This is a genomic window from Actinomycetospora termitidis, assembly GCF_030286555.1.
GTDB classification, from domain to species: domain Bacteria; phylum Actinomycetota; class Actinomycetes; order Mycobacteriales; family Pseudonocardiaceae; genus Actinomycetospora; species Actinomycetospora termitidis.
The window spans coordinates 793,960-905,983 of sequence record NZ_JASVWF010000001.1; the positions used below are offsets into that span (position 1 = coordinate 793,960).

A 112,024-nucleotide genomic window follows, 5' to 3' on the forward strand; every position below is an offset into this window, starting at 1 on the left:
CCCCGAGCAGGTCCGCAGCGCCGTCGCCGCCCCCACCGCCCGGGCGCAGGAGGCCCTGGAACGGGCCGAGGTGGAGGTCGCCGAGTGCGCCCGCCGACTCCGTGGCATCGCCGACGGCGCCACCGGGTTCTCCCGTCTGCGCTCCCCGGACGCGGGGGTGATGTCGGCGTCGTCCGGTGCCGGCGCCCGCTGGACCGACCGGCAGGGCGCCACCATCGGCGCCGACGAACCCGTCCGGGCCGCTCGCATCCTCGACGGCGGGTCGGACGACTCCGGGGGCTCGGACGACGGCGGGTCCGGTGACGGCCGGGGTTCGCGCGCCGACGCGGCCGACCCCGGCAACGGGGGCCGCTACGACACCGACTCCGATGCGGGCGGCGGGGACGACTCCTCGGATTCCGATTCCGGTGGAAGCGGTTCTGGGGCGGGTGGTGGCTTGGAGGGCGCGGACGCGGCGGACGCCTCGAATTCCGATTCCGGTGGAAGCGGTTCCGGGGCGGGTGGTGGCTCTGAGGGCGCGGGTGGCAGGGGCGACTCGGATTCCGATTCCGGTGGAAGCGGTTCCGGGGCGGGTGGTGGCTCGGAGGACGCGGGTGCGGGGGACGGTTCGGATTCCGATTCCGGTGGAAGCGGTTCTGGGACGGGTGGTGGCTCGGAGGGCGCGGGCGCGGGGGACGGCTCGGATTCCGATTCCGCTGGAAGCGGTTCTGGCCCGGACGCCGCCGCGAAGGACGACGGCGGCGCCGCCGAGAACGGCGACGACGGCAGCACCACCGGCACCGCCCCGTCGTCGGGACGGGGTGGCGTCCAGGACTGGATCCGCGAGGCGACCGCGATCCTCGCCGAGAACGGCGTCGACCCCGACAAGATGAAGGCCGACGACATCGCGACGATCATCGAGCACGAGTCCGGGGGCGACCCGGACGCGGTGAACGACTGGGACTCGAACGCCGACAAGGGCACGCCGTCGAAGGGCCTGATGCAGACGATCGGCCCGACGTTCGAGGCGAACAAGCTGCCGGGCCACGGGAACATCACCGATCCGGTCGACAACATCATCGCCGCGGTGCGCTACGCCATCAAGCGGTACGGATCGGTCGGCGAGGTCCCCGGGGTGGAGGCGGTCGCGCGCGGGGACTCGTACGTGGGGTACTGATGGCGGCGTGACCACGATGCGCCGCCCGTCCGCCCGCGCCCAGGTCCCGCCGTTCCACGTGATGGACGTGTGGGCGGCCGCGACGGAGCGGGCCCGCACCCACGGCGACCTGGTCAACCTCTCGGCGGGGCAGCCGTCGACCCCCGCTCCGGTCGACGTGCGCCGGGCCGCGAACGACGCCCTGGAGAACCACATCCTCGGCTACTCGGGCTCGCTCGGGATCCCGGAGCTGCGTGAGGCCATCGCGGCGCACCACCGCCGTCGCTACGGCGACGAGGCGGTCACGGCCGACGACGTCGTCGTCACCACCGGGGGCTCGGGCGGGTTCCTGCTCGGCTTCATGGCCGCGTTCGACCCCGGCGACACCGTGGTCCTCGCCCGCCCCGGCTACCCCTGCTACCGCAACATCCTGGCGAGCCTGGGCTGCGACGTCGTCGAGCTGTCCTGCGGCGAGGAGACCCGGTTCCAGCCGAGCGTCGCCATGCTGGACGCGCTCGACGAGCCGCCGGCCGGGCTGATCGTCGCGAGCCCCGCCAACCCGACCGGCAGCGTCATCGAGCCCGACGAGCTCGCCGCCCTCGCGCGCTGGTGCGACGAGCACGGCACGCAGCTGATCAGCGACGAGATCTACCACGGCATCGAGTACGGGACCGGCCCCGCGACGGCGTCCGCGTGGAGCACCAGCCACGAGGCGGTCGTCGTCACCAGCTTCTCGAAGTACTGGTCCATGACGGGGTGGCGGCTGGGCTGGTTGCTCGTGCCCGAGCGGCTGCGACGGGCCGTCGACGTGATCTCGGGGAACTTCACCGTCTGCGCGCCGGTGCCGGCGCAACTCGCAGCGCTCGGCGCCTTCACGGACGCGTCCTACGCCGAGGCGGACGCCCACGTCGAGCGCTACGCGATCAACCGGCAGCTGCTGCTCGAGGGGCTGCCGCGGATCGGCATCACGCGGCTCGCCCCGGCCGACGGCGCGTTCTACGTCTACGCCGACGTCGGCCACCTGACCGACGACACCCTCGCCTTCGGGCAGCGCATCCTCGCCGAGACGGGGGTGGCGGTGGCCCCGGGGATCGACTTCGACCCGGTCGAGGGGCACACCTGGATCCGGCTCTCGTTCGCGGGTTCCACCGACGCCGTCCGCGAGGCCCTCGACCGGCTCGGCGGCTGGATCCCGACCCTCTAGGACATTCCCGACGACGCCCGTACGCTGCGGCGATGCAGGAGCCCGACGAGCCGCGGGTCGAGGCCTGGGAGCGCCGCACCGACGTGCCGCTGACGATCGTCGGGCTCGCCTACCTCGTGGTCTACGCGGTGCAGGTCCTCGCCTTCCGCGGCAGTGACCCCGGATGGTTCGCCCTGGACGTCGTGCTCTGGGTGATCTGGGGCGTGTTCGTGGTCGACTTCGTCGGCCGGCTGGTCCTGGCCCGGCGGAAGTGGCGATTCATCGGCCGTCACCCGTTCGACCTGCTCGTCGTGGCCGCGCCGTTCTTCCGCTTCCTGCGGCTGCTGCGCCTGGTCGCGGTGGTCTCCTCGCTGGCGCGGGTGCTGCGCGACGACTTCCGGGGCCGGGTCGGGAGCTACCTCCTCGTGTCGGTGTCGCTCATCGGCTTCGTCGCGGCCCTGGCCGTCTACGAGGTGGAGCGGGACGCACCGGAGGCGTCGATCACCAGCTTCGGCGAGGCCGTCTGGTGGGTCCTGACGACGATCACGACGGTCGGCTACGGCGACCGGTACCCCGTCACGACCGAGGGCCGCTTCGTCGCCGCGGGACTGATGCTCGGCGGGATCGCGATCCTCGGCACGGTGACGGCGGCGATCGCGACGTGGTTCCTCGAGCAGGTCGGCGCCCGCGACGCCTCCGAGGCCCTGCACCCGGCCGGACCGACCGAGACGGAGCTGCTGATCGCCGAGGTCCGGGCGCTGCGGGCGCGGATCGACGAGCTCGATACCCGCCCGCACGCCGGCGCTCCCGACTAGGGCACCGGCAGCCCGGCGACTCGTTCCAGCACCGTCTCGACGTCGGCCCGCGAGACGTCCCGGTGCGTCACGAACCGCACGCCCGGCCCGAACGGCACCGCCGCGACGCCGACGTCGGCGAGCTTCCCGACGACGGGTCCGGGCGCGTCCGTCGTCACGAGCACGATGTTCGTGTCCGGCGTCGACACCGGCCACCCCTGCTCCCGCAGGCCGTCCGCGAGCAGCGTCGCGTGCTCGTGGTCGGCGGCCAGGTCGGCGATCTGCTCCAGGGCGACGAGCCCCGCCGCCCCGACCACGCCGCCCTGCCGGATGCCGCCGCCGAGCATCTTGCGCAGCCGCCACGCCGCGGACACGAACTCCGCCGAGCCGGCCACCACCGAGCCCATCGGTGCGCCGAGCCCCTTCGACAGGCAGACCGACACGGTGTCCACGCCGGCGACGAGCGACGCGACCGGCACGTCGAGCGCCACCGCCGCGTGCCACACGCGTGCCCCGTCGAGGTGCACCCGCAGCCCCGCCGAGCGGGCCGCCTCGACCAGCGCGGTGTGCTCCCCGACCGGGGTCACCGCACCGCCCCCGGCGTTGTGCGTGTTCTCCAGGCACAGCAGCCGCGAGCGCAGCCCGAAGTAGGGCGACGCCCCGCCCGCGGAGCGCAGCACGTCCGCGGGTTCGGGCCGCACCGGCAGCGGCGTCGGCAGGCCACCCGCGAGCCAGGCCGACGTCCCCAGCTCGGCCTCCAGCACGTGCGCCCCGGCCGGCGCGAGGAACCGGTCACCGCGCTCGAGGTGGTACATCAGCGCGATGGCGTTGGCCATGCAACCGGTCGGGGTCCACAGCGCCGCCTCGACGCCGAGCAGGTCCGCCACGCGGGACTGCAGCGCGGCCAGGGTCGGGTCGCCGTCGAGGACGTCGTCGCCCACCGGAGCTGAGGCCATCGCCTCGCGCATCGCGTCGGAAGGCTTCGTCACGGTGTCGGAGCGCAGATCGAGCACGCTTCTATCGTGGTCCCGTGATCCCGAACGTGCTCGCCGCCCGCTACGCCTCGCCCGCCCTGCGCGACCTGTGGTCGCCCGAGCGCAAGGTCGTCCTCGAGCGCGAGCTGTGGCTGGCGGTGCTCACGGCGCAGCGGGACCTGGGGATCGACGTGCCGGACGGGGTGCTGGAGGACTACCGCCGGGTGATCGACACGGTCGACCTCGACTCCATCGCCGCCCGCGAGCGCACCACCCGCCACGACGTGAAGGCCCGCATCGAGGAGTTCGACGACCTCGCGGGCCACCAGCACGTGCACAAGGGCATGACGAGCCGCGACCTCACCGAGAACGTCGAGCAGCTGCAGGTCCGGGACTCGCTCCGCCTGGTGGCGGACAAGACGGTCGCGGTGCTCGCGCGCCTGGCCCGTCGCGCCACCGAGTACTCGGACACGGTCATGGCGGGTCGCAGCCACAACGTCGCCGCGCAGGCCACGACCCTGGGCAAGCGGTTCGCCAGCGCCGCCGACGAGACCCTGGTCGCCCACCGGCGCCTCGTCGAGCTGATCGCCCGCTACCCGCTGCGCGGGATCAAGGGCCCGGTCGGCACCGCCCAGGACATGCTCGGCCTGCTCGACGGCGACGCGACCAAGCTCTCCGAGCTCGAGCGGCGCACCGCCGAGCACCTCGGGTTCGCCGAGGTCCTCACCAGCGTCGGCCAGGTCTATCCGCGATCCCTCGACCACGACGTGCTCTCGGCGCTCGTCCAGCTCGCCGCCGGGCCGTCGTCGCTCGCCACGACGATCCGGTTGATGGCCGGGCAGGAGCTCGTCACCGAGGGGTTCCAGGCCGGGCAGGTCGGCTCCAGCGCGATGCCGCACAAGATGAACACCCGCTCCTGCGAGCGGATCAACGGCTTCGCCATCGTGCTGCGCGGCAACGCGTCGATGGTCGCCGAGCTCGCCGGCCACCAGTGGAACGAGGGCGACGTCTCGGACTCGGTGGTCCGCCGCGTGGCCCTGCCGGACGCCTTCTTCGCGATCGACGGCCTGCTCGAGACCTTCCTGACGGTGCTCGACGAGTTCGGCGCCTACCCCGCCGTGATCTCCCGCGAGCTCGACCGCTACCTGCCCTTCCTCGGGACGACGGCCGTGCTCATGGCGGCGGTCCGCGCCGGCGTCGGCCGCGAGACCGGCCACGAGATCATCGGCGAGCACGCCCGCGCGGTGGCCCTGGACATGCGGGAGAAGGGCATCGAGCGCAACGATCTGCTCGCCCGGCTCGCCGGTGACTCCCGGCTCGGTGTGTCCGAGACCGACCTCGACGCCGCCGTCGCCGACCCGGCCGCGTTCGTCGGGGCCGCCGGCGCGCAGGTCGCCGCGATCGTCGAGCAGGTCGGGCGGATCGTGGCCGACGCCCCCGAGGCGGCGGCGTACACCCCGGGCCGCATCCTCTAGCGTTGCCGCCCGTGGTGAGCCTGGCCGACTACCCGCACCTGGCGTCCGGGAAGGTCCGCGACCTGTACGCGGTCGACGACGAGACGTTGCTGCTGGTCGCCTCCGACCGGATCTCGGCCTTCGACCACGTGCTCGACACCCCGATCCCGGACAAGGGACGGGTCCTGACGGCGTTGTCGGTCTTCTGGTTCGGGCTGCTCGGCGGCCCCGACGCCGCGACCCCGCCGGTGGCCCACCACCTGGTCGCCGCGCGGGACGAGCGCATCCCCGAGGAGGTCCGCGGGCGGGCCCTGCTGGTGCGCCGCCTGGAGATGGTTCCCGTCGAGTGCGTGGCCCGCGGCTACCTCGCCGGGTCGGGCACGGTCGACTACCGGGCGACCGGCGCCGTGTGCGGGGTCGAGCTGCCGGACGGGCTCACCGAGGCCTCGATGCTGCCCCGCCCGATCTTCACCCCGGCGACGAAGGCCGCGGTCGGCGAGCACGACGAGAACGTCAGCTTCGAGTTCGTGGCCGAGCAGGTCGGGCGGGAGCTGGCCGGGGCCCTGCGGGACGCGACGCTGGCCGTCTACGCGCGGGGGTCGGCCTACGCGGCCAGCCGGGGGATCATCCTCGCCGACACCAAGCTGGAGTTCGGTCGCGACGGCTCCGGGGCGCTGGTGCTCGGCGACGAGGTGCTCACCCCCGACTCGTCGCGGTTCTGGCCCGCCGACTCCTACGCACCCGGCCACCCGCAGCCCAGCTTCGACAAGCAGTACGTCCGCGACTGGCTGACCTCCGCCGAGTCCGGCTGGGACCGGCACTCCGGCGAGGCCCCGCCCCCGCTGCCGGAGAAGGTCGTCGAGGCCACCCGCGACCGCTACGTCGAGGCGTACACCCGCATCACCGGTCAGCAGTGGCCCCCCGCTCTTTGACGCGGCTGCACACGGAGTTCACCTGCCGACAACGTCGGTGGGGCTTGATGGTCTGGTGCGACTCCTCGTGTCGGTCACCGGCCTCGCCCCCGGCGCCCCGCTCGGCTCGGCGGTGGCCCTCTGCGACGCCCTCGACGAGCGCCGGATCCCGCTGACCCTGCTGCTCGGGCCCCGCCCGCACCCCGAGGTCACCGCCTTCGCCGCGGCCCGCCGTCGCGCCGGCGACGCGGTCCTGCTGCACGGCTTCCGGTCCGTGCACGACCCCCTGATCCCCCGTCGCTCCGCTCGCCCCGGCGTCCGCCCCTACCGCCGTCTCCCCGTCCTCGAGGCCCGGCTGCGTCTCGCCGGGGCGTCCCGCTCCGCCGAGGCGCTCGGCCTCGCCGTCGACGGGTTCGCCGCCCCCGGCTGGGCGGCCTCGGCCGGGACCCGCCGGGCGCTCGCCGAGGCGGGCCTGGACCTGCTCCTCGACGACGCCGGCGTGCACCGCCTCGGCCCCGGCGGGGTCCCGACGGCCGGTGTGGCCGGTCCCGTCGTCGATCCCGGCCGCCCCGGACGCGCCCCGCTGCGGACGCGACTGACCCGCACCCGACGTCCGGACGTCGCAGCGGCGCTGACCCACCTGACGGTCGACCTGTCCGCGCCGGTCGGCCCCCTCCTGCACGCCGTCGACGCGACCCTGGCCGAGGGCGCGCTGCCCACCGCCGCCACGGACCTCGTCGGGAAGCGCCGCCGCCGGACCGCCGACGGCTCGGTCGACCCCGAGCTCTGGTCGACGACCGCGTAGCGCCCTACCGGACCGCCGTCACCTGCCCGCGCGGCAGGACCCGCACGTCGGTGGCCTCCGGGGAGAGCGAGTCGAACAGGCCGTAGTGCAGGTCGGGGTTGGCCAGCACGGCCTCGTGGATCGGCACCGCGATCGGCGGGGCGACGGCGCGAAGGTAGTCCACGGCCTCGGAGACCTTGAGCCACGGCGCGCCGGTCGGCAGGAGCAGCACGTCGACGCCCGCCGGAGCCGGCACGTACGCGTCCCCGGGGTGCATCACGGTGCCGCCCTCCGCCCGCAGGACGTAGCCGTTGTTCGCGATCACCGGGAGGTCCGGGTGGATCACCGCGTGCTCGCCGCGCTCCGCGCCCACCACCTCCACCTGCGTGCCCTTCACGGTGAACTCCTCGCCCGGCTCGTGGCGCGTGTGTGCGATGCCCTTCTCCCGCAGCACGTCGGCCGTGCCGGGATCGACGACGAGCTCGGCGTCCGGGTTCTGGTCGAGCAGCGCGGGCAGCTTCTCGACGTCGAGGTGGTCGAAGTGCTGGTGCGTGACCAGGATCGCGTCGAGGCCCTCCAGGGTCTGCCAGCTCTCGGAGAACACGCCGGGGTCGAGCAGGACACGGGCGGAGCCGGTGTCGACGACGACGCACGCGTGGCCGAGATGGACGAGTTCGGTGGCGCTCACGACCCCGGACTTCCCCCGGGGCGGCCACCGGCAACCCGGTACGGTTGACCCGTGCCCCGCGTGATCGTCGACGTCCTGCCGAAAGCCGAGATCCTCGACCCGCAGGGCCAGGCCGTCGCCCGCGCGATGGGCCGGCTCGGGGTGTCCGGGGTCGCCGACGTGCGGCAGGGCAAGCACTTCGTGCTCGACGTCGACGACTCGGTGGACGACGCCGAACTGGAGCGCATCGCGGAGACGCTGCTGGCCAACCCGGTGATGGAGGAGTGGGTCGTGCGTCGGGAGAGGAACAGCCAGCCGTGAGCGCGCGGATCGGGGTCATCACGTTCCCCGGCACCCTCGACGACGTCGACGCCGCCCGCGCGGTGCGCTACGCGGGCGCCGAGGCGGTCTCCCTGTGGCACCGCGACACCGACCTGCAGGCGGTCGACGCGGTCGTCGTGCCCGGCGGGTTCTCCTACGGCGACTACCTGCGCGCCGGCGCGATCGCGGCGCGCTCGCCGGTGATGGGCCCGGTCGTCGAGGCGGCGCGGGCCGGGCTCCCCGTGCTGGGTATCTGCAACGGGTTCCAGATCCTCTGCGAGGCGGGCCTGCTGCCGGGCGCGCTCGTCCGCAACAGCGGCCTGCGGTTCATCTGCCGCGAGATCCGGCTGCGGGTGGAGGCGGACACCGCCTGGACGGCCGGCTTCGAGGTCGGGTCGGCGATCACGGTGCCGCTGAAGTCCGGCGAGGGCCGCTACGTCGCCGACGAGGCGACCCTGGACCGTCTCGAGGGCGACGGACGCGTGGTCTTCCGCTACGCCGAGCCCGCTCCGAACGGGGCGCTGCGCGACATCGCCGGCGTCTGCTCCACCGACGGCCGCGTCGTCGGGCTGATGCCGCACCCCGAGCACGCGATCGACCCGCTGACGGGGCCCGGGGCGGACGGCCTGGGCCTGTTCACCTCGGTGCTCACCCGGCTCACGGCAGCAGCGTGACCCGCAGCTCCCAGAGGTCCGCGTAGATCATCAGCATCCGCCCGCCGAGGTGGAGCACGAGACCACGCATCTCGTCGGGGCGTTCCACGTGCCCGACGACGCGGTCGACGTCCTCGAGCGCGTCGCCCAGCACCTCGTCGAACGGGGCGCGCCGACCGACCGGGAGGCCCTCCTCGTCGTCGAAGGGGGCGGGCAGGAGCGGCACGACGGTGTCGCCCCGCGCCCCCGGCGCCACGGCCAGGACGATCTGCTCGTCGTCGGTGTCCTGCCCCGTCGCTCCGCTCGCCCCTGACCCGGCGAAGACGAACTCGAGCATGCCCTGCGACGGGTCGACGTAGCGGGCGACGCCCGCCGGGACGCGCCCCTCGACGTCGAGCCGGTGGCGCCGGACGGCGACGAGCTCGCGGTCGAGCACGAGGGACAGGGCGGCGAGCGGGTCGGCACGCGGGACGTCCGCCGTGTCGGCGGCGAGCACGGGCGCGGCGTCCGGAGCGGCGTCCGGCGACACCGACCCGACCCACTGCGCCCGCACGGCGGCGGCCCGCTGTGCGGAGGCGCTCACGGATGCTGCGGTCATGGGCACATCATGAACGGGGGGTCCGACAGTCACGGGGATGGCGCGACACGCCGCGCGGCGAACTCGCCGAGATGTCGTACTCGGGCCGTGAGCGGCCACTCGAACGACGGACACACGGAGCGACCGGGATGTGCGGTCGGTGACGTACGACGAGTGACCGGTCGAACACCGTGCGGGGCCCGGTTCAGCCCTTCGGGCCGTTTCGCTCGGCGCATCGGTGGGCAGGGTCACGGGCGCGGCGCCGGGCGGAGCGCGTCAGTAGGGTCGAACGCGTGACCGTTGCGGACCAGACGGGCAGGACCACCCTCGACACGGTCGCGAACGCCGCCGCGACCCCGGAGCAGGAGCAGCCCCACGCCGCGCTCGGACTGCGCGACGAGGAGTACGCCCGCATCCGCGAGATCCTCGGACGCCGGCCCACCGACGCCGAGCTCGCCATGTACTCGGTGATGTGGTCCGAGCACTGCTCCTACAAGTCCTCCAAGGTCCACCTCCGCCGCTTCGGCGAGACCACGACCGACGAGATGCGCCGCCACCTGCTCGCCGGGATCGGGGAGAACGCGGGCGTGATCGACGTCGGCGACGGCTGGGCGGTCACCTTCAAGATCGAGTCGCACAACCACCCGTCGTACGTCGAGCCGCACCAGGGCGCCGCCACCGGCGTCGGCGGCATCGTCCGCGACATCATGGCCATGGGCGCCCGGCCGGTCGCCGTCATGGACGGGCTGCGGGTGGGCCCGCTCGACGCCCCCGACACCGCCCGCGTGCTGCCCGGCGTCGTCTCCGGGGTCGGCTTCTACGGCAACTGCCTCGGCCTGCCCAACCTCGGCGGCGAGGTCGTCTTCGACCCGACCTACGCCGGGAACCCCCTGGTCAACGCGCTGTGCGTCGGCGTCCTGCGCACCGAGGACCTGCACCTGGCCTTCGCCTCGGGCGTCGGCAACAAGATCGTGCTGTTCGGCGCGCGCACCGGGCTGGACGGCATCGGCGGTGTCTCGGTCCTGGCGAGTGAGACGTTCGGGGAGGGGACCGGCCGCAAGAAGCTCCCGAGCGTCCAGGTCGGCGACCCGTTCGCCGAGAAGGTCCTCATCGAGTGCTGTCTCGAGCTCTACCGCGCCGGTCTCGTCGTCGGGATCCAGGACCTCGGCGGCGCCGGGCTCTCCTGCGCCACCAGCGAGCTCGCGAGCGCGGGCGACGGCGGCATGGAGATCGACCTCGACCAGGTGCACCTGCGCGCCGAGGGCATGACTCCGGCGGAGATCCTCTCCTCGGAGTCCCAGGAGCGGATGTGCGCCGTCGTCACCCCGGAGAACGTGGACGCCTTCATGGCGGTCTGCGAGCGCTGGGACGTCACGGCCCGCGTGATCGGTGAGGTCACCGACGGCGAGAACCTCCGCATCACCGCCGGCGGCGAGGTCGTCGTCGACGTCCCGCCGCGCACCGTCGCCCATGACGGCCCGGTGTACCAGCGGCCCTACGCCCGGCCCGCCGCGCAGGACGATCTCCAGGCCGCGACGACGGCGGGCCTGGCCCGGCCGTCGTCCGCGGCCGAACTCGCCGAGCAGGTCGTCCGGCTCGCCTCCTCCCCGCAGCTCGCCTCGCGGGAGTGGGTCACCGACCAGTACGACCGCTACGTCCGCGGCAACACCGCCGCCGCCACCCCCGCCGACGCCGGGGTGCTGCGCCTCGACGACGCGAGCGACCGCGGCATCGCGCTCGCCATCGACTGCAACGCCCGCTTCTGCCTGCTCGACCCCCGCGAGGGCGCCCGGCTCGCGCTGGCCGAGGCCGTGCGCAACGTCGCCTCCTCCGGGGCGCGCCCCGTCGCGGTGTCCGACTGCCTGAACTTCGGCTCCCCCGAGGACCCCGCCGTGATGTGGCAGTTCGCCGAGGCCGTCGACGGCCTCGCCCAGGCCTGCGCCGAGCTCGGCATCCCCGTCACCGGCGGCAACGTCAGCTTCTACAACCAGACCGCGACGACGGCGATCCTCCCGACCCCCGTCGTCGGCGTCCTCGGGCTGGTCGACGACGTGCGCAAGGCGGTGCCGGCCGGCTTCGGAGCCCCCGGCGACGCGGTGTGGCTGCTCGGCGAGACCGCCGACGAGCTCGACGGCTCGGCCTGGGCCGGCGTCGTCCACGACCACCTCGGCGGACGCCCCCCGCGGTGCGACCTCGCCGTCGAGTCCCGCCTGGCGTCGGTCATGGCGCAGGGCGCGGCGCGCTCCCTGTTCTCCGGGGCGCACGACCTCTCCGACGGCGGGCTCGCCCAGGCCCTCGTCGAGTGCGCCGTCGGCTCGCGGGTCGGTGCCTCCGTGACCCTCCCGCCCGGGGACCTCGACCCCGCCGCAGCGCTGTTCTCCGAGTCGGCCGCCCGCATGCTGGTCTCGGTGCCGGCCGCCGCCGAGGCCGACCTCGCCCGGCTCTGCGTCGAGGCCGGCCAGCCCGCCGCGCGCCTCGGGGAGATCGGCGGAGACGCGCTCACGATCGCCGGCATCGACCCGCTCGACGTCGCCGAACTCGTCATCGCCCACACTGCGACGCTGCCCGCGGTGCTCGACGACTGACCTCCCGCGTCTGTCAGCACTGCGGCCATGCTGACGCTGGACGTCACATTCGCCGCAACGACGAGCGCGCGGCTGCTCAGCCGAGCGCCGCGATCCACGCCCGGGCGTGCCGCCGGTAGCCCAGGCGGTTCGGGTGCGCGAGGTCCGGCCCGAACTGCCACGGCCACATCCGGTGCGTCGCCGCCTCCAGCTCCACCGGGCGCAGCTCCGGGAACCCGGCGATCACCTCCCGGGCCACCGCGGCGAGCTCGATCCCGGCGCGGCGTGGGCGACCCCGCTGCAGGTCCGGGACGTCGGCGACCAACGAGCCCGCGGGGAGCGCGGCGCAGAGCGCGGTGAACGTCGCGCGGAACTCCTCCGGCGGCACCCCCTGCGCCGCGTCGTTCGTCCCGACACCGAGCGCCACCAGGTCGGCCTCCGGCAGCGCCGGCACCTGGTCGCGCAGGACGTCGGCCGCCGTCGCCCCGACCACCCCGAGACACACCACCCGTACCCGCCGTCGGGAACGGGCCTCCAGAGCGTCCGCCAGACGCCCGGCCCACGACGACGACGGGTCGGTCGACCCCATCCCCTGGGCGAGCGAGTCCCCGAGGGCCACCAGCGTCAGCGACCCCGGCGAGCGGCGCCGTCGGCGCCAGTAGGCGGCGTGGTCGGCCTCCATCGTCTGCGCGGCCACCAGGCCGCGCCCCCACGCCGCGAGCACCCCGAGGACGACGACTCCGAGCGCGCGGCGGATCACGGCGCCTACATTCACACACACCATGCCCAGCCGCCGTCCCCCCGAGCCCGCCGAGGTCCGTGCCGCCCTGCTGGCGGTCGTCGACTGGGTCGACGATCCCTCCGCGCCCGATCCACCACGTCCGGACCGTGCCGCTGCGGTGCGGTTGTCCCTCGCGGCGCTGGAGCAGGTCGCTCCCGGTCGCAGCGTCGAGGTTCGGGTTCCTCCATTCGGAGCAGTACACTGCGTTCATGGCCCCCGTCACACGCGTGGGACTCCACCCAACGTGGTGGAGACCGATCCGCGGACGTGGTGTGCCCTCGCGCTCGGCCGCCGCACCTTCGCGGACGCGCTCGCGTCCGGCGCCCTCTCGGCCTCCGGACACCGGGCCGGGCAGGTCGCCGCGTCGTTGCCGCTGGTCGACCCGCCCTGAGTCGCTCGTCCGGTCGAGCGACGCCGTCCGCAGGCGTGGCGAGGTCCGTATGCTCGCCCCGACGGAGGATGGTGACGGGGTGACGCGACCGGCTTGGGCTCCGCGGGAGGTCGACATCGACCGCCCCAGTGCCGCGCGCGTCTACGACTACTACCTCGGCGGCAGCCACAACTTCGCGGTCGACCGCGAGATGGCCCGGCAGGCCATCGCCGACTGGCCCGACCTGCCGCGCATCATGCAGGGCAACCGGGCCTTCATGCGGCGGGCGGTCCGCTACTGCGCCGCCCTCGGCATCGACCAGTTCCTCGACGTCGGGTCCGGCATCCCGACCGCGGGCAACGTCCACGAGGTCGCCCGCCTCGAGAACCCGGACGCCCGGGTCGTCTACGTGGACGTCGACCCGGTCGCGGTCGCGCACTCGGTCGCGCTGCTCGCCGACGACGACCGCACCGGTGTCGTCCAGGCCGACTTCAGCGACGTCGACGCCGTGCTCGGGGACCCGGTCACGCGCGGGATCCTCGACCTCGGGCGGCCGGTGGCCTTCCTCGCGGTGGCCCTGCTGCACTTCGTCCCGGACACCCGTGCCCCGAGGGACGTCATCGGCCGCTACCGCGACGCGCTGGCGCCCGGCAGCCACCTCGTCCTCAGCCACGCCACCGCCGACGGCGTCCCGGAGCGGGCCGTCGACCACGTCGCGCTCTACCGCCGGACGGACACCCCGATGTCGATGCGCCCGCACGCCGAGGTGCTGCGGTTCTTCGACGGGTTCTCCCTGGTGGAGCCCGGCCTGGTGTGGTTCTCCCTCTGGCGGCCGGACCACCCGGTCGGCGAGGGCGCGGAGCGGTTGCCGGGGTACGCGGGGGTGGGTCGCCGTGACTGAGATCTGGGCCCACTCCGACGCTCCCGGGCTCCCCGGGACCGCCGGACCACCCCGCCCGGCGGGGCCGCCGCGTTCCGCCGACCGTCGCCGGGCGGCCACCGTGCCGCCCCCGGGCCCTCCGGGGCCCGTCCGCCGGGCCGGGGAACCGGCCGCACCCGCCGTCGCGAAGGCCGACCCGGAGGCCGACCCGGAGGTCGCCTCGGCCGTCGTCGAGCTGTCGGCCGAGGACGACGCCGCGGTCGAGGTCCTCGCCCGCGAGTGGGCCGACGAGGTCGAGGGCACGAGCTACGTGCCGATGGGATCCGACGAGCTCGTCGAGTACCTCACCGAGATCAGCGTCGACCTGGTCGGGGCCCTGCGCACGCGGCCCGCCCGCACCGCCGCCGGCCACGACGCCGGTCGACGCCTCGTCCATGCCCACTTCACCGGCCCGTCGACCGTCGAGCGGACGTTGATGCTGCTCGGGGCTCGGCTCCCCGAGCTGCTCGGCGAGGACCTGCGGGAGGACGTGCTGGCCCTCGTCGGCGCCCTCGCCGCGGGCTACGCCACGACGCTGCGGGACCGGACGCTCGACGAGCAGGAGGCGATCCGCCGGGCGGTGATCGTCGCCCGGCACCAGACCGAGCAGGCGCTGCACGCGAGCGAGGCCCGGTTCCGCGCGATGTTCTACGAGGCCGCCATCGGCATCGGTCTCGGGGACATGCAGGGCCGCATCGTCGAGGTGAACCCCGCCCTCACCCAGATGTTCGGCTACACCGCCCAGGAGATGCGGCGGCTCACCGTCGGCGAGCTCGCCCACCCGGAGGACCTGCCGTCGGTGTGGGTGCTCTACGAGCGGCTGCTCGCCGGTGAGCTCGACAACTTCCGCATCGAGAAGCGGTTCTACCGCAAGGACGGCGAGGAGATCATCTGCAACCTGACGCTCTCGCTGGTCCGCGACGAGCGCGGGCGGCCCTCCTACCAGGTCGCCATGCTCGAGGACGTCACCGAGCGGCACGAGCTGCAGTCCCACCTCGAGTACCAGGCCTACCACGACACCCTGACGACGCTGCCCAACCGCGCGCTGTTCTCCGACCGGGTCGACCGGATCTTCTCGACGACGCCGGCGGGCTCGACGCGGCGCGTGGGGCTGTGCTTCCTCGACCTCGACGGCTTCAAGGCGGTCAACGACTCCCTCGGCCACGAGGTCGGCGACTCGATGCTCCAGGCGGTGGCCGACCGGCTGGCCGAGCAGGCCGCCGACGGCGAGCTCGTGGCCCGCATGGGCGGCGACGAGTTCGTCGTCCTGGTGGAGAACTCCCGCGGCGTCGAGCAGCTCGTGGACCTCGCCGAACGCGTCCTCGCCGCCCTCGCCGAGCCGCTCGAGCTCGCGGGCCAGGAGCTCGCGGTCTCCGCGAGCATCGGCATCGTCGAGCGACCCGTCGTCGGCGGGGACGCCTCGGAGCTCATGCGCGCGGCCGACATCACGCTCTACTCGGCGAAGGCGGACGGGCGGGGCCGGTGGGCGCTGCACGACCCGCACCGCGACGAGGCCGAGATCACCCGCTTCGCGCTCTCGGCCGCGATGCCGACCGCGATCGAGCGCGAGGAGTTCTTCGTCCTCTACCAGCCGCTGGTGTCGATGGCCGACCACGGCATGCGCGGGGTCGAGGCGCTCGTCCGCTGGCACCACCCGCGCCTGGGGGTGCTCGGCCCGGGTCGCTTCATCGGGCTGGCCGAGGAGACCGGGGCCATCGTCGCGCTCGGGCACTGGGTGCTGCGGCGGGCCTGCCGGGACGCGCGGCGCTGGTACGACGAGTTCGGCGACGACGCCCCCTTCGTCTCGGTCAACGTCGCCCCGCGCCAGCTGCACGAGCTCTCGCTGCTCGCCGACGTCGAGGCGGTCCTGGCCGAGACCGGGCTGCCGGCGCGCCTGCTGCAGATCGAGCTCACCGAGCGCGCGCTGACCACCGACGAGGGTGCTCCGCTCAAGACCCTCGACGGCCTGCGGGCGCTCGGCGTGCGGATCGCGATCGACGACTTCGGCACCGGGTACTCGAGCCTGTCCTACCTGCGCACCCTGCCGGTCGACGTCATCAAGCTCGACGGGTCGTTCGGCGAGCGGCTGCGCGCGGAGGACGTCTCCGACATCGTCGACGAGCGCATCGTCGGGACCCTGGTCGACCTCGGGCACGCGCTCGGGATGACGGTGTGCGCCGAGGGCGTCGAGACCTCCGCCCAGGCCGGCCGGCTCCGTCGCCTCGGGTGCGACGAGGGGCAGGGCTGGCTGTTCGCCGCGGCCCTGCCCCGCGAGGACATCGGGGACGTCCTGCGCGATCCGGACGCCCCGACCTGGCCGGGGCCGCGGGCGGTCGACGGACGGGCCACCTCCTCCGCGCCGTGAGGTCACGGTGTCGTCAGGCTCACCCCTCGTCGGCCGCGGCGGCTCCTCGTCGGGCCCCGACCCACGTATCGTGGGGGCGCGTCCCGCCCCCGTCTCGAGGAGCCCCTCGGTGGTCGTAGCCGATCCCGGTCCGTCGGCATCCGCACAGAAGGACGACGTCCCGCACGAGGAGTGCGGCGTCTTCGGGGTGTGGGCGCCCGGCGAGGAGGTCGCCAAGCTCACCTACTTCGGCCTCTTCGCCCTGCAGCACCGCGGGCAGGAGGCGGCGGGCATCGCCGTGTCCGACGGCCGGCAGATCGTCGTGTTCAAGGACCTCGGTCTCGTCAGCCAGGTCTTCGACGAGCAGACGCTGTCCTCGCTGCGCGGGTACATGGCCGTGGGCCACACCCGCTACTCGACGACCGGGTCGCCCACCTGGGAGAACGCCCAGCCGACGTTCCGAACGACGCCCGCGGGCACCGGTCTGGCCCTCGGCCACAACGGGAACCTCGTCAACACCGCCGAGCTCGTCGCCCGGCGGGCCGAGAGCTCGCCCTCCCGCGGCCGGGTGAGTGCGACCACCGACTCCGACGTCGTGACCGCCCTGCTCGCCGAGTCCGCGGCCGATCTCGGGGTCGAGGAGGCGGCGCTGCGCCTGCTGCCCGACCTCCGGGGTGCGTTCAGCCTCGCGTTCTGCGACGAGACCACGCTCTACGCCGCCCGCGACCGGCACGGTGTCCGCCCGCTGGTGCTCGGGCGCCTCGACCGCGGCTGGGTGGTCGCCTCCGAGACCGCGGCACTGGACATCGTCGGCGCCTCGTTCGTCCGCGAGGTCGAGCCCGGTGAGCTGCTCGCGATCGACGACGACGGGCTGCGCTCGTCGCGGTTCGCGGCGCCCGAACCCAAGGGCTGCGTCTTCGAGTACGTCTACCTCGCCCGCCCGGACACCTCGATCGCCGGCCGCGGGGTGCACTCCACCCGCGTCGAGATCGGGCGCAAGCTCGCCAAGGAGCACCCGGTCGAGGCCGACCTCGTCATCCCCGTCCCGGAGTCCGGCACGCCCGCCGCGGTCGGGTACGCCGAGGCGTCCGGCATCCCCTACGGCATGGGCCTGGTGAAGAACGCCTACGTCGGGCGCACCTTCATCCAGCCGTCCCAGACGATCCGCCAGCTCGGCATCCGGCTGAAGCTCAACCCGCTGCGCGAGGTCATCCGGGGCAAGCGCCTCGTGGTGGTCGACGACTCGATCGTGCGCGGCAACACCCAGCGCTCCCTGGTCCGCATGTTGCGCGAGGCCGGGGCGGTGGAGGTGCACGTCCGGATCGCCTCGCCGCCGGTGCGCTGGCCCTGCTTCTACGGCATCGACTTCGCCTCGCGGGCCGAGCTGATCGCCAACGGCCTGGACAACGAGGGCGTCCGCCGTTCGGTGGGCGCCGACAGCCTGGGCTACGTGTCGTCGGAGGGCCTGATCGCGGCCACCGAGCAGCCGCGGTCTCGCCTGTGCACCGCCTGCTTCTCCGGCGAGTACCCGATCCCCCTGCCGGAGGAGGCGATGGTGGGCAAGCACCTGCTCGAGGACGTCGACGGCACCGCCTGCGGCGACTCCGGCAACGTCGTGCACCAGAACGGGGCGCGCGCCGGGGTGCCGATGCCCAACACCCCGGACGGGACGAGCAACGCGCCCGTCCGGCTCCCGCTGTCGCGCACCACCCCCGGCTACGGCGCCGAGGACGCCCTCTCGCGCCCGTGACCGGGCCGGGAGCGGGCCCGGCGAGCTACGCCGAGGCCGGGGTCGACGTCGCCGCGGGCGAGCGGGCCGTCGAGCGGATCAAGCCCCTCGCCGCCGCCACCCGCCGTCCCGAGGTCATGGGCGGCATCGGCGGCTTCGCCGGGCTGTTCGCCCTCAAGACGGGGCGCTACACCGAGCCGCTGCTCGCCGCCTCGACCGACGGCGTCGGCACGAAGATCGCCGTCGCGCAGGCCGCGGACAAGCACGACACGGTCGGCCTCGACCTCGTCGCCATGGTCGTGGACGACCTCGTGGTGTGCGGCGCCGAGCCGCTGTTCCTGCAGGATTACCTGGCGATCGGCAAGCTCGACCCGGCCAAGGTCGAGTCGATCGTCTCGGGCATCGCGCAGGGCTGCCGGATCGCCGGGTGCGCCCTGCTCGGCGGGGAGACCGCGGAGCACCCCGGGGTCATGGAGCCGCACCACTACGACCTGTCGGCCACCGGTGTCGGGGTCGTCGAGGCCGACCGCGTGCTGGGCCCGGAGCGGGTGCGGGCGGGCGACCAGGTCATCGCCATGGCCTCGTCGGGCCTGCACTCCAACGGCTACTCGCTGGCCCGGCGGGTGTTGCTCGAGATCGGGCGGATGTCGCTGGACGGGCACGTCGAGGAGTTCGGCCACACGCTGGGCGAGGAGCTCCTGGTACCCACGCGCATCTACGCCCGCGACTGCCTCGCCCTCGCCGCCGAGACCGACGTGCGGACCTTCGCCCACGTCACCGGCGGCGGACTCACCGCCAACCTGGCGCGCGTCATGCCGAACGGGCTGCACGCCGACCTGGACCGGACCACCTGGACCCCGGCGCCGGTGTTCAAGCTCATCGCCGGCCGCGGCCGCGTGGAGCGGGCCGAGATGGAGGCGACGTTCAACATGGGCGTCGGCATGATCGCGATCGTCCCGCCGGACGACGTCGACCGTGCCCTCGCCGTGCTCACCGCACGCCACGTGCCCGCGTGGGTGCTGGGCGAGGTCGTCCGCGGGGAGATCCCCGGCGCCACGCTCTACGGCGACCACCCACGATTCTGAGCACTCCTGACGACGGGTCCGGCGCACGGACCCGTCGTCGGGAACGTCAGGCGCTCTTCAGCTCGCTGTGGAGCTTGAGCACCCGCTGGCCGTCGTCCTGCTTCAGCACGTACGCCGGATTGTCGTCGGTGCCGTTGCGCGTCTGCTTCTTGCCGTCGATCTGACGCTCGACCCGCTCGGTGTGGACCTCGGCGACCTCCGCCTCGCCCTCACCGTTACCCCAGTTCCACTTCACGTGGTCACCCTTGCTGAACGCCTTCGCCATCCCCGTCTCCCGTCGTGTCCCCAGGGCACGCGCGATCGCGCCCCGTCCTCGCCCCGGGATGGGACGAGGAACGGGGCGGGATGCCCGGACGCCCGGAAGATCACGCGCGGGTGGACGGACCACCCGGGGGATCAGCGTTCGTCGTAGCTGTACTCGGAGTAGCGCGAGTCGACTTGGTCGTCGTCGTCGACCGCCCGTCGCGAGAACGGGTCGCCGCTTGCCAGCTCCTGCTGCAAGGCGTCGAAGTCGGTGCTGGGGGAGCTGTACTTGAGCTCGCGAGCGACCTTCGTCTGCTTCGCCTTGGCTCGTCCGCGTCCCATGGGCAATGACCCCCTAGACCAGGGCGGGGGGCGGCCGGTGGTACCGGCGGCCCCCCTCATCTCATAGCAATGCTCGTGACACCACCATACCGTGTGTCCGAACGCGCGTGCGACGTGACGTGGCACCATCGCGCCCGTGCCCGCCCCCTTCGTCTGCTACCTCCGTGTCTACGAGCCGCTGGGGTCGCTCCCGGGGCCGTTGGCCCAGCTTGTGCGGGCCGGACTGGCACGCGGAGCGATCCCGGTCACCCGGGCGGGGCTCCGCGAACGGGACGTGTGTCTCCGGGCACAGCTCGGGGTCCCGGTGCGTCTCCTGCCCGGCGAGCGCGGTGACGGGTCCACCACGGACGGGCCCGCGGACGTCCTGCTCGCCGACGGCGCGGACGCTCCCGCGGCCGAGGAGGGTTCCCCGGCCCCGACCCGGTTCGGCCCCGCCACGCTGGTCTGCCCCCTCGACACGCGCCCCCGGGCCGCAGCCGCCCTCGTCGGCTTCCTCTCGACCGAGGCGCCCGTCCTGCGGGCCGCGGCCCTGCACCACGAGGAGTCCACCGTGCGGTCGCGGGCCGAGTCGGTGGTGGCGGAGCTCGGCGACGGGGCCACGCACGTCGTCTCGGCGACGTGGACGGTGCCGCTGCCGTGGTTCGTGCTCGTGGAGGCGGCGGACCGGGTCCTGGTGCTGGCCCACGACGACGCGGCGACGGCCGACGATCCCGGGTTGCGGCGCCGCTGCTACTGGCGGGTGCCGATGGCGGACGCCCTCGCCCGGGCCGACTCGGCGGCCGAACTGCTGGGCTCCACCCTCGGCGAGGGCGGGCCGGCGGAGGTGCTGCGCGACACCGCGCGGTGGCTGCGCCACTTCGACGGCGGGTCGATGGTCGAGCTGGACTACGGCGGCCTCGTCCAGCTGATGGACGACGAGACCCTCGCGGCGGACACGTCCGCCGAGGACGTCACCGCCGCGATGGAGGCGCTGCGCGAGGGCGACGCGGAGAAGGCGATGGAGAGCTACCGGCGGCTGCGGGACTTCTGGGCCCGCCGGGCCATCCGGGAGCGCGCGAACTAGGCCGGACCCGATCGAGCGAACGGCACTCTCGCGCGCATAGAAGCTGCGAGGGTGCCGTTCGCTCGGTTCGCAGCGGTCGGCCCGCGGCGCGTCAGGCGCCTTCGCGCTCTCGGCGCAGCAGCTCGTCGATGCTCGCGGAACCGTCGCGGTACCGGCGCCCGATCTCGTCGTTGCACGCGTCCATGACCTGCTGCACGCGGATGCGGTGGTCGGACACCGACCCCTCCTCGGCCGCGTAGGCCTCGGCCGACTCGGTGAGCTCGGCGTCGGAGAGGGTGGCGACGTCGGAGAGCCCGGTGTCGGCGAGCAGGGCCTCGACGTGCCGCCGGTGCGACTCGGCGCGGGAGGGCTGGACGGTCTGGTGCCGGCCGCGGCCGGCCGCCGGCCCGATCGCGTTGTCGGCGAGGATCCGGGGCAGGGCCTCCACGAGCGAGGACTCCCCGTCCCCGCCCGCGTTCGCCCGGCGGTGCTCCTCGAAGCGCACGATGTCAATCCGCGCGTGGAGCAGCCGGCGCAGGTAGGAGAGGTCGGTCTCCTCCTGGGCCGCGTCGTCACGCATGGCGCGGAGCTCGTCGAGCGAACGGTCACCGATCGCGGCGAGGAATCCGGGGTCGAGGACGCGGTCGAGACGCCGCCGACCACCCTGCCGGAACTCGATCATGACTCCATGGTGCGGGACACACCCGTCCGATGTCACCCGCCGGGGCGGTGGACGCGTCGACCGGGCATCGCGGCGCGGGCGCCGGTCGTCGCGACGGTCGGACGTCAGGCGGCCAGCGCCGCCGCGAGCCAGGCCGGATCGGCGTTCCGCCCGCTGACGACGGCCACGGTCCGGTCCCCGACGAGGTCCGGCCGCGTGAGCGCACCCGCCGTCGTCACCGCACCGCTGGCCTCCGCCGGCACCCCGGCGGCGTGCAGCACCCGGGCGGCCTCGGCGATGGCGTCCTCGCCGACGGTCACCACGTCGTCGACCAGGGCGTCCACGTGCTGCCACGTCAGGTACGCGAGCCGCTGCGCCCGCAGGCCGTCGGCCGCGGTCCGGGCGACGTCGCGGGCGGCCCAGCCGACGAGGTGGCCCGCGCGCTTGGACTCGGCGGCGTCCCCGGCGAGCTCCGGCTCGACCCCGATCACCGACACGCCCGTCCCGGCGAGCGCCGCCGCGATCCCGGAGATCAGCCCGCCGCCGCCGACCGGCACGAGCACGCGGTCGATCGCCACGCCGGACGTCGCCAGCTCGAGCCCGACGGTGCCCTGGCCCGCGATGACGTCGGGGTGGTCGAAGGGCGGCACGAGGGCGCCGCCGGTCTCCGCGACGATCGCCTCGGCGCGCGCGAGCCGCTCGGGCGGCGGCACGGGGACGAGCCGGGCGCCCAGCGCGGCCATCGCCTCGATCTTGGCGGCCACGGCGTCGTCCGGGACGACGACGGTGCAGGGCACCCCGAGCCGCGCCGCGGTCCAGGCCAGGGCACGGCCGTGATTGCCGCTGGAGTGCGTGACGAGGCCCCGGGCCAGCACGTCGGGGGCGAGCCGGGACGCCGCGTGGAAGGCGCCGCGCAGCTTGAAGGCGCCGACCGGCTGGGTGTCCTCCCGCTTGAGCAGGAGCCCGGGGACGGCCGGCAGCGGCTCGAGCGCGGTGTGCACGACCACGCCGTCGAGGACCGCCGCGGCGGCCTCGACGTCGGCGCGGGAGACGAGCCCGGAACTCATCCCTGGAGACGGCGCACGGCGGCCCGCCCGGGCGGCTCACCGGTGTCCGGCGGCACGGAGTCGGGGTCGACGGTCGCGGGCCCGGGCGTGCCCTCGTCACGGTCGTCGGCGACCCACAGCTCGGCGCCCCCGCTCACGGCGGAGCGCTTGACCAGGGCCAGGGCCACCGCGCCGAGCTCGTGGTGGCGCACCGCGGTCCCGATCCGCCCGACCGCCCGGCCGCCCTCGGCGCTCAGCACCGGGGTGCCGGGGGGCGGCAGGGCGTCTTCCATCGAGGAGAGGTGCAGCAGCACCATCTGGCGGGGCGGGCGCCCGAGGTTGGCCACCCGCGACACCGTCTCCTGGCCGCGGTAGCAGCCCTTGGACAGGTGCACGGCCGAGCCGATCCAGCCCACCTCGTGCGGGATCGTGCGGTCGTCGGTGTCCGAGCCCAGCCGCGGGCGCAGCGAGGCCACCCGGAGCGCCTCGAACGCGTCGAGGCCCGCCGGCGCCGCCCCCGCGCCGCGCAGGCGCTCCCACCAGTCGACGAGGCCTGCACGCGGGACGACCAGGTCCACGGCGTGCTCCGGCCAGTCCTTGCGGCGGACGATGCCGCCCGCCGGGTCCGGCTCCGCCCCGCCGTGCGTTCCGGCACCCAGCGGACCGGCGTCGCCCGCGGGGAGCTCCACCCCGGCCGCCGTCAGGACCTCGGAGACGTCCGGGCCGAGCAGGGAGAGGACGGCGAACTCCTCGGTCGCGTCGCGGACCGTCACCGCCGACCAGAAGGTCATCGACTCCAGGTAGGACGCCAGGGCGGGTGCGGTGCCGGGCTCGACGTCGAGCCACACCCGCCCGCCGACGTGGCTCATGACGGCGTGGTGCTCGACCCGGCCCTGGACGTCGAGGACGAGGCCCTCGGTGCCGGAACCCTCGGGCAGGTCCGCGACCTGCTGGGAGACGAGCAGGTGCAGCCAACTCAGCCGGTCGGCGCCGTCGACCACGACGACGCCGCGGTGCGACCGGTCGACCACGACCGCGTTCCGGCTCGCGGAGCGCTGCTCGGCGAACGGGTCGCCGAAGTGCGCGGCGACGGCGGCGTCGGGCGCGTCCACGTCCTCGCCGTCGGGGTGTCCGATCGCGCCGGAGGTGTCCAGCAGCGGGGAACGGTTCATGCGTCGACCTCCGAGTCCGACGTCTCGCACCGCGAGCACAGCCCGGACAGCGCCACGTGCGTCGGGTCCAGCGTGAACCCCGCCTCGGCCGCGAGCACGCCCGCGAGACCGTCGAGCAGGTCGGCGTCGACCTCGCCGACCGTCCCGCACCGGTGGCACACGAGGTGGACGTGCTCGTGCTCCCCGGTCGCGTAGGTCGGCGCGCCGTGCCCGAGATGTGTGTGGCGCACGATGCCGAGCTGCTCGAGCAGGTCGAGCGTGCGGTAGATCGTGGTGATGTTCACCGCCGGGGCGATCTCCTGCACCTTGGTGCAGATCTCCTCCGGGGTGGCGTGGCCCAGCTCCGCGACGGCGTCCAGCACGAGCTGGCGCTGTGGCGTCATGCGCAGGCCGCGGCGGTGCAGTGTCTGCCGCAGTTCGGTGTCCACACGACGATGGTAGGCCGGTCAGGGGCGACGGCGCCGCGACCGGCGACCGTTCGGCGTCTCGCCCCTCTCAGGATCGATCCCTACCATCGGCGGGGCCCGGTCACCCAGCGAGACCGGGCGAGGCGACGAGGTGATGTATGACGACGGGTGAGCGGGGGCGGACTCCCCCCGACGCCGAGCACTACCTGGATCTCCCGGACGCGCCGGAGGAGGCCGACGGCCCGCACTTCGACGTGGTGCTGCGGGGGTACGACCGGGCACAGGTCGACGAGCACGTGGCCGGCCTGCGGCGCATGGTGTCGCAGCTCCGGGCCCAGCTCGCGGTCCGGGAGCGGCGCCGTGCCACGCCCGAGCCGGAGGCGCCGCGCCGCGAACTCGCGGCCACGCTCCAGGAGGGCTCGCCCGCCGCGGCGGCACCGCCGCCCCCGGCACAGGACCCGGACCAGGTCGGGGCGTTCAACGAGCGGCTCCGCGGCATCCTGCAGGCCGCCGAGCAGGAGGCGGCCCTCGTGCGGAGCAAGGCGGCGGAATCGCTGCTCGCCGAGCACGCCGAGTCCCGCGCCGCCCTGGCCGACCTGCGGGCGCAGCGCGACGCGGTGTTCGACGAGCTGGTGAAGGTCAAGGGCCACCTCGACGACCTCGTCGCCAACTCGGGCCGGCCGTCGCGGCCGTGGCCCGGCCAGCCGCCCCGCCGCGGGCCCTACGGCCCGCCGCCGTACCCGCTGCCCGGTGGGCCGCCGCGTCCGGTCCCGCCCCCGGTCCCGCAGAACGCCACCGAGGACACCTCGGAGCTCGCTGCCGAGAGCTGACCCCCGGTGCGTGGCGACGCGAGGACGCGGCGTCGCCACGCACCGGGGCCGACCCGTCGTCGGGAACGACCTACCCGACGACGCGCTGCAGGCGGGCGGAGGTGTGCGGCTGCATCTCCTGGCCCATCATCGCCCGCTCCTCGACGTAGAAGAGGTCGCCCTCGACGATGCCGTAGAGCCGGTTCGCGGCCTGTACGTCCTTCGCGGTGGCCGTGCGGACGACGGCGTCGGTCGACAGCTCCCACGACGTCTGGGTCCGCGCGGAGCCGTAGTACATCTCGAGGATGCCGGTGGCGTGCGCGAGCAGCAGTTCGATCGTCCCGTCGGGCTGCGGGCGCCACCACCCCGTCTCCCGGGCGGCCGGGCGGACCACGGCGCCGCCGGGCCCGTCCAGCAGCCAGGCGCGGGCCTCCCAGGAGAGGAACGGCCGGCCGTCGTGGGCCACGGTGATCTGCTGGCCGAAGTGGAAGGGCCCGTCGATCGTCGGGTAGACGACCTCGCCCTCCCCCCGCCACACGCCCACGAGCGGGAGCACCGGCAGGAGCGCGTCGTTCAGATCCGGGCCGAGGCGCAGGTTCGCGGTGTCGTCCGGGATCGGCAGGTCGGTCCACTGCGGCCGGTTCGCGTCCCGCGTGTGCTCCGCGCGCTCCTCGGCGGCGCGGATGGCCTCGTTGCCGGAGAGGCCCTCGGGCATCTCCTCGGTCACGAGGTGCCCCCGGAGACGTCACGGGGGGCTTCGTCGCGGAAGAGCCGCCTCGTCAGCACGAGCGCGTAGGAGAGGATCCCGGCGCTGGTCGCGGCGAGGAGGACCGTGTAGACCCAGGCCACCCGACCACCCTAACGACGAACACCCGCCCCGCCCGGGAGGGGCGGGACGGGTGTCGACGACGTGGGTCTCAGCCCACCGGCACCTCGGTGGTGTACAGCCCGGGGCCGCCCACCGCGACGTCGGCCTGGCCGTTGCCCGAGCGCGAGAGCGCCCGGACGGTCCAGCTGCCCGGCGCCGCGAAGAAGCGGTAGTCACCGGTCGCCGAGGACACCACCTCGGCGGTGAACTCCCCGGTCGAGTCGAGCAGGCGCACGTACGCGCCGCCGACCGGCGAGCCGCTGTTGGTGACCTTGCCGACCAGCACCGACTCCTTGGTCAGGTCGGTCCCCGCGGGGATCTCGGCCGTCTGCTCAGGGGCACCGCACATCAGGACTTCCCATCTCCGGTCTCGACCGGCACGCCCACGAGCGAGCCGTACTCGGTCCACGACCCGTCGTAGTTCTTGACGTCGGACTCGCCCAGCAGCTCGTGCAGGGCGAACCAGGTGTGCGACGACCGCTCGCCGATACGGCAGTAGGCGATCGTCGACCGCGACGAGTCGAGGCCCTCGGCCTCGTAGAGCTTGCGCAGCTCGTCGTCGGACTTGAAGGTGCCGTCCTCGTTCGCGGCCTTCGACCACGGCACGTTGAGCGCCGAGGGGATGTGGCCGCCGCGCTGCGCCTGCTCCTGCGGGAGGTGCGCCGGCGCGAGGAGCTTGCCGGAGAACTCGTCGGGCGAGCGGACGTCGACCAGGTTCTTCGAGCCGATCGCGTCGACGACCTCGTCGCGGAAGGCGCGGATCGAGAGGTCCTGCTCCTGCGCGGAGTAGGTGGTCTGCGGACGCTCCGGGACGGCCGAGTCGAGCTTGCGGCCGTCGAGCTCCCACTTCTTGCGGCCGCCGTCGAGCAGCTTGACCGCGGTGTGGCCGTAGAGCTTGAAGTACCAGTACGCGTAGGCGGCGAACCAGTTGTTGTTGCCGCCGTAGAGGACGACGGTGTCGTCGTTCGAGATGCCCTTGGCGGAGAGCAGCTTCTCGAAGCCGGCCTTGTCGACGAAGTCGCGGCGGACCTGGTCCTGCAGCTCGGTCTTCCAGTCGATCCGGACGGCGCCGGGGATGTGCCCGCCGTCGTAGGCGCTGGTGTCCTCGTCGACCTCGACGAACACCACGCCGGGCGCGTCGAGGTTCTCCTCGGCCCAGTCGGCGGTGACCAGGGCGTCCTGGCGGCTCATGAATGACTCCTCATCACAGATGGACGGCACCGTCGCGGCGCCGCAGGGGAACTGGACACACCGGGCGTCGCGGGGGCCGTCCGACGAGGGGACGGACGAGGCAGAGCTCTAGGCCGCGCGACGGGCGCCGGGACACAGGCAGCTGTCGACACGGCACAGGTCGACCGCGCGCCGCCGTGTCAGGCCCTCGTCCACGCGCGCCACGCTACCGAAAGGTCCCCGTCCAGGTCACCCGTGCCGGGTGCGCCGACGGGGTGGCCCCGCTCATCGCCCCGGACGAGGCAGGTGCGGCTCGATCGCGGTGACCAGGGCGGCGCGCCGCGGGACCCTGTCGACGCGGAGCAGTTCGCGCCCGTGCCCGTCGACCAGCAGGGTCGTCGGTGTGCGGGCGACGCCGAGCAGCCGGACGAGCTCGGGCCGGGCGGCGAGGTCGACGTCGCGGTGCACCAGGCCGGGCAGCTCGGCGGCGACGTCGCCGAGGACGCTGCGCGTGTCGCGGCAGTGCGTGCAGAAGGCGGAGGAGATCTGCAGCAGGACGAGGCCGCCGTCGCGGGCGGTGAGGTCGGCGGGCAGGCGCGGTGCCGGGACGGCGCCCTCCGGCGCGGCCGCGGCGCCCTCGGCGGCCACCGGCCCGGCCGGCCGGCCCGGCCGGCTCCGTCGGCGCAGGAGCAGCCCGACCACGGTCACGACCGCCCCGAGCGCCAGGATCACCACGAGGGTGACGACGGCCGCCGTCATGCGGACTCCTCCCACGCCGGGCGTCACGGCCGTGGACCCGCCCGTCCCCGGCCGGCACCACGGTAGGCAGTGCCCGCGACCGCTCTTCCACGTGGGCGGGCAGGGCCCGGGACCGTCCGACCGGGCGGGGTCCACGTGACATGCAACGCGCGACGGAGTGACGGCGCGGTGAACGGGGCTAAGGTCTCCTCCACGACTGTGGAGGGAGATTCGCGTGGAGCTGCTGCTGCTCACCGCCGACCCCGAACCGACGTCAGTGCTGCCGTCGCTGACCCTGCTACCCCACGGGCTGCGGACCGCCGCACCCGAAGTGGCCGCCCTGCTCGACGCCGGACCGCACGACGCCGTCCTCGTCGACGCCCGCCACGACCTCGCCGCCGCCCGGAGCCTGTGCCGCCTCCTGGGTTCGACCGGGCTCGACGTGCCGGTCATCGCCGTGCTCACCGAGGGCGGCCTGGTGGCCGTCTCCCTGGAGTGGGGCGTGGACGAGGTCCTGCTCCCGGGCGCGGGCCCCGCGGAGATCGACGCCCGGTTGCGCCTGCTGCGCGCCCGCCGGTCCACCGACGCGGCCGGTGGCGAGGGCGCCCTCGTCCTGGGCGAGCTGGTGATCGACGAGGCGACGTACACCGCGCGCCTGCGCGGCCGCCCGCTCGACCTCACCTACAAGGAGTTCGAGCTGCTCAAGTACCTCGCGCAGCACGCGGGTCGGGTGTTCACCCGGGCGCAGCTGCTGCAGGAGGTCTGGGGCTACGACTTCTTCGGGGGCACGCGCACCGTCGACGTCCACGTCCGGCGCCTGCGCGCGAAGCTCGGCGCCGAGCACGAGCAGCTGATCGGCACGGTGCGCAACGTCGGCTACAAGTTCGTGCGGCCGGTCCGCGGCGTGCTCGGCGGTGCCGGGCGTGGCTCGGTGGCGATCGACGAGCCCGCCGACGACGAGGAGCCGGGCAGTCCGGGCGCTCCGGGCGACTGGGACGACGACCGGGTGGTCCGGCCCGCGGCCTGGGCCGGCGGGGCCTGACCACGGCGTAGCGTCCCTCCGGTGATCACCCCGGAGTGGATCGAGCCGTCCTCGGCGCAGCGCGGCGAGCTGGAGCGGTTCGCGGCGGACGTGGCACGCGCCGACGGTGTGGCCGCGTTCTCCGAGCCGACGCTGCTCGACCTCGCCACGCCGACCGGCCACGGCCGCCACCTCGTCGCCCGGGGCGACGACGGGTCCGTCGTGGCCTGGGCGCACGTCGACACCGCCGATCTCGACGACGTCGTCGTCGAGCTCGCCGTCGCTCCCGGCGCTCGCCGGGCGGGCCTCGGGCGGGCCCTGGCGGCCGTCGTCGCGGGCGACGACGTGGCACGGCCGGGGCGGATCCGGGCGTGGGCCCACGGCGGTCGCGACGGGTCCGCCGAGCTCGCCGCCGCCGTCGGCCTGGAGCGCGAGCGCGAGCTCTGGATGATGCGCCGCCCGGCCGGGACCGGACCCCTGCCCGAGCAGCGGCCGGTCGAGGGCGTGTCGATCATGGCGTTCCGCCCGGGCGCCGACGAGGACGAGGTCGTCGCCGTGAACGCGCGGGCCTTCGCCTGGCACCCCGAGCAGGGCGCGATGACCGCGGACGACGTGCGTCGCCGGGAGCAGGAGCCGTGGTTCGACGCGGCCGGGTTCCTGCTCGCGCGTGAGGACGACCGGGGTCGCCTGCTCGGCTTCCACTGGACCAAGCGGCATCCCGAGGGCGCCCGTGACGGCGGACCGATGGGCGAGGTCTACGTCGTCGGGGTGGACCCGGACGCACAGGGTCGGGGGCTGGGCGGCGCGCTGACGCTCGCCGGCCTCCACCACCTCGCCGGGCGCGGGCTCGACGAGGTGATCCTCTACGTCGAGGCGGACAACGCTCCCGCGGTCGCGACCTACCGCCGACTCGGCTTCGTCGTCGACGCCACGGACGTGTCGTACCGCCTGCCCGCCACCTGATCCACGCGCGACACCTCCCGGTCATCCGCCCGACACGTAGCAGCTTTACGTGAGCGTTCAACCACGCTCCGTCGATTCCTGGAGACGGTGTGACCAGGGTCAATCCCATCAGATGGCGCGCAACGGGCCTGTTCACCCCGCGTTCACCTGGTCAAGGTCGGTCGTCCACCCCGGCTGCCTAATGTCCGCGTCCGGCCGTCGCGCGTCCGTGCCTCGGCCGAATTGCCCGGATCGCCGGCACCCGGCGACGGACACAGGACGAGACAGGAGATCTCTGTGAGGTTCCAGCGGCGTGCAGCTGCGGTCGGTCTGATCGCGGCCGGGGCGCTCCTGTTCAGCGCCTGCGGCAGCGACGGAGGCGGCGAGGGCCAGGGCGGCCAGGCCGCCCCGGGCGGTGTCGCGTGTGGCGGCAAGGAGTCCCTGCGGGCCAGCGGGTCGTCGGCGCAGGCCAACGCCATCACGCGCTTCGTCACCAACTTCGAGGGCGCCTGCGAGGGCCAGACCCTGAACTACACCCCGAGCGGCTCGGGTGCGGGCCGCAACGAGTTCATCGGCGGCCAGACCGACTTCGCCGGCTCCGACTCGGCGCTCTCCGACGCGGAGGTCGCGACCGCGCAGGCGCGCTGCGCCTCCCCGGCGTGGAACCTGCCGCTGGTGTTCGGCCCGATCGCGGTCGCCTACAACGTCCCCGGTCTCCAGGCGCTGAACCTGGACGGCGCCACCATCGCCGCGATCTTCAACGGCACCATCACCACGTGGAACGACCCGCGGATCGCCGCCCTCAACCAGGGTGCCGCGCTCCCGGCCAACCCGATCGTCGTGAACTTCCGGTCCGACGAGTCCGGCACCACGCAGAACTTCCAGCGCTACCTCAACGCCGCGTCGAACAACGCGTACGGCAAGGAGGCCGAGCAGACCTTCCAGGGTGGCGTCGGCGCCGGTGCCCGCGGCAGCCAGGGTGTCGCGGACGCCACGAAGAACACCCCGAACTCGATCACCTACGTCGAGGCCTCGTTCGCGCAGCGCGGCGGGCTGGGGATCGCCAACGTGATCAACTCCGGCGGCGGCCAGCCGGTCGCGCTGTCCCCGGAGACGGTCGGCAACGCCATCAACGGCGTCCGTGTGTCGGGTCAGGGCAACGACCTCAAGCTCGACCTGAACAGCCTCTACACCGCCAGCGCGCCGAACGCCTACCCGATCGCGCTCGCGACGTACGAGATCGTCTGCTCCAACTACGCCGACGACCAGACCGCCCAGGGGGTCAAGGCGTTCCTGTCGGCCTCGCTGACCGACCAGGCCCAGCAGGGTCTGCCGGAGGCGGGCTACGTCCCGCTGCCGGCGCAGTTCAAGCAGCGTCTGACCGACGCCGTGAACGCCATCCAGTGATGACCCGGGCCGGGGCCCGCCACCGCGGGCCCCGGCCTCCGTACGAGACGAGGGTGGGCAGACCCCGCTGTGAGTGAACGCACCACGGCACGGACCGGGTCGGAGCGTCCCGAGGACGCCCCGGCCCGGGCGGCCGGAACCAGTCAGTCGTCCCCGGGTCCCGAGTCGGGTAACAGCAGGAGCATGTGGGCTTCATCGCGGCGTGGTGAGTCGGTCTTCCGGGGTCTCACGACCGGCTCCGGGGTCCTGGTGGTCGCGTCGATCGCGCTGATCGGACTCTTCCTGCTGATCCAGGCGATCCCGTCGCTGTTGGCCAACCAGGCCAACTTCTTCACCTCGACGGAGTTCTCCACAGGCGACCCGGACAATCTGCGCTTCGGCATCCTCGACCTGCTGGTCGTCACGTTGAAGACGTCGATCCTGGCCCTGGTGATCGCCATGCCGATCGCGCTCGGCGTCGCCCTGTTCCTGACGCAGTACGCCCCGAAGCGGGTGGCCCGGCCCTTCGCCTACGTCATCGACCTGCTGGCTGCCGTGCCCTCGATCGTCTACGGGCTCTGGGGCATCCTCGTGCTCGCGCCGGTGATCCTGCCGGTCAACCAGTGGCTGGTCGACAACCTGGGCTGGTTCCCCCTGTTCTCGCAGGGCAACCTGCCGGTCGGCGTCCGGGGCACGATCTTCACCGGCGGCGTCATCCTCGCCGTCATGATCCTGCCGATCATCACGGCCGTCGCCCGCGAGGTGTTCGCGCAGACGCCGCGCTTCCACATCGAGGCCGCCAAGGCGCTCGGCGCGACGCGGTGGGAGGTCATCACGATGGCCGTCCTGCCCTACGGCCGCAGCGGGTACATCGCCGGCTCCATGCTCGGCCTCGGCCGTGCGCTCGGCGAGACGATCGCCATCCTGCTCGTGATCTCGGCGTCGACCGGCATGCAGACCCTGAGCCTGTTCGACGGCGGGTACACGTTCGCCTCGCTGATCGCGTCCGCGGCCTCGGAGTTCAGTCAGCCGCTGCCCACCGGCGCGTACATCTCGGCGGGCCTGGTCCTGTTCGTCCTGACCTTCGTCGTGAACGCCCTGGCGCGCGTCGTCGCCGGCGGAAAGGTGAACGGCTGATGAGTACCGCCCTCGAGGCGCCGGACCAGCCGGCGTCGTCCCCGCCCTTCCAGCCGATCAGCACGGCCCGCCGGCTCAAGAACACCTCGGCGACGGTGCTCGTGGCCCTCGCCTTCCTCATCGCCTGCGTCCCGCTGGTGTGGATCCTGGTCGAGGTCGTGATCCGGGGCGCCGGCGCGATCTTCTCGGCGGACTGGTGGGGCCGGTCGCAGTCGGGCGTGAACCCCGAGGAGTACGCGGGAGGCGTCTACCACGCCATCTACGGGACGATCATCCAGGCGCTGCTGTGCGGGGTCATCGCCGTGCCCATCGGCATCCTCGCCGCGATCTACCTCGTCGAGTACGGCCGCGGACGGCTGGCGAAGACCACGAGCTTCATGGTCGACATCCTCTCCGGCGTGCCGTCGATCGTGGCGGCCCTGTTCATCTTCGCCCTCTTCGTCTCGATCCTGGGCGCCGAGCAGTCCGCCTTCATGGTGTCGCTGGCCCTCGTGCTGCTGATGCTGCCGGTGGTCATCCGCAACACCGAGGAGATGTTGCGACTGGTACCCGACCGGCTGCGGGAATCGGCGTACGCGCTGGGCATCCCGAAGTGGAAGACGATCCTGCGGATCGTCCTGCCGACCGCCCTGTCGGGCACCGTCACCGGCGTGATGCTGGCCTTCGCCCGCGTCATCGGCGAGACGGCACCCGTCCTGGTGCTCGTCGGCTACGCCCGCGCCATCAACTACGACCCCTTCGAGGGGAACATGGCATCGCTGCCGCTGCTGATGTTCAGCGAGTTCTCCAACCCGGAGCCGGCCGGCCAGTTCCGCATCTGGGGCGCGGCGCTGACCCTGATCCTCATCGTCATGATCTTCCAGCTGGGCGCGAGCGTCATCTCGCGCTTCTCGGCGATCCAGAAATAGAAGGCGGCTGATCACCGATGGCCAAGCGCATCGACCTCAAGGACGTCGACATCTACTACGGCGCCTTCCACGCCGTGCAGAGCGTCAACCTGACCGTGGCGCCGCGCAGCGTGACCGCCTTCATCGGACCGTCGGGCTGCGGCAAGTCGACCGTCCTCCGGACGCTCAACCGCATGCACGAGGAGATCCCCGGCGCCCGCGTCGACGGTCAGATCCTGCTCGACGGGGAGAACATCTACGACCGCAGCGCCGACGCGGTGGCCGTCCGCCGCACCATCGGCATGGTCTTCCAGATGCCGAACCCGTTCCCGACGATGTCCATCCGCGACAACGTCGTCGCCGGGCTCAGGCTCCAGGGCGTCAAGGACAAGAAGAAGCTCGACGAGGTCGCCGAGGCCTCGCTGCGCGGCGCGAACCTCTGGAACGAGGTCAAGGACCGTCTCGACAAGCCCGGCGGCGGCATCTCGGGTGGTCAGCAGCAGCGTCTGTGCATCGCGCGCGCGATCGCGGTGCAGCCCGACGTGCTGCTCATGGACGAGCCGTGCTCGGCGCTCGACCCCATCTCGACGTTGGCGATCGAGGACCTCATCGCCGACCTCAAGAAGGAGTACACGATCGTCATCGTCACCCACAACATGCAGCAGGCGGCGCGGGTGAGCGACCAGACCGGGTTCTTCAACCTGGAGGCGACCGGCAAGCCCGGCCACCTGGTGGAGATCGACGACACCGAGAAGATCTTCTCGAACCCGACCGAGCAGGCGACCGAGGACTACATCTCCGGCCGCTTCGGCTGATCTGCGCGCCTCCTCCGACGTACGAACGGGCCGTTCATCACCTTCTTCGGTGATGAGCGGCCCGTTCGTGGTTTCCGGGGTGGTCAGGCCAGCGGCGGGTCGGGCATCTTGCCGGTGACCATGAAGACGACCCGGCGGGCGACGGCCACCGCGTGGTCGGCGAAGCGCTCGTAGAAGCGGCCGAGCAGGGTCACGTCCACCGCCGGGGCCACGCCGTGCGGCCAGTCGCGGTTCATCATCACCGTGAACAGGTGCCGGTGGAGGTCGTCCATCGCGTCGTCGTCCGACTCCATGGTGAACGCGAGCTCGATGTCGCGGTCGAGGATCACCCGGCGGGCGTCCTGGGCGAGGTCGAGCGCGACCCGCCCCATCTCCGCGAAGTACGGGGAGACCTCCTGCGGGAGCACGAGGTCGGGGTGGCGCCGCCGGGCGGCCTTGGCGACGTGCAGGGCCAGGTCGCCCATCCGCTCCAGGTCACCCGCGGAGTGGATGGCGGCGATGACCGACCGCAGGTCGCCGGCGACGGGAGCCTGCAGGGCCAGCAGCCCGAACGCCTGGTCCTCGGCGGAGGTGCGCAGGGCGTCGATCTCGGTGTCGGAGGAGATGACCTCCTCGGCCAGGTCGAGGTCGCCCTCGAGCAGGGCCGTGGTCGACTTCTTCATGGCCTCGCCGGCCAACAGGGACATCTGGGCGAGCTCGTTGTTGAGCGAGTCGAGCTTCTCGTGGTACGCCGCGCGCATGCCCGCAGACTAGGCGGACGCGCCGTCGGACACCCGTCCGCCGCGTGAACCGGGCATGAACGGCGGGGAGACCGCCCTGCTCAGCGACAAGTGGTGTCGGCGGCGTTGACCAGCGACGGGAGCGGGGCCGCGCTCGGAGGGGCGGTCGGGTCGACGAGTCGTCCGTCGAAGTCGTCCCCGAGCTGCAGCCGCAGCACCCCGGAGGCTCCCGTACGGGGGTCGAGCACCGCGCCGGGCACGGATTTCTGCAGCGTGGCGGCGGCACCGGCCTGGTCCGGGGTGAAGGTGATGACGGTGCGTGCGTCGGCGGCCGGGGCAGGGGTGTCGGTGGTGACGGTGAACCCGTAGCCGCGCAGCGAGCCCGCGACCGAGCCCGCGGACGGCGCCTTCGTGACGACGTCCCGTCGGAAGCCGGACGTGCCCTCGTCCCCGCCGTTCTCCGCGCCCTCGCCGGAGGCGGAGACGGCGGTCGCGGAGTCACCGTCGCCGTCCTCGTCGCCGCCACCGGACCCGTCCTCGGAGGAGCCGCCCGCGGACCCGCCGTCGGCGGAGCTGTCGGAGGACGCCGACGACGTGCGGGCGTCGACCAGCCGCAGGGCGACCCGCTCGGCGGGGACGGCCGGGACGGCGGGTGCGACCGGGGCGGCGCCGGGCTGCCCGGGCAGCGGGCGGTCGCCGATGATGGAGTCGAACAGGGCACGGTTCTCGGCGGCGCGCAGCACCTCGTTGCCGCGGGCGTTGGCGACGCCGGTGGTGGGGACGGTGGTGAAGGTGACGTTCCGCGCGTCGAGGCCGGAGAGCGACTGCCCGAGGCCCAGCAGCTGCGAGGCGTCGATGTTCTCGCCGTAGGTGGACCGCCCGACGGCGTCGACCAGTCCCTGGAGCCTGCCGAGGTCGAGCAGGGTGCCCGCGGAGAGCGTCTGGCGCAGCAGCGCGGACAGGAACAGCTGCTGACGGTGGATGCGCCCGTAGTCGCTGGTCGGGTCGCCGACCACGTGGCGCGCCCGGACGAAGTTCAGCGCCTGGTCGCCGCTGAGCACCGACGTGCCCGCGCGGCCGACGACCGTGCCGAGGACCGTGTCGCGCATCGGGCGCTCGATGCAGACCGGGACGCCGTCGACCGCGTCCACCATGTCCTTGAACCCGGAGAAGTCGACCCCGAGGAAGTGGTTGACGGCGAGGCCGGAGAGCTCCTGCACGACCTTCGTCACGCACCGCGGGCCCCCGACCTGATAGGCCGTGTTGAGCTTGGTCCTCGCCGTGCGCGGGATCGTCTGGCCGGTGTAGCCGCCGGTGACCGAGTCCCAGCGTTCGCAGCTCGGGCGGTCGATCTCCAGGTCCCGGGGGAACGACACGACGCTCACCCGGGACCGGTCCGCCGGGACGTGGACGACCATGACGGTGTCCGAGCGCGCGCCCGGCACGTCGCTCGCGTCGCCCACCTCCTCGGTGGGTGCGGCCCCGACGCGGGTGTCGGAGCCGACGACGAGGAAGTTCTGGTCGCCGGCCTGCGCGGCGGGGTCGATGATCGCCGACGACGTCGGGTCCAGGGCGCCGATCTTCTTCACGGCGGCCTCGAACCACGACGTCGCGCCCCACGCGACCCCGCACACCAGCACGATCACCGTCGACATCGCCGCGGCGCCCAGGCGCAGCGTCCGCGCCCAGGTCCACGGACCGACCCGGGCGCCGACCCCGGCGAGCACGGCCGACGTGGCCGCGTACCCGGTGCCCTCGCCGCCGGCGGGGACCGCGACGGCGCGGGCCGGCTCCCGAGTGCGACGTGGGGCAGGTTCCGGGGCGGGTGGAGCTGCCTGGTGCAGCTCTCGCGGCGGCGCGGACTCCGGCGCGGGCTGGCGAGAGGTACGTGAGGCACCGTCGGAGGGCACGGGAGGTGCCTGGTGTGCTTCTCGGCGCGTGGGCGGCGTGGGCGGCGTGGGCGGCGTGGGCGGCGTGGGCGGGGTGGGCGGGGCGGGCGCCTCCGCGACGGCCGGCCGGCCGGCGGGCACGGGTGCGGCCGGGCGGGCCGTGCGCACCGTCGGCAGCTCGCTGGGCGTCGGTGCGGGCGCGTCGTCCACCGGGTCCGGCGCGACGACGGCGGCGGCCGCGACCAGGTCGCGCATCGGCTCGGTCTCGGCGGCCGCACCGGCCGGGCGCAGACCTCGGCGCCCCGGGCGCTTGCGGGCGAGCGGGACCATCGTGGGCGCGATCCCGCCGCGCCGTTCCACGTCGGGGACCACCCGGGTCGGGACCGAGGGCGGACCGGTCCGCACGACCGGTTCCGGCGACCGGGCCGCGGGAACGCCGGGACCGGCGCCGCGCTCACGGTCGTCGGTCACGGGACCCCCGGGTGGTCAGGGAAGGGATCCCCCGACCGGACGGGCCGTCCGGGGTGCACGGATCGTATAGAGCCGGTCACCGGAGCTCGCGCGCGGGACTACTCTTCGGTCACCCGCCGGGCAAGACCCGTCACTCGATCGTGACTCGAGCAGTTCAGGGGTCGGAGCGCCCCGGACGACCGGACCCGGCGACGGCCCGGGCCACGGCCGCGATGCCGCGTCGGGCCGCGGCCTGACCGGCGAGGCGGACCTCGCCCGTGCCGTCCCGGTAGGCCACCGCGTTGCGGCCCGTGCGTTTCGCGACGTAGAGCAGTTCGTCGACGTGGTCGAGCAGGCCGGCGGAGTCCGACCGCTGGCAGGACGGGTCCACGCACCCGAGCCCGAGGCTGAGCGTGACCCGCAGTTCCGGCGCGACCGCCGACCAGTCGTGGTCCTCGACCCGCGCCCGGATCCCCTCGCACAGCGCGACCGCGTCCGCGTCGGGCGAGCCGGGGAGTACGAGAGCGAACTCCTCGCCGCCGTAGCGGGCGCAGAAGCCGTCCGGGACGCGGTCGTCGATCTCGGAGCGCATCAGACCGACGAGGGTCCTCAGAACCGAGTCGCCGACGGCGTGGCCGTAGCTGTCGTTGACCTGTTTGAAGTGATCGACGTCGGCGAGTGCGACGCAGACCGGGCGCCGACCGTCATCACGCAACGTGGACAATCGCTCGTCGAGGTAGCGACGGTTCCAGGTGGCCGTCAGGCTGTCGCGCCGGCTCTGCTCGCGCGCCTCGGCTCGTTCGCGCCGGAGACGGTCGACTTCGCGGCGTAACTGTTCGGGCACGTGCACCGGCGGTGTGTCGCCGAGGTGCACGAGCGCCATCGCCGCCCGCAGGTGCTGGTAGGCGCGCCGCCACTCGCCGCGGTCGGCGAGCATCTCGGCGGCGGACTCGTGGGCGCGCGCCTGATCGGCCCGGGCGACGCCGTCGTCGTCGGTCGCCGCGTCGGCACGCAGGGCCTCGTCGATCCCGACGATCGGGGTGGTGTCGAACATGCTGCTAGCAGCGTCGCACGAGGGCCCATCGGGGATCGTCGGCAGGGGAGCGGACACCGCAGGCACCGGCGCACCCGCCGTCACCCGGTCCGGCGACCCACCGACCGTGGAGCCCCTCAAGAACACCCGCCGCTCCCTCGCGTCCGCACTCCTGCGTCCCCTCCAGTGTGGCCGTCGACGGCGCCTGTGCAACGTCCGTTCCCCGCCCGCCAACCGAATCCACCGTCCGGTCGACGTGACTCTGCGTGGAGAATCCGGGCTGCTGCTCGTTCGGCCCCAGATCGCTGCCCGACCGGGTGCTCAAGTCCGGGCGCCGTGACCGCTCGTGGTGTGAGGGATCAGTCAGCGCACGGAGCGTAGCTGAACACCCGCGCGTCCCGGACCACGAAATGCTTCGACCCGACGTCCTCACGGACCTCGACCGCGCCCCGCCGGACGCTGACCGCGGCCGCGGCCACGTAGATCGCGCCGGCCGGTCGGCCGACGTTCGGGAGCGTCGCGGGAGGCGTCCAGTCGGCGTCCGGACGCAGGGTCCGCTGCACCAGGCGGGTGTCGAGGGTGACCTCGCCGAAGCAGCGGTCGGGCGGGAACGGCGCGCCCTCGGCCTGGGTGGAGCGCAGGAAGTCGGTCTGCGCCGCCGGGCCGCCGTCACCGGCCCGGTTGGACGCCTCGACGTACGCCGTGATCAGCGCGCGGTCTGTGCTGGGGACGGCGCCGAGCCGCGGCGTCCCCGGGACCACCGCACCGCACCCGGCCGCACCCGCCGTCAGGACGACGCCGAGGACGAGGGCGGCGACGCGCATCTCAGCCGCCGGAGTGCATGACGTCCGCGCCGGCGGGCACCGTGGCGTCCTCGGGGTCGTCGAGCCACCCCTCGGGCAGCGTCACGTGTCCGGGGGAGCCCTGGCGACCGCGGGGACCGTCGGCCTCGGGCGGGAACGGCTGGTCGTGGTCCAGCCGTGCCAGGAGGTCGTCGAGCCGCTCGAGCCCGTCGATCATCCCGAGCTCGCGGCGGACCTCGGACCCGACCGCGAAGCCGTGCAGGTACCAGGACATGTGCTTGCGGGAGTCGCGGACGCCCTTGCGCTCGCCGTGGTGGGCGATCAGCAGCTCGACGTGGCGCCGCATGATCGCCGCGACCCGGCCGAGGGTCGGCGGCGTCGGCAGCTCGCGGCCCGCGAACGCCGCCTCCAGCTCGCCGAACAGCCACGGGCGCCCGAGGCAGCCCCGGCCGACCACGACGCCGTCGCACCCGGTCTTCTCGACCATCGCCAGCGCGTCGTCGGCCGCGAAGATGTCGCCGTTGCCCAGCACCGGGACCTCGGCGGGAACCACCTCGCGCAGCTCCGCGATCCGCGCCCAGTCCGCGGTGCCGGAGTAGCGCTGCGCGGCGGTGCGGGCGTGCAGGGCCACCGCGGCGGCGCCCTCGGCGGCCGCGATCCGGCCGGCGTCGAGGAAGGTCACGTGGTCGTCGTCGATGCCGATCCGCATCTTGACCGTGAGCGGCAGCCCGCCCTTCCCGGCCGCCGCCACCGCGCGCCGCACGATCTGCTCGAACAGGCGCCGCTTGTAGGGCAGGGCCGCGCCCCCGCCGCGCCGGGTGACCTTGGGGACCGGGCAGCCGAAGTTCAGGTCGACGTGGTCGGCGAGGTCCTCCTCGACGATCCGCTCGACCGCGCGCCCGATCGTCTCCGGGTCGACGCCGTAGAGCTGCATCGAGCGGGGCGACTCGTCGTCGTCGAAGGCGATCATCTCAGCCGTGCCGGGGTGGCGCTCGACCAGCGCGCGCGCCGTGATCATCTCGCAGACGTAGAGCCCGGCGCCCTGCTCGCGGCACAGGCGGCGGAACGGCGGGTTCGTGACGCCGGCCATCGGCGCGAGCACGACCGGGGTCGAGAGCTCGTGCGGTCCGATGCGGAGGGGCTTCACGGTCCCCATTGTGCGCCGGGCACCGCCGCCGGTTGAGCGATGGGCCCCATCGGTCGAGTAGACGGGCCGTGGGCGCCCACCGCCAGGACGGCGGTGAGTTGGCGATGGGCGCCCTTCGGCGATCTACCCGACCGAAGGGGAAGGGGCCCTTCGCTCAGTCGGCGAGCTTCTCCGCGCGGATCTCGTGGCCGGCGCTGGTGAGGCAACGTCCGGTGGCGAGGTTGAACTTCCAGTTGTGCAGCGTGCAGGTGAGCACGTCGCCGTCGACGGAGCCGAACTTCGACAGGTCGGCCGACAGGTGCGGGCACCGGGCCTGGACCTTCCAGCCGTCGAGCTCGATGTCGCGGCCGTCGTCGTTCGCGGCGTCGTACCAGTTCTCCACGTAGTCCATCCGCTCCTCGGACAGACACTTGAAGAACGTGTAGAGGTACTCGTTGTACTGGCCGACGCGGGTCGCGGCGAACCGCACCGAGAGGAACAGCGAGTTCGACCAGTCGACCTCGCCGGTGTCGACGTTGGTCTGCACCAGCGTGGCCGGGAGCGTCCAGCGGTAGCGCGCCTGCTCGCCGTCCCAGGTGCGGATCTCGCGCCCGACGAAGTCGAAGGCCAGGGCGAGCACGCCGTCGGCGTCGACGCCCGGCGTCGCGTCCGGCATCCCGGTGAGGTCCATGCGGACCACGCCGCCGATCCCGTCGCACATGTGGTCGGCCCGCTTCATCAGCGGCTCGATCCACTCCTTGAGCTGGCGCAGGATGTCGGGCTGCGGCGCCGACCAGGTCGCCTTCTGCGCCGCGATCGCGGGCCGGGCGCGCTCGGCGAACTCGCGGAGGTAGTCCTCCTTCTCGACGAAGATCCGCTCGACCTCGTCGTCGGCCATCGGGTGCGCGAGGTCCCGGACGACGGGTCCGTCGATCTCCGCCGTCGTCCCCGGCAGCAGCAGGTGCCCGCCCTCGTGGCCGAGCTCGCGCATCCGGCCGAGGAACTCCCACTGGTCGGTGAAGATCGACTCACCCTCGACGCCGTCGTAGCCCAGGCCGTTCCAGCGGAACAGCTCGTCGTCGAGGAAGCAGGGCGGACCCGCCGTCGGGAAGATGTTCGGGGCGCCGACCTCGCGGATGTAGCGCATCGCGCGGTCCTCCTGCCCGATGCGCTTGCGGCGGGCGAACTCGCGCTTGGCGGCCTTCGGGAGGTCGTAGACCATCGGCCACCAGATCGCGCCGGAGAACTGCGTGAAGTGCGCGTCGTAGGCGCCGAACTGGAGCAGCTCCGGGATGTCGAGCGGGTGCGCGTCGTTCTGGTTGACGACGCGGGCGGTGCCGTCGTCGAGGGAGAGCGCGGAGTCGCCGATCGGGCCGTCGCCGGGACCCTTGAGCGACGTGATCATGATGCGCAGCCCGCCGTCGAGCTCGACCGGCTCCGAGGTGCGGGTGCGCACGAAGTGCCGGAAGCCGAGGTCCCGCAGCTCGTGCTCGAGCTCGTCGGTCGGGTAGTCCGGCAGCAGGACGCGGGCGTCCTTGCTGACATTCCGTGACAGGTTCTCCGCGTCGAAGTGGTCGCGGTGCAGGTGGGAGACGTAGAGGTAGTCGCACCGGCCGAGTTCGGCCCAGTCGAGCTGCGTGTTGTCGGGGAACGGCACCCACGACGCGAAGAAGGTGGGGTTGGTCCACGGGTCGCAGAGCACGCTGCCGCCCGTCGTCTCGAACCGCATCCCCGCGTGTCCGGTACCGGTGACTCGCACGGTGGCCCTTCCTGTCGACGTCTCCCCGATTGTCCGCGTCGCGCTGACACGCGGGCTGCCCGGGTGGGGTATCCCTGACCACGTGACCCGCGTCCCTGTCGACGGTGACCCGATCGCCGCACTGCGTGCCATCGCCTTCTACTACGAGCGCGAGCGGGCGGACACCTATCGGGTGAAGGCGTACCGGACGGCGGCCGACCGTCTGGCCGAACTCGACCGCGACGAGGTGGAGCAGCGCGCGCGGGCCGGAACGCTCACCGACCTCAAGGGGGTGGGCAAGAAGACGGCCGGGGTCGTGGCCGAGGTGGTGTCGACCGGCACCGCGGCCGCGCTGGAGGAGCTGGCCGCCGCCCACGAGGCGCCCGTCGCCGGCGGGGTGGAGCTGCGCGCCGTGCTGCGCGGCGACTCGCACACGCACTCCACCTGGTCCGACGGCGGGTCGGACATCCTCGAGATGGCGCGCACGGCCCGCGACCTCGGGCACGAGTGGATGGTGCTGACCGACCACTCGGAGAACCTCACGGTGGCCAACGGCCTGACCCCCGAGCGGCGGCGCCGGCAGTTCGACGTGATCACCGAGGTGAACGAGGAACTCGCGCCGTTCCGGCTGCTGCGCGGGATCGAGGTCGACATCCTCGAGGACGGCTCGATCGACGCCCCGGACGACCTGCTGGCCGAGCTCGACCTCGTCGTCGCGTCGGTGCACTCGAAGCTGCGGACGCCGTCGGTGGAGATGACGGCGCGGATGGTGGCCGGGGTGTCGAACCCGTACGTCGACGTGCTCGGCCACTGCACCGGGCGGCTCGTGACGGGCGGCCGGGGCACGCGTCCACCGTCGACCTTCGACGCCGAGGCGGTGTTCGAGGCGTGCCTGGAGAACGGGGTCGCCGTCGAGATCAACTCGCGTCCGGAACGGCTCGACCCGCCGCGGACGCTGCTGCGGCAGGCGGTGGAGACCGGGTGCGAGTTCATGATCGACACGGACGCCCACGCCCCCGGCCAGCTCGACTGGCAGCCCTTCGGGTGCGAGCGCGCGGTGGAGTGCGAGGTGCCCGTCGACAAGATCGTCAACACCCGTGCGGCACCGGAGTTGCTGGAGTGGCGAACCCGCCTCTGAGCAGGGGAAACATACTCGTTTGCGGATCAGCGGATCCGGGCTTAGCGTGGTCGGTACATGGGAGAGGAGGTGGTCCGACGTTGATGAACGACAGGACTCGTGAGGTGTCCGTCAGCTAGCCGACGTCAGGTCGTGGAATTGACCGGCTCCGTCCTCCGGGACGGACACGTCAGCTGGTGAATCCCCGACGGACACCGGATCCCCGGGGCGCTCGGAGTTTGTCCATCCGAGCCCCTCGAGCGCCGCTCGAGGGAAGCATGCCCCGGGGATTTTCCTCTGTGCGCAAGCGCAGGTGAGCACTTGTCGTCGCCATACCGACAACAACTGCTCACCTGGCGGCACGCCACATCGCGGACGAGATCTCCCGCGACCGCGCGATCAGCTCCGGCGGACCCTCGATCACGTAGGGCACCCCGACCATCGCGAGCGTGATCGCCAGCCAGTCCCACGAGTCCGGCGCCGAGACGAAGCGGCACTCGTCGTCGCCGAGTGCCTCCACCGCTCCCGCCTCCGGGATGAGCCGTTCCGACACCACCGACGCCGGCGCCGCGAAGCGCACCACCGCGCGCGTCGCCGAGATCGGGACCCGGGCGGACGCCTGGACGAAGCTCACCGGGTCGTCGGGGAGCTCGCGCGCCGCGAAGGTCGTGCCCGGCACCTCGACCTCGCTGATCCGGTCGAGTCGGTAGGTCCGCCAGTCGGCGCGGTCGCGGTCCCACCCCAGCAGGTACCAGCGGCGGCCGAGCACGACCTGCCGGACCGGCTCGACCCGCCGTCGGGACCCCTCGCCGGAGCGCGGGACGTAGGTGAACCGCACGTCCTGCCGCGCGCCGATCGCCGCGCCCAGCACCTGCACGGCCTCCACCGGGACGGAGGTCCGCGACACCGCGTCGACCGACGCCGACACCGCCCTGACCCGGTGCGCCAGGCGCGACGGCAGCACCCGCTCGAGCTTCCGGAGAGCGCCCTCGCCGGCGTCCCCGACCAGCCGCAGCCCGACGACCGCCGCCACCGCCTCGTCGTCGGTGAACAGCAGCGGCGGCACCGCCGACCCCGCGACCAGCCGGTACGCCCCGCCCGGCCCCCGCCGCGACTCGACCGGATAGCCCAGCTCGCGCAGCCGGTCGAGGTCCCGCCGCACGGTGCGCGGAGAGGCTCCGAGGCGCGCGACGAGGTCCGCCCCGGTGTGCTCCCGGCCGTCCTGCAGCACCGAGAGCAGCTCGAGCATCCGGACCGACGGCGTCGACATTGTGGCCAACATACGACCACAACCAGGTCGACCATGGCGACATGACCGACCACATCCGCATCGTCGGAGCCCGTCAGCACACGCTGCGCGGCATCGACCTCGAGATCCCCCGCCGTGCGATCACCGTGTTCACGGGCGTCTCCGGGTCGGGCAAGACCTCGCTGGTCTTCGACACGATCGCCGCGGAGGCGCAGTCGCAGCTGAACGAGACCTTCCCGGCCTTCGTCCGGAACCGGATGCCCAGCTACGGCCGCCCGGACGTGGACCTCGTCGAGAACCTCTCGCCGGTCGTGGTGGTCGACCAGCGCCGGCTCGGGGCGAACGCGCGCTCGACGGTCGGGACGATCACCGACATCGCCCCGCTCCTACGCCTGCTGTTCTCGCGCGCTGGGACGCCGCGCATCGGCGAGTCGACCGCGTTCTCCTTCAACGACCCCGCCGGCATGTGCGAGCGGTGCAGCGGGCTCGGGGAGGTGGTCACGCCGGCGCCGGAGAGCTTTCTCGACGACGGGTCCACGCTCGCCGAAGGCGCGATCCGGCTCCCCGGCTTCGGCAACACCCCCGGCCAGGCGCGCTACTGGTACCGCAAGTACGCCGAGACCGGGTGCTTCGACGTGGACCTCCTCCTGCGCGACTGGCCGGCGGAGCGGCGCGAGCTCCTGCTCCACGGCGGGCCGGAGCTCCCGGTCGAGGGGCTCGTGGACCACTTCGTGCGTATCTACCTGCAGGCCGAGGGCGAGATGTCGGCGCGCAAGCAGGCCACGATCGACCGGTTCAGCACGCGCGCACGGTGCCCGGACTGCGACGGCGCTCGCCTCAACGCTCGTGCCCGGTCGGTGACGGTGGCCGGGCGAACGTTCACGGAGTGGTGCGCGGTCGAGGTGGCCGAGCTCGTCGACCTGGTGCGGACGGTCCCCGAGCCGGCTCCCGTGGTCGACCTACTGGCCGAACGGCTGGCGGCGCTGGACGAGGTCGGGCTGGGCTACCTCACGCTGGACCGGCCGACCGGCACGCTGTCCGGCGGCGAGGCGCAACGGGTGAAGACGGTGCGCCACCTCGCGTCGAGCCTCATCGAGATGCTGGTCGTCTTCGACGAGCCGACCGTCGGCCTGCACCCCCGGGACGTCGAGCGCCTCACCGGGCTGCTGCGCCGCCTGCGCGACCGGGGCAACACCGTCCTCGTCGTCGAGCACGCGCGGGACGTGATCGCGGTGGCCGACCACGTGGTCGACCTCGGGCCCGGAGCGGGTCCCGACGGCGGGGCGGTGCTGGTGAGCGGGTCGCTCGCGGACCTGCGGGCCGCCGACACCCCGACCGGCCGGGCGCTGCGGGCCGGACCCGCACCCGTCGTCGGGAACCCGAGGACGCCGACCGGGTGGCTGCCGATCCGCGGGGCGGACCGGAACACGCTGCGGAGCGTCGACGTCGACGTGCCCACCGGGGTGCTGACGGCGATCACCGGGGTTGCCGGGTCGGGGAAGTCGAGCCTGGTGGACGTGCTCGTCGAGCAGCACCCGGGCGTGGTGCGCCTGGACCAGTCGGGGTTGACGACCTCACGCCGCTCCTCGCTGGCGACCTACACCGGGATCGCGGTGGACATCCGCAAGCGGTTCGCCCGCGCCCACGGGGTGCCGGTCTCGCGGTTCAGCGCGAACTCCGGCGGCGCGTGCCCGGACTGCGACGGGCTCGGCGTGCAGTACACCGACCTCGCCTTCCTCGCCGGGGTGTCGACGCCGTGCCCGACCTGCCGCGGCCGGCGGTTCTCCGAGGAGGTGCTGGCGATGACCGTCGACGGCCGGTCGATCGCCGACGAGCTGGACCGGACGGTCGACGACGCGCGCGAAGCCTTCCCGACGATGCTCGGCGCGCTCGCCGACGTCGGGCTCGGGCACCTCACGCTGGGCCGCCCGACGTCGACGTTCTCCGGCGGCGAGCGGCAGCGTCTACGCCTCGCGCTGGAACTGGCGCGGGGCTCGTCGTCGGGAACCTACGTGCTGGACGAGCCGACGACGGGGCTGCACCCGACCGACGTCGACCGGCTCGTCGGCGTGTTCGACGGGCTGGTCGACGCGGGGCACACGGTGATCGTGGTGGAGCACGACCTCGACGTCATCGCCCGCGCCGACCACGTCATCGATCTCGGCCCGGGGGCCGGGAGGCTCGGCGGCACCGTGGTGTTCACCGGGCCGCCTTCCGGGGCGTCAGCACTGCGGCCATGCTGACGCTGGACGTCACATTCGTGGGTGGTGCGAGCTAGCGGGCGGCGTGCCGGGGCCGGTCGTCGACGCCGAACGAGGAGCCGTAGGGGGCGTCCATCCGCGAGCCGAACGCCGCCTCGTCATCGTCGCGACGCCGGCGGCGGCCGCCCGTCCCGACGATGCCCGGGGTGTCGCCGGTCAGCGGCGTCTCGAGCGAGTACGGCCGCTCCGGGCGGGTCCGCTCACGCCGCGGCGGGCTGGTGACGACGGGTGCGTGCGGGCCGGTGCCGGGCAGGTTGCCCTGGCCGACCCACTCCGCCTCCTGCGCGATCCGGTAGGTCTGGCAGGGCCACGACGCGGTGCGGCCCGCGGCGTCGTGGCACCCGCCGCAGCGGCCGGCACCGTCGGGCACGTGTTCCGCGAGGACACGCCGGACCAGGTCGGGCATCTCGGACATGACCGTGGCCATCGACATGCGTGGCCTCCTTCGTCGGGGGGAGGGTTACGGAACGATCTGGACCTCGTCGTTGACCTGCAGGAAGTCGAAGAACGCCTTGGAGTCGTCGTCGCCGAGGTGCACGCACCCGGCCGAGGCGCGCTGCAGGCTGCCGCCGTGGAAGGCGTCGCCGGGCGCGAAGAACACCGAGTTCGGCATCGGCGCCTGGTTGTACTCGCGCGAGTGGTGGTACTGGTCCTTCCACATCACGTGGAAGACGCCGGTCGGGGTCTCGTTGCCGGGTCCGCCGGTCGTGATCGGGACCGGCCCGCGGACGAGCGTGCCCTTGCCGTCGCCGATCCAGGCCTTCTGCTGCGAGATGCTGACGCAGGCCTTCGCGGTGGCCGCGCAGGGCGGCGCTCCCGGTGCCTGCGCCGGTGCGGCGACGGCCGGTACCGCGGCCGAGAGCACCCCGGCGCCGATGGCTCCGGCGGTGATCGCCGTCCGTGCGAGACGGCGCTCGGAGTGCTTCTGGTGACGACCCAACTCGTGTCCTTCCCCGACGGTCGTGACTGTCGTTGCGGCGTGACCATACGTCGCGGTCAGGTCACCGACGGCGAACGGTGGGGCCACGGATCGTGGTGTCGGGCACTGCGTCCTCCGGGCGGGTGGCGGCCGTCTGACCTGCGCCGATGCCCGAGACTCGTGTCTCTGCGAGGACCGTCTCCGCCGTCAGGTGGGCAGAGCGTGGCGCTCGGGTGGAGCAGTCCGGGGTGGCCTGCGTGCGGTGTCCGGATCCGGGTTCACGACGGCGGGTCGGTGCGCGCGCCGAGCGGGGTCGAGGACGCGCCGAGTGGTGCGTGGCGTGTCGCGTGATGCCGTAGTCGACGGCGAGGGGCGACCAGCGCCGGGGATCGGCCACCGACGGGCCGCGCCCGGCCGTCGATGCAGAGGGGTGCGGGCGAACCGTGTCCTCGGGACAGGGTTCGCGGCGCCCCGACCTGTGCCGAGCCTCCGTCGACACGGCTAGGCTCCCCATCAGCGGGCCTCTAGCTCAATGGGCAGAGCATCGGACTTTTAATCCGCTGGTTGTGGGTTCGAGTCCCACGGGGCCCACGCACGGCGGGGTCCGAACTTGTGGGGCGTGTCGCACGATCCCTTGCGCGTGTCGCCACAGAAGTCGCGATCATGTCCGGCGATGTGGAGCACCCGCGAGGAGCGGCCGGGCGACGAGGCGGCGATACGGGCCGTCGTCACCGAGGCCTTCCCGACGCCGGCCGAGGCCGATCTCGTCGACGCCCTCCGCGCCGACCCGGTCGCCTGGGTGGCGCTGTCCTTCGTGACGACGGGTCCGGACGGCGAGGTGGTCGGCCACGCCCTCCTCACCCGCTGCCACGTCGACGGCGGACCGGCGCTCGCCCTCGCGCCGTGCGCGGTGCTGCCGCAGCACCAGGGCCGCGGTGCCGGCTCGGCGGCCATCCGAGCGGTGCTGGACACGGCGAGGGACCGCGGCGAGAACCTCGTGATCGTCCTCGGGCACGCGGACTACTACCCGCGGTTCGGCTTCATCCCGGCGTCGGCCCGGGGCGTCCGGGCTCCGTTCGACGTCCCCGACGAGGCCTTCATGGCCCTCGCCCTGGACATCACACGCTCCACACCGAGCGGCACGGTCGCGTACCCACCCGCCTTCGGCGTCTGACTCACGACACCGGCAGCAGCTCCCACGCCGTCGGCCACGGCACGGACGCGTCCGGGTCGGTGACCGGGTCCTCGTGCCCGGCCACCCGGACCTGGCTCGCGGTGATCACCGCCCGCGCCCGCTCCTCGCCGATCCCCGCGCCCGTCAACCGCTCGAGCAGGGTGGCGGGACGGGGTTCGGGGCGCGGGTACTCGAGCACGCCCCGACGCTAGATCCGCGGAGAGCCCGCCGACGGCAACGACGGGCTCTCCGCGGTGTAGATCACCGGGACGGGTTCAGAAGGTGATCAGCGGCTTGATGATCCCGTCGCGCTTGTGGCTCATCATGTCGAAGGCCTCCTCGACCTGGTCGATGCCCATCCGGTGGGTGGTCATCGGGGTCGGGTCGACCTTGCCGTTCACCATCAGCCGCATGAGCCGTTCCATGCGCAGCCGGCCGCCCGGACAGAGGTCGGTGACGATCTTCTTGCCGGCCATCCCGAGGCCCCACGCGTCCAGCGGCATCGTCACGGTCGGGCCGGACTCGCCGTGGTACCCGACGTTCGAGAGCGTCCCGCCGGGCCGCGTCGCGTAGAGCGCCGCCTCGAACGTGACCTGGTTGCCCAGCGCCTCGACCGTCGAGTCCGCGCCGCCGTCGGTCAGGGCGATGATCTGCTCCGCGACGTTTCCCGACGACGGGTCGATCACCACGTCCGCGCCGAACTGCCGCGACAGCTCGGCACGGTTCGGGATGCCCTCCACGGTGATGACGAGGCCCGCGCCGCGCAGCTTCGCCCCGATCGTCGCCGAGAGCCCGACGGCCCCCTGCGCGAAGATCGCGACCGTCCCGCCCACCGGGATGTTCGCGTTCTCCGACCCGATCAGGCCGGTGGAGAGCATGTCGCAGGCGTAGACCGCGACCTCGTCGGCGAGGCCCTCCGGGATCGGCGCGAGGTTGTAGTCCGCGTCGTTGACGTGGAAGTACTCGGCCATGTTGCCGTCCTTCTGGACGGTGAACCGGTATCCGCCGAGCGCGCCGCGGCACTGCGAGGTGTAGCCGGCCTGGCAGTTGTCGCAGGTGCCGTCGGGGGTGACGGCGTTGACCGCCACCCGGTCCCCGACCTGCACCGACGTCACGCCCGCACCGATCTCGTGGACGACGCCGACGCTCTCGTGGCCCAGCAGCCGGCCGTCCGGCACGGGGAGCAGACCCGCGACGGTGTGCACGTCCGACGTGCAGATCAGGGCGGCGGTGGTCCTCACGACCGCCTCGCCCGGACCCGCTGTCGGGACCTCCCGCTCGACGAGGCCGACCTTGCCGGGCCCGAGGATCGCGAACGCTTTCATGTCATCTCCCAGGTGTCTCGAGGAGTTCGCGCAGGTGTCGGTCGACCTGCGGCATGAAGTCGGGGTTCACGGCGAACAGCCCGAGGTGACCGAGGACGTCGTCGACGACCCGCAGTTCGGAGCCCTTCACCAGGCCCTGCTCGGCGGCGCAGTCGCGCACCGGGAAGAACATGTCCTCGCTGATCGGCATGACGAAGGTCGTGGCCGTGATGCGTCCGAGCGCGGCGGCGAGGTCGCCGCCGGTGTGCCGGGCGACGTCGCCGCGCTGCCACTTCCAGGCCATGCAGAGCAGGTCGTTCGGGTCCATCGCCGTGAAGTAGGGCTGCAGGAACCCCGCGAGGAACGCGTCCATGTCGTCGAACCCGAGTCCGGTGTAGACGCGCTGTTTCCAGAACTCCGTGGAGAAGCCCATGACGCCCCAGATGCGCGCGTGGCGCTCGAGTCCGGCGACGACGTCAGCGTTCGACGTGTACTCGCCACCGGCGAAGCCGGGATCGGTCGTGATCGCCTCGGCGAGGACCCGGGTGAACAGGAAGTCGTGGTCGGTGTTCTGTGCGGTGCCCGCGATCGGGGCCGCGCGCCGGACCTTGTCCGGGAACCGGACCGCCCATTCGTAGGTCTGCTGCGCGCCCATCGACCCGCCGACGACGAGCTCGAGCCGCTCGATGCCGAAGTGCTCGCGCAGCAACCGCTCCTGCGCGACGACGTCGTCGCCGATCCGGACGTGCGGGAACGCGGACATCGCGATGTCGGCGTTCGCGCCCGAGGCGTTGTGCGGGGAGGTCGACAGGCCGTTGCCGATCTGGTCGACCACGACGACGAAGTAGCGGGAGGGATCGAGCGCGTGCCCCTCGCCGATGTACTGCTCACGGAAGATCTGGTGGCTGCCCGAGTACCAGGTGGTCACCAGGATCGGCGGATTCTGCGGCGACCCGAACGTCGCCACCGCGAGGTGGCAGTCCGGGATCGAGCCGCCCTCCTCGAGGTCCAACCGTCCGATGCTGACGAGGTCGTACTCGCCGTGGAACTCCGGGGAGTAGAAGGGGTTCTCGATCGCACTCATGATGCCAAGGCCCATCGGTAGACGTGGTCGCCCGCCGGCGTGGCCACGCCGTCGATGGCGAAGCCCTCCCAACCGTTCGCGGCGATCTGGTCGCACTTGGCCCGGTACGGGCCGACGAAGTCGAGGTTCGGCAGGAACTGCCGGGGTTTGCCGGGGATGTTGGCGCCCATGTACCAGGTGTCGGCGGTCGGAAAGAGCGTCGCGTTCGCGATCTCCGCGTTGTACGTGCACCAGGCGTCCTCGGCCTCCTTCGTCGGCTCGATCTCCGACGCCCCGCGCTCCCGCAGGTCGACGATGATCCGGCCGACGAGGTCGACGTGCTGCTCGATCGAGACCGGCATGTTCGAGAGCACCGACGGGCTCTGCGGGCCCGTGATGGTGAACAGGTTCGGGAAGTCGTGGCTCATCAGGCCCAGATAGGTGCGCGGACCCTCCGCCCATTTCTCCCGGAGCAGCTGCCCGCCACGTCCGCGGATGTCGATGCGATTCAGCGGGCCGGTCATGGCGTCGAACCCGGTCGCCAGGACGAGGGCGTCGAACTCGAACTCGGCCCCGTCGGCGAGCCGCAGACCGCTTCCGGTGATCGCCGCGATCGGGTTCGTCTTCACGTCGACCAGGTGGACGTGGGGCTCGTTGAAGGTCTCGAAGTAGCCGGAGTCCAACGGGTTGCGCTTGCAGCCGAAGGGATAGCCGCTCGGCACGAGGAGATCCGCGGTCGCCGGGTCGTGCACCGTCTCGCGAATCTTGCGGTCCAGGAATCGTCGCACCAGGTCGTTGGCCTCGGTGGAGAAGAAGATGTCCGCGTAGGACCCGAGCCAGATGTGGAACCCGCCGCGGTTCCAGAAGTCCTCGAGCAGCGCCTCGCGCTCGTCGTCGGAGACCTCGGCCGCGCCCTTCTCCTGCAGGTACAGCTCGAACCCGAAGTTGGACTGCTGGATCCGTTCGCGGATGCCGGCCCAGTCCTCCCGGCGCTCGGCCTTCACCTGCGGGTCCACCGGCCCGTTGTTCGCCGGGATGATGTAGTTCGCGGTCCGCTGGAAGACCGTGAGCTCGCTCGCCTGAGCAGCGATCAACGGCGTGGCCTGCACGGCGCTCGCCCCGGAGCCGATCATCCCGACCCGCTGCCCGGTGAAGTCCACGCCCTCGTGCGGCCAGTGCCCGGTGTGGAAGGTCGGGCCGGCGAACGTGTCGATGCCCTCGAACGGCGGGGTGTTGGACGCCGAGAGCGCGCCGACCGCCGAGATCACGTACGTGGCCGTGACGGTCTCGCCCTGATCGGTGACGACGCGCCAGTGGCTGTCCTCGTCGTAGGTCGCCGAGACCACCCGCGTGCCGAACGTGATGTCCCGACGCAGGTCGAAGCGGTCGGCGACGTGCTCGAGGTAGCCGCGGATCTCGTGGGACTCCGGGTAGCGCTCGCTCCACTCCCAGGACTCCCAGAGGTCCCGGTCGAAGGTGAAGCCGTAGATGTAGGAGTCCGAGTCGGACCGGGCACCGGGGTACCGGTTCCAGTACCAGGTGCCGCCGACGCCGTCGCCGGTCTCGAACACCCGGGCGTGCAGCCCCATCTCGTCGCGCAGCTTGTGCAGCATGTAGAGGCCGGAGAACCCGGCCCCGATGATCACCGCGTCGACGGTGCTCGTGGCAGGTGGACCGGTCGTGGTCTCGGTCATCGGCGTCGCTCCTCCCGGCTGGACACCGAGACGGTGACCCCGGGACGCACCCGTCGGCTTGGACGATGCGACGGCGACGTTGGACGTCCTTGCGGGCCTTGGCGAGTGACCGGGCTCACGTCTACCGTGGTCGGTCGGGCGTGCGTGACGGCGAGGGGGCTCGGCCATGGGCGAGCAGCTGATCGTGCCCGACCAGCTGCCCACCTGGGTCCCGGGCGAGGTGACCGTCCGGAGCCCGGACGACGCCTGGGACGGGGTGTCGGTCCGTGGATACCGCTACCGCGACTCCGACGTCGAGGTGCCCGCGATGCGGGACTTCATGGTGGTGGCCTACCACCGGGGCGCCACCGACATGCGACGACGGATCGACCACGGGTGGCACCACGAGCAGCTCCGGCCCGGTGACGTCTCGCTGCTCACCCGGGCCGCGGACTCGCACTGGCGGTGGGACCGGCCGATCGAGGTCGTGCACGTCTACCTGACCCACGACCAGCTCGCCTCGACCTGCCGGGAGATGTACGGGCGCGAGGTCGAGGAGGTCGAGCTGCACGACACGATCAAGGCCGACGACCCGTCGATCCACCGCACGGCCATGGCGATCGCGCAGGAGGCCGCGCAGGGCGGGGTCGGCAGCGAGCTCCTCGTGGACTCCCTGACGACGGCCATGTCGGTGTCGATCCTGCGCCGGCACGCCAACATCGTGTTCCGCACGCCGGACTCGCCCGAGCGCCTGACGGCCCGGCAGGAGCACCTCGTCCGGGACTACGTCCGGTCCCACCTGGACCGCCGGCTCACGCTCGACGAACTCGCCGGCGCGGTGGGCCTCAGCAAGTTCCACTTCGCACGGCAGTTCCGCGGTTCCACGGGGACGACGCCGCACGAGTTCGTGCTGCGCCGCCGGATGGAACGGGCACGCCTGCTCCTCGAGCGCACCGACACCCCGCTCCCCGAGGTCGCCTCGTCCTGCGGGTTCGCCGACCAGAGCCACATGAACCGGGTCTTCCGGAAGCGGTCGGGGACGACGCCGGGTGCGGTCCGGCGCGATCGCTGACCGTCCCGACGGCGGGTGGGGGTAGGTGAGCGACGGCGTTGCGGGGCGCACACGGCTGGAGTGCGGGGTGGTGCCCGGTGGGGCCGTTGCGGGGCGCACACGGTCGGAGCGGGTGGCGCCTCCCGACGCGGACGTTGCGTGACGCAACGCGGGAGGCGGCCGAGACGCGAACCGGAGCTCCGCCGGTCGTCGGGAATGAAGATCCTGACGAGCAGAGCGGACCGCTCGGTCCGCGCCCCACTCCGCGCGGCAGAACGAGATCTTGCACGGCGAGCGGCGCTCCGCCGCCACAGGTGTTGCGTGACGCAATGGGAATGCCGCGTAGGTCGACCCGGTCCGGCCGTGTGCGCGACGCAACGGAGGACGTCATGTGCGGAGCAGGTGAGCCTTGCTGTCGCCATAGCGACAACAAGTGCTCACCTGAGCGGAGCTCACATCTGCTCGAGGTCGTACCGGACGTTGTCGCCGTCCACGGCGGTCACGGTCGCGCGGACGTTGTAGGTGTCGGCGCCGTCGAGCACCGAGCACGAGATCGTCGCGCCGACCTTCGCGGGCAGGTCCTCCGAGCACGTCGCGAGCCCGGTGGAGACGCGGCTCTGGATCTCGCTCGCCACGGCCGACGAGTCCACGACCTTCGGACCGAACAGGCCGAACAGCTGGATGAGGCCGAAGATCACCGCGATCACGCCGAACACGATCGACAGGATCGGGCCGGCCTTCCGGCGCTTCGGCGGCGACGCCTCCACGGGGCGGGACCCGACTTCGACGCCGTTCGTGGTGGCGGCGGGGGGCTCGGGCGCGACGAACTGGGTCATGACGACTCCTCGGTGGGGTCGGCCGCCTCGTGCGGCCGGTGCGAGAAGCCTCGTGGACGACGGCGGATCGGTCCGGCGCCGTCGTCACACCCGGTGTGTCACCGCCGCGACAGTCACATCTCCCGTTCGAGGTGCGCGCGGACCGCGGTGCCGTCGTCGTTCATCCAGTCCTTGGACCGGGCGTAGGAGAGCATGCCCTCGAAGTCCGACTCCCAGCCCTCGGGCACCCGCCCGGCGGCGAGCCGGCGGAGGGTCTCCACCGGGATCATCACGTGGTTGCCGTCGGGCAGGAGCTCTCCGCCCGCGTGCTCGGCCATGACCTCGTGCAGCCGGGCGGGCGTGAGCCGCTGCTTGTACGAGGCGTACAGGTCGTTCACGCGCTCGGGCTGGTGGAGGCTGACACCGTCGTCGGCGATCTCGAGGTACACATCGGCCACCCTGCCCGGCGATCACCGCCGACGCGAGGGGACTGTCACGCCGGGACGGCGGCCTTCCGCCACCACACGACGACCAGGATCAGCCCCACGAGGCTGACCAGCATGCCGACGGCCAGCCCGGTGCGGACGTAGTCGGGTTGTTCGCCGAGGAGGTAGTAGGGGAGGGCCATCAGCGTCGAGACGGCGCGTGTGGTGAACACGACCGCGACCGCCGCCGGGCGGCCGCGCCAGGCCGGCACGGTCGCCACGAGCCCGACCACCGACAACACGAAGCCCGGGACGATGAACCAGGCAGGGTTCCCCGGGGTGCCGACGAACCCGATGCTCACCAGGTCGGCGAGGTTCGCCAGCGTGAGGAGCGCGAGGGCCGCCGTGCCCGTGCCGGTCCGCTCCACGGTCAGGCCACCGCTGTCGCTTCGATCTCGAGCAGGAGCTCGGGGAAGGCGAGGCGCGCGACGCCGAGCAGCGTCATGGTGACGACGTAGCCGGTGCGGCCCATCCGCTCGCCCAGGCTCTCCGACGCGCCGAAGAAGGCGTCCACGTCGGTGGTGTATACGTTGAGCCGGACGATGTTCTCCGGCGACATCCCGGCGTCGCCGAGGACCGTCTCCAGGTTGTCCAGGGCGAGGTGGGCCTGCGCGGTCATGTCGCCCTCGTGCTGCGGGTGCCCGTCCTTGTCCACGGACGTCTGCCCCGAGCAGTAGAGCGTCCGCTGCTCGCCGGTGACCTCCACGGCCTGCTGGAAGCCGTAGGCGATCGACCACTCCCACGGGTTGATGACGCGCTGGTCCATGGCTCTGCTCCGCCCTCTCGTGACTCCGTCACGGCCAGGCTCCTCAGTTGATGTACACAGAGCAATCATCGGCCGCCACCGGACGATCCGGCGTCACTCGATCAGTCGAGCAAAGTGTCACCGAACGGAATCAGTGCAGGACCTTCAGTCCGATCACGCACGCCACGATGCCGCCGAGCAGCAGCGCCTTGACCGCGGTGAAGGGCTCGTCCCCGGTGGCCATCGCGTACGCGACGGTGCCCACCGCGCCGATCCCGACCCACACCGCGTACGCCGTGCCCGTCGGCAGGTCCCGCATCGCGTACCCCAGCCCGACCATGCTCGCGACCACCGCGACCGCGAACACGACGAGCGGGGTGATCCTCGAGAGCCCCTGGGTCTTCCCGAGCGCGGTGGCCCACACCGCCTCGAGCACCCCGGACACGACCAGCACGACCCACGCCATGACGGCACCCCTCACGCAGAGCGCCGTCTTGTCGAGGTCCCGGTACGGCGTCACTCTCGTCGGGAGAGGCCGTCGTCGGACGGCTCGGGCAGGAGCCTCGCACCCGTCGTCGGGAAGGATCTAGGGCTTGCGACCCACGGCACCCGCGAGACACTTCTGCGCCGGCAGGAGGTCCTGCAGGCGGGGGCCGTCGGGCCACCAGTCGACGAGCAGCGAGAAGCCCGGCTCGATCAGCTCGAGCCCCGGGAGCATCCCGAGGATCTCGTCGCGTGTGCGGAAGACGCCGCTGCCCAGGGGGCTGTGCACGAAGACGTCCTCCATGCGGCGGGCGAGGGCGGAGTTCTCGTCCTGCGGGTCGTAGAAGTGCGAGAGCGCGACGTACGAGCCCGAGGGCAGGGCGTCGATGTACGTCTTCATGATGTCGCTGGGCGGGCGCTCGCCGACGTAGTGGTGGAGGGTGCCGAGCATCAGCAGGGCGAGCGGCTGGTCGAAGTGGATGAGCTCGCGGATGATCGGGTCCGCCAGCACCTCCTCGGGCTTCGTCAGGTCCGCCGGCGAGAAGCGGGTGAGGTCGTTCTCCTCGAGCAGTGCGCGGCCGTGCGCGACGACGGACGGGTCGTTGTCCACGTAGACCACCCGGGCGTCCGGCGCGATGCGTTGCGCGGCCTGGTGGGTGTTCTCCGCGGTCGGCAGCCCGGAGCCGAGGTCGAGGAACTGGCGGATGCCGGTCTGCCCGGCGATGAAACGGGTGACGCGGATGAGGAACTGGCGATGGTCGACCGTGAACTGCTCGATCTCGGGCGCGACCGTCTTGAGCTTCTCGACGACCTCGCGGTCGGCCTCGAAGTTGTCCTTGCCGCCCAGCGCACAGTCGTAGACCCGCGCGATGCTCGCCCGGGTCCGGTCGATCGTGGCCGGGGCCTTGGGTGAGGCCGGCCGTTCGATGCTCATCGGTGCTGCTCCCGCCAGAGTCCCGCCGTGTTGTCCGCCATTGTGGCAGGTTTCAACTTCCCGACGACGGGGGTGCGTGATTCCGATGGCCCGGATGCGTGATGGCGTCGCCGGGCTGTTGCTCCGTGCCGGTGACGCCGCGGGCGGGCGCGTCCGGCGCGGTCTCTCGATCGCCGAGCGGTCCGTCCTCGCGCCGGTCTTCCAGGACGGTCTGGATCTCGACGAGATCGTCGTGGTCCCCGGGCGCGCCGGGCTCCTGGGGCTGAGCCCGCGCCCGGTCACGCTCGGGACGACGATCCACCTCAAGGGCCACACCTCCCCGGGGCTGCTCGTCCACGAGGCCGTGCACGTGTGGCAGTTCCGACGGCTCGGGGCCCGCTACGTCCTCGACGCGATCCGCGCGCAGTACTCGCGCACCGGCTACGACTGGCGGGCCGCCGGCACCGACCGCTTCGACGGGCTGAACCTCGAGGCGCAGGCCCAGTTCGTGCAGGACCTCCGGACCACACCCGCCGTCGGGAAGGACTACCCGGCGCTGGCCGCCGACGCCCTCGCGAGCGTCCGCACCCCGAGCACGCCGAGCACGAGGTAGCCGGGCCAGAGGGCGAGCCGTTCGAGCAGTCCCCCGAGCTCCGGGGCGAGGCCGAGGAGGAACACCGCGCTCGCGACGATGCTCACGACCCCGAGCGCCGCGGCCGTCCGGCTGCGGACCGCGAGACCGGTGAGCAGCAGAGCGACCGGCTGCGCCAGGAAGACCGGGGTGGAGACGACGAAGTGGGCGACCGGGGCGGTGTCCAGCGGGGCGAGGCCGGTCGCGACCGACGACAGCCCGGCGATCACCCACAGCACGCGCGCGGTGCGCGACGGTCGCTCCCCCAGCACGGCGCCGAGTGTGAGCGTCACCCCGAACAGCACGAACGCCCCGTTGATGACGGCGTGCTCGGGCGACACCGCCGCGACCCCGAGCTCGCTGATGGTGCTCGTGACGAGGTCGTACGGAGCCGCCACGGCCGCCACCAGGAGCTCGACGACGATGTACAGCGGCTGCGTCGCCCGGAACAGGGCGCCGACCCGGTGTGCGTCCATGCCGGCACGCTAGGGCCGTCGCCCGCCGCCCGTCGTCATCCGAAGGTCGCGAGGTCGTCCCCGGAGTCCACCGCGAGGTGCGGCACGGGCGGCGGGACGTCGGGTTGCATCCGGGCGACGAAGGCGTCGAAGTCGGCGAGCTTGCCCGCATCGTGGGGACGTCCGCGGGCCTCCAGGCGGGCCCGCAACGTCGCCGGGTCGATCCGCGCCCACACCAGGTGCACCGCGGGTCCGCCCAGCTCCTCGACCCACGTCGACCAGCGCGCCGGGTCGCGGATCTGGCCGGTGAACGGCGCGACCAGCAGGATCGGGCAGCCGTGGCGGCGGATTTCACGCGCCGTCGCGGTCATGCCGCCGTACTCGTGGACCTTGACGTGCTCGTCGTACCAGGGGCCCTCGCGCTCGCCGTCGTCGCGACCGGCCGCCCTGAGGGTCGCGCCGACGAACCCGCCGTAGAGCGTGTCCTTGTCGAGCAGCGCCGGGTGCGGGACGAGGCGATCGGCCAGCCGGGCGGCGACGGTCGACTTGCCCGCTCCCGGTGCTCCGGCCACGACCCAGACGTCGGCGAGCGCCACGCCGGGCGACGCTAGACGGCGCACCGCCCGCCGTCGATCGGGGATACCGGGCGGGAGCCGCCCGGTAACCTGCCCGCCGTGACCCGGCCGACGGCGCGCGTCCTCGCCCTCCTCGAGGTCCTGCAGACCGGGGGCACGCACACCGTGGCGACGTTGGCCGGACGGCTCGGCGTCGACGAGCGCACGGTGCGCCGGTACGTGGAGCACCTGCAGGACCTCGACGTGCCGGTGCGGTCGGTCCGGGGCCGCTACGGCGGCTACCACCTCGCGCCGGGCTTCCGGATGCCACCGCTCATGCTCACCGACGCCGAGGCGCTCGCGACCCTCGTCGGCCTGGTCGCGGGGCAGCGGGCCGGCGTCGTGCCCGACGCGGCGGACAGTGCGGCCGCGAAGGTCCGCCGGGTCCTGCCCCGGGCCCTCGCGGACCGGCTGGACGCGCTCCTGGGGACCGTCGAGCTGACCCTGCCCGAACGCGCGGGCGTCAGCCCGGAGACCGGGGTGCTGCTGACGGTGGCCGAGGCGGCCCGGGACCACCGTCCGGTCGAGATCCGCTACGCCGGGCGAGGTGTCCGGACACTGCACCCGTACGGCCTGGTCGCGCACGGGGGGCGCTGGTACGCCACCGGTGCCGACTCCGCGAGCGGCGAGGTGCGGACGTTCCGGCTCGACCGGATCGGACGCGCGACGATCGTGCCGGGCACGTTCGAGGTGCCGCCGGACCTCGACCCCACCGACCGGCTCCTCACCGGCCTCGCCGGGCTCCCGCGGCGCCACGAGGTGCGCGTGCGGGTGCAGGCGCCCGCACCCGTCGTCAGGAAGAGCGTGCCGGCCGGGCTGGCCGTGCTCGAGGAGCTCCCCGACGACTGGGTGCGGGTGACGATGCAGGTCGAGAGCCTGGACTGGGTGCCCGGCGTGCTCGCCGGGCTCGGCGCCCCGTTCGAGGTCGAGGCGCCGGACGAGCTCCGCGGGCGGATCCGCGACCTCGCCGACCGGCTCAGGCGGGCCGCAGACGCACCCGCGACGGGTCCAGGTCGTCCATCCGCGGCACGCCCATGAGCGCGAGGGTGCGCTCCATCTCGGCGCGCAGGATGTCCAGCATGCGGGTCACGCCGGCCTCGCCGCCGGCCATCAGCCCGTACATGTAGGCGCGCCCGACCACCACCGCGTCCGCCCCGAACGCCTTCGCGGCGACGACGTCCGCGCCGCTCATCACGCCCGTGTCCACGAAGACGCTCGCGCGGCCGCCCACGGCGGCGACGACGTCGGGGAGGATCTCCAGTGGCACCGGGGCGCGGTCGAGCTGGCGGCCGCCGTGGTTGGACACCACGACGCCGTCCGCGCCGAGGTCGACGACCGCCTTCGCGTCGTCCGGGTGCTGGATGCCCTTGACCACCAGGTGCCCGGGCCACTGCTCGCGCAGCCAGGTGACGTCCCGGGCGACCGCCGTCGGGTCGAACATGTGCGTGACGAGCTCGGCGACCGTGCCGTTCCAGGAGTTCAGCGACGCGAAGGTGAGCGGCTCGGTGGTCAGCACGTTCGCCCACCAGGCGGGGTGGCGCGCCATGTCGAGCAACGTCCGGGCGGTGAGCGACGGCGGGATCGTCAGGCCGTTGTGGTTGTCCCGCAGGCGCGCCCCGGGGACCGGGGTGTCGACGGTGAGCACGAGCGTGTCGTAGCCGGCCTTGCGAGCGCGCTCGACGAGCTCGCCGGAGGCGTCGCGGTCGTTCCACAGGTAGAGCTGGAACCAGTGGCGCGCGAGCGGTGCCTCGTCCCGGAACGCCTCGATCGACGTGGTGCCCATCGTGGAGAGCGCGTAGGGCACGCCGGCCGACTCCGCCGCGCGCACCACGGCGCGCTCGCCCTCGTGGTGCGCCATGCGTGTGAAGCCGGTCGGTCCGAGGATCACCGGCATCGACGCGGACTCGCCGAGGATCGTCGTCGTGGTGTCGATCGTGCCGACGTCGCGCAGCACCCGCGGCGAGAACTCGACCCGGGAGAACGCCTCGCGCGCCCGCCGCAGCCCGATCTCCTGCTCGGCGGCACCGTCGACGTAGTCGAACACCGCCCGGGGCGCTCGCTTCCGCGCCGCCACGCGCAGGTCGGCGACGGTGAACGACGACTCCAGCCGGCGCCGGGTCGGGTCCAGCCGCGGCGGCCGGACCCGCACCAGCGGCTTCAGGTCGGCGTAGCGGGGGAGCTGGCGTCGCACGGGCACGCGGACTCCTTCGTCGCAGGGACCCCGACCACAACACGGCGCGATCGGCGGGGCAAGGCGTGCGTCCGATCGTTGCCGGGTGTGGTCTGGGTCACTTACGGTGGACGCTCGCCGACGAGCGGGAGGCGATCGCCATGGACGGGGCGACGCGGTCGTTGCTGGAGCTCTGGGACACCACCGAGGACGTGGTCGACGGCCTCGCGGCCCCCGACTGGACCCGCCCGCTCGGCCGGACCGACCGGGCGCGGGCGTGTGCCGCCCTGGACACCGGGGGCACCGACGTCGCCGACCTGGTCACCCACCTCACCGGCGGCCACCCCACCGACCCCGACCGGATGCGCGAGGAACTCGCCGCCGCCCACGTCCGCGCCGGCCGGGAGCTGACGCACGCGGCACCGCGCGGCGAGGCCCTGGCCGCGCAGTGCCTCGACATGTGCCTGCACACCCACGACCTGCTCGCGGCGCTCGACCGCGACCTCGACCCCGACGAGGCCGAGCCCGCTGCGGTCCAGGCCTGCCGGCTCGTCGTCGGGACCCTCCCGCGGCTGCTCGCGTGCACGCCGGAACTCCGGGCGTCGAGCCTGCGGGTGGTCGTCCGGGCGGGCGACGGCGCGGCCGTCATCGACCGGTCCTTCCCGACGACGGGTCACGGCGCGGCCGAGACGCTGGAGGCCGATGCCGTCGCCATGGTCCTGCTGCTCGCCGGCCGGCGGCGCGTCATGGAACTCCGCGACCTGGTCGCGTGGGACGGCCCGACCGCGGAGCGGGTGCTCGCCGCGGTCGGCTAGTCCATCCGCTGGCGGAGCAGGGCGCCGAAGGCGATCGCGGCGATGACGGCCACGATCACGGAGAAGACCACACCCGCCGTCACGAGCCCGAAGGCGGCGGACGCGATGCCCTCGCCGATCACCGGGAGCGAGATGGCCACATAGAGCACCAGGAAGAAGCTCGACGCGACCTCGCTGCGCCGCTCCGGTGGCGTCCCGGTGTTGACCGCGCCGAGCCCGGCCCGGAACGACATGCCCTGCCCGATCCCCGCGACGGCCGCCCCGACGAGCAGGACCCAGAGCGACGGGAGCGCGACCGACAGCCCGACGAGCAGCACGCCCACGACGAGGGCGACGCACCCGGTCAGCAGCGCGGGCCGCAGGGACAGCCGCGACGAGGCGACCTGACCGATCGTCGAGAAGCCGAGCAGGGTGAACACGACCAGGCCGCCGACGAAGTGGTTCTCCACCCGCAGGACCTGGCTGAGGAAGGCCGGCGAGACGGCGGTGAAGAGACCGAGCACGGCGAACCCGGCGAAGCCCGCGACGGCGGCGCCGACGAACACACCGCGCACCTCGGACGGGACGCCGAGCTTCTGCGGCGCCCAGGAGACGGGGCCGTCCGGCGTCTCGATCGGCTCGGCCACCAGGTAGGCGCCCACGGCCGTGAGCAGGACCAGGACGATGTGCACCGCGTAGGGCAGGAACAGCGGCAGGGGCGCGAACTCGGCGAGTGCTCCCGCGACGACGGGCCCGAGCCCGAGACCGAGCATGTTCACGCAGGCGGCGACGAGGCTGTACCGGGCCTGCCTGCCCTCCGGTGCGAGGTCGACCAGCGTCGCGGTGGCGGTCCCGGTGAAGATGCCCGCGGACAGCCCGGAGAGCAGTCGTCCGACGAAGAGGGCGGTGACGCTGTCCGGGATGAGGAAGACCGCGCTCGAGATCGCGGCGAGCGCGAGGCCGGGGAGCAGGACCGCGCGGCGGCCGAGCTGGTCGGACAGCCGGCCGAACAGGAGCAGCGCCGCGGCCACGCCGACCGCGTACGTCGCGAAGATCAGCGTGACGACGACCTGGCCGAAGCCGAGCTCGCGCTCGTAGAGCGGGTAGAGCGGGGTCGGCAGCGTCGCGCCGAGCATCGTGACGAGGAAGGCGAGCGCCACGACGACGGCGGCGGCCGGGCCGCGCAGTCCGCGGCGCGCGGCGGTGGGCGTACTGATCTGGGACTCCCGTCGGTCGACCTCGCGTCCGACGGTCGTTGTTCCCGCTCCCGATCGGGCCTACGCGGTGGCCGCGGTCTCCTCGGCGCGCACGGTGTCGAGGACCGACAACAGTACGGAGGCGCCGACGGCCTCGCGCCACCGCGGGCGGGGGCGCTCGGTGGCCTGCGGGACCGAGGACAGGTTGCGGTGCGTGGTCGTGGCCGGGTTCCGGCGCTCGTCCTGCACGAGTCCTGCGTCCATCTCGTCCACCCCGCTCCCGTTCGGCGCGACCATCGCGCCGTTCGTCGTGCGTGTATCCGCAGGATGGTCCTCAATCGTTACCTCGAAACCTCCTGGTACTCACAACGGGTGAACGCCCTGCGGCCTGCGGGGCTAGCGTGACCGTCGTGCCGCCCACCTACGACGTCGCCGCGCTGCGAGCGCGCTTCCCGGCTCTCGACGCGGGCTACGCGCACTTCGACGGGCCGGGCGGCTCGCAGGTGCCGGTCGAGGTCGCACGGGCGGTGGGAGAGACCCTGACCGCGCCGATCGCGAACCGCGGGACGTCCTACGCGGCCGCGCGGAACGCGGAGCTGGTCGTGCTCACCGCCCGGCAGGCGATGGCCGACCTGCTCGCCGCCGACCCGGGCGGCATCGTCTTCGGCCGCTCGATGACGGCGCTGACGATGGACCTCGCCCGCACGCTCGCCCGCGACTGGGGCCCGGGCGACGAGATCGTCGTGACCCGCCTGGACCACGACGCCAACATCCGGCCGTGGGTGCTCGCCGCCGAGCGGGCCGGCGCGACGGTCCGGTGGCTGGAGTTCGACCCCGACACCACCGAGCTCGACGAGGTCGGCACGGTCCTGTCCGACCGCACGCGGATTGTCGCGGTCACCGGTGCGTCGAACCTCGTCGGCACCCGGCCGGACCTGCCCGCGATCGCCGAGCAGGTGCACGCCGCGGGCGCCCTGTTCGTCGTGGACGCGGTGCACCTCACCGCCCACGCCGCGATCGACGTCGCCGCCCTGGGCGCGGACGTGCTGCTGTGCTCGCCCTACAAGTTCCTCGGCCCGCACTGCGGCGTGCTCGCGGCCGATCCGGCGTTCCTGGAGATCCTGCGCCCGGACAAGCTCCTCCCGTCGACGGACGCCGTCCCCGAGCGCCTCGAACTCGGCACGCTGCCCTACGAGCTGCTCGCCGGGACCACGGCGGCCGTCGACGTGCTGGCCTCCCTCGGGCCGGAGCACGGCAGCCGTCGGGAGCGGCTCGTCGCCGGGATGGCGGCGGTCGAGGCGCACGAGGACCGACTGCGGGTCCGCATCGAGGAGGGTCTGGCGGCGCTGCCGGGCGTCGAGGTGCGCAGTCGCGCCGCGCACCGGACCCCGACGTTGCTGGTGCAGGTCCCGGGCGGCGAGGCGCGCGCCGCGGCGTTCCTCGCCGACCACGGCGTCTTCGCTCCGGCCGGGTCGTTCTACGCGCTCGAGGCGTCGCGCCGGCTGGGCCTCGGCGACGACGGGGCGCTGCGCATCGGCCTCGCGCCGTACTCGGACGACGACGACGTCGACCGGCTGCTGAACTCGTTGGGGGAGGCGTGCCGGACCGGATCCAGCTGAGGCGTTCGAAGGGGTGGCGCAAGCCGGAGGGGACGATCACGGTCGCGCGTCCGTCGGCGTGGGGGAGCCCGTTCAAGCTCGGCGGGTCCGTCGAGGTGGGCGGCGAGCGGGTCACGCTCGACCGCGACCTGATGATCGCGGTCTACCGGCGGTGGCTCGCCGAGCACCCGGAGCTCGTCGAGCAGGTACGCGAGGAACTCGCCGGGCACGACCTGGCCTGCTGGTGCGCCGCGGACGAGGCCTGTCACGCCGACGTCCTGCTCCGCGTCGCGGCGGGCGGGGACCCGTAGCGGCACTGCGCGACCGGTCGGGCACCCGCCGTCACCAGCCGTCCGAATGGTCCTGTTCGTGCTGGTCAGGGGCTTGCGCGTTGACGTGGCGGTGACACGGGCGACACACGACCTTCCGAGAGTGGACGCGCCCCGCCCCGCCTCACGAGGAGCGCGATGACCGCCACCGCCCCACCCGTCGCCCCTGCGGAGAGCCCCGGTCGGCTCGCCGACAACGCCCTGGGACTCCCGTCCGTCCTGTTCTGCATCGTCACCGGCGCCGCGCCGCTGACCGCCATGCTGTTCAACGTCCCGGTCGCGGTGAACGGCGGCGGGTGGGCGACCCCCGCGGCCTTCCTCATCGCCACGGTGTCGCTGACGATCTTCTCCGTCGGCTACATCGCCATGTCGCGGCGGGTGACGAGCGCCGGGGGCTTCTACACGTTCGTCAGCCGCGGTCTCGGGCGCGTGATCGGCCTGGGGGCGGGCCTGCTCATCGCGCTCTGCTACATGGTCTTCGTCGGCGCCGTGATCGGGGTGATGGGGTACTTCGCGGCCTCGACCGTCGAGACCTTCACCGGGGTGGCGATCCCCGCCTGGGTCTGGATGGCGGTCGGGCTCGCGATCATGAGCCTGCTCGCCTGGTTCCACATCGAGCTCACGGCGAAGGTGCTCGGGGTCATGCTGGTCGCCGAGGTCCTCGCGCTGGCGGTCCTCTCGGTCGCGGTGTTCGTCCAGGGTGGCGCGGAGGGCTTCTCCGCGGCCCCGTTCAACCCGGCCGAGGTGTTCGGCAATCCCGGCGCGCTGCAGATCTTCGGGACGACCGCGGCCGGCATCGCGCTGTTCGCGGCGTTCTGGTCCTGGGTCGGCTTCGAGATGGCCCCGAACTACGCCGAGGAGTCCCGGGAGCCGCACCGGATCGCCTCGATCGCGACGTACGGCTCGGTGATCGGCCTCGGCGTCTTCTACATGATCGTCTCGTACGCCTTCGTCACCGGCTGGGGTCTGACCGGCTCCGTCCAGGCCGTGTCCGACCAGCTGAACGGCGTCGTCGCCTCGGCGTTCTACCCGCTCTCGGACCGCTTCGTCGGCGGCTGGCTGACGGTGGTCATCGAGATCCTGGCGGTCACCAGCTCGTTCGCGTGCGCGATGGCCTTCTTCAACACCGCGAACCGCTACCTGTTCGCGCTGGGCCGGGAGGGCGTCCTGCCCCGCGCCCTGGCCCGCACCTCGAAGCACCGCAGCCCGGCCGTCGCCTCGCTCACGACCACCGTCCTCGTCGCCCTCTACTGCCTCGGCTTCGTCCTCTACGACCCGTCCACCGAGGGCGCGCTGACCAAGCTCGGGACGTGGTCGCCCCTGCTCGGGGTGCTCGGCATCCTCGCCGTGCAGGCCCTGGTGTGCGTCGCGATCGTCCGCTACTTCCTGACGACGGGCCGGGACGGCTTCCGGGTCTGGAGCACCCTGGTGGCGCCGGTCCTGGGATGCGCCGCCATGGTGGGCGCCTGCTACCTGCTGGTCGACAACCGCGCCGAGCTCGCCGCCGCCGAGGGCGTCCCCTTCATCACCCTGCTGCCGTACGTGCCGCTGGTGATCTTCCTGGCCGGCGTGGTCACCGCCCTGGTCTTGCGTGCGAGGAAACCGGCCGTGTACGCCGGACTCGGACATTTCTCCCTCACCGACCCCGAGCTCGACACCCCGCAGGAGGTCGTCGCATGACCGCACTCGAGGAACCCCAGGTCGTCGTCGGGCACCCGCTGGAGCCGTTGACGGCGGAGGAGGTGACCGCGGCGTCGACGATCCTCAAGGACGCCCGCGGGCTCGGCCCCTCCGCCCGATTCGTGTTCATCCATCTGCACGAGCCGTCGAAGGCCGACCTGGCGTCGTGGGAGACGCAGCGGAGCGGAGCTCGACCCGGCGGGGCGTGGGAGCTGCCGCGCGAGGCCGAGCTCGTGCTCTACGAGCGCGCCGAGAAGACGCTCTACGAGGCCGTCGTCTCGCTCACCGAGGGCACCGTCCTCGCGTGGACCCCGCGACCCGGTGTGCAGGCCCCGGTCATGGCGGAGGAGTTCTTCGCGACCGAGGACATCGTCCGCGCCGACCCGCGCTGGCAGGAGGCGATGCGCCGACGCGGGATCACCGACTTCGACCTCGCGATGATCGACCCGTGGGCCTCGTCGTGGACCGGGCCCGAGGACGACCCGTCGGCTCGGCGCATCGTCCGGCCGCTCACGTGGATGCGGAGTGCCCCCGGCGAGCACGGCTACGCCCGCCCGGTCGACGGCCTGATCGTGACGGTCGACCTCGACCTGCGGGAGGTCGTCGAGGTGGAGGACCTCGGGATCGTCGACCTGCCCCCGCAGCCCGCCAACTACGAGCAGCCGTGGATCCACGACCCGGCGAACGTCCCGCGGGTGGAGACGATCCGCGACGACGTCAAGCCGATCGAGATCACGCAGCCCGAGGGACCGTCGTTCACCGTCGACGGCCACGCCGTGAGCTGGCAGAAGTGGCACCTGCGCCTCGGGTTCACCCCGCGCGAGGGCCTGGTGCTCCACGACGTCTCCTACGACGACCGCGGGACCCGCCGCCCGGTCCTGCACCGCGCGTCGCTCGCCGAGATGTACGTGCCCTACGGCGACCCGGCGCCGACCCACCGGTTCAAGAACGTCTTCGACCAGGGCGAGTACGGCGTCGGGTGGCTCGCCAACCCGCTGACGCTGGGCTGCGACTGCGTCGGGCACATCCGGTACTTCGACGGGATCGTGAACGACCAGGACGGTGGCGCCGTCGTCATCCCGAACGCGATCTGCATGCACGAGGAGGACACCGGGATCGCGTGGAAGCACACGGACTTCCGCACCGAGAAGGTCGAGGTCCGCCGTCGGCGTCGGCTGGTCATCTCGTCGATCGTCACCGTCGGGAACTACGAGTACGGCTACTTCTGGTACCTCTACAACGACGGCATGATCGAGTACGAGGTCAAGCTCTCCGGCGTGATCTCCACGGGCGCCGTGCCGGTCGGCACCGTGCCCGAGCACGGCACGCTCGTCGCGCCGGGCCTGTACGGGCCGAACCACCAGCACTTCTTCTGCGTGCGCCTGGACATGACGGTCGACGGGCCCGCCAACACGGTCACCGAGATCGACTCCGTGCCCTCCCCGCCCGGTCCGGCGAACCCGCACGGGAACGCGTGGGTCACGACGAGGACGCCCATCACCTCCGAGGCCGTCGGGGCGCGGGACACCGCGCCGTCGAAGGCGCGCTTCTGGAAGATCGAGAGCGCCACGGAGACCGGCCCGACGGGTGCGCCCACCGCCTACGCGCTGATGCCCGGCTCGACGGTGCCCCCGATGTACTCGCCCGACGCCGTGTTCGCCCCGCGCTCCGGCTTCACCGAGCACACGGTGTGGGTCACCGCGCACGACCCGGCGCAGCGGTTCGCCGCGGGCGACTACCCGCTCCAGGCCCCGGTCGGTTCGGGACTGCCGCACTACCTCGACGGCGACCGTGCGCTGGAGGGCACGGACGTCGTGGTCTGGTACACGTTCGGCGCCCACCACGTGGTGCGGCCGGAGGACTGGCCGGTGATGCCGGTGTCCACGATCGGCTTCATGCTGCGGCCGACCGGGTTCTTCGACGGCAATCCGGCGCTCGATCTGCCGGCGACCGAGCCGACGGCGTGCCACTGAGGCCCCTCCCCACGTGATCGAGCGGCACTCTCGCTGCTTCTATGCGCGCGAGAGTGCCGTTCGCTCGTTCCGGGGGTCGTCCTTTCGGGCTACGGTGCCGCGCCATGGGGGAGTGGTGCGGGCAGGCTCGCCGCGTGACGGGTGTGGCTGCCGTGGTTCTGGTGGGTGTGTTGCTGGCGGGCTGCGGGGGCGCGGCCCCGGCTCCGGCCGATGCTCCGGCCTCCGCTCCGAGCAGCGCCGATGCCCCTGCGGGGGCACTGCCGGCCGCCGTCACGCAGGTCCTCCCGACCGCGTACGAGCGGCTCACGGCGTCCGCCGACCGGCTCGACCCCGCGCAGGGCTACCCGCGCTCGGTCGACGCCGGGAAGGGCACCTGGACCACGAAGCCCGTCGACGACTGGACCTCCGGGTTCTTCCCGGGCCAGCTGTGGCTGGCCGGGCAACTGACGGGGGACCAGGCCTGGACGGCGCGGGCGCAGCGCTGGACCGCCCCGATCGGCGGGCAGGTCACGCGCACCGACACCCACGACCTCGGCTTCGTCGTCGGCGACAGCTTCGGCGCCCAGCAGCGGGCGACCGGGCAGGGCGCGCAGGAGGTCGTGACGGCGGCGCGGTCGCTCGCGACCCGTTACTCGCCGACGGTCAAGGCCATCAAGAGCTGGGACACCGACGGCGACGACGACAAGCGCGGGTCGTGGCGGTTCCCGGTCATCATCGACACCGTCATGAACCTGTCGTTGCTCGACCAGGCCGCGACGCTGCCCGGTGGTGACCCCAGCTGGCGGGACCTCGCGACCCAGCACGCCCGCACCGCGTCGACCACGAACATGCGGCCCGACGGGAGCATTGCGCACGTCGCCGTGTTCGACCCCGACACCGGTGCCTTCGTCAAGCGCGACACCTGGCAGGGCGCCGACCCCGACTCGACGTGGAGCCGCGGACAGGGCTGGGCGATCCACGGGTTCGCCGAGCAGGCCCGTGTGGCCGGCGACCCGGAGCTGCGCGCCGCCGCGGTGAAGGCCGCCGACTGGTGGCTCGCCCACACCGCCCCGGGCTCGCGGGTCCCGCCGTGGGACTTCTCGAAGCCGGGCGAGGAACGCGACACGAGCGCGGCCGCCGTCGCCGCCTCCGGGCTGCTGGACCTCGCGCAGCAGACCGGCGACGCGCGCTACCGGCAGGCCGCCGTCGAGACCCTGGAGGAGCTCGCGACGAAGGACGTCGCGCCCGGCGGCCCGGCCCTGCTCGCCCACGCCGTCGGCGGGAAGCCGCAGGACAGCGAGGTCGACGTGGGGATGGTCTACGCCGACTACTACTTCCTCGAGGCGGTCTCCCGCGCGTCGTAGGTCGAGCGCGCGGACTCGACGTCGGCGATGTGGGTCTCGGCCCACTCCTCGAGCCGGCGCATCAGCCCGACGAGGTCGTGGCCGAGGTCGGTGAGCCCGTACTCCACCCGCGGCGGGACCTCCGCGTACACCGTCCGGTGCACCAGGCCGTCGCGCTCCAGTCCGCGCAGCGTCTGCGTCAGCATCTTCGGCGTGATCCCGTGGATCCGGGCCGCGATCCCGCTGTGCCGCAGCGTGCCGCCGGCGAGCGTGCTCACGACGAGGACGCTCCACCGGTCGCCGATGCGGTCCAGGACCTGACGACTGGGGCAGTCCGCCGCGTACAGATCGCCTCTCACCTGGTCACTATCCACCAGGTGCGTACGGCACGTCAAGGTGCTCGCTCTCCATCGGGAAGTTGATGACGGCAGGTGGGGTTGGTCCCGGTGATCGCCTCACCCTGGAGAAGGAGCACACCGTGTACGTCATCACCGGAGCCACCGGGGCGCTGGGCCGCCTCGCCGTCGAGACCCTGCTGGAGCGGGTGCCGGCCGAGCAGGTCCGCGCCACCGGGCGGCGGATCGGGTCCCTGGACGACCTGGCCGCGCGCGGCGTCGACGTGCGCCGCGCCGACTTCACCGACCCGGCGTCGCTGCGCGCGGCGTTCGACGGCGCCACCCGGGTGCTCTTCGTGTCCGGCAGCGAGGTCGGGCAGCGGGTGCCGCAGCACCGCAACGTCGTCGAGGCACTCGCCGCGACGCCGACCCTCGAGCTCGTCGCCTACACGAGCATCCTGCACGCGCAGTCGTCCGACCTCGTCCTCGCCGGGGAGCACGCCGACACCGAGCGCCGCCTCGCCGACGCCGGTCTGCCGACCGTGCTGCTCCGCAACGGCTGGTACGTCGAGAACTTCCTGACGGCGGTCGGGGCCGACATCGAGCACGGCATGCTCGGCGCCTCCGGCGACGGCCGGTTCGACGCGGCGACGCGCGCGGACTACGCGGCGGCCGCGGTGGCGGCGCTGACCGGCGCGGCGTCGGCCGGCGACGTCCTGGAGCTCGGCGGCCCGGGCTTCACCCGCGCCGAGCTCGCCGCCGAGATCGGGCGGGCGGCCGGACGCGAGGTCACCTACACCGATCTGCCCGAGGCGGAGTTCACCGCCGCACTCGTCCGGGCCGGCCTCCCCGAGGCGTTCGCGGCGGTGCTCGCCGACAGCGACCGCGGCGCGGCGCAGGGCCTGCTCGCCGCCCCGGGCGACGACCTCGCCCGCCTGCTGGGCCGTCCGGCCCAGTCGTGGACCCAGGTGGTCGATGAGGCGGTCCGAGCGGTGCTCGTCACCCCCTGAGCCGGCCTGTTCGTCCGTCCGTGGGACGGGACGCGGCGGTACTGTTCGTCCCGTGTCCGCCGCGCCCGGTCCGTCCCCCGACGCCCCGGCGTTCCGCAGTGTGCTGCTCGTCTACAACCCGAACAGCACGGGCGGGGGCGAGGGCAAGGCCCACACGCTCGCGCGGGAGCTGCGCGAACGGGCCCCGGAGCTCGACGTCGAGCTGGTGCCCACCGAGTACGCGGGCCACGCGCGGCGCATCGCGGAGAGCGCGGCGCGCACGTACAAGCCGCTGGTCGTCTCGGTGTCCGGCGATGGCGGCTACAACGAGGTCGTCGACGGGGCGATGGCGGGCGGCGACGGGCACCGCACCGGCACCGTCGTCGCGGTGACGTCGGCGGGCAACGCGAACGACCACCGCCGCGTGACCCGGCGTCGTCCCCTGGCGGAGGCGATCGCGGACGGCAAGGTCGACCACCTCGACGTCCTGCGCCTGACGATCGGCCGGAACACCCCGCGCTACGCGCACTCCTACATCGGCCTGGGCATCACACCGGTCGTCGCCCTCGCCCTCGAGCGCGGGGGCAAGGGGTCGTTGCGGGAGCTCGTGACGACGTTCCGCGAGTTCCTCCACTTCAGCCCGTTCGAGATCGAGCTCGAGGCGTTCGAGGGCGAGTCCCGCGATGGCGTCGGGGTGGGCGAGTACCTGGGCCCGCACCGCTACGACAGCCTGATCGTCGCGAACCTGTCGGAGATGGCGAAGTACGCACGGCTCTCCGAGGGCGACCCGGCCGACGGTCGCTTCGAGATCGTGTCCATCCCGCACCGCGGCCGGGTGCGCCTGCTGTTCACCGGGCTGCGCGCCGCGTGGAAGGGCCTCGGCTGGCAGCCGAGCGCCCGGCACCTGCGCTTCCGCACCTTCGGGGAGCTCCCGCTGCAGCTCGACGGCGAGGTGATCATGCTGCCGGGCGACACCTCGGTGGCGGTCGAGCTGGTGCCCGGCGCCCTCGCGACCGTCCGGTGAGCGCCGCCGACGACCTCGCCGCCGCCCGCGAGGAGACCGGGGCGCGGATCACGGCGCTCCAGGCGCAGGTCGCGGGCATCGTCGAGACCGCCTCGGCCAGCTCCGGCGACGACGAGCACGACCCCGAGGGCCAGACGATCGCCTACGAGCGCGCCCAGGCGCAGGCCCTCCTCGACCGTGCCCGCGCCGACCTGGTCGAGATCGACGCTGCACTGGCCCGTCTGGACGCCGGCACCTACGGGATCTGCGAGGTCTGCGGCCGCGACATCCCCGGAGAACGCCTGGAGGCCCGCCCGGCCGCGCGGCGGTGCGTGCGGCACGCGTAGCCCCTCCTGTGCGTCAGCAGTGCGGCCATGCTGACACTCGACGTCACATTCGTGGGCGGTATCAGGGCCGCCGGAACACCTCGCCCGCCGGCCGGACGGGCTTGGCTCCCGCCGCGGCGATGAACCGCTCCTCGGCCCGCGCGGCGGCCTCCGACGACATCCCGGTGACCCCGAGCCGGTCCGTGACGGGCCCGAGCAGGTCCGCCGCCCCGTCGTCGGGAATCGCCGTCAGCAGCATGTGCTCGCGCATCCAGGCGGTCAGCCGCTCCTCGTCCGCCTTCGGCAGGACCACCTCCGCGGCCCAGGTCGGCGCCAGCGCGAGCTCGTCGAGCAGCAACCCGGCCAGGACGCGGCGGAGACGGGAGACGCCGGTGCGGTAGAGGTCCTGACGGCGGATGCGGTTGCGCAGCATGCGGGCCGCGCCGACGTCGAGCAGCAGTCGGCCGTCGTGCTCCGCTCCGCCGAGACCCGTCCGCGTCAGCGTCCACCACGCGTAGAGCCCCGGCGCCCCCGGCAGGCCCGCGACCGTCTCGTCCAGGGAGCCCGGAACAGCGGTCAGCGCGGCGACGGCGTCCTCGAGCACCCGGACATTGTCGGATACGAGGTCCGATTGTGACGTCCAGTGTCAGCATGGCCGCACTGCTGACGTCACGACGGCCCCCGCGGGCGCAGCGACCGGGCGAGCAGGGCCGCACCGAGGGCCGCGACGGGGACGAGCAGCAGCCCGGTGCCGACACTCGAGGCGTCCGCGATGGCGCCGATGACGGGCGGGGTCACCAGGAAGCCGAGGCGGGCGAGGAAGCCGACGACCGCGATGCCGTCGCCCGGTCGCACGCCCGGGACCGTGCCCGCTGCCGCGAACGCCAGCGGGAACAGGGTCGCGACGCCGAGCCCCGCGAGCGACCACCCGACGACCGCCGCCACCGGGTGCGCGACCAGCAGCGCGACCGCCAGCGCCACCGCGGCCACCAGCGCACCGAGGCGCGCCACCCGCGCCGCCCCGAAGCGGTCCACGACCCGGTCGCCGCCGATCCGACCCGCCGTCATGAAGACCTGGAAGGCGACGAACGGGAGGCCTGCGACGAAGGCGCCGGCGCCGAGGTCGTCGCGCAGGTACACCGCGCCCCAGGAGGCCGACGAGTCCTCCACCGCGCCGGAGCACACCATGAGCCCCGCGATCGCCAGCAGGCCCAGCACGGCGGGCCGCGACCGCAGGACCGAACGGACCCCGGCCGAGCCGGAGTCGGACGAGGCCTGGTGCGGCGGGTCCGGCACGACGAACAGCCACGCGAGGGCCGAGACGATCACCAGGACCACTGCCACCGCCCCGAGGTGCCACCCGATGGGCACCCCGAGCCCGGCGGCGCCCGCCCCGAGCAGGCCGGCGCCGACCGCGGCGACGCTCCACGTCGCGTGCAGCCCGTTGATGATCGAGCGGCCGTAGCGGTCCTGGACGACGAGGCCCTGGGCGTTCATCGCGGCGTCGGTCCAGGCGTCGGTGATGCCGAGGACGAACAGGGCCGCCGCGAGCGCCCACCACCCCGGGGCGACCGCCACGAGCGGCAGCAGCAGGGCCCCGAGCAGCGAGATCGACGCCGCCACCCGCCCGCTGCCGAACCGTGCGATCAGCGGACCCGCGAGCACCCCGACCAGCAGCGCCGCCGCGGGGAAGGCCGCGATCGCGCTCCCGAGCTCGGCGTTGGAGAGCCCCAGCCCGTCGCGCAGCGCCGGGAAGCGCGGGACCAGGGAGTTGTAGGTGGCCCCGTTGACGACGAAGAGCGCCATGACGGCGCCCCGGGCCCGGCGGTCCGCCGTGGTCGGGCCGACCTCAGAACGCATAGCGGATCGGCAGCCACGGCGCATGGACGCCCACGAGCTCGCGGAAGCGGGCGACGGCCCGCCGTTTCACGTCCAGTCGGTAGCGCACGTTCTCCTGTCCGTTCTGCGAGGTCTTCGCCTCCTGGGCCTCGGGGCGCCACAGCACGTCCTCGGCCTTCGGGTGCCAGCCGAGGTTCACGTCGTGCAGCCCCGCGTTGTGGGTGAGCAGGATGACCTCGCAGGCGAGCCGCTCCCGCGTCGCCGGGGTGAGCGTGTCGGTGAGCTCGTCGAGCAGCGCGGCCCAGCGCCGCTGCCAGCCCTCGCGCAGGACGACGGGCGAGAAGTTCAGGTGGACCTCGTAGCCCGCCGCCCGGAAGTCCTCGATCGCGCCGATCCGGTCGTCGATCGGGGAGGTGCGCAGGTCGAGCAGCTGGGAGTCCTCGCGGGGCATCAGGGAGAAGCGCACGCGGGTGGAGCCCTGCGGGTCGAGGCCGAGCAGGTCGCGGTTGACGAACTTCGTCGCGAACGAGGCCTTGGCGCCGGGCAGCCCGCGGAAGTGGGCGACGGCGTCGGCGACCCCGTCGCTGATCATCGCGTCGACCGAGCAGTCGGAGTTCTCGCCGAGGTCGTAGACCCAGTCGACCGGGTCGCACTGGTTCGGCTCCGGCTTGGGGCCGGTGCGGGCGAGGTGCCGGCTGACCGCCCGCAGGATGTCGTCGACGTTGGTGAACACCGTGATCGGGTTGGCGTAGCCCTTGCGGCGCGGGACGTAGCAGTACGCGCAGGCCATGGCGCAGCCGTTGGCCGACGACGGGGCGATGAAGTCCGCCGAGCGCCCGTTGGGTCGCACGGTGAGGGACTTCTTCTCCCCCAGGACGAGGTTCTCCGCCTTCACCCGCACCCAGCGGGTCACGTTGCCCGCGTTGCCGTGCAGGTCGGGGATCGCCCAGTGCGAGTCGACCTCGCGGACCTCGGCGTCCGGGAACCGCGCGAGCACCTCCTGGCCGCGCATCGAGACCAGCGAGGCCGGCTCGGCCCAGATCGTGTCGACGTCTAGGAGAGCCACGTGTCCGACCGGCGCGCCACCGCGAACGTCTCCTCGACCGCCGCCGGGGTCAGCCGGTCGCCGCGGCTGCGCAGGGCCCGCGCCAGGTCCCCGGGGCGGGTGACGACGACGCCGCGCGGGCGGCTGTGGTTCACGATCGTCGCGCCGACCACGACGACGACCGGCGTCACCGCGGGCGGGTTGAGGACCTCCTCGAACCCGGCGGCGAGCGCGATGCCCTCCGCGAGGCGGTCGGCCGCCTCCTCGGCGAGGGTGCGGATGCGGGCCAGGTCGATGTGCTGCCCGTCGACCTCCAGGCCGTCCGTGGACGCGATCACCTTCCCGCCGGGCTGGGGGCGGTCCTCGACGACGAAGACCCCGCTCGGGCAGAGGATCAGGTGGTCGAGGGTGACGGTCTCGCCGCCGACCCGCATGTCGATCCCGTGCAGCATCCGCCAGCGCGCGGCGCGGCCGAGGCGGGACGACACCGGGGCGGCGAGCTCCCGGCTCAGCGCCGCGGCCACCTCGTGCCGCGCGTCCGCCCGCTGGCGCAGGGCCTTGTCCTCGTCGCGCCGGCCGGCCCGGCGGGCCTCCGCCGCGGCCCGGGCGAGCCCGTGGTCGGGGGCGTAGCGGGCGAGGTCGGCCGAGGGCGCCAGGGCCCGGCGTCCCGACCGCTCGTGGCCCGCGGCCTGCGGCCCGCCGTCGTCGAACGCGTCGAAGCGGTAGCCGTCGGCGGAGTCCGCGGACCAGCCGCCGGCGGGCGTCGGGACCCCGGCCTCCAGTGCGGGGGTCATGGGCTCCGAGCGGCGGACGGGCGCCGTCACCCGCTCGCCGTCGGCGGCGCCGTCCTGCGGGCGGGGGAACCCCAGCGTGTCGTTGACGCGGGAGCGCACCCGCTGCCGACGGCTCGGCGTCTCGACCGGTGCCCCGCCCGGGCCGAACCCGGGGAAGGGTGCGAGGCCGTGGGCGGTCAGCCACTCGTCGAGCTCGGCGACGAAGGTGTCGCGGAACGCCGGCGGGACGTCGGTGACGAGCCCGGTCTCGAGGTCGTAGGTGCCGAGGCGGCTGCCGTACGGCGAGGTCACGACGACCTTGTCGCCCCGGCCGAGGCGGTTGCGGCGTGCGGGCATCACCGGCTCCGGTCGTCGAGCCAGCGGGTGATGTTGTCGTGCTCGACGCGCGTCAGTGCCCGCACGCCGTCGGCGACCGCGCCCTCCACGAACGCACCCGCCAGCGGGATCGTCACCGTCACGGCGACGTCCACGTCCAGCAGGCACGCGGGCCCGCCCCCGTTCCGCACGCTCGCCACCGACATCGTCCCCTCCGCCCGTACCGGCGCCCGCGGCACGCTCACCTCGACCGTGCCCTCGCAGCGCTCGTCGGACAACCGCCACCGCTCCGTGCGTCGCAGCACGAGCCCGCCGGTCAGCAGCCGTCCGATGGCGGGCGGCACCTGCCCCGTCGGCACCGGTTGGCGGACGACCACCTCGACCCGGGACCCGGACACCTCGTGCCGTTCGACCTCACCCCCGCCGCCCGCGTCCAGCCGGGCCCGGTGGAAGTCCGGGTCGGCGATCGCGCGGGCGAACGCCGACACGGGATGGGCGTACTCCCGGTCGGCGTGCAGACGGGTCGTCACATCCGGCCACCCTAGGTGGAACCCGGCACCGCGGCACGGTCCCTCACCGAGCGGACAGCCACCTCGCCACGGCGTCCGCGAACACGTCCGGGCGGTGGTCGACCGACGGCACCCCGGTGTCGGGCAGCAGCGCGCTCTCCGCGTCCGGGATCGCGGCGAGGATCTTCCCGACGTCGGGTCGGGAGAAGGTGTCGAGCTCCCCGCACAGCACCAGCGTGGGCGCGGCGACGAGGCCGATGCGGTCCTCCATGCGGTACCGGTTGACGGCCTCGTGGCCCTCCTCCACGCGGTCGAGCACGGCGACGGCGTCGTGGACGAGGCGTTCGAGCAGGTCCGGGCGGTCGGACGGGTAGTAGGGCGCCCGGTTCTCCCAGAGCTGCCGGAGGTGGCTGCCGTCGGCGGCGCGCACGACGTGGTCGATCGGCGGGCGGCCGGTCGCGACCTGCTCGCGCCGCGCCGCGTCGACGTAGGGCATGCCGGAGAGCACCAGCCCGGTGACCCGCTCCGGCGCCGCGGCCGCGATCTCGACGGCGACGACGGCCCCGGTGTGGTGCCCGACGAGGGTGACGGCCCCGAGCCCCAGCGCCTCGCACAGGTCCAGGATCCCAGCCGCGAACGCCTCGATCGTCCAGCGCCCGGCCGGGCCGTCGGACAGGCCGAAGCCCGGGGTGTCCGGCGCAACGGCACGGTGGGTCACCCCGAGCCGGGGCAGCACGTCGCGGTACTCGTCCCACGAGCGTGGCGTCTGGTGCAGCAGGATCACCGGATCGCCCGCGCCGTCCTCGGCGTAGTGGATCTGGCCGTACCGGGTCTCGGCGAACCGGTGGTGCATCAGGGCTCCAGGATCTGCTCGACGGCCTGCTCGACGAGGCCCGCGGCCGCGTCGAGCTTCCAGCCGTTGCGCGGCAGCGGGTGGGCGTGGCGGTCGAGCTCGGCGTCGACGAGACGGCGGACGGTCGCGACGTCCGGCCGGGTCCCCCGCAGGGCGGTCTCGACCGCGGTCAGGCGCCAGGGGGTCGGGGCCAGCGCCCCCAGGACGAGGCGCACGTCGTGCCAGGTCCCGTCGGCGCCGACGACGACGGACAGCGCCGCGGCCGCCGTCGCGAAGTCGCCGGTGTACAGGCCGAGCTTGGTGGCGACGCTGCGCCGGCCCGCGACGAGCGGGATCCGGACCTCCAGCACCAGCTCGCCGTCGGCGAGGACGGTCTCGCCCGGTCCGGAGTAGAACTCCGCGGCCGGCACCTCGCGGCGGGCGCCGCCCGGGCCGACCAGGACGAGCACGGCGTCGAGCGCGGGCAGCACGGTGCCGAGGTCGGACGGCGTGACGGCCTGGCAGCGGTGTCCGTCGACCGCAGCGTGCTGGAAGCGGTGGTCGCCGAGGACCGCGTAACAGGGGCTGGTCGGGCCGTTGCGCTTGTAGCAGTCGAACCCGTTGCGGAAGAACCAGCAGCGCTTGGCCTGCACGAGGTTGCCGGCGACCGTGGCGCTGTTGCGGATCTGCGGGGAGGCGATCGTGTCGATCGCGGTGGCGAGCGCGGTGGGGACGGAGGGGTGCGCCGCGAGCTCGGCCAGCGTCACGGCCCCGCCGACGTGCAGGGCGTTCCCGACGACGGCGAGGCGGCGCAGCTCGGTGACCGCGGTGGTGGCGACGAGCACCGGGGCGGGCCGGGGCTGCCGGGCCCGGTCGGGCAGCACGTCGGTGCCCCCGCCGAGGGCCTGCGCGCCGGGGGCGGCGAGCGCGGTCAGCGCGTCGTCGAGGCCGGTGGCCACGTGCACCTGCGGCGCCGGGGCCGGCGGGCGGGCCCGCATCCGACGTGCGGGCCCGAGCCGGGTGCCGTACCGGTCGAGGACGTGGTGCAGGCCGAGCGGGTACAGCGCGCGGATCGCGGCGATCCACCAGCGCGACGGCCGGCGCCACACGTGGTGCCGCCGACGCCGACCCTCCTGCTCGGCGAGCGCGGTGAGCACCTTGTCCGGGGTGATCGGCAGGTCGCGGATCCGCACGCCGACCGCGTCGGCGACGGCGTTCGCGACGGCGGCCCCGGGCGGCACGATCGACATCTCGCCGACCGACTTGGCGCCGTAGGGCCCGGCGGCCTCGTGGTTGTCCACGATGTGCGCACGGACGCGGGGCACGTCGGCGTTACGGGGCAGGGCGTAGTGCAGGTAGCTGGTCGGCACCACGCGCCCGCCCTCGCGGACGAGCTCCTCCCCGAGCGCCGCGCCGAGGCCCATGACGGCGCCGCCGACGATCTGGCCCTCCACCGCGGTCGGGTTGATCGCGCGGCCGACGTCGTGGGCGGCGAGGTAGTCCACGACGTGGACGGCCCCGGTGCGACGGTCCACGTCGACGACGGCACCGTGGGCGGCGAAGGCGTAGCTGGGCGAGAGGTTCGCGCGGTCGCGGTCGGGGGTGAGCATCTCGGTGCCCTCGAGCAGGTAGCTCGACTCGTGGGAGAGCACCCCGTCGCGGGCGTCGTCGGCGAGCCCGACCAGGTCGCCGAGCTCGACGTCCTCGTCCCCGGCCCGGGCCCGGCCGCCGGACAGCGTGACCGCGTCCGCGGCGACGCCGAGCTTCTCCGCGGCCAGGGCCCGGAGCCGGTCGCCCAGCTCCCGCGCGGCCTGCCCCACCGACGAGCCCGTCATGTGGGTGCCGCGGGAGGACCAGGCGCCCAGCTCGAACGGGGTGCGCTCGGTGTCGATCGAGAGCACGGAGACGTCGGCGAGGTCGACGCCGAGCTCGTCCGCGGCGATCTGGGCGAGGATCGTGTTCTGACCGGTCCCGGCGTCGGAGCCGCCGTGACGGACCTGCACCCGCCCGTCGTCGGACAGGTCCACCGCGGCGTCGCTGCGGTTCGCGAACTCGTAGGCGTACGCCCCGCTGCCGTGCGAGCCCGCGGCCACGCCGCGGCCGCGGGCGACCGGTCCCGACGACGGGCGCGCACCCTCCCAGTCGAGGCCGTCGCGGACGGCGACGAGGCAGTCCCCGAGCCGGTTGGTACCGACGCGGTAGCCGCACAGCGTCTCGGCGTGCTCCGGGGCGAGGTTGCGCAGTCGCAGGTCGATCGGGTCGATCCCGAGGCGCTCGGCGATCTCGTCGACCTGGGACTCCATGGCCAGCGAGACCTGCGGCGTGCCGTAGCCGCGGAACTGGCCGCCGGGCTGCGTGGCGGTGTCGACCAGGCGCGCGGTGAACGCGACCCCGTCGGGCCGGTACATCGAACCCAGGGTGATCACGCCGACGCGCATCACCGAGGTCCCCATGTGGTTGTAGCTGCCGTTGTCGACCGCGATGTCGGCGTCGAGGGCGCGGAGCACGCCGTCGGCGTCCGCGTGGGTCGCGAGCGTCGTCGCGAACCGGTGGCGGGGCTTGTTCGCGCCCAGCTCCTCCTCGCGGGAGAGCGCGAGGAGCACGGGGCGCCGGGCCGCGCGCGCGAGGGCGGCGGCGAGGACCTCGTGCTCGGAGGCCTTGGACTTGCTGCCGAACCCGCCGCCCGTGGCGACCTCGCGGATCACGACGTCGTCGTGGTCGATCCCGAGGAGCTGGGAGACCTCCTTCGCGAGGAACCACGGCGATTGGGTGGAGGTCCACAGCTCGACGTGGTCGGAGTGCCAGACGGCGAGCGTCGTGTTCGGCTCCATGCAGGCGTGCGAGACGCTCGGGTAGGAGAAGCCGCCGGTCACGGACACCGTCGCGGCGTCGCGCCCGCCGTCGGCGTCGCCCCACACCGTGTCCAGGCGCATCGACACGTTCGCCTCGTCGGTGGTCCGCACGTGCAGCCGGCGGGCGCCGCGCGCGCGGGACTCCGCGGTGGTGAGCGGGGCGCGCCGCACCCGGTAGCGGACCCGGATCGCGCGCACCGCGGCGAGGGCCTGCTCCGGCGTCTCGGCCGCGACCGCCGCGACCTCCTGCCCGACGTGCCGGACGACGCCGTCGGCCAGCGGCGGCCGGTCGGAGAGCGGGCCACCGCGGTGCACGTAGCGGGCGCCGGGGGCGAAGTCGGCAGCCGTGATCACCGCGTGCACGCCGGGCATCGCGCGGGCGGTCCGGGTGTCGACCGAGCGGACCTCGGCGTACGGGTGCGGCGACCGCAGCACGGCGCCGACGAGGTGCTCGCCGGGCAGGTCGGCGGTGAACGGGGTCCGCCCGGAGGTGCGGGCGTCCCAGTCGATCGGGCGGACGCGGGCCCCGACCCAGCTCACGAGTGCACCTCGGGGCGCTCGTCGGCCACGCTGCAGACCGAGTCGACGATGGCCTGGTAGCCGGTGCACCGGCAGATGTTGCCGGACAGGGCGTGGCGGACGTGCTCGCGGCGGGCGCCGTCGTCGGCGGGCAGCCCGGCCCGGAGCAGCGCGCACGCGTGCACCACCTGCCCGGGCGTGCAGAACCCGCACTGGAAGGCGCCGGTGTCGGCGAAGTGCTCGCGCAGGTCCCGGCTCTCGTCGGCGAGCCCCTCGCTCGTCTCCACCGGCTCCCGCACCAGCACCGCCGGGGTGATGCAGGACATCGTCGGGCGACCGCCCACCAGCACCGTGCACGCGCCGCACTCCCCGCGCCCGCAGGCGACCTTGGCCGCGGTGAGGTGCAGTTGCTCGCGCAGCACCGCCGCGAGCGAGGGCAGCCCGGCGACGTCGACCTCGCGGGGTCGACCGTCGACGACGAGCGTGTGGGACACGGGGCCTCCCGGTGGTGGACGGGTGGAGGGCGGGCGTCAGGCGATGAGCTCAGCGGCCCGTTCCGCGATCATGACGGTGGGGGCGTTGGTGTTGGCCGAGGTGATGGTCGGCATCACCGAGGCGTCGGCGACACGGAGTCCCTCGACACCGCGGACCCGGAGCTGCGGGTCGACGACCGCGTGCTCGTCGGTGCCCATCGCGCAGGTGCCGACGGGGTGGAAGTAGGGCATCGCGGCGCGCCGGACGAACTGCTCCAGCGACGCGCGGTCGGTGGCACCCGGGGCGACCCGCCGGGCGACGAGCTTGCGGAACGCCGGCTGGTCGGCCAGCTCCAGCCCGATCTCCACGCCGGCGACGGCGGCGTCGACGTCCGCCGGGTCGGTGAGCATGTTCGACCGGAGGTCCACGCCTCCGTCGGCGGTGAGCCGCAGACGGCCGCGGCTGCGCACGCGCATGACGCCGGGGGCGAGGACGAAGGCGTTCGCGGGCACGGGGTGGGCGGCGGCGACCTCGGCCGACACGTAGGGGATCTGCACCGACACGAAGGTCAGGTCGGGGACCGCCACGTCGGGGGCGCTGCGCCAGAAGGCCATCGAGCCCTCCAGGTTGTCGCGCAGCGGCGGGAGCTCCTCGGCGGCCTCGAAGCACAGCCCGGCGAGGATCGGGTGCTCCTGGAGGTTCTCGCCCACCCCGGGCAGGTCGAGGACGGGCTCCACCCCGACGGCGCGGAGGTGCTCGGCCGGACCGATGCCCGAGGACAGGAGCAGGCGCGGGCTGTCGATCGACCCGGCGCACAGCACCGTCTCGCGTCCGGCCCGGATCTCGTGGGTCTCCCCGTCGACCCGGAACCCGACCCCGACACAGCGTCCGCCGCGCAGCGTGAGCCCGGTGACGTGGGCCCCGGTGACCACGGTGAGGCGCTCGTGGTCGAGCACCGGGCGCAGGTGGCCGGTCCAGGTGCTGGTCCGGACGCCGTCGTGGGCGTCGACGTTAATCGGGCCGGCGCCGACGGGCTCGGCGACGTTGATGTCGTCGAGGTAGGGCATGCCGTGGCTGACGCCGGCCTCGACGAGGGCCTGCGCGACGGGGTGCAGGTCGGTGCACCGCTCCACCCGCACCGGACCGCCCGCGCCGCGCAGTGCCGAGGCACCGTCCTGCCAGTCCTCGCTGCGCCGGAAGAAGGGCAGCACCTCGTCGTAGCCCCACCCGGTGGCCCCGCCGGCGGCCCACCCGTCGTAGTCCGCCCGCTGCCCGCGGACCCACACCAGGGCGTTGGTGCTGCCGGAGCCGCCGAGCACCCGTCCGCGGGAGAGCAGCAGCGTGCGGCCGTCGAGCCCGGGCTCCGGCCCGTAGGTGTAGGTCCAGTCGTGGCCGGCGCCGATGTTCTCCACCCAGCGGGTCGGGTCGGTGGACGACCCGAGCTCGTCGGGGGAGCCGCCGGCCTCCAGGACGACGACGGTGCCGTCGGTCGTCTCGAGCAGTCGACGGGCGAGGACGCAGCCGGCGGAGCCGGCACCGACCACGACGTAGTCGGCGGAACGGGGAGGCGTCACGGCGGTCTCCGGGGGCAGTGGTGGACGTACTTTGTACGGGACAGTGAACGACCGGTGTCCGGCCGTCGTCAAGCAACCGTCGTGTTACGGCCCGACCAGGCGTCCGACGTTCGTGACGGCGTCCGGGTCCAGCCAGGGGGCCAGGGCGTCCGGCTCCGACCCGGTGAGCGCGGCCGTCCGCGCGAGCAGGACGTCGTCGGGCAGCGGCGCCGCCGGGTCACCGGGCGGGACGAGGCAGGTGGCGGTCTCGCCGCGCAGCTCGACGTGGGCACCCCAGCGCGCGGGGAAGGCGGCGTCGAGGTCGGGCGCCCCGGCCAGGACCACGGTCACCCGCGGGCCGTGCGCGAGCCCGGCGGCCACCTCGCGGTACCAGCCCGGCTCGGTCGCCCGCCCGACCGCGTGCCCGCGGACGGCGACGGAGGCGCTGGCCGCCGCGGTGGTGGCGTCGTCCGGGACCTCCGTCGCGGTGACGAACGCGCGGGCGGCGGCGGGCAGCGCGACCGTGACGACGTCGCCGTCGCCGGGTCGGACACCCCGGTCGGCCAGCTCGTCGAGGGCCGCAAGCGCGGACTGCAGCGGCCGCGAGCAGGGCCAGCGCTTCGATCCGGTGGCGAGCAGGTGCGGGCCGCTTCCCGACGGCGGGTCGGGGGCGCGTCCGAACGCGGCGGCGGCCGGCCCGTCGAGCAAGGTCGTCGAGGCGGTCAGCCCGGCGCGGGCCCCGAGGGCGGCGCGCAGCCCGGCCCGGGCCGCCGTCCCGCCGAGCAGGTAGTGGCCGTGGCCGAGGACGTCCGCGGAGAGCAGCCCGCCCAGCGACGTGGAGGCCAGCGCGAGCGCCGTCGTCGTCGTGGCCTCGTCGAGGTCGAGCAGGACCGCAGCCGCGGCGGCCGCCGCGATCGGGCCGAACACCGCCGTCGGCCAGCGCCCCGTGGCGTAGAGGGACGGCCCGCCGAAGCTCAGGCTCACCACGGCGCCGGCCTCGTAGCCGGCGACGACGGCGCGGGCCAGGTCGGTCCCGGAGTGGTCGCCGCCCAGCGCGAGCACCGTCGGGACGACGACCGCGCCGAGCGCCATCGCGGACGGGGCGTGCAGCGGGTCCAACTCGTCGAGGTGGGCGAGCACGCCGCCCACCTCGGCGGCGTCCTCGGGGCGGCGCCGCCCGGGCACCCCGGGCAGCGCCACCCCGCCCGGGTCCTCGGCGACCAGCGGCAGCCACGTCCGCGCGAGCGGGTGCGAGGCCCCCGACGCGAGGCAGCCGAGGACGTCGAGGACCTGGCGGCCCGCCTCCCGTCGTGCGGCGGCGTCCGCGTCGTCCGCCGCCGCACGGGCCCGGGAGGCGAGCCGGCCCAGGGTGCTCACGGCCGCAGCCGTGCGAGCAGGTCGTCGGAGAGGTCGGCGAGCAGGCGCGTCGGGAGGTCGTAGGAGCCGACGTGCTGCAGGAACACGCCGTCGACGCCGACCGCGGCGAGCTCGGCGACCCGGACCTCGATCTCCTTGGCCGTTCCGACCAGGCAGAACTCCCGGGCGAAGCGGACCACGGACGCGTCGTCGACGTACGGGTCGCAGAAGCGGACGGCCGCGTCCCAGTCCTCGGCGTGCACGAGGTCGGGGTAGACGCCCTCGACCGTCGCCGGCGGGGTCACCTCGACCCCGGCGGCCGCGAGGGCCGCACCGCCGCCGTTGCGGGCGATCTCCACGCACACCGGCTTGAGTTCGCGGGCGTCGCGCTCGACGTCGTCGGTGACCCGGCAGAACGCCGACACCGTGATCGGGACCGGCGCCCGCCCGGCTGCCTCCGCGCCCTCGGCGACCCGCGCGGTGGCGAAGGCCAACGGCCCGGGGGCCACTCCGGACAGCAGGATCGCGCCGTCCGCCACCTCACCGGCCAGGCGCAGGTTCCGTGGCCCGCTCGCGGCCAGGTGCAGCGGGACGTCGATCGGGTCACGCAGGCGCGACCTCACGGGACCGAACTCCACCTCGTCGCCGGAGAGCAACGCCCGCACCGTCGCCAGGCCCTCGCGCAGCGCGCGTCCCGTCGACGGGGCCATCCCGACCGGCCCGACGGAGCTGTTGCCGACCCCGACGCCGAGGGTGAAGCGGCCGTCGGCGACCTCGGCCACGGTCCGCGCCGCGGAGGCGACGACCGACGGGTGCCGCGTCGCGACGTTGGTGACCGCCGTGCCGAGCCCGACCCGCTCCGTCGCCCCGGCCACGGCGGAGCAGACGGTGAACACGTCGCGCCAGAGCAGCTGGGAGTCCGGGAACCAGAGCTGGTCGAGCCCGGCCGCCTCGGCCTCCCGCGCGAACGCGACGAGGTCGGGCACGGGCGCGCACGGCGGGATGCGCAGGCCGACCTTCACGAGAGGAAGGTCAGCGCGAGGTCGTTGAACCGGGCCGCGTGCTCGTGCTGGGGCCAGTGCCCGCACTCCCCGAAGATCTCGAGCTTGGCGCCGGGGATCGACTCCTGCATGCGGTGGGCCTCGGGGACGTCGCCGAACGGGTTCTGCGCGCCCCAGACGATCAGCGTCGGTGCCTCGATCCGCGCCATCTGCTCCGGCGTGAGCAGGTCCTGCGTGCGGTTCTCCATCTGCTGCAGGCACAGCAGGTGGTCGATGCCCGCGACGAAGGCCGGGCGGTGGTAGATGCGGTGGCGGACGTCGACCAGCTCGTCGGTGACGTTCGCCGGGTCGAACATCAGCAGCTCGAGGCGGCTGCGGGTCAGCGTCCGGTCGTCGGTCTCGACGGCCCGGCGGGTGCTGGTGCGGATGCGCTCCATCACCTCGGGGTTCGCGACGGTGCCGCCCGGCGCGACCAGCACGAGACGGCCCACGCGCTCCGGGTGGTCCGCGGCGAGCCGGCCCGCGACCCACCCGCCGAGCGACTCGCCCAGGAAGTGCGCGCGCTCGATGCCCTGCGCGTCCAGGTAGGCCAGCACGTGCTCGACGTAGCGCGGGATGCGCAGGTCACCGCCCGGGTTCTCGGTGTAGCCGTGGCCGAGCATGTCCACGGCGTGCACCGTGAACCGTTCCGCGAACGCCGGCACGTTGCGCACGAACGCCTCGAGGTGGCCGCTCGTGCCGTGCAGCATCACGACGTGCTCGGGGCCGTCCCCGGCGCGCAGGACGCGGGTGGTCGCGCCGCCGACGGGCTCGTGGGTGATCGAGTAGGAGACCTCGGCGAGGTCGGTCCAGAGGGTCATCGTGCGGCCTCCAGCGTGGTGGTGGGCAGGGGGAGGTGGGCGGGGGTCATGACGGAGACGCCCATGCCGGTGAGCCACGGCCCGACGGCGGCGTAGGCAGCCGTCGTCGCGCGGGGCGGGCCATCGGGGCCGTGCAGGGCGGCCTGGACGGCGATCCACGAGCGGATCTCGTGGGCGCCGTTGCCGGCCTCGGCCTCGAGCTCGTCGTCGGACATCGCGAGGACCTCCGAGAGGTCGCCCGCCTCGAGAGCGGCGAGGAAGCGGGCGTCGAAGTCCGCATTGATGTCGGGCTGCGCGGCGCGGATGATCTGCCGGCGCCGCACCTCGTACTGCGCCCACGAGTCCCGGCCGTTGAGCCAGGCCTCGACCAGGAAGCGGTCGTCGTCGGAGAGGGTCTCGAACCACTTCGGCCACGGCAGCCGGTGCGACAGCCCGCCGGAGGCGATCAGCGCCACCCGACGGTCGACGCCGTCGGCGCGCAGCACCCGCCCGATCGTCGCCCCGAGCGCGGCGATCCGGCGCAGCGGCGGCAGCGGCGGCGCGAACATGTTCACGACGACGGGCACGACCGGCACGTCCAGGTCCGGCACCAGGTGCTGCAGCGAGTGCGTGATGCCGTGGTCGACGGTCAGGCGCAGCGAGAACGCCGGGTCGAAGCCGTCGTCGACCATCCCGTCGACCAGGGTCCGCGCGAGGTCGGGGTCGACCGGCAGCGGCCCGCCGGGGGTCCCCGCCTCGCCGGCGCCGAGGACCTCGCCGACGCCCACCGTGATCGCGGGCATGAGGTCGAGGAACATGCCGCGGAAGTGGTTGGAGCCCACGACGACGACGGCGTCCGGGGCCGCCGCGGCGAGCGCGTCGCGGGCGACGCCGAGCCCGTCGCGGAAGCGGTGGGCCTCCGGCAGGTGGTCGACCTCGTCCCAGTGGGTGTTCATCAGCGTGCTGTGCGAGGCCCCCAGGCCGAGCACGATCTCGCTCACGACGGTGTCCTCTCTCGGGTGCACAGCGACACGGCGGTGTGCACGAGGTGCCGGGCCAGGCGCAGCGCCTCCCGGATGTCGACGACGTTCATCCCGGCCGGGAAGTCCAGCGGGATCGGTGCGTCGGGGCCGATGCGGTCCATGCCGATGCGGGCCGTCGGCAGCCCGCGGTTCCGCAGGATGTTGGCGTCGGTGGCTCCGGAGTTGGCGACGATCGGCGCGTGCTCCCGGCCCTCCAGGTCCTCCCACGCGGCGACCGCGGCCGTGACGACGGCCGCGTCCGGCGGGGTGTGGGTGCCGGGGATCGCGAGCGTCATCTCCCAGTCGACGTCGAGCTCGGGGTGCTCGGCGACGATCGCCGCGATCGCGGCGCCGAACTCCCGGCGCACTTCGGCCGGGGTGGACCGCGGGCTCGTCCGCAGGTCCACCGTGATCCGGGCGAGCGCCGAGGTGGCCGACGCGAGCCGCGGCCAGCCGCCCTCGACGGACGCGACGATGCCCTGCGGCGCGACGAGCCCGTCGGTGTGGGCCGCCGCGTACCGCGGGAACCACTCCTCCAGCGCGGTGATCACCGTGGCCGCGTGGGCGACGGCGTTCCGGTAGGGCATGCGGTGGCGGGACCCGACGTAGGAGAAGGCGCCGCGGACCCGCACCTCGAACCAGCACAGGCCCACCTCCTCCCACGCGACCGCCCAGCCGGGCTTGGCGATCACGGCGTGGTCGGCCCACACGCCCTGTTCGAGCAGGTAGGAGCAGCCGACGCCCTGGCCGGTGTTGCGCCGGGTCAACCCGCGCGCGTCGCGGCCGTTGGTGGGCATCCCGCCGGCACCGAGCCCGACGAGCAGGTCGCCGCGCAACGGGATGCCGGCCGCGGCGATCGCCTCGGCCGCCGCGACGACCGCGGCGCCGTGGCCCTTGGGGTTGCTCGCGCCGAGCCCGAGGACGTGGTCGCCGTGGACCTGCGCCCGCGGCTGCATGTCCGCGCGCAGCTCGGGGCCGATCCAGGGCACGTCCTCGGCCGGGTCACCGACGGTGAAGGTGTCGATCGGCGCGTAGAGCAGCAGGCTCTCGCCCGTGCCGTCGCCGGCGAGGCGACCGTGGGCGTTGGCCTGGCGGTCGTCGAGGGGCTGCACGCGTCCGGCCAGGCCGGCCGCGTCGAGCTGCTCGGCGAGCCAGGCGGCCAGCGGGCCCTCCTCGCCGGTGGGGCTCGGGATGTCGACCATCCCGACGACGAGCTCGGTCAGCCGGGTCGCGGACAGCTGCGAGCAGGCGTCGTCGACCCACCGTCGTTGCTGCTCGGAGAGGGCGTCCGGCCGCGGCGGGGCGCTCATCGGACGGGCCGGACGGTGCGGACGGTCGTGCGGCGACCGAGCTTCGCGAGCAGGCCGGTGCGGGCGGCCACGGCGGTGGCGGCGACGGCGCCGAGCAGGGTGGCCGCAGCGGTGGTGGTGCGGGACATCGGTCAGCTCCCCAGGTGGGCGTCGACGAGGGCGGCGACGGCGTCCGGTCGTTCGGACTGCGGGTGGTGGGCGGTGGCGGCGAGGACGGTGAGGTCGGCCCGGGGGAGTGCGCCGGCGAGGGCGTCGGCGTAGGCCGGGCCGGCGAACGGGTCGTGGCGCCCCCAGATGAGGTGCACCGGGGCGGTGACCGCACCGAGGCGGTCACCGAGGTCCTCCGGGACACCGACGGCCCCGTCCGCCGCGCGGTCGGCCCGGAACCGGGCCGCGACGAGCGCGTCCGGCACCGCCCCGCCGTCGTGCCACTCGGCGGTCGCGATCAGCCGGCGCATCCGGGCGAGGTCGGGCCGGCCGTCGCCGGAGTAGTCCGCGCGCAGCCGGGCGCCGAGCCCGGTGTCGACGGGCAGGCCGGTGATCGCGCCGGGGGTCGGGGTGGGGACGCTGCCGAGCAGCACCATCCGCCCGACGCGCTCCGGGGCGTCCGCCGCGAGGTGCAGCGCGACCAGGCCGCCGTAGGACTGGGCGAGCACGTCGACCCGGTCCGGGCCCAGGCCGTCGAGCAGGTCGCGCAGCGCCGCGGCCGCCGTGCCGAGCCGTGGCCCGCCGGCCGCGGGCGAGCCGCCGTAGCCGGGCAGGTCGACGAGCAGCCAGTTCCGGTCCGGGCGGACGGCGAGCACGGCCGCGAAGTCGCCTGCGGCGTGGCAGCCGGGTCCGCCGCCGTGCAGCACGAGGGTGACGGGTCCCGTCGTCGTCCCGACCCGCTCGTGGGCGAGAGCGGCGGTCTCAGTGGCCACGGCCGCCCACCGTCTGCACCACGACGTCGGCGTCCTCGATGTGCTTGCGCCACGCCGTGAGCGAGAGGTCCGGGCGGTAGAGCCGCTCCGGCGGCGAGTCCATGACGTCGACCATCCAGGCGTCCTGCGCGGTGAACTGCCCGTGGAAGAGCCAGCGGATCGCCGTCAGGTACCTGGCCTTGAACGCCGCGGCCTTCCAGCCGGTCTCGAACCGGACCATGAGCTGCACGTAGCGCACGTGGTCGGCGTCGACCGGGACGTACCACTCGTAGTGGATGAACTGCGGGTAGGCGACGCGCAGGATGCCGGGCAGTCGGATGCTGACGAAGCCGGGCAGGTCCAGCGCGGCGATCACGGGGTTCGCGTCGCCGTTCTTCCCGGGGCGGTCCGGCAGCGGCATCCGCTTCCACCAGCGCTTGTTGCTGAACCGGCCGACGCCCGGGAACTCGGCCTCCCAGTGCACCTCGTCCTGCACGCGGATGAGCCAGCCGTCGCGCTCGACGATGCGCGTCTTGTTCCAGGTCGGCATGACCTTGAACAGCCGCCACAACGCGGTGTTGTGCAGGTACTTGGCGTGCCCCTCGTCGAAGCCGTTCTCGGCCGCGAAGCGCCAGTTGCCGTCCCGGATCTCGTTGCGGCCGCCCAGCACGAGGGTGTTCTCGGTGAGCTCCGCCGGGATGTCGTCCTCGACCGGCGGCGGGGTGCCGTCCTCCCGCAGCTCGCCGATGTAGACGAACACCAGGCCGAGGCGCTCCTCGACGGGGTACGTCGCGACGGAGACCTTGCCGCAGATCGGGGAGTCGGGGCCGTCGGTGATGACGGCGGCGAGGCGGCCGTTCTCCAGGTCGTAGGTCCAGCCGTGGTAGGGGCAGGAGATGGTGCCGGGGAACTGACGGCGGCCCAGCGAGAGCGGCACGCCGCGGTGGGGGCACCGGTCGTGCAGGCCCTTGATCGCGCCGGTCCGGTCGTCGCGGACCAGCACGACCTTCTCGCCGGCGATCGTCACCGGCACCGGCTTGCGCCCGACCTCGTGGGCCCAGACCGCGGGGTACCAGTGGTTGCGGAAGCCCAGCTCGGCCCGGTCGTAGGTGCTCCAGGTCGACCAGTCGGAGCCGGCCTGGACCGGCGGGCCGGGCTCGGCGGCGGGCGCACGGCGGGGTCGGCGGGCGCGGCGGGGGACGGTCTCGTCGGGTGCGGTGGCCTCGGTGGTCACAGTGGTTCTCCTGCGTGGTGGTGGGGGAGCGCCTAGAGGTCGAGCACGAGCTCCGCGCCGCGGGCGCGGGACACACAGGGCGCGAGGACGTCGGTCCGGTCGGGCTCGGTGAGCGCGTCGCGGTGCCACGGCTCGCCGGCGACGACGCCGACGAGGCAGCTGCCGCACACGCCGTCGCGGCAGGCGTTGGGCAGCGTCAGGCCGGCCTCGTCGAGCACCTCGAGCGCGGACCGGTCGGCGGGCACGGTGACCCGCGCGCCGGTGCTGGCCACGACCACGTCGAACGGGGTGAGCACCTCGTCGTCGTCCCGCGCGGCGGCGGCGAAGCGCTCGGCGCGGGGTGCCGGCAGGCCGTGGGCGAGGCAGTGCGCCTCGACGGCGCCGATCAGCCCGGCCGGTCCGCACACCGACACCGCGGTCGCGGCGTCGAGACCGGCGAGCAGGACGTCGAGGTCCGGGGCGCCGTCGACGTCGTCGGTGTGCACCGTCAACCGGCCCGACCCGCCGTCGAGCACGGTGAGGTCGTCCAGGAAGGCCATCGAACGCCGGGACCGACCGAGGTAGACCAGCCGCCAGTCCGTGCCGCGGGCGGCGAGGTCCGCGGCCATCGTCAGGACCGGGGTGATGCCGATGCCGCCCGCGACCAGCAGGTGGCGCGGTGCGTCGGCCAGGGGGAAGTGGTTGCGCGGCCCGCCGACCTCGACCTCGTCGCCGGGGCGCAGCCGCTCGTGGACGTGGGCCGATCCGCCCCGCGACGCCGGCTCGCGCAGCACGGCCACGCGGTAGCGGCGGCGGTGCGCGGGGTCGCCGCACAGCGAGTACTGCCGGACGTGCTCGCCGACCGCGAGGTCGACGTGCGCCCCGGGCTCCCAGCCGGGCAGGACGCGATCGGCGTGGTCGCGCAGCTCGACCGACAGGACGCCGTCGGCCTCCCGACGCAATCCCACGACCTCGAGATCCATCACCGTGTCGTCCACCCGAACCTCCTGTGCGTACTAAGTACGGTACGGAAGATGACACACCGTCGGGCCGATGTCACGGGTCCGCGTATTTCCGTTGTGTGACGACGCTGCGCGATCGAGAAAGCGCTCCTTGACGTCCGTGCGTCGCACCATACAAAGTACGGACACCCGGTCGGACGGTTCAGCGCCAGCGACGTTGCACGCTCCGCGACAGCGACCGGATCATCCCGACGCGCTCCGGCACACCGGCCGGCGACGTCCCCGCCCCTCCCCCCGGAGTCCGCATGTCCGTCACCACCGGACCTCGCCGCAGCCCGGCGAAGGCCGTGATCGCCAGCTGGATCGGCACGACCATCGAGTACTACGACTTCGCGATCTACGGGCTGGCGTCGTCGCTGGTCTTCGCGAAGCTGTTCTTCCCGACCTTCGACCCGCTCGCCGGCACCCTCATCGCGCTGTCGACGTTCGGCGTCGGGTACGTCGCCCGGCCCCTGGGGGCGCTCGTCTTCGGGCACTTCGGGGACCGCGTCGGCCGGCGCACCGTCCTCGTCATCACCCTGTTGCTGATGGGTGGCTCGACGTTCCTGATCGGCCTGCTGCCGAGCTACGGCACCATCGGGATCTGGGCACCGATCCTGCTCGTGGCCCTGCGCGTGCTGCAGGGCATCTCGGTCGGCGGGGAGTACAGCGGGGCCGTCCTGATGACGGTGGAGCACTCCGAGCGGTCCCGACGGGGCGTCCGGGGCGCCCTGGTGAACACCGGGACCTCCGCCGGGATGATCCTCTCCAACCTCGTGTTCCTGGCCGTGCTCACCCTGCCGGAGCCGGCGCTGCTCTCCTGGGGCTGGCGCATCCCGTTCCTGGTCAGCGGCATCCTCGTGGTCATCGGCCTCGTCGTGCGCTGGACGCTGGAGGAGAGCCCGGACTTCATCGAGGCGAAGCAGGCGGGCGCCGTCCGCCGGCTCCCGCTCGTCGAGGTGCTGCGCGGCAGCGGGAAGGCCGTCGTCCTGGTCGCCCTCGCCACGATCTCGGCCGGCATGGTGTTCACGCTGACGACCGTCTTCTCGATCTCCTACGGCCGCACCGCCCTCGGCCTGCCCAGCTCGACGATGCTCGCCGTCCTGCTGCCGGCCGCCGTCGTGCTGCTGATCGCGATCCCGGTCGCCGGACGCCTCGCCGACCGGGTCGGTGTCCGCAAGGTGTTCCTCACCGGTGCGGCCGGGCTCGTCGTCACGCCGTTCCTCTGGTTCGCCCTGCTCGACACCCGCAACTACGGCCTGATGCTGCTCGGGTTCGTGATTGTGTTCCTCGCCTACTCGGCGAACTACGCGGTCTTCCCGGTCTACTTCTCCGGCGTCTTCCCGCCCGCGCTGCGCTTCAGCGGCATGGGCATCGGGTTCACGATCGGCACGATCCTCGGCAACGGGTTCGCCCCCGCGATCGCCGCGTCGCTGCAGGGTTCCACCGGCAGCTGGTGGGCCATCGCGGCCTACATGGCCGTCGGCGCCGTCATCTCCCTGCTCGCGGGGCTGGCGCTGCGCTACCCGACCGACCACGAGGCGTCCCCGGTGACACCGGCGGCCACCGGTCCGGCCGTCCCCGCGGCGGGCAGCTGACGGACTGAGCGAAGGGCCCCCTCGGTCGAATAGATCGACCGAGGGGGCCCTTCGCTCATGCGGTGCCGGATGGGCGATGGGCGCCCACGGCCCGTCTATCCGACCGAGGGGGCCCTTCGCTCAACCACGGCGGGACGGCACCCGGGCGACCGTGCCGGCGATCCACGCGTCCAGGCCGTCCGCGAACTGCTCGTCGGTCGGCAGGGCGGGCAGGTCCGCGGCCAGGCCCACCGTCTCGGGGAAGCGGTCGCGGTCGAGCCCGGCGTAGAAGTGCGAGCGCCGCCGACGGGCCTCCTCGGCGTCGTCCGTCCGACCCCACGTCCGCGGCGTCTCGTAGGCGGAGAAGCCCAGCGCGTAGGTGATGAGGAACCCGTAGCACCGCACGGCGAGCGGCCCCGTGATCCCGGCCGCGGCGAGACGGTGCAGGACCCCCTCCATCGCCCCGACCAACGCGGCCGGGCTGTCGGTCACCCGGGTCGCGAGCAGGCGCACCACGCTCGGGTGCTCCCGCATCATGGCCAGGAACGCGTGCCCCAGCGTGCGCAGGGCGGCCGCCGGCTCGGTGTCGATCTCCTCCGGGAAGGCCATCGACCCGAGGATCCGGTCGCCCATCGCGTCGAGGATCTCGTCCTTGTTGCGGAAGTAGCCGTAGAGGGTCATCACGCCGACGTCGAGGTCCGCGGCGAGGCGCCGGACCGTCAGGCGGTCGAGGTCGGCCTCGGAGTCCGCGATCGCCAGCGCCGCGTCCACGATCCGCTCCGCGGTCAGGGCCGAGGAGTCGTTGCCTCGGCGCCGGCGTGGCGGCACGGGTCCTCCTGGACTCGGACGGGACGTTCGACCGGACAGCGTACGGTGCGACGCCCCGTCCCCGGCCGACCTAGGTCACCCCGCCCGCGGCCACCCTCCCGCGGCCGCCGACCGCCCCGTCGGGCACCGGGAAACTCGTGGCGATCCCCATGCCGGTGATCCACTCCGGCACCGGCTCATAGCTCGACCAGACGGTCGCCCGGCCGCCCGCGGCGTGCGCGACGAGCCACGTGCGCACCTCCTGCCCGCCGCTGCCGGCGGCGGCCTCGATGCCCTCGTGCCCGAGTGCGGCGACGGCCTCCGGGTCGTCGGACGCCAGGCGCTCCAGGAACCACCGGTCCCAGCCGGCGTTGACCGGCGAGTCCGGGTTGCCGGCCATCGCGCGCACCCGCGGCTCGCGGGCGGCCGCGAACGCGACCGGGTCCTGACGGCCGTGGATCAGCGAGGCCCGGCGCTCGCCGACGACGGCGGGGTCCCGCGGGTCGTTCGAGGGCAGCCAGTGCGAGAGCCCGCCCGAGGCGACGACGAGGACCCGCCCGGTCGGGGCCGTCCGCAGTGCCGCACCCAGGGCCTTCCCGACGACGAGGCAGCGCTGCGGTGTCGGCAGCGGCGGCGCGGCGGTGTTCAGCACCAGCGGCACGAGCGGCACACCGGTCCCGCCGAGCAGCATCTCGTAGCCCTGCACGATGCCGTGGTCGACGGTCAGCGAGTAGGAGATGGCGACGTCGACGCCGGCCGCGGTCAGCCCGTCGTACACGGCCCAGGCGAGGTCGGCGGCCACGGGCAGTGGTCCCGAGCGGCTGCCGAAGTCGCCGAACCCGACGACCTCCTCCACGCCCAGCACGAACGGCGGCATGACGTCGTAGAAGTTGCCGTGGAAGTGGTCGGGCCCCACGACGACGACGGCGTCCGGGGCCAGGTCCGCCACCGCCGCGCGGACGCGCTCGGCGTCGGCCAGGAAGCCCGCTCCGGGCGCTCCGGGAGCCGGCGGGTCGAGCAGCGTCGCGAAGGGGGAGTGCGACATCCCGACGACGCCGACGATCTCGCTCACGACGCCCCGCCCAGCAGGAACCGCTCGTGCTCGGCGACGAACTCCGCGGGGCGCTCCCACTGCGGCCAGTGGCCGGCGCCGTGGACCACGTGCAGCTCCGCACCCGGCAGCCACGACCGCAGCATCTCGGCCTCGTCGAGCCCCCCGGTCGGGTCGTGGTCGGTCCACAGCAGCAGCGTCGGCGCGGTGATCCGGCCGACCCAGGACGGGTCCCAGCTGTACCGGGCGCGCGTCGCGGGGTCCTGCAGCACGAGCGTGTTCCCGATGGCGGCGACGAAGCCCTCCCGCGAGTACACCGAGCGTCGCAGGTTCACCAGCTCGTCGGTGACCATCGAGGTGTCGTGGAAGAGCCACGCGACCCGCCGTCGGACGTTCTCGTCGCTGGGATCGGTCACGGCCGTCGTCGTGGACGCCCGCAGCCGGGCCATCACCTCGGGCTTGTTCGCGATGTTGCCCGGGGTGTTCAGGACGAGGCGGCCGACCCGCTCCGGGTGGTGCGCGGCGGTCCACGCGGCCACCCACCCGCCCAGCGACTCGCCGGACAGATGTGCCCGGGCGATCCCGAGGACGTCCAGCAGGCCCACGAGGTGGTCGGAGAGGACGTCCACCGTGTAGGGCACGTCCGGCAGGTCGGACCAGCCGTGGCCGACCATGTCGTAGAGCGTGACCCGGAAGTGCGCGGCGAGCCCGGCGACGTCGCGGGCGTAGGCCTCGAGGTGCCCGCCGGTGCCGTGGATGAGCACCAGGTCGGGGCCGGAGCCGGCGCGCAGCACGCGGGTGCGCACGCCGGCGACGTCGACGTGACGCAGCTCGTGGTCGACGTCGGCGAGCTCGCCCCAGATGCTGACGTGGTCGGGGATCGGCGGGGCGGCGACGGGCGCCGTGGAGGTCATGGTCGGTCTCCTTCTCCGGTGGGGAGGTCGAAGCGGGCGCGGGCGGTGTCCATGTCGACGAGGCCGGCGCTCTGCCGCCGGCCGACGCCGAGCAGGCCGAGCAGCCGCGAGTTCTCGATGGTGAGGAACTCGACGGGCCGGTCGGGAGCGTCGTTGTGGTGGCGGTGCCAGGTCCACGGCGGGGTGTAGACGAACGAGCCCGTCGTCCACGTGACGACCTCGTCCTCGATCTCGGAGTGGCCGTCCCCGGAGACGACGTAGTGGATCGTCTCGTGGTGGTGGCGCTGCATGTCCGAGCTGCCGCCGGGCGGGAAGACCTGCTTGAACAGCTCGAACGTCAGCGTCGGGAGGTCGCCGGCGACGCGCAGGGTGGTCGGGTTGTGCACCTGGTCGGCCGGCAGCGGCTGCAGGTCGGCGTCGTGCACCACGAGCGGGCGCCCGGGGCCGGGCGGGACCTCGTCGCGCAGGGAGCCGAGGAAGTCCGCCATCTCGAAGGTGCTCATTCAGATCGTCTCCGTCCGTCCGCCGTCCACGGTCAGGACGGTCCCGGTCACGTAACCGGCCGCCTCCGACGCGAGGAACCCCACGGCGGCGGCGACCTCCTCCGGGGTGCCGGGCCGTCCGGCGGGGACGACGGCCGTGTCGGCCCGGTCCAGCTCCCCGCGGTCGGCCCCGGTCGCGGCGGCGCGCCGGGCGAGGATCTCGTCGCGGCGCGCCGTGGCCGTGGCCCCGGGCGCCACGCAGTTCACGGTCACGCCGTCCGCGGCCACCTCCCGGGCCAGGAGCTTCGCCGCGGCCGTCATCGCCGCGCGCAGGACGACGGAGACGGCGAGGTCGGGCTGCGGCTGGCGCACCGCGGTCGAGGTCAGGACGACGACCCGGCCGTGGCCGCGGGCGCGCATCCCAGGCAGCGCGGCGCGGGCGAGGGCCAGTGGACCGCGCAGCAGCAGGTCGGCGCCGGCGGCCCACCCGGCGTCGTCGACGTCGAGGATCCGACCCGGCGGCGGCCCCCCGGCGTTCAGGACGAGCACGTCGAGCGGGCCGTGCGCCGCCTCCGCGGCGGCCAGCAGCTCCGGCGCGGCCGCCGGGTCCGCGAGGTCCGCGACGACGGTGGCCACGGCCTGCCCGGTCACGTCGGCGACCTCGTCGGCGGCGTCGCGCAGGGTGGCCGCGGTCCGGCCGACCAGCACGACGTCGCGGCCGTCGGCGGCCAGCCGCCGGGCGATCGCACGCCCGATCCCGCTCCCCGCGCCCCCGACGAGGGCCGGTCCGCTGCTCCCACCCACGAGGCCTCCCCGGCGTCGGAGGGCGGCGACGTGCCGCCCGGGGCCGAGCGTGCGGGGCGGACCACCGCCGGACCGAGACGCGGTCCCACTGAGTAGGACAAGCAGGTCAGACCGGCGCGGGCCCCGTCAGGTAGCCCACCAGCGTCGGCCCGAGCCAGGCCCGCAGCGCGTCGCGGTCCATCGCGGCGATCGCGGGCACGACGAGGACGTGCCGGGCGAACGCCAGCCCGACCACCTGGGAGCCGACCAGGGCGGCCCGTTCCTGCGGGTGGTCCGGCGCGACCGTCGCGAGGGCCGGCCCGGCCTGCTCGAGCAGCACCTCGCGCAACGCCGCAGCGGCCTCCGCGCTGGTGGCCGCCGTCCGCAGCAGCGCGAGCAGGTTCTCGCTCGCGTCGAACAGCGCCACGAACCGGTCCACCAGCGCGTCCGCGATCGCCTCCGGGTCGAGTCCCCGCAGGTCGGGGAGGTCGATGTCCAGGCGGGCGGCCTCGGCGAACAGCGCCGCCTTGCCGCCGAAGTAGCGCACCACCAGGGCGGGATCGACGCCGACCGCCTCGCCGACCGCCCGCAGCGTCACGCGGTCGTAGCCGTCGCGGGCGAAGAGCGTGCGGGCGGCGGTGAGGAGGTCCGCACGGGTGCGGACGGCGTCCCGGCCACGGGGAGGAGCCACGTCGCGAGCCTAAGTCACCGACCGTTGACCTCGACGACGGGCCGGGTCTACCGTCGAAGTCATCGAGCATTGACTTGAGGAGGTCGACATGGACGAGTTCGACGTCGTCGTGGTGGGAGCCGGACCGACCGGCTCGACGGCCGCGGGGGACCTCGCCCGGCGCGGCCGCCGGGTCGCCGTCGTTGAACGCTGGCCGTCCCGCCACCCGGGCAGTCGCGCCTTCGCCGTCATGCCCAGGACGCTCGAGATGCTGGCGCACCGCACCGTCGAGGGCCGCCCGGTCACGGAGACGCTGCTCGGACTCGGCACGCCGGTCCCCCGGGTCCGCCTCTGGCACGGCGCCGCGATCCGCCTGGACCGGCTCGACACCGCGTACCCGCACGGCCTCGTCGTCCCGCAGACGCACGTCGACCGCCTGCTCGAGGACCGGGCCCGCGAGGCGGGCGCGACGGTCCTGCGCGGGCACGAGGTCGTGGGCCTGGAGCAGGACGACACCGGGGTCGAGCTGCGGACCGCTCCCCACGACGGCGGGCCGGTGCGCTCGCTGCGGGCCCGGTACGTCGTCGCGGCGGACGGCTCCCGCTCGACGGTGCGCGAGCTGCTCGGCGTGGAGTTCCCCGGCCGGTCGGTGCTCTCGTCGGTGGTGCTCGCGGACGTCCGGCTCGCGGCACCGCCCGCGGGCGAGGGCCTGACCCTCGGTGGCACCCGGGAGGAGTTCGGGTTCCTCGCGCCCTACGGCGACGACCGGTACCGCTCGATGACCTGGTCACGGTCCCGGCAGCTCCCCGACGACGCCCCGGTGGACGACGACGAGATCGGCCCGGTCCTGGCCCGCGCGCTGGGCCGCGACGTCGGGGTGACCGCGGTCGACTGGCGCTCCCGGTTCCACTGCGACGAGCGCCAGGTGGCCCGCTACCGGCACGGCCGGGTGCTGCTCGCCGGGGACGCCGCCCACGTGCACTCGCCGATGGGCGGACAGGGCATGAACACGGGCATCCAGGACGCGGCCAACCTCGGCTGGAAGCTCGACGCGGTCCTCGGTGGGGCCGACGACGCGGTGCTCGACACCTACCACGACGAGCGGCACCCGATCGGCCGCCGCGTCCTGCTCCAGAGCGGGCTCATGATGCGGGCGATCACCCTGCACCCGCGGCCGGCCCGTGCCGTGCGGGACGTGGTGAGCACGCGGCTGCTCGCCTCCCGCGCCGGCAACGCCGCGATCGCGGGCAGCTTCGCCGGGACCGGCCTGCGCTATCGGTCCGGTCCCGGCGACCACCGCCTCGTCGGGACCCCCGCGACCCGGGTGCCGCTCGCCGAGGGCACCGTCGGCGACCGCGACGACGTCGGCTTCCTGTTGGTCCGCGCCGCGGGGACGCCTCCGGAGCCGGGAGCGCCCGCCCAGGCGGAGCGGCGCGGCCCGGGCCCGTCGCTGCTCGTCCGGCCGGACGGCTACGTCGCCTGGGCCGGTCACGACGACGGGTGGTGCGCGACCCTCGCGCGCTGGACCGGCACGCGAGCGGTGGCCGCGCGGTGAGCTCACCCGGTCGCGGCCCGCTCCACCAGGGTCGCCGTGGTGATGACGGGCGGGGCCGCGAAGACCGTCCCGACCAGCGAGTTCACGTGGTCGCGGCCGGAGTCGCCCTCGATGTGCGCCTCCAGGGCGGCCCGGTCGGCGAAGGTGTCGAAGATGCCGTAGGTGGTGTCGTCGATGCGCACCACGAAGAAGCTCGTGGTGCCGGGCTCGGCCTCCAGCACGCGGCGCGACCGGGCGAAGACCTCCTCCGCCTCGGCCTGCCGCCCGGGCAGGACGTCGATCGTGGCCCAGACCGCCAGCTCGCTCATCGGTCCCTCCGATCCGTCGCGGCCCCGCACTACGCTGACGCGGGACCTCCCGGGTCGGAGCGTGCCCGTCGTGTCCGGAGCGGGGTGAGGATGAGTCCCACCGAGCGGGATGCCGGTCCGGCCGCCGCCCTCGACCGGGCCGCCGCGATCCTCGACGCGTTCGACGCCGAGCACCGCGAGCTCACCCTCGCCGCGCTGGTCGCCCGCTGCGGACTGCCCCGCTCGACCACGCACCGCACGGCCGACCGCATGCTCCGGCTGGGCTGGCTGGACAAGCCCGGCGACCGCTACCGCGTCGGCGAGCGACTGTTCGAGATCTCCGGTCTGGCCCCGGTGCGCCACGAGCTGCGCGAGGCCGTCCTGCCGTTCCTGCAGGACCTCTACGCCGCGACGAAGGTCGCGGTACAGCTCGGCGTCCTGCGCGGGCCGGAGATCCTCGTCGTCGAGAAGATCACCGGGCACCGGCCGCTGCCGATGCTCTCCCAGGTCGGCGGGACGATCCCCACGTACTGCTCCGGGCTCGGGCGGGCGATCCTGGCGCACTCGTCGCCCGAGGTCGTGGACGAGGTCATCGCGGCCGGCATGCCCGCCCGCACCCCGCGGACCCTCACCAGCCCGACCGCCCTGCGCCGCGAGCTCGCGACGATCCCGCCGCGCGGCTGGGCGGCCGACCGCGAGGAGGGCAACGTCGGCATCTCCTGCGTCGCCGCCCCGGTGTTCGGGCCGCTCGGCGAGGTCGTCGCGGCCATCTCCGTGACCGGCCCGACCGGGGCCGTGCGGGCGGAGCGGGCCGGGCCCGCCGTCCAGATGGCCGCCGCCGCGGCCTCCCGGGCCTACTCGGCCCGGCGCTAGGCCCCCGCGTCCCACTCACCGGGACGCCTCGTTGGAGGGCGGGCCGTGCGCGCCGCACTGTGACCCGCAGCACGCCGGCGCGGCTCCGCGCCGGCTCCGCACGGACGAAGGAGCACGTCATGTCACTGGGCGGCGGCTACATGCTGTCCTCGCGCGAGGGCCGGCAGATCCCGGCCATCGGCCTGGGCATCACGGCCAAGGCGACCGGCGAGTCGACCCGCGACGCCTACTCACTGTTCGAGTACGCGATCCCGAGCGGGGTGAACGGCCCGCCGCCGCACGTGCACACCCGCGAGGACGAGTCGTTCATCTGCCTCGCCGGGCAGCTCGAGGTGATGCTCGGCGGCGAGACGTTCGTGCTGTCGCACGGCGACTACCTGCTGCTGCCGCGCGACGTCGTGCACACCTTCCGCAACCCGTTCGACGACGAGGCCCGCGTCATCTCGGTCGTCTCCCCGGCCGGTCTCGAGGCGTACTACCAGGCGCTCGCGGACCTCCCGCCCGGGCCGAAGGACATCTCGGTGATGGAGTCGGTGATGAGCCGCTTCGGCATCGAGCTGCGCCTCCCGGCGACGCAGGGCTGAGGGCCGCGCCGTGCGGATCGCCGTCGTCGGCGCCGGGGTCGCCGGGCTGTGCACCGCCAAGGTGCTCGCCGCGGCCGGCCACGACGTCGTCGTGATCGACCGGACGCCCGACGTGGGCGGGGTCTGGAGCGCCACCCGCCGCTACCCGGGCCTGTGCACGCAGAGCGCGAAGGACACCTACGCGTTCTCCGACCACCCGATGCCCGCCGAGTTCCCGGAGTGGCCCGACGGCGAGCAGGTGCAGGCCTACCTCGCCTCCTACGCCGAGCGCTTCGGGGTCGACCGGCTGCTGCGACTCGGGACGGAGGTCGTCCGCGCCGAGCAGCTCGACGCGGGCTGGCGCCTCACGACGCGCCCGGTCGACGGCAGCGCCGAGGTCACCGAGACGGTCGACCACCTCGTCGTCGCGAACGGGGTCTTCTCGGAGCCCGCCCTGCCGGACTTCGCCGGCCTGGAGGACTTCACGACGGCGGGTGGGCGCGTCGCGAGCTCGAGCGGCTTCGCGGACGCCGGGTCGCTCGACGGCGCGCACGTCGTGGTCGTCGGCTACGGCAAGTCCGCGTGCGACGTCGCGGTGGCGGTCGCCGACGCCGCCGCGAGCACGGACGTGATCGCCCGGCAGCTGCTGTGGAAGGTGCCGCGCCACATCGGTGGCGTGCTCAACTTCAAGCACCTGCTGCTGACGCGCATGGGCGAGGCGCTGTTCCGCTACATCCGGCTGCAGGGCTTCGAGAAGGTCATCCACGGTCCCGGCCGGCGGGTGCGGGCCAGGATGATGGCCTCGGTCGGCGCGATCGCGACGCGGCAGGACCGGCTGCGCGAGCTCGACCTCGTCCCCCGCGGCCGCTTCGAGGACATCGTCCGCGGCGCCATCGGCCTGACGACGGAGGGCTTCTTCGAGCGCGTCCGCTCCGGGGTGATCCGCGTGCGCCGCGACCGCGTCGTCGTCCGGCTGCTGGAGAAGGAGGGGGTGCCGCACGTCGAGCTGGACGACGGCACCGTCCTGCGCGCGGACCTGCTGCTCTGCGCGACCGGGTTCCGGCAGGGGGTCGCATTCCTCGACCCCGAGCTGCACGCCCGGCTGCTCGACGAGCACGGCAACTACCGGCTCTACCGGCAGATCCACCCCGTCGACGTCGAGAACCTGTCCTTCGCCGGCTACAACTCGTCATTCTTCAGCCCGCTCAACGCCGAGATGGCGGCGGTCTGGATCGCGGCACGGCTCGCGGGCCGGCTCGCACTGCCGGAGAAGGAGGCGATGCGGGCGCACGTCGACGCGCAACTGGCGTTCATGGACGACGCGACCGACGGCCACCACTGCCGCGGGACGAAGATCATCCCGTTCTCGCTGCACAACGTCGACGAGGTCCTCGGCGACCTGGACCTGCAGATCCCGGCCCGCGTGCGGGCGGCGCAGTGGCTCAACCCGGTCGACCCCGGGGCCTACCGCGACGTCACCCCGCGGCTCCTGGCCCGGCTCGGGACGGCCCCGGTCTAGCCTGGGGCGATGGTGCCCGCGACGGTGCTGGGCAAGGCGCTGGCCGTGCTGCAGGCCTTCACCGTCGAGGACACCGAGCTCGGGTTCGCCGAGCTGGGCCGCCGCACCGGGCTGGCGAAGGGGACGCTGCACCGCACCCTGGCCGAGCTGGTGGAGCACCGGCTCCTGGAGCGTCCCGACGGCCGGTACCGCCTCTCCGGGCTCGTGTTCGAGCTCGGCATGCGGGCCGCCGTCGAGCGGAGCCTGCTCGAGGTCGCGGCGCCCTACCTCGAGGACCTCTACGAGCGCACCCACGAGACCGTGCACCTCGGGGTCCGGGAGGGCACCGAGGTGGTCTACGTGTCCAAGACCGGCGGCCACCGCCAGGTCGACGCGCCCAGCCGGCTGGGCGGGCGGATGCCGCTGCACGCGACCGCGATCGGGAAGGTCCTGCTCGCCCACGCCGGGCCCGAGGTGCGCGACGAGGTGCTGCGCGGGCCGCTGCCCCGCCGCACCCCGCGCACCGTCGTGAACGTCGAGGTCCTGCGCCGTCAGCTCGACCGCGCTCTCGTCGAGGGCGTCACCTTCGAGCACGAGGAGTCCGCCGTCGGCGTCACCTGCGTCGCGGCGGTCGTGGGCGACGGCGAGGGCGGTGCGCACGCGGCCGTCAGCGTGACGGGGCCGGTGCACCGGTTCGAGCCGCGCCGGCACGTCGAGGCGGTGCGGGCGGCCGGGGCGGGGATCGCGGCGATGCTGGCGCGGCGCCGGCCGTCCTGAGAGTTCCGTCCGACGGAACTCGGTGCTGGGTCGCCGGGGTGCCGGTGTCCGAGGCTGGCCCGCATGAGCCTCCCGACGAGCACGGCGGTCGCCGACGCGGCCGACCGGCTCCTGCACGCCGCCCGCACCGGGGAGGCCTGCGCCCCGGTCCGCGACCTGATCGGCCCGGACGACCTCGACGCCGCCTACGCCGTCGCGCAGCGGGTGGTCGCCGGGCTCGGCCGGCGACCGGTGGGCCGCAAGATCGGCCTCACCTCGCCCGCGGTCCAGGCCCAGCTCGGCGTGGACCAGCCGGACCTCGGCGTGCTGCTCGAGGGGATGGCGGTGCCGCACGAGGGCACGCTGGCCCTCGACCGGCTCGTCGCGCCGCGCGTCGAGGCCGAGATCGCCTTCGTCCTCGGGGCGGACCTCCTCGACGGTCCGCTGGGTCCCGACGACGTCCGGGGCGCGGTCGCGCACCAGGTCGCGGCCCTCGAGATCGTCGACAGCCGCATCGCCGACTGGGACATCACGGTGGCCGACACCGTCGCGGACAACGGGTCGAGCGCGGCCTACGTGCTCGGGCCGACGACGGTCGCCCTCGCCGACGTCGAGCCCGTCGGGGTCGCGATGACCCTGACCCGCAACGGCGAGGAGGTCTCCTCGGGGACCGGCGCCGCCTGCCTCGGCGATCCGCTCGCCGCCCTGTCCTGGCTCGCGCGGACCGCGCGTGCGTTCGGGGATCCCCTGCGCGCCGGTCAGGTCGTGCTCTCCGGCGCGCTCGGGCCGATGGTCCCCGCGACCGCCGGCGACGTGTTCACCGCCCACCTCACCGGCCTCGGCGAGGCCACCGTCACCCTCGGAGGACGCCCATGACCACCCGGGTCGCCGTCATCGGTTCCGGCAACATCGGCACCGACCTCATGATCAAGGTCCTGCGCCTGTCGTCGTCGCTCGAGATGGGCGCGATGGTGGGCATCGACCCGGCGTCGGACGGTCTCGCGCGGGCCGCCCGCCTCGGGGTCCCGACGACGGCCGCGGGCGTCGAGGGGCTCCTCGACCTGCCCGGCTTCGACGGGATCGGCATCGTCCTCGACGCCACGTCGGCCGGGGCGCACCGGCACAACGCCGAGGTGCTCGCGCCGTCCGGCGTGCGCCTGATCGACCTCACCCCGGCCGCGATCGGCCCGATGGTCGTGCCCGCGGTGAACCTCGCCGACCACCTCGACGCCCCCGACGTCAACATGGTGACCTGCGGCGGCCAGGCCACCGTGCCGATCGTCGCCGCGATCGCGTCCGCGGTGCCGGTGCCCTACGCGGAGATCGTCGCCTCGATCGCCTCCCGCTCGGCCGGTCCGGGCACGCGGGCGAACATCGACGAGTTCACCGAGACGACGGCCCGCGCGATCGAGACCGTGGGTGGCGCGGGCCGCGGCAAGGCGATCATCGTCCTCAACCCCGCCGAGCCGCCGCTGATCATGCGCGACACCGTGCTCGCCCTGGTCGACGCCCCGTCCCCGGAGCAGCACGAGGCGATCCGCGCCTCGGTCGCGCGGATGGTCGAGGCGGTCGCCGCGTACGTGCCGGGCTACCGGCTGGTGCAGCGGGTGCAGATCGACCCGCTGCCGGCCGACCTGCCGGTGCACACCCTGACGGCCGCCCCTGCGACGCACCGGGTGTCGGTGTTCCTGCAGGTCGAGGGCGCCGCGCACTACCTCCCGGCCTACGCCGGGAACCTCGACATCATGACCAGCGCCGCGCTGCGCGTGGCCGAGGCGCTCGCCGCCGGGCGGGTCCGACCGGAGGTCGGCGCATGAGGCTGTTCGTCCAGGACGTGACCCTGCGGGACGGGATGCACGCCATCCGGCACCGCCTCGCACCGGAGCGGGTGGCCGCGATCGCCGCGGCGCTCGAGGCCGCCGGGGTCGACGCCGTCGAGGTCGCGCACGGCGACGGGCTCGCGGGCGGCTCGCTGACCTACGGCCCCGGCAGCCACGCCGACGGCGAGTGGATCACCGCCGCGGCCGGGGTGCTGGAGCGGGCACGCCTCACGACGCTGCTCCTGCCGGGCATCGGCACGGTGGCCGACCTGCGGCGGGCGCACGCGCTCGGCGTCCGCTCGGTGCGGGTGGCGACGCACTGCACCGAGGCCGACGTCGCCGCCCAGCACATCTCCGAGGCCCGTGCGCTGGGCATGGACGTCTCCGGGTTCCTCATGATGAGCCACATGGCGCCGGCGGCGGAGCTCGCGCGGCAGGCGTCGCTGATGGAGTCGTACGGCGCGCACTGCGTCTACGTCACCGACTCCGGCGGGCGCCTGCTGCCCGAGGGCGTGCGGGAGCGGGTGCGGGCCTACCGCGACCTGCTCGACGCCGCCACCGAGGTCGGGATCCACGCGCACGAGAACCTGTCGTTGTCGGTGGCGAACTCGGTGGCCGCGGTGCAGGAGGGCGCGGTGCGGGTCGACGCCTCGCTCGCGGGCCAGGGCGCCGGCGCGGGCAACACCCCGCTCGAGGCGTTCGTCGCGGTCGCCGACCTGTACGGCTGGGAGCACGGCTGCGACCTGTTCGCCCTGCAGGACGCGGCGGAGGACCTGGTGCGCCCGTTGCAGGACCGCCCGGTGCGGGTGGACCGGGAGACGCTGACCCTGGGCTACGCCGGCGTGTACGGCTCGTTCCTGCGACACGCGGAGTCGGCGGCGGCCACGCACGGGGTGGACGTGCGGGAGCTGCTCGTCGCTGCGGGGGACCGCCGGCTGGTGGGCGGCCAGGAGGACATGATCGTCGACATCGCGCTGGAGCTGGCGGCGCGCTGACCCTCGCGGCCGTGGGAACATGAGTTCGTGTCGGGGGATCGCGAGGGGGCCGCGACGATCCTGCACGCCGACCTCGACGCGTTCTACGCCTCCGTCGAGCAGCGTGACGACCCCGACCTGCGCGGACGCCCCGTGCTCGTCGGCGGCGGTGTGGTGCTCGCGTGCAGCTACGAGGCGAAGCGCGCGGGTGTGCGCACGGCCATGAACGGCCGGCAGGCCCGGGCGCTGTGTCCCGACGCCGTCGTCGTCTCGCCCCGCATGGAGGCGTACTCGGCGGCGTCGAAGGACGTCTTCGAGATCTTCCGCGACACGACGCCGCTGGTCGAGGGCATCTCCATCGACGAGGCGTTCCTCGAGGTCGGGGGGCTCGCGCGGCTGGTCGGCACGCCGCGCGACATCGCCGCGCGGCTGCGGGGGCGGGTGCTCGCCGAGGTCGGGCTGCCGATCACCGTCGGCGTCGCGCGGACGAAGTTCCTGGCCAAGGTGGCGAGCGGCGTCGCGAAACCGGACGGGCTGCTCGTCGTCGACCCGGACGCCGAGCGGGAGTTCCTGCACCCGCTGCGGGTCGAGCGGCTGTGGGGCGTCGGCGCGGTGACCGCGGCGAAGTTGCACGGGTTGGGGATCCACACGGTCGCCGACGTCGCGGACCTGGGCGAACCGGCGCTGGTGTCGCTGCTGGGGCCGGCCGCGGGGCACCACCTGCACGCGCTGGCGACGTTCTCCGACCCGCGCCGCGTGACCCCGGGCGTCCGCCGGCGGTCGATCGGCTCGCAGCGGGCGCTGGGGAACCGCCGCCGCAGCCCGGCGGAGCTGGACACGATCCTCGCCGGGATCGTCGACCGGCTCGCCCGGCGCCTGCGCGACGGCGGTCGGACGTGCCGGACGATCGTGCTGCGCCTGCGCTTCGGCGACTTCACCCGCGTCACGCGCTCGCACACCCTGCGGACCGCCACCGACCGCACCGCACCCATCGACGCCGCCGCCCGCGAACTGCTGGCCGAGTCGATGTCGATGATCCTCGACCGGGGGATCACGCTGATCGGCCTCTCGCTGGCCAACCTCGACCGGGAGGGCCGCGAGCAGCTCGAACTGCCCCTCGACTCCCGCGACGAGCCGGCGACCGCACTGGCCGGCGCCGAGGTCGAGCGGAGCCCCGCCGCGCTCGACCAGGCCCTCGACGCCATCCACACCCGCTTCGGCTCCGCGGCGGTCGGCCGGGCCACCCAGCTGGGCCGCGACCCCGGGATCTCGGTGCCGGTCCTGCCGGAGCACGAGTAGCCCGGCCCGCCCGCCGAGAGGTACACCAGGCACCGTCCGGGCCGCTGCGAGGTGCGTCCTGTGCTTCTCGCGTGTGCGCCGGGCGGTGGTCCGTTCGCGAGAGGTACGTCAGGCACCTTGCGGGCCGCTGCGGGGTGCCTCTGCTTCTCGCGTGTGCGCCGGCGATCGGAGCCGCGCCGACCCTGCGTCGAGCGGCATGGCATTACGGCCCGCCCGTCCTGTCGCGGGGAGTCCCAGCGACAGGGTGCCCGGCTGTGTCCTGTCGTGGCCTGCCGACGTCCCGGCATCACCCTGTCGCTGGGATTCCCCACGACAGGCGAGCGACGGCGGGTGGGAGCCCGCGACGAGGCGGGGCACTCCCGTCCCGGTGCGCCGCCTCCCGGGTCGGCACGACCGTCTCGGAAACCCGCCTCAGAACCTGTCCGGAAAGGGCCCCACGGTGTCTCCGTCTGAGACAGCGAACCGATCGGCTACCCGCTGAACTGTCGTCCATACCGCTCTGACCAGCGGCGAACGGTCGTTCGGTGAGGTTCAGTGGCGATGTGCAGCATCTGCACATCGAAACGGTGATGTTGACCACAAGGTTCCGGAGCGCGTTCAGTGACCCACGTCTCGCCGACGAGCACCGCTCCGGCGAGGCGCCCACGGGCCCCACCACCACACACCGGGCCCGACCGCGGTGGGTCGGCGACGGCCCTGCGCGCCCACGACGACCGGCGGGAGGAGGCGGCATGGCGGACCGATCGCAGACCGGAGGCCGATCCCTCAAGACCGCCGCCGAGGCGCTCGCCGCGCTCCGCCTCCTCGCCGACGCCCCCGACGGCCTGACCGCCGACGGGCTCGGCACCGCGATCGGCAAGAGCTCCGCCACCGCGCGCTACCTGCTGAACACCCTGTGCCAGGAGGGCTACGCCCGCCGCGACGGGCGCACCGGCATCTACCGACTCGGCGACGCGCCCCCGTGGGGCAGCGCGTGGGGTGGCGGGCCCGAGGTCGAGGTCGAGGACGAGCCGGCCGCGGCCGAGGACCCGGACACCGTCGAGGACGCCCTGCGCCCGCTGCGGCGCGAGGACGACCCGGTGTCGCGCTACGAGCTGCCGGAGAGCCTCGCGGACGCGGTGACCGAGCTGTACTGGCGCACCCGGCAGCGGTCCTACCTCGCGCGCTGGGACGGCGACGCGACGGTCATCGTCGACGCCCGCGGCCACCAAGGCCTCGCGCGGATCCCCGACCTGCGCGAGCGCATCCCGGTCGCCCAGGCCCACGCCCTCGCCGTCACGAAGGCGCTGGTCGCGACCTCCTCGGAGATCGAGGAGCTGCTGCTCGCCCAGCCGTCGCGGACGGCGTTCACCGCCACGACCATCACCACCACCCCCGGGCTGGAGCAGGAGCTCGCCCGGGTGCGGCGCGACGGGATCGCCGTCGACCGCGAGGAGTTCGCCGAGGGGTTCTGCTGCGTCGGGGCGCCCATCGTCGCCCCCGACGGCCGGGTGGCCGCGAGCATCGCGGTCTCCAGCCCGGCGCGGCGCTTCGCGCAGGACTCCGCCGCCCTGACCAGCGCGGTCCGGGAGGTCGCCGCCACCGCCATGCGCGAGTGGCGGGCCCGGGTCGCGTCGACCCGCGATCCGACCGCCGAGGAGGTGAGGCCCGCCTAGTCACCGGCACGACCCAGCACGACCCCAGAAAACACAGCAGACACTTTCCGAGGAGGAAAGCATGAGCCGTCAGAGCTTGGCGAAGGCTCACCAGAAAATCCAGGAACTCTCCTGGGAGCCGCAGTACCACGAGCCGTACATGAAATACGGCACGGACTACACCTTCCGTAAGGCCGCGAAGAAGGACCCGCTGAAGCAGGTCCTGCGTTCCTACTTCCCCATGCAGGAGGAGAAGGACAACCGCGTCTACGGCGCGTCGGACGGCGCGATCCGCGGCAACATGTTCCGCCAGGTGCAGGAGCGCTGGCTGGAGTGGCAGAAGCTCTTCCTGTCGATCATCCCGTTGCCGGAGATCTCGGCGGCGCGCTCGATGCCGATGCTGTTCCAGGCGGTTCCGAACCCGGAGCTGCACAACGGCCAGGCGATCCAGATGATCGACGAGGTCAGGCACTCGACGATCCAGCAGAACCTCAAGCGCCTGTACATGAACAACTACATCGACCCGGCGGGCTTCAACAACACCCTCCGGAACTTCCACTCGGACTACTGCGGCACCATCGGCCGGCAGTTCGCCGAGGGGTTCATCACCGGTGACGCGATCACCGCGGCCAGCATCTACCTGACGATCGTCGCCGAGACGGCCTTCACCAACACCCTGTTCGTGGCCATGCCCGGTGAGGCGGCCGCCAACGGTGACTACCTGCTGCCGACGGTGTTCCACTCGGTCCAGTCCGACGAGTCGCGCCACATCTCGAACGGCTACGCCACGCTGCTCATGGCGCTGTCGGACGAGGACAACCGCCAGCTCCTCGAGCGCGACCTCCGCTACGCGTGGTGGAACAACCACCGTGTCGTGGACGCCGCGATCGGAACGTTCATCGAGTACGGCACGAAGGACCGCCGCAAGGACCGTGAGTCCTACGCGGAGATGTGGCGTCGGTGGATCTACGACGACTACTACCGCGCCTACCTCCTGCCGCTCGAGAAGTACGGCCTGGTGATCCCCCACGACCTCATCGAGGAGTCGTGGAACCAGATCTGGAACAAGGGCTACGTCCACGAGGTCGCGCAGTTCTTCGCCACCGGTTGGCTCGCCAACTACTGGCGCATCGACGGCATGACCGACGAGGACTTCGAGTGGTTCGAGTACAAGTACCCGGGCTGGTACGACCGGTACGGCAAGTGGTGGGAGAACTACAACCGGCTCTCGCGGCCGAACGGCCACCACGCGATCGTCGCCGAGGACGTCGACTACGTGTACCCGCACCGCTGCTGGACCTGCATGGTCCCGTGTCTGGTGCGTGAGGACATGGTCGTCGACAAGGTGGACGGCCAGTGGCGCACCTACTGCCACGAGGCCTGCCGCTGGACCGACGCCGTGGCGTTCCGGCCCACCTACGAGGGTCGCGACACGCCCAACATGGGCAAGCTCGTCGGCCACCGCGAGTGGGAGACGCTGTACCACGGCTGGAACTGGGCCGACGTCATCCAGGACATGGGCTTCGTGCGCGACGACGGCAAGACGCTCACGGCGCAGCCGCACCTGGACCTCGACCCGAAGAAGATGTGGACCCTCGACCACATGCGGCGCATGCCGCACGTGGCCAGCCCGAACGTCATCCTCAACGAGATGAGCGACTCGGAGCGCGAGGCGTTCGTGGCGGACTACAACGCCCAGGGCCCGGCCGGCCGTCCGGCCGGCGCGACGTCCTGATCTCCTAGGACGAGTCAGACCCGCGGGGGACCGGCGATCCCGGTCCCCCGCGGTGCCCGCCGCCGGTCGAATTCATTCCCGGCGGCATTCTCCCGCTTTCCAGCAATTCCGGTCACGGCCGTGCTGTGTCCTGAATCCCCCTCCTACGAGGAGTTCTGAGCCGATGGGTGACAAGCACCTCGTCCGTTTCGAACCGGTGGGCATCGAGATCGAGGTCGACGAGGACCAGACGATCCTGCGCGCCGCGTTCGAGCAGGGTGTCCAACTCATGCACGGGTGCAAGGAAGGGCAGTGCGCCGCCTGCAAGTCCTTCGTGCTCGAGGGCGACATGGACGAGATCGAGCTCGACCGCTACTCGACCTTCGCCCTGCCCGACATGGAGCGCGAGGAGGGGCAGACGCTCCTCTGCCGCGCCCACGCCTACACCGACCTCACGATCGAGCTCCTGAACTACGACGAGGAGGTCCTGCGCTCCGGCCTGCCCGTGCGCAAGGGCACCGTCGAGGTCATCTCGAACGAGGCCGTCACGCACGACATGCGCCACCTCGTGGTCCAGCAGGTGGCCGGCGAGGACATCAAGTTCTTCCCCGGTCAGTACATGGACTTCATCCTGCCCGAGTCCGGGGAGAGCCGGTCGTTCTCGATGGCGAACACCCCGAACCGGGAGGGGCGGTTCGAGTTCGTCATCAAGATCTACCCGGACGGCCTGTTCTCGCAGTTCCTGAAGAACGACGTCCAGGCGGGGGACAAGCTGGAGGTCGAGGCGCCCTTCGGCACCTGCACCCTCCGCGAGAACCGCACCTCGGAGATCGTCTTCATCGGCGGCGGGGCCGGCATGGCGCCGCTGCTGGGGCTGCTGCGGGCGCTCCAGGAGAAGGACACCGGCCGGAAGGCGACGCTCTACTACGGCGCGCGCACCAAGGACGACCTGTGCTTCGAGGACGAACTGCGCGAGCTCGAGACGACGCTGCCGGGCTTCCGCTACATCCCCGTCCTCTCCGACCACGAGGGCGACGG

General features: G+C 73.7%; 116 protein-coding genes, 1 tRNA gene and 1 riboswitch (2 of these 118 running past the window's edge). Of the genes, 51 read left to right on the top strand and 66 right to left on the bottom strand.

Annotation, left to right across the window (positions count from 1 at the left end):
* The 3 genes in view from QRT03_RS03850 to QRT03_RS03860 are tightly spaced (at most 32 nt apart) and all read left to right on the top strand, a layout consistent with a single transcriptional unit that may run on beyond the window.
* Window positions 1-1,156 carry the 3' portion of a transglycosylase SLT domain-containing protein gene (locus QRT03_RS03850; RefSeq protein ID WP_286051177.1) on the top strand. Its footprint begins 386 nt before the window's first position, so 1,156 of the gene's 1,542 nt are visible here — the last part of the coding sequence; its start codon lies off the left edge, out of view; its stop codon occupies window positions 1,154-1,156.
* A gap of 16 nt (window positions 1,157-1,172) precedes the next feature.
* On the top strand, window positions 1,173-2,339 hold the full coding sequence (locus QRT03_RS03855; protein ID WP_286052041.1) for a pyridoxal phosphate-dependent aminotransferase: 1,167 nt from the start codon (window positions 1,173-1,175) through the stop codon (window positions 2,337-2,339).
* A 32-nt stretch (window positions 2,340-2,371) separates the two neighbouring features.
* Window positions 2,372-3,133 carry a potassium channel family protein gene (locus QRT03_RS03860; RefSeq protein WP_286051178.1) on the top strand — a complete coding sequence of 254 codons (762 nt, stop codon included), beginning with the start codon at window positions 2,372-2,374 and terminating at the stop codon, window positions 3,131-3,133.
* Here the strand turns inward: QRT03_RS03860 and QRT03_RS03865 are convergent.
* The gene (locus QRT03_RS03865; protein ID WP_286051179.1) at window positions 3,130-4,125 is read right to left on the bottom strand and encodes a threonine aldolase family protein; all 996 of its coding nucleotides are present in this window, start codon (window positions 4,123-4,125) and stop codon (window positions 3,130-3,132) included. The two genes, QRT03_RS03860 and QRT03_RS03865, sit on opposite strands and share 4 nt — an antisense overlap.
* Window positions 4,126-4,142: 17 nt before the next feature.
* Here QRT03_RS03865 and purB point away from each other — a divergent pair, with 17 nt between their 5' ends.
* Genes purB through QRT03_RS03880 form a run of 3 tightly spaced genes read left to right on the top strand, consistent with a single transcriptional unit; the run spans window position 4,143 to window position 7,256 of the window.
* A complete protein-coding gene (gene purB / locus QRT03_RS03870) occupies window positions 4,143-5,561 on the top strand; it encodes an adenylosuccinate lyase (protein WP_286051180.1) in 1,419 nt (472 codons plus the stop codon).
* 11 nt (window positions 5,562-5,572) lie between these two features.
* A complete protein-coding gene (locus tag QRT03_RS03875; protein ID WP_286051182.1) occupies window positions 5,573-6,472 on the top strand; it encodes a phosphoribosylaminoimidazolesuccinocarboxamide synthase in 900 nt (299 codons plus the stop codon).
* 55 nt (window positions 6,473-6,527) lie between these two features.
* Window positions 6,528-7,256 carry a DUF2334 domain-containing protein gene (locus QRT03_RS03880; protein ID WP_286051183.1) on the top strand — a complete coding sequence of 243 codons (729 nt, stop codon included), beginning with the start codon at window positions 6,528-6,530 and terminating at the stop codon, window positions 7,254-7,256.
* Between the two features lie 4 nt (window positions 7,257-7,260).
* Here QRT03_RS03880 and QRT03_RS03885 read toward each other — a convergent pair whose 3' ends face one another.
* A complete protein-coding gene (locus QRT03_RS03885; protein ID WP_286051184.1) occupies window positions 7,261-7,923 on the bottom strand; it encodes an MBL fold metallo-hydrolase in 663 nt (220 codons plus the stop codon).
* 51 nt (window positions 7,924-7,974) lie between these two features.
* Between QRT03_RS03885 and purS the strand changes: the two genes are divergently transcribed.
* Both purS and purQ read left to right on the top strand, forming a co-directional pair.
* Window positions 7,975-8,223, top strand: coding sequence for a phosphoribosylformylglycinamidine synthase subunit PurS (purS, locus tag QRT03_RS03890; protein ID WP_286051185.1), 249 nt, complete (start codon window positions 7,975-7,977; stop codon window positions 8,221-8,223).
* Complete coding sequence (gene purQ, locus QRT03_RS03895; protein ID WP_286051186.1) at window positions 8,220-8,897, top strand: phosphoribosylformylglycinamidine synthase subunit PurQ; 678 nt, start codon at window positions 8,220-8,222, stop codon at window positions 8,895-8,897. Before purS ends, purQ begins: the two co-directional genes overlap by 4 nt.
* On the opposite strand, the gene QRT03_RS03900 is transcribed toward purQ, so the two are convergent.
* Window positions 8,881-9,474, bottom strand: coding sequence for a hypothetical protein (locus tag QRT03_RS03900; protein ID WP_286051187.1), 594 nt, complete (start codon window positions 9,472-9,474; stop codon window positions 8,881-8,883). The genes purQ and QRT03_RS03900 overlap by 17 nt on opposite strands.
* 272 nt (window positions 9,475-9,746) lie before the next feature.
* Between QRT03_RS03900 and purL the strand changes: the two genes are divergently transcribed.
* Window positions 9,747-12,038, top strand: coding sequence for a phosphoribosylformylglycinamidine synthase subunit PurL (gene purL / locus QRT03_RS03905; protein WP_286051188.1), 2,292 nt, complete (start codon window positions 9,747-9,749; stop codon window positions 12,036-12,038).
* Between the two features lie 76 nt (window positions 12,039-12,114).
* On the opposite strand, the gene QRT03_RS03910 is transcribed toward purL, so the two are convergent.
* Window positions 12,115-12,777 carry an SGNH/GDSL hydrolase family protein gene (locus QRT03_RS03910; protein ID WP_286051189.1) on the bottom strand — a complete coding sequence of 221 codons (663 nt, stop codon included), beginning with the start codon at window positions 12,775-12,777 and terminating at the stop codon, window positions 12,115-12,117.
* Window positions 12,778-12,799: 22 nt separating this feature from the next.
* Between QRT03_RS03910 and QRT03_RS03915 the strand changes: the two genes are divergently transcribed.
* From QRT03_RS03915 to purM, 5 genes are all read left to right on the top strand, one after another.
* Complete coding sequence (locus tag QRT03_RS03915; protein ID WP_286051190.1) at window positions 12,800-13,189, top strand: sterol carrier family protein; 390 nt, start codon at window positions 12,800-12,802, stop codon at window positions 13,187-13,189.
* 79 nt (window positions 13,190-13,268) lie between these two features.
* Entirely contained in the window at window positions 13,269-14,069 is an 801-nt protein-coding gene (locus QRT03_RS03920) for an SAM-dependent methyltransferase (RefSeq protein WP_286051191.1), read from the top strand.
* A complete protein-coding gene (locus tag QRT03_RS03925) occupies window positions 14,062-16,452 on the top strand; it encodes a putative bifunctional diguanylate cyclase/phosphodiesterase (protein WP_286051193.1) in 2,391 nt (796 codons plus the stop codon). Before QRT03_RS03920 ends, QRT03_RS03925 begins: the two co-directional genes overlap by 8 nt.
* A gap of 109 nt (window positions 16,453-16,561) precedes the next feature.
* On the top strand, window positions 16,562-18,181 hold the full coding sequence (purF, locus tag QRT03_RS03930) for an amidophosphoribosyltransferase (RefSeq protein WP_286051194.1): 1,620 nt from the start codon (window positions 16,562-16,564) through the stop codon (window positions 18,179-18,181).
* Window positions 18,178-19,245 (top strand): phosphoribosylformylglycinamidine cyclo-ligase, encoded by a 1,068-nt coding sequence (gene purM / locus QRT03_RS03935; RefSeq protein ID WP_286051195.1) that lies wholly within the window; start codon window positions 18,178-18,180, stop codon window positions 19,243-19,245. The genes purF and purM overlap by 4 nt, the downstream gene beginning before the upstream one ends.
* Window positions 19,246-19,291: 46 nt before the next feature.
* Here the strand turns inward: purM and QRT03_RS03940 are convergent, their stop codons facing one another.
* Window positions 19,292-19,510, bottom strand: a complete 219-nt coding sequence (locus tag QRT03_RS03940) for a hypervirulence associated TUDOR domain-containing protein (RefSeq protein WP_286051196.1) — start codon at window positions 19,508-19,510, stop codon at window positions 19,292-19,294.
* A 131-nt stretch (window positions 19,511-19,641) separates the two neighbouring features.
* Window positions 19,642-19,830 carry a DUF3073 domain-containing protein gene (locus QRT03_RS03945; RefSeq protein WP_286051197.1) on the bottom strand — a complete coding sequence of 63 codons (189 nt, stop codon included), beginning with the start codon at window positions 19,828-19,830 and terminating at the stop codon, window positions 19,642-19,644.
* 136 nt (window positions 19,831-19,966) lie between these two features.
* Here QRT03_RS03945 and QRT03_RS03950 point away from each other — a divergent pair, with 136 nt between their 5' ends.
* Window positions 19,967-20,893 carry a DUF8083 family protein gene (locus QRT03_RS03950; RefSeq protein WP_286051198.1) on the top strand — a complete coding sequence of 309 codons (927 nt, stop codon included), beginning with the start codon at window positions 19,967-19,969 and terminating at the stop codon, window positions 20,891-20,893.
* A gap of 91 nt (window positions 20,894-20,984) precedes the next feature.
* Here QRT03_RS03950 and QRT03_RS03955 read toward each other — a convergent pair whose 3' ends face one another.
* The 4 genes from QRT03_RS03955 to QRT03_RS03970 all read right to left on the bottom strand — a co-directional run bounded on the left by QRT03_RS03955 (window position 20,985) and on the right by QRT03_RS03970 (window position 24,179).
* Window positions 20,985-21,554, bottom strand: coding sequence for an RsiG family protein (locus QRT03_RS03955; protein WP_286051199.1), 570 nt, complete (start codon window positions 21,552-21,554; stop codon window positions 20,985-20,987).
* A gap of 104 nt (window positions 21,555-21,658) precedes the next feature.
* Complete coding sequence (locus tag QRT03_RS03960; RefSeq protein WP_286051201.1) at window positions 21,659-22,600, bottom strand: threonine ammonia-lyase; 942 nt, start codon at window positions 22,598-22,600, stop codon at window positions 21,659-21,661.
* Window positions 22,597-23,751 carry a CAF17-like 4Fe-4S cluster assembly/insertion protein YgfZ gene (gene ygfZ, locus QRT03_RS03965; protein ID WP_286051202.1) on the bottom strand — a complete coding sequence of 385 codons (1,155 nt, stop codon included), beginning with the start codon at window positions 23,749-23,751 and terminating at the stop codon, window positions 22,597-22,599. The genes QRT03_RS03960 and ygfZ overlap by 4 nt, the downstream gene beginning before the upstream one ends.
* Window positions 23,748-24,179, bottom strand: coding sequence for a Fur family transcriptional regulator (locus tag QRT03_RS03970; RefSeq protein ID WP_286051204.1), 432 nt, complete (start codon window positions 24,177-24,179; stop codon window positions 23,748-23,750). Before QRT03_RS03970 ends, ygfZ begins: the two co-directional genes overlap by 4 nt.
* A 137-nt stretch (window positions 24,180-24,316) precedes the next feature.
* Here QRT03_RS03970 and QRT03_RS03975 point away from each other — a divergent pair, with 137 nt between their 5' ends.
* Window positions 24,317-24,988, top strand: coding sequence for a hypothetical protein (locus QRT03_RS03975; RefSeq protein WP_286051205.1), 672 nt, complete (start codon window positions 24,317-24,319; stop codon window positions 24,986-24,988).
* A 70-nt stretch (window positions 24,989-25,058) separates the two neighbouring features.
* Here the strand turns inward: QRT03_RS03975 and QRT03_RS03980 are convergent, their stop codons facing one another.
* The 6 genes from QRT03_RS03980 to QRT03_RS04000 all read right to left on the bottom strand — a co-directional run bounded on the left by QRT03_RS03980 (window position 25,059) and on the right by QRT03_RS04000 (window position 27,764).
* Window positions 25,059-25,682, bottom strand: coding sequence for a heme-binding beta-barrel domain-containing protein (locus QRT03_RS03980; protein WP_286052042.1), 624 nt, complete (start codon window positions 25,680-25,682; stop codon window positions 25,059-25,061).
* Window positions 25,683-25,690: 8 nt separating this feature from the next.
* Window positions 25,691-25,816 (bottom strand): hypothetical protein, encoded by a 126-nt coding sequence (locus tag QRT03_RS03985; RefSeq protein WP_286051207.1) that lies wholly within the window; start codon window positions 25,814-25,816, stop codon window positions 25,691-25,693.
* Between the two features lie 68 nt (window positions 25,817-25,884).
* Window positions 25,885-26,184 carry a DUF1416 domain-containing protein gene (locus QRT03_RS03990; protein ID WP_286051209.1) on the bottom strand — a complete coding sequence of 100 codons (300 nt, stop codon included), beginning with the start codon at window positions 26,182-26,184 and terminating at the stop codon, window positions 25,885-25,887.
* Window positions 26,184-27,026 (bottom strand): sulfurtransferase, encoded by an 843-nt coding sequence (locus QRT03_RS03995; protein WP_286051210.1) that lies wholly within the window; start codon window positions 27,024-27,026, stop codon window positions 26,184-26,186. The genes QRT03_RS03990 and QRT03_RS03995 overlap by 1 nt, the downstream gene beginning before the upstream one ends.
* 108 nt (window positions 27,027-27,134) lie before the next feature.
* Window positions 27,135-27,230: a putative leader peptide gene (locus QRT03_RS32140; protein WP_373696099.1), complete on the bottom strand. Its 96-nt coding sequence runs from the start codon at window positions 27,228-27,230 to the stop codon at window positions 27,135-27,137.
* Between the two features lie 60 nt (window positions 27,231-27,290).
* Window positions 27,291-27,764 carry a TlpA family protein disulfide reductase gene (locus QRT03_RS04000; RefSeq protein WP_286051211.1) on the bottom strand — a complete coding sequence of 158 codons (474 nt, stop codon included), beginning with the start codon at window positions 27,762-27,764 and terminating at the stop codon, window positions 27,291-27,293.
* Window positions 27,765-27,972: 208 nt separating this feature from the next.
* On the opposite strand from QRT03_RS04000, the gene QRT03_RS04005 reads away from it, so the two are divergent.
* From QRT03_RS04005 to pstB, 6 genes are all read left to right on the top strand, one after another.
* Complete coding sequence (locus QRT03_RS04005; protein WP_286052043.1) at window positions 27,973-28,785, top strand: winged helix-turn-helix transcriptional regulator; 813 nt, start codon at window positions 27,973-27,975, stop codon at window positions 28,783-28,785.
* A gap of 21 nt (window positions 28,786-28,806) precedes the next feature.
* Complete coding sequence (gene mshD / locus QRT03_RS04010; RefSeq protein ID WP_286051212.1) at window positions 28,807-29,727, top strand: mycothiol synthase; 921 nt, start codon at window positions 28,807-28,809, stop codon at window positions 29,725-29,727.
* Between the two features lie 276 nt (window positions 29,728-30,003).
* A complete protein-coding gene (gene pstS / locus QRT03_RS04015; protein ID WP_286051213.1) occupies window positions 30,004-31,113 on the top strand; it encodes a phosphate ABC transporter substrate-binding protein PstS in 1,110 nt (369 codons plus the stop codon).
* 183 nt (window positions 31,114-31,296) lie between these two features.
* A complete protein-coding gene (gene pstC / locus QRT03_RS04020) occupies window positions 31,297-32,229 on the top strand; it encodes a phosphate ABC transporter permease subunit PstC (protein WP_286051214.1) in 933 nt (310 codons plus the stop codon).
* On the top strand, window positions 32,229-33,137 hold the full coding sequence (gene pstA, locus QRT03_RS04025; RefSeq protein ID WP_286051215.1) for a phosphate ABC transporter permease PstA: 909 nt from the start codon (window positions 32,229-32,231) through the stop codon (window positions 33,135-33,137). The genes pstC and pstA overlap by 1 nt, the downstream gene beginning before the upstream one ends.
* Window positions 33,138-33,154: 17 nt before the next feature.
* The gene (gene pstB, locus QRT03_RS04030; protein WP_286051216.1) at window positions 33,155-33,931 is read left to right on the top strand and encodes a phosphate ABC transporter ATP-binding protein PstB; all 777 of its coding nucleotides are present in this window, start codon (window positions 33,155-33,157) and stop codon (window positions 33,929-33,931) included.
* An 83-nt stretch (window positions 33,932-34,014) separates the two neighbouring features.
* Here pstB and phoU read toward each other — a convergent pair whose 3' ends face one another.
* The 6 genes from phoU to QRT03_RS04060 form a co-directional block, all read right to left on the bottom strand.
* Window positions 34,015-34,671, bottom strand: a complete 657-nt coding sequence (phoU, locus tag QRT03_RS04035) for a phosphate signaling complex protein PhoU (protein ID WP_286051217.1) — start codon at window positions 34,669-34,671, stop codon at window positions 34,015-34,017.
* A gap of 80 nt (window positions 34,672-34,751) precedes the next feature.
* On the bottom strand, window positions 34,752-37,010 hold the full coding sequence (locus tag QRT03_RS04040; RefSeq protein ID WP_286051219.1) for an LCP family protein: 2,259 nt from the start codon (window positions 37,008-37,010) through the stop codon (window positions 34,752-34,754).
* A gap of 154 nt (window positions 37,011-37,164) precedes the next feature.
* Entirely contained in the window at window positions 37,165-38,043 is an 879-nt protein-coding gene (locus tag QRT03_RS04045) for a GGDEF domain-containing protein (RefSeq protein WP_286051220.1), read from the bottom strand.
* A 338-nt stretch (window positions 38,044-38,381) separates the two neighbouring features.
* Window positions 38,382-38,846, bottom strand: coding sequence for a hypothetical protein (locus tag QRT03_RS04050; RefSeq protein WP_286051221.1), 465 nt, complete (start codon window positions 38,844-38,846; stop codon window positions 38,382-38,384).
* 1 nt (window position 38,847) lies between these two features.
* Window positions 38,848-39,981: a tRNA dihydrouridine synthase DusB gene (gene dusB / locus QRT03_RS04055; RefSeq protein ID WP_286051222.1), complete on the bottom strand. Its 1,134-nt coding sequence runs from the start codon at window positions 39,979-39,981 to the stop codon at window positions 38,848-38,850.
* Between the two features lie 145 nt (window positions 39,982-40,126).
* Window positions 40,127-41,710, bottom strand: coding sequence for a Rieske 2Fe-2S domain-containing protein (locus QRT03_RS04060; protein WP_286051223.1), 1,584 nt, complete (start codon window positions 41,708-41,710; stop codon window positions 40,127-40,129).
* 82 nt (window positions 41,711-41,792) lie between these two features.
* On the opposite strand from QRT03_RS04060, the gene QRT03_RS04065 reads away from it, so the two are divergent.
* Window positions 41,793-42,827 (top strand): PHP domain-containing protein, encoded by a 1,035-nt coding sequence (locus QRT03_RS04065; RefSeq protein WP_286051224.1) that lies wholly within the window; start codon window positions 41,793-41,795, stop codon window positions 42,825-42,827.
* 328 nt (window positions 42,828-43,155) lie between these two features.
* Here QRT03_RS04065 and QRT03_RS04070 read toward each other — a convergent pair whose 3' ends face one another.
* A complete protein-coding gene (locus tag QRT03_RS04070) occupies window positions 43,156-44,076 on the bottom strand; it encodes a helix-turn-helix transcriptional regulator (RefSeq protein WP_286051225.1) in 921 nt (306 codons plus the stop codon).
* A 41-nt stretch (window positions 44,077-44,117) separates the two neighbouring features.
* Here QRT03_RS04070 and QRT03_RS04075 point away from each other — a divergent pair, with 41 nt between their 5' ends.
* On the top strand, window positions 44,118-46,298 hold the full coding sequence (locus tag QRT03_RS04075; RefSeq protein ID WP_286051226.1) for an ATP-binding cassette domain-containing protein: 2,181 nt from the start codon (window positions 44,118-44,120) through the stop codon (window positions 46,296-46,298).
* Between the two features lie 31 nt (window positions 46,299-46,329).
* On the opposite strand, the gene QRT03_RS04080 is transcribed toward QRT03_RS04075, so the two are convergent.
* Entirely contained in the window at window positions 46,330-46,749 is a 420-nt protein-coding gene (locus QRT03_RS04080; protein WP_286051227.1) for a hypothetical protein, read from the bottom strand.
* Window positions 46,750-46,776: 27 nt separating this feature from the next.
* On the bottom strand, window positions 46,777-47,256 hold the full coding sequence (locus tag QRT03_RS04085; protein WP_286051228.1) for a L,D-transpeptidase: 480 nt from the start codon (window positions 47,254-47,256) through the stop codon (window positions 46,777-46,779).
* 497 nt (window positions 47,257-47,753) lie between these two features.
* Between QRT03_RS04085 and QRT03_RS04090 the strand changes: the two genes are divergently transcribed.
* Together QRT03_RS04090 and QRT03_RS04095 are read left to right on the top strand one after the other, a co-directional pair.
* Window positions 47,754-47,826: transfer RNA gene (locus QRT03_RS04090), tRNA-Lys, on the top strand.
* Window positions 47,827-47,908: 82 nt separating this feature from the next.
* A complete protein-coding gene (locus QRT03_RS04095; protein WP_286051229.1) occupies window positions 47,909-48,409 on the top strand; it encodes a GNAT family N-acetyltransferase in 501 nt (166 codons plus the stop codon).
* A gap of 1 nt (window position 48,410) precedes the next feature.
* Here the strand turns inward: QRT03_RS04095 and QRT03_RS04100 are convergent, their stop codons facing one another.
* The 4 genes from QRT03_RS04100 to QRT03_RS04115 form a co-directional block, all read right to left on the bottom strand.
* Window positions 48,411-48,608: a hypothetical protein gene (locus tag QRT03_RS04100; RefSeq protein ID WP_286051230.1), complete on the bottom strand. Its 198-nt coding sequence runs from the start codon at window positions 48,606-48,608 to the stop codon at window positions 48,411-48,413.
* A gap of 76 nt (window positions 48,609-48,684) precedes the next feature.
* Entirely contained in the window at window positions 48,685-49,734 is a 1,050-nt protein-coding gene (locus QRT03_RS04105) for an alcohol dehydrogenase catalytic domain-containing protein (protein ID WP_286051231.1), read from the bottom strand.
* A gap of 1 nt (window position 49,735) precedes the next feature.
* Window positions 49,736-50,797 carry an alpha/beta fold hydrolase gene (locus tag QRT03_RS04110; RefSeq protein ID WP_286051232.1) on the bottom strand — a complete coding sequence of 354 codons (1,062 nt, stop codon included), beginning with the start codon at window positions 50,795-50,797 and terminating at the stop codon, window positions 49,736-49,738.
* A complete protein-coding gene (locus QRT03_RS04115) occupies window positions 50,794-52,470 on the bottom strand; it encodes a flavin-containing monooxygenase (protein WP_286051233.1) in 1,677 nt (558 codons plus the stop codon). Before QRT03_RS04115 ends, QRT03_RS04110 begins: the two co-directional genes overlap by 4 nt.
* 166 nt (window positions 52,471-52,636) lie before the next feature.
* Between QRT03_RS04115 and QRT03_RS04120 the strand changes: the two genes are divergently transcribed.
* Window positions 52,637-53,521 carry an AraC family transcriptional regulator gene (locus QRT03_RS04120; RefSeq protein ID WP_286051234.1) on the top strand — a complete coding sequence of 295 codons (885 nt, stop codon included), beginning with the start codon at window positions 52,637-52,639 and terminating at the stop codon, window positions 53,519-53,521.
* Between the two features lie 431 nt (window positions 53,522-53,952).
* Here QRT03_RS04120 and QRT03_RS04125 read toward each other — a convergent pair whose 3' ends face one another.
* The 6 genes from QRT03_RS04125 to QRT03_RS04150 all read right to left on the bottom strand — a co-directional run bounded on the left by QRT03_RS04125 (window position 53,953) and on the right by QRT03_RS04150 (window position 56,962).
* The gene (locus tag QRT03_RS04125; protein ID WP_286051235.1) at window positions 53,953-54,336 is read right to left on the bottom strand and encodes a DUF4333 domain-containing protein; all 384 of its coding nucleotides are present in this window, start codon (window positions 54,334-54,336) and stop codon (window positions 53,953-53,955) included.
* A 113-nt stretch (window positions 54,337-54,449) separates the two neighbouring features.
* Window positions 54,450-54,764: a hypothetical protein gene (locus QRT03_RS04130; protein WP_286051236.1), complete on the bottom strand. Its 315-nt coding sequence runs from the start codon at window positions 54,762-54,764 to the stop codon at window positions 54,450-54,452.
* Window positions 54,765-54,808: 44 nt separating this feature from the next.
* Window positions 54,809-55,168, bottom strand: a complete 360-nt coding sequence (locus QRT03_RS04135; protein ID WP_286051237.1) for a hypothetical protein — start codon at window positions 55,166-55,168, stop codon at window positions 54,809-54,811.
* Window positions 55,169-55,170: 2 nt separating this feature from the next.
* Window positions 55,171-55,566, bottom strand: a complete 396-nt coding sequence (locus tag QRT03_RS04140; RefSeq protein WP_286051238.1) for a RidA family protein — start codon at window positions 55,564-55,566, stop codon at window positions 55,171-55,173.
* 130 nt (window positions 55,567-55,696) lie between these two features.
* Window positions 55,697-56,011 (bottom strand): DMT family transporter, encoded by a 315-nt coding sequence (locus tag QRT03_RS04145; RefSeq protein WP_286051239.1) that lies wholly within the window; start codon window positions 56,009-56,011, stop codon window positions 55,697-55,699.
* A 17-nt stretch (window positions 56,012-56,028) separates the two neighbouring features.
* Window positions 56,029-56,100, bottom strand: a riboswitch (guanidine-III (ykkC-III) riboswitch).
* 31 nt (window positions 56,101-56,131) lie between these two features.
* Window positions 56,132-56,962, bottom strand: a complete 831-nt coding sequence (locus QRT03_RS04150; RefSeq protein WP_286051240.1) for an SAM-dependent methyltransferase — start codon at window positions 56,960-56,962, stop codon at window positions 56,132-56,134.
* 94 nt (window positions 56,963-57,056) lie between these two features.
* Here QRT03_RS04150 and QRT03_RS04155 point away from each other — a divergent pair, with 94 nt between their 5' ends.
* Window positions 57,057-57,554, top strand: a complete 498-nt coding sequence (locus QRT03_RS04155; protein ID WP_286051242.1) for a hypothetical protein — start codon at window positions 57,057-57,059, stop codon at window positions 57,552-57,554.
* On the opposite strand, the gene QRT03_RS04160 is transcribed toward QRT03_RS04155, so the two are convergent.
* A complete protein-coding gene (locus tag QRT03_RS04160) occupies window positions 57,488-58,048 on the bottom strand; it encodes a DUF998 domain-containing protein (RefSeq protein ID WP_286051243.1) in 561 nt (186 codons plus the stop codon). The genes QRT03_RS04155 and QRT03_RS04160 overlap by 67 nt on opposite strands.
* A 35-nt stretch (window positions 58,049-58,083) precedes the next feature.
* On the bottom strand, window positions 58,084-58,623 hold the full coding sequence (locus QRT03_RS04165; RefSeq protein ID WP_286051244.1) for a P-loop nucleotide/nucleoside kinase family protein: 540 nt from the start codon (window positions 58,621-58,623) through the stop codon (window positions 58,084-58,086).
* Between the two features lie 78 nt (window positions 58,624-58,701).
* Between QRT03_RS04165 and QRT03_RS04170 the strand changes: the two genes are divergently transcribed.
* Complete coding sequence (locus QRT03_RS04170; RefSeq protein ID WP_286051245.1) at window positions 58,702-59,679, top strand: helix-turn-helix transcriptional regulator; 978 nt, start codon at window positions 58,702-58,704, stop codon at window positions 59,677-59,679.
* Here the strand turns inward: QRT03_RS04170 and QRT03_RS04175 are convergent.
* The gene (locus tag QRT03_RS04175; RefSeq protein ID WP_286051246.1) at window positions 59,618-60,838 is read right to left on the bottom strand and encodes an alpha-hydroxy acid oxidase; all 1,221 of its coding nucleotides are present in this window, start codon (window positions 60,836-60,838) and stop codon (window positions 59,618-59,620) included. The genes QRT03_RS04170 and QRT03_RS04175 overlap by 62 nt on opposite strands.
* A 134-nt stretch (window positions 60,839-60,972) precedes the next feature.
* Between QRT03_RS04175 and QRT03_RS04180 the strand changes: the two genes are divergently transcribed.
* Window positions 60,973-61,626 (top strand): hypothetical protein, encoded by a 654-nt coding sequence (locus QRT03_RS04180; RefSeq protein WP_286051247.1) that lies wholly within the window; start codon window positions 60,973-60,975, stop codon window positions 61,624-61,626.
* On the opposite strand, the gene QRT03_RS04185 is transcribed toward QRT03_RS04180, so the two are convergent.
* A complete protein-coding gene (locus tag QRT03_RS04185; protein ID WP_286051248.1) occupies window positions 61,623-62,765 on the bottom strand; it encodes an MFS transporter in 1,143 nt (380 codons plus the stop codon). The genes QRT03_RS04180 and QRT03_RS04185 overlap by 4 nt on opposite strands.
* A gap of 117 nt (window positions 62,766-62,882) precedes the next feature.
* A complete protein-coding gene (locus tag QRT03_RS04190; protein WP_286051249.1) occupies window positions 62,883-63,065 on the bottom strand; it encodes a hypothetical protein in 183 nt (60 codons plus the stop codon).
* A 146-nt stretch (window positions 63,066-63,211) separates the two neighbouring features.
* On the opposite strand from QRT03_RS04190, the gene QRT03_RS04195 reads away from it, so the two are divergent.
* From QRT03_RS04195 to QRT03_RS04215, 5 genes are all read left to right on the top strand, one after another.
* Window positions 63,212-64,420 carry a cysteine desulfurase-like protein gene (locus QRT03_RS04195; protein WP_286051251.1) on the top strand — a complete coding sequence of 403 codons (1,209 nt, stop codon included), beginning with the start codon at window positions 63,212-63,214 and terminating at the stop codon, window positions 64,418-64,420.
* Complete coding sequence (locus QRT03_RS04200; RefSeq protein WP_286051252.1) at window positions 64,399-64,710, top strand: DUF4326 domain-containing protein; 312 nt, start codon at window positions 64,399-64,401, stop codon at window positions 64,708-64,710. Before QRT03_RS04195 ends, QRT03_RS04200 begins: the two co-directional genes overlap by 22 nt.
* 156 nt (window positions 64,711-64,866) lie before the next feature.
* Window positions 64,867-66,408: an APC family permease gene (locus QRT03_RS04205; protein WP_286051253.1), complete on the top strand. Its 1,542-nt coding sequence runs from the start codon at window positions 64,867-64,869 to the stop codon at window positions 66,406-66,408.
* On the top strand, window positions 66,405-68,381 hold the full coding sequence (locus QRT03_RS04210) for a primary-amine oxidase (RefSeq protein WP_286051254.1): 1,977 nt from the start codon (window positions 66,405-66,407) through the stop codon (window positions 68,379-68,381). Before QRT03_RS04205 ends, QRT03_RS04210 begins: the two co-directional genes overlap by 4 nt.
* A gap of 161 nt (window positions 68,382-68,542) precedes the next feature.
* Complete coding sequence (locus QRT03_RS04215) at window positions 68,543-69,724, top strand: hypothetical protein (RefSeq protein WP_286051255.1); 1,182 nt, start codon at window positions 68,543-68,545, stop codon at window positions 69,722-69,724.
* Here QRT03_RS04215 and QRT03_RS04220 read toward each other — a convergent pair.
* Window positions 69,691-70,062: a winged helix-turn-helix transcriptional regulator gene (locus tag QRT03_RS04220; protein WP_286051256.1), complete on the bottom strand. Its 372-nt coding sequence runs from the start codon at window positions 70,060-70,062 to the stop codon at window positions 69,691-69,693. The two genes, QRT03_RS04215 and QRT03_RS04220, sit on opposite strands and share 34 nt — an antisense overlap.
* 119 nt (window positions 70,063-70,181) lie before the next feature.
* On the opposite strand from QRT03_RS04220, the gene QRT03_RS04225 reads away from it, so the two are divergent.
* Genes QRT03_RS04225 through QRT03_RS04235 form a run of 3 tightly spaced genes read left to right on the top strand, consistent with a single transcriptional unit; the run spans window position 70,182 to window position 72,377 of the window.
* The gene (locus tag QRT03_RS04225; RefSeq protein ID WP_286051257.1) at window positions 70,182-71,048 is read left to right on the top strand and encodes an NAD(P)H-binding protein; all 867 of its coding nucleotides are present in this window, start codon (window positions 70,182-70,184) and stop codon (window positions 71,046-71,048) included.
* 52 nt (window positions 71,049-71,100) lie between these two features.
* Window positions 71,101-72,051 carry a diacylglycerol/lipid kinase family protein gene (locus QRT03_RS04230; protein ID WP_286051258.1) on the top strand — a complete coding sequence of 317 codons (951 nt, stop codon included), beginning with the start codon at window positions 71,101-71,103 and terminating at the stop codon, window positions 72,049-72,051.
* Window positions 72,048-72,377, top strand: a complete 330-nt coding sequence (locus tag QRT03_RS04235; protein WP_286051259.1) for a TraR/DksA family transcriptional regulator — start codon at window positions 72,048-72,050, stop codon at window positions 72,375-72,377. Before QRT03_RS04230 ends, QRT03_RS04235 begins: the two co-directional genes overlap by 4 nt.
* Before the next feature lie 61 nt (window positions 72,378-72,438).
* On the opposite strand, the gene QRT03_RS04240 is transcribed toward QRT03_RS04235, so the two are convergent.
* From QRT03_RS04240 to QRT03_RS04325, 18 genes are all read right to left on the bottom strand, one after another.
* Window positions 72,439-72,960: a hypothetical protein gene (locus QRT03_RS04240; RefSeq protein WP_286051260.1), complete on the bottom strand. Its 522-nt coding sequence runs from the start codon at window positions 72,958-72,960 to the stop codon at window positions 72,439-72,441.
* 65 nt (window positions 72,961-73,025) lie between these two features.
* Window positions 73,026-74,216 (bottom strand): MFS transporter, encoded by a 1,191-nt coding sequence (locus QRT03_RS04245; RefSeq protein WP_286051262.1) that lies wholly within the window; start codon window positions 74,214-74,216, stop codon window positions 73,026-73,028.
* Complete coding sequence (locus QRT03_RS04250) at window positions 74,206-75,261, bottom strand: spore photoproduct lyase family protein (protein WP_286051263.1); 1,056 nt, start codon at window positions 75,259-75,261, stop codon at window positions 74,206-74,208. Before QRT03_RS04250 ends, QRT03_RS04245 begins: the two co-directional genes overlap by 11 nt.
* The gene (locus QRT03_RS04255) at window positions 75,249-76,370 is read right to left on the bottom strand and encodes a nuclease-related domain-containing protein (protein ID WP_286051264.1); all 1,122 of its coding nucleotides are present in this window, start codon (window positions 76,368-76,370) and stop codon (window positions 75,249-75,251) included. The genes QRT03_RS04250 and QRT03_RS04255 overlap by 13 nt, the downstream gene beginning before the upstream one ends.
* A complete protein-coding gene (locus tag QRT03_RS04260; protein WP_286051265.1) occupies window positions 76,370-76,879 on the bottom strand; it encodes a DUF2505 domain-containing protein in 510 nt (169 codons plus the stop codon). The genes QRT03_RS04255 and QRT03_RS04260 overlap by 1 nt, the downstream gene beginning before the upstream one ends.
* Before the next feature lie 43 nt (window positions 76,880-76,922).
* Window positions 76,923-77,711 carry an alpha/beta fold hydrolase gene (locus QRT03_RS04265; RefSeq protein WP_286051266.1) on the bottom strand — a complete coding sequence of 263 codons (789 nt, stop codon included), beginning with the start codon at window positions 77,709-77,711 and terminating at the stop codon, window positions 76,923-76,925.
* Window positions 77,711-81,082, bottom strand: a complete 3,372-nt coding sequence (locus QRT03_RS04270; protein WP_286051267.1) for a molybdopterin cofactor-binding domain-containing protein — start codon at window positions 81,080-81,082, stop codon at window positions 77,711-77,713. The genes QRT03_RS04265 and QRT03_RS04270 overlap by 1 nt, the downstream gene beginning before the upstream one ends.
* A complete protein-coding gene (locus QRT03_RS04275; RefSeq protein ID WP_286051268.1) occupies window positions 81,079-81,555 on the bottom strand; it encodes a (2Fe-2S)-binding protein in 477 nt (158 codons plus the stop codon). The genes QRT03_RS04270 and QRT03_RS04275 overlap by 4 nt, the downstream gene beginning before the upstream one ends.
* Before the next feature lie 36 nt (window positions 81,556-81,591).
* Window positions 81,592-83,109, bottom strand: coding sequence for a GMC family oxidoreductase (locus QRT03_RS04280; RefSeq protein ID WP_286051269.1), 1,518 nt, complete (start codon window positions 83,107-83,109; stop codon window positions 81,592-81,594).
* Between the two features lie 84 nt (window positions 83,110-83,193).
* A complete protein-coding gene (locus tag QRT03_RS04285) occupies window positions 83,194-84,465 on the bottom strand; it encodes an MmgE/PrpD family protein (RefSeq protein WP_286051270.1) in 1,272 nt (423 codons plus the stop codon).
* Entirely contained in the window at window positions 84,462-85,466 is a 1,005-nt protein-coding gene (locus QRT03_RS04290; protein ID WP_286051271.1) for an LLM class flavin-dependent oxidoreductase, read from the bottom strand. Before QRT03_RS04290 ends, QRT03_RS04285 begins: the two co-directional genes overlap by 4 nt.
* Complete coding sequence (locus QRT03_RS04295) at window positions 85,463-86,305, bottom strand: alpha/beta fold hydrolase (RefSeq protein WP_286051272.1); 843 nt, start codon at window positions 86,303-86,305, stop codon at window positions 85,463-85,465. Before QRT03_RS04295 ends, QRT03_RS04290 begins: the two co-directional genes overlap by 4 nt.
* Window positions 86,302-87,285 carry a DODA-type extradiol aromatic ring-opening family dioxygenase gene (locus tag QRT03_RS04300; RefSeq protein ID WP_286051273.1) on the bottom strand — a complete coding sequence of 328 codons (984 nt, stop codon included), beginning with the start codon at window positions 87,283-87,285 and terminating at the stop codon, window positions 86,302-86,304. The genes QRT03_RS04295 and QRT03_RS04300 overlap by 4 nt, the downstream gene beginning before the upstream one ends.
* Entirely contained in the window at window positions 87,282-88,616 is a 1,335-nt protein-coding gene (locus QRT03_RS04305) for a zinc-binding metallopeptidase family protein (protein ID WP_286051274.1), read from the bottom strand. Before QRT03_RS04305 ends, QRT03_RS04300 begins: the two co-directional genes overlap by 4 nt.
* Window positions 88,613-88,744 carry a hypothetical protein gene (locus tag QRT03_RS04310; RefSeq protein ID WP_286051275.1) on the bottom strand — a complete coding sequence of 44 codons (132 nt, stop codon included), beginning with the start codon at window positions 88,742-88,744 and terminating at the stop codon, window positions 88,613-88,615. Before QRT03_RS04310 ends, QRT03_RS04305 begins: the two co-directional genes overlap by 4 nt.
* Window positions 88,745-88,747: 3 nt before the next feature.
* Window positions 88,748-89,536: an alpha/beta fold hydrolase gene (locus QRT03_RS04315; protein WP_286051276.1), complete on the bottom strand. Its 789-nt coding sequence runs from the start codon at window positions 89,534-89,536 to the stop codon at window positions 88,748-88,750.
* The gene (locus tag QRT03_RS04320) at window positions 89,526-90,749 is read right to left on the bottom strand and encodes a Rieske 2Fe-2S domain-containing protein (protein ID WP_286051277.1); all 1,224 of its coding nucleotides are present in this window, start codon (window positions 90,747-90,749) and stop codon (window positions 89,526-89,528) included. The genes QRT03_RS04315 and QRT03_RS04320 overlap by 11 nt, the downstream gene beginning before the upstream one ends.
* A gap of 32 nt (window positions 90,750-90,781) precedes the next feature.
* A complete protein-coding gene (locus QRT03_RS04325) occupies window positions 90,782-91,726 on the bottom strand; it encodes a PDR/VanB family oxidoreductase (protein WP_345783230.1) in 945 nt (314 codons plus the stop codon).
* A 269-nt stretch (window positions 91,727-91,995) separates the two neighbouring features.
* Here QRT03_RS04325 and QRT03_RS04330 point away from each other — a divergent pair, with 269 nt between their 5' ends.
* Window positions 91,996-93,327, top strand: a complete 1,332-nt coding sequence (locus QRT03_RS04330; RefSeq protein WP_286051278.1) for an MFS transporter — start codon at window positions 91,996-91,998, stop codon at window positions 93,325-93,327.
* A 120-nt stretch (window positions 93,328-93,447) separates the two neighbouring features.
* Here QRT03_RS04330 and QRT03_RS04335 read toward each other — a convergent pair whose 3' ends face one another.
* The 6 genes from QRT03_RS04335 to QRT03_RS04360 all read right to left on the bottom strand — a co-directional run bounded on the left by QRT03_RS04335 (window position 93,448) and on the right by QRT03_RS04360 (window position 98,034).
* Window positions 93,448-94,134 carry a TetR/AcrR family transcriptional regulator gene (locus QRT03_RS04335; protein ID WP_286051279.1) on the bottom strand — a complete coding sequence of 229 codons (687 nt, stop codon included), beginning with the start codon at window positions 94,132-94,134 and terminating at the stop codon, window positions 93,448-93,450.
* A gap of 70 nt (window positions 94,135-94,204) precedes the next feature.
* Window positions 94,205-95,185, bottom strand: a complete 981-nt coding sequence (locus tag QRT03_RS04340; protein ID WP_286051280.1) for a DODA-type extradiol aromatic ring-opening family dioxygenase — start codon at window positions 95,183-95,185, stop codon at window positions 94,205-94,207.
* Window positions 95,182-96,078 (bottom strand): alpha/beta fold hydrolase, encoded by an 897-nt coding sequence (locus tag QRT03_RS04345; RefSeq protein WP_286051281.1) that lies wholly within the window; start codon window positions 96,076-96,078, stop codon window positions 95,182-95,184. The genes QRT03_RS04340 and QRT03_RS04345 overlap by 4 nt, the downstream gene beginning before the upstream one ends.
* Window positions 96,075-96,581: a cupin domain-containing protein gene (locus QRT03_RS04350; protein ID WP_286051282.1), complete on the bottom strand. Its 507-nt coding sequence runs from the start codon at window positions 96,579-96,581 to the stop codon at window positions 96,075-96,077. The genes QRT03_RS04345 and QRT03_RS04350 overlap by 4 nt, the downstream gene beginning before the upstream one ends.
* A complete protein-coding gene (locus QRT03_RS04355) occupies window positions 96,582-97,364 on the bottom strand; it encodes an SDR family oxidoreductase (protein WP_286051283.1) in 783 nt (260 codons plus the stop codon). It lies immediately after the preceding gene.
* A gap of 106 nt (window positions 97,365-97,470) precedes the next feature.
* The gene (locus tag QRT03_RS04360) at window positions 97,471-98,034 is read right to left on the bottom strand and encodes a TetR/AcrR family transcriptional regulator (protein ID WP_286051284.1); all 564 of its coding nucleotides are present in this window, start codon (window positions 98,032-98,034) and stop codon (window positions 97,471-97,473) included.
* An 88-nt stretch (window positions 98,035-98,122) separates the two neighbouring features.
* On the opposite strand from QRT03_RS04360, the gene QRT03_RS04365 reads away from it, so the two are divergent.
* A complete protein-coding gene (locus QRT03_RS04365) occupies window positions 98,123-99,568 on the top strand; it encodes an FAD-dependent oxidoreductase (protein WP_286051285.1) in 1,446 nt (481 codons plus the stop codon).
* A gap of 2 nt (window positions 99,569-99,570) precedes the next feature.
* On the opposite strand, the gene QRT03_RS04370 is transcribed toward QRT03_RS04365, so the two are convergent.
* Window positions 99,571-99,876 carry a putative quinol monooxygenase gene (locus QRT03_RS04370; RefSeq protein WP_286051286.1) on the bottom strand — a complete coding sequence of 102 codons (306 nt, stop codon included), beginning with the start codon at window positions 99,874-99,876 and terminating at the stop codon, window positions 99,571-99,573.
* Window positions 99,877-99,966: 90 nt separating this feature from the next.
* Between QRT03_RS04370 and QRT03_RS04375 the strand changes: the two genes are divergently transcribed.
* From QRT03_RS04375 to QRT03_RS04425, 11 genes are all read left to right on the top strand, one after another.
* Window positions 99,967-100,728 (top strand): IclR family transcriptional regulator, encoded by a 762-nt coding sequence (locus QRT03_RS04375; protein WP_286051287.1) that lies wholly within the window; start codon window positions 99,967-99,969, stop codon window positions 100,726-100,728.
* A gap of 119 nt (window positions 100,729-100,847) precedes the next feature.
* Complete coding sequence (locus QRT03_RS04380) at window positions 100,848-101,312, top strand: cupin domain-containing protein (RefSeq protein ID WP_286051288.1); 465 nt, start codon at window positions 100,848-100,850, stop codon at window positions 101,310-101,312.
* A 10-nt stretch (window positions 101,313-101,322) separates the two neighbouring features.
* Window positions 101,323-102,810, top strand: a complete 1,488-nt coding sequence (locus QRT03_RS04385) for a flavin-containing monooxygenase (RefSeq protein WP_286051289.1) — start codon at window positions 101,323-101,325, stop codon at window positions 102,808-102,810.
* Between the two features lie 9 nt (window positions 102,811-102,819).
* A complete protein-coding gene (locus tag QRT03_RS04390; RefSeq protein ID WP_286051290.1) occupies window positions 102,820-103,566 on the top strand; it encodes an IclR family transcriptional regulator in 747 nt (248 codons plus the stop codon).
* A gap of 63 nt (window positions 103,567-103,629) precedes the next feature.
* A complete protein-coding gene (locus QRT03_RS04395) occupies window positions 103,630-104,421 on the top strand; it encodes a 2-keto-4-pentenoate hydratase (RefSeq protein ID WP_286051291.1) in 792 nt (263 codons plus the stop codon).
* On the top strand, window positions 104,418-105,362 hold the full coding sequence (locus QRT03_RS04400; protein WP_286051292.1) for an acetaldehyde dehydrogenase (acetylating): 945 nt from the start codon (window positions 104,418-104,420) through the stop codon (window positions 105,360-105,362). Before QRT03_RS04395 ends, QRT03_RS04400 begins: the two co-directional genes overlap by 4 nt.
* Entirely contained in the window at window positions 105,359-106,360 is a 1,002-nt protein-coding gene (gene dmpG, locus QRT03_RS04405; RefSeq protein WP_286051293.1) for a 4-hydroxy-2-oxovalerate aldolase, read from the top strand. Before QRT03_RS04400 ends, dmpG begins: the two co-directional genes overlap by 4 nt.
* A 27-nt stretch (window positions 106,361-106,387) precedes the next feature.
* Window positions 106,388-107,638 carry a DNA polymerase IV gene (gene dinB, locus QRT03_RS04410; protein WP_286051294.1) on the top strand — a complete coding sequence of 417 codons (1,251 nt, stop codon included), beginning with the start codon at window positions 106,388-106,390 and terminating at the stop codon, window positions 107,636-107,638.
* Between the two features lie 731 nt (window positions 107,639-108,369).
* A complete protein-coding gene (locus QRT03_RS04415; RefSeq protein ID WP_286051295.1) occupies window positions 108,370-109,293 on the top strand; it encodes an IclR family transcriptional regulator in 924 nt (307 codons plus the stop codon).
* A gap of 61 nt (window positions 109,294-109,354) precedes the next feature.
* Window positions 109,355-111,007: a ferritin family protein gene (locus tag QRT03_RS04420; RefSeq protein WP_286051296.1), complete on the top strand. Its 1,653-nt coding sequence runs from the start codon at window positions 109,355-109,357 to the stop codon at window positions 111,005-111,007.
* Between the two features lie 163 nt (window positions 111,008-111,170).
* Window positions 111,171-112,024 carry the 5' portion of an NADH:ubiquinone reductase (Na(+)-transporting) subunit F gene (locus QRT03_RS04425; protein ID WP_286051297.1) on the top strand. It continues 193 nt past the right edge of the window, so 854 of the gene's 1,047 nt are visible here — the first part of the coding sequence; it begins with the start codon at window positions 111,171-111,173; its stop codon lies off the right edge, out of view.

Excerpts from the sequence above, each read along its gene's own strand:
- QRT03_RS03855 (WP_286052041.1), top strand. The coding sequence starts at position 1,173 with ATGCGCCGCCCGTCCGCCCGCGCCCAGGTCCCGCCGTTCCACGTGATG.
- QRT03_RS03860 (WP_286051178.1), top strand. The coding sequence starts at position 2,372 with ATGCAGGAGCCCGACGAGCCGCGGGTCGAGGCCTGGGAGCGCCGCACC.
- QRT03_RS03900 (WP_286051187.1), bottom strand. The coding sequence starts at position 9,474 with ATGACCGCAGCATCCGTGAGCGCCTCCGCACAGCGGGCCGCCGCCGTG.
- QRT03_RS03915 (WP_286051190.1), top strand. The coding sequence starts at position 12,800 with ATGCCCAGCCGCCGTCCCCCCGAGCCCGCCGAGGTCCGTGCCGCCCTG.
- QRT03_RS03940 (WP_286051196.1), bottom strand. The coding sequence starts at position 19,510 with ATGGCGAAGGCGTTCAGCAAGGGTGACCACGTGAAGTGGAACTGGGGT.
- QRT03_RS03945 (WP_286051197.1), bottom strand. The coding sequence starts at position 19,830 with ATGGGACGCGGACGAGCCAAGGCGAAGCAGACGAAGGTCGCTCGCGAG.
- QRT03_RS03955 (WP_286051199.1), bottom strand. The coding sequence starts at position 21,554 with ATGATCGAGTTCCGGCAGGGTGGTCGGCGGCGTCTCGACCGCGTCCTC.
- QRT03_RS03960 (WP_286051201.1), bottom strand. The coding sequence starts at position 22,600 with ATGAGTTCCGGGCTCGTCTCCCGCGCCGACGTCGAGGCCGCCGCGGCG.
- ygfZ (WP_286051202.1), bottom strand. The coding sequence starts at position 23,751 with ATGAACCGTTCCCCGCTGCTGGACACCTCCGGCGCGATCGGACACCCC.
- QRT03_RS03975 (WP_286051205.1), top strand. The coding sequence starts at position 24,317 with ATGACGACGGGTGAGCGGGGGCGGACTCCCCCCGACGCCGAGCACTAC.
- QRT03_RS03980 (WP_286052042.1), bottom strand. The coding sequence starts at position 25,682 with ATGCCCGAGGGCCTCTCCGGCAACGAGGCCATCCGCGCCGCCGAGGAG.
- QRT03_RS03990 (WP_286051209.1), bottom strand. The coding sequence starts at position 26,184 with ATGTGCGGTGCCCCTGAGCAGACGGCCGAGATCCCCGCGGGGACCGAC.
- QRT03_RS03995 (WP_286051210.1), bottom strand. The coding sequence starts at position 27,026 with ATGAGCCGCCAGGACGCCCTGGTCACCGCCGACTGGGCCGAGGAGAAC.
- QRT03_RS04000 (WP_286051211.1), bottom strand. The coding sequence starts at position 27,764 with ATGACGGCGGCCGTCGTCACCCTCGTGGTGATCCTGGCGCTCGGGGCG.
- pstC (WP_286051214.1), top strand. The coding sequence starts at position 31,297 with ATGTGGGCTTCATCGCGGCGTGGTGAGTCGGTCTTCCGGGGTCTCACG.
- pstA (WP_286051215.1), top strand. The coding sequence starts at position 32,229 with ATGAGTACCGCCCTCGAGGCGCCGGACCAGCCGGCGTCGTCCCCGCCC.
- pstB (WP_286051216.1), top strand. The coding sequence starts at position 33,155 with ATGGCCAAGCGCATCGACCTCAAGGACGTCGACATCTACTACGGCGCC.
- phoU (WP_286051217.1), bottom strand. The coding sequence starts at position 34,671 with ATGCGCGCGGCGTACCACGAGAAGCTCGACTCGCTCAACAACGAGCTC.
- QRT03_RS04045 (WP_286051220.1), bottom strand. The coding sequence starts at position 38,043 with ATGTTCGACACCACCCCGATCGTCGGGATCGACGAGGCCCTGCGTGCC.
- QRT03_RS04050 (WP_286051221.1), bottom strand. The coding sequence starts at position 38,846 with ATGCGCGTCGCCGCCCTCGTCCTCGGCGTCGTCCTGACGGCGGGTGCG.
- dusB (WP_286051222.1), bottom strand. The coding sequence starts at position 39,981 with ATGGGGACCGTGAAGCCCCTCCGCATCGGACCGCACGAGCTCTCGACC.
- QRT03_RS04070 (WP_286051225.1), bottom strand. The coding sequence starts at position 44,076 with ATGTCGACGCCGTCGGTCCGGATGCTCGAGCTGCTCTCGGTGCTGCAG.
- QRT03_RS04075 (WP_286051226.1), top strand. The coding sequence starts at position 44,118 with ATGACCGACCACATCCGCATCGTCGGAGCCCGTCAGCACACGCTGCGC.
- QRT03_RS04080 (WP_286051227.1), bottom strand. The coding sequence starts at position 46,749 with ATGTCGATGGCCACGGTCATGTCCGAGATGCCCGACCTGGTCCGGCGT.
- QRT03_RS04095 (WP_286051229.1), top strand. The coding sequence starts at position 47,909 with ATGTGGAGCACCCGCGAGGAGCGGCCGGGCGACGAGGCGGCGATACGG.
- QRT03_RS04105 (WP_286051231.1), bottom strand. The coding sequence starts at position 49,734 with ATGAAAGCGTTCGCGATCCTCGGGCCCGGCAAGGTCGGCCTCGTCGAG.
- QRT03_RS04110 (WP_286051232.1), bottom strand. The coding sequence starts at position 50,797 with ATGAGTGCGATCGAGAACCCCTTCTACTCCCCGGAGTTCCACGGCGAG.
- QRT03_RS04115 (WP_286051233.1), bottom strand. The coding sequence starts at position 52,470 with ATGACCGAGACCACGACCGGTCCACCTGCCACGAGCACCGTCGACGCG.
- QRT03_RS04120 (WP_286051234.1), top strand. The coding sequence starts at position 52,637 with ATGGGCGAGCAGCTGATCGTGCCCGACCAGCTGCCCACCTGGGTCCCG.
- QRT03_RS04125 (WP_286051235.1), bottom strand. The coding sequence starts at position 54,336 with ATGACCCAGTTCGTCGCGCCCGAGCCCCCCGCCGCCACCACGAACGGC.
- QRT03_RS04140 (WP_286051238.1), bottom strand. The coding sequence starts at position 55,566 with ATGGACCAGCGCGTCATCAACCCGTGGGAGTGGTCGATCGCCTACGGC.
- QRT03_RS04145 (WP_286051239.1), bottom strand. The coding sequence starts at position 56,011 with ATGGCGTGGGTCGTGCTGGTCGTGTCCGGGGTGCTCGAGGCGGTGTGG.
- QRT03_RS04150 (WP_286051240.1), bottom strand. The coding sequence starts at position 56,962 with ATGAGCATCGAACGGCCGGCCTCACCCAAGGCCCCGGCCACGATCGAC.
- QRT03_RS04155 (WP_286051242.1), top strand. The coding sequence starts at position 57,057 with ATGCGTGATGGCGTCGCCGGGCTGTTGCTCCGTGCCGGTGACGCCGCG.
- QRT03_RS04160 (WP_286051243.1), bottom strand. The coding sequence starts at position 58,048 with ATGGACGCACACCGGGTCGGCGCCCTGTTCCGGGCGACGCAGCCGCTG.
- QRT03_RS04180 (WP_286051247.1), top strand. The coding sequence starts at position 60,973 with ATGGACGGGGCGACGCGGTCGTTGCTGGAGCTCTGGGACACCACCGAG.
- QRT03_RS04190 (WP_286051249.1), bottom strand. The coding sequence starts at position 63,065 with ATGGACGCAGGACTCGTGCAGGACGAGCGCCGGAACCCGGCCACGACC.
- QRT03_RS04205 (WP_286051253.1), top strand. The coding sequence starts at position 64,867 with ATGACCGCCACCGCCCCACCCGTCGCCCCTGCGGAGAGCCCCGGTCGG.
- QRT03_RS04210 (WP_286051254.1), top strand. The coding sequence starts at position 66,405 with ATGACCGCACTCGAGGAACCCCAGGTCGTCGTCGGGCACCCGCTGGAG.
- QRT03_RS04245 (WP_286051262.1), bottom strand. The coding sequence starts at position 74,216 with ATGCGTTCTGAGGTCGGCCCGACCACGGCGGACCGCCGGGCCCGGGGC.
- QRT03_RS04255 (WP_286051264.1), bottom strand. The coding sequence starts at position 76,370 with ATGCCCGCACGCCGCAACCGCCTCGGCCGGGGCGACAAGGTCGTCGTG.
- QRT03_RS04265 (WP_286051266.1), bottom strand. The coding sequence starts at position 77,711 with ATGCACCACCGGTTCGCCGAGACCCGGTACGGCCAGATCCACTACGCC.
- QRT03_RS04295 (WP_286051272.1), bottom strand. The coding sequence starts at position 86,305 with ATGACCCTCTGGACCGACCTCGCCGAGGTCTCCTACTCGATCACCCAC.
- QRT03_RS04305 (WP_286051274.1), bottom strand. The coding sequence starts at position 88,616 with ATGAGCGCCCCGCCGCGGCCGGACGCCCTCTCCGAGCAGCAACGACGG.
- QRT03_RS04310 (WP_286051275.1), bottom strand. The coding sequence starts at position 88,744 with ATGTCCCGCACCACCACCGCTGCGGCCACCCTGCTCGGCGCCGTCGCC.
- QRT03_RS04330 (WP_286051278.1), top strand. The coding sequence starts at position 91,996 with ATGTCCGTCACCACCGGACCTCGCCGCAGCCCGGCGAAGGCCGTGATC.
- QRT03_RS04345 (WP_286051281.1), bottom strand. The coding sequence starts at position 96,078 with ATGACCTCCACGGCGCCCGTCGCCGCCCCGCCGATCCCCGACCACGTC.
- QRT03_RS04350 (WP_286051282.1), bottom strand. The coding sequence starts at position 96,581 with ATGAGCACCTTCGAGATGGCGGACTTCCTCGGCTCCCTGCGCGACGAG.
- QRT03_RS04365 (WP_286051285.1), top strand. The coding sequence starts at position 98,123 with ATGGACGAGTTCGACGTCGTCGTGGTGGGAGCCGGACCGACCGGCTCG.
- QRT03_RS04370 (WP_286051286.1), bottom strand. The coding sequence starts at position 99,876 with ATGAGCGAGCTGGCGGTCTGGGCCACGATCGACGTCCTGCCCGGGCGG.
- QRT03_RS04375 (WP_286051287.1), top strand. The coding sequence starts at position 99,967 with ATGAGTCCCACCGAGCGGGATGCCGGTCCGGCCGCCGCCCTCGACCGG.
- QRT03_RS04380 (WP_286051288.1), top strand. The coding sequence starts at position 100,848 with ATGTCACTGGGCGGCGGCTACATGCTGTCCTCGCGCGAGGGCCGGCAG.
- QRT03_RS04390 (WP_286051290.1), top strand. The coding sequence starts at position 102,820 with ATGGTGCCCGCGACGGTGCTGGGCAAGGCGCTGGCCGTGCTGCAGGCC.
- QRT03_RS04395 (WP_286051291.1), top strand. The coding sequence starts at position 103,630 with ATGAGCCTCCCGACGAGCACGGCGGTCGCCGACGCGGCCGACCGGCTC.
- QRT03_RS04400 (WP_286051292.1), top strand. The coding sequence starts at position 104,418 with ATGACCACCCGGGTCGCCGTCATCGGTTCCGGCAACATCGGCACCGAC.
- dmpG (WP_286051293.1), top strand. The coding sequence starts at position 105,359 with ATGAGGCTGTTCGTCCAGGACGTGACCCTGCGGGACGGGATGCACGCC.
- QRT03_RS04415 (WP_286051295.1), top strand. The coding sequence starts at position 108,370 with ATGGCGGACCGATCGCAGACCGGAGGCCGATCCCTCAAGACCGCCGCC.
- QRT03_RS04420 (WP_286051296.1), top strand. The coding sequence starts at position 109,355 with ATGAGCCGTCAGAGCTTGGCGAAGGCTCACCAGAAAATCCAGGAACTC.